Genomic DNA, 115,343 nt, shown 5'->3' on the forward strand with positions numbered 1-115,343 from the left:
GCGCGACCCGATGGCGCGGCCAAATGTGCTGACGCCGGACGTTTCGCCTGAGCCGAGCTCGGGCGACGGCATCCCCGATGACGACAATATGCCGCTGCCCAACGACTGATGCGCGGACGAAAAAAAGCCCCGAACATTCGGGGCTTTTTCATGATTGCTGGGTCTACTTTGCCGCTTCGACCACGCCGCTCTGACGGCTCTTGAGGTTCTTGTCGGCTTTGTATTGCTGTGCCACGGCAGGCACGTTGGCGCTGCGCCCGGTTTCCACCCAGCTGCGGATACGGCTGGCGTCGGCAAAATGCGTGTATTTGCCGAACGCATCGAGAATGACCAGGGCGACCGGACGGTTGCCCATCTTCGTCACCAGCACCAGGCAATGGCCGGCCGGGTTGGTAAAACCGGTCTTGGTAATCTTGATGTCCCAATCGGCCTTATTGACCAAGTGGTCGGTATTGCGGAAGCCCAAAGTGTAGTTGGGCTTGCGGAACGCCACGGTCTTTTCCTTGGTGGTGGTCAGTTGCACCAGAAGCGGTTGCTTGTGCGCGGCCACCAGCAATTTGCTCAGGTCGCGGGCGGTGGAAACGTTGCGCTCTGACAGCCCGGTCGGCTCGACAAAGTGCGTGCTGGTCATGCCCAGCGCCTTGGCCTTGGCGTTCATTGCCGCGATAAAAGCAGCGTAGCCACCTGGATAGTGGTGCGCGAGGCTGGCGGCGGCACGGTTTTCCGAAGACATCAAGGCGATCAGCAGCATCTCGCGGCGAGGCAGCTCACTCTTGAGTTTGACGCGGGAGAACACACCCTTCATTTCCGGGGTGTTCCTGATATCGACATCGATCCATTCGTCCATGTTCTGTCGAGCTTCCACCACGACAAGGCCAGTCATCAGCTTGCTGACGGAAGCGATCGGTACGATCACGTCAGGGTTGCTGGAATAAATGACTTTGTTGGTCTGCATATCCATGAGCAGGGCGCTGCCAGACGCGATCTTCAATGTCGAAGCGTCACGTGGAGCAGCGGTGGTTTCCGCAGCGTTGATCGTTGGCGTGATGAATGTGCCTGTAACAGCAAACAACAGGCTCAGAATCGAGAGACGAATTTTCACGCGGGCGAACTCTAAAAGGTTGGATATACCGTTAGTTTGTAACGGGTTATTTCTCAAAACCGGCGCATTTTAGGAGTATGGCTGAAGAACTGTCGATGGTTGTTTGTAAGACCTGAAAATCTCGTGAAAAGGCCTGTAAAAAGAGCGGTTTCCGGCGAACGGTTGAAGTTTTTTCTCAGGCAAGAAAAACCCCGCACGAGGCGGGGTTCTGATGCGGCGTAAAAACCCGGTCAGACGTGCAGGGTTTCTGCGGCGTAGAGCGTGTTTTCCAGCAGGCAGGCGCGGGTCATCGGGCCAACGCCGCCCGGTACCGGGGTGATCCAGCCGGCGCGGGGCAGGGCGGTTTCGTAAACGACATCACCGACCAGTTTGCCGTCGTCCTGACGGTTGATGCCGACGTCGATCACGATCGCGCCTTCCTTGATCCACTCGCCCTTGACCAGGCCCGGCTTGCCGGCGGCAACGACCACCAGATCAGCGCGGCCGACGTGGCCCGCCAGATCCTTGGTGAAGCGGTGAGTCACAGTGACGGTGCAGCCGGCCAGCAGCAATTCCATGGCCATCGGGCGACCGACGATATTGGAGGCGCCCACGACTACCGCGTCCATCCCGTAAAGATCAGCGCCAGTGCTTTCCAGCAAGGTCATGATGCCTTTCGGGGTGCAGGGGCGCAGCAGCGGAATACGCTGGGCCAGGCGACCGACGTTGTACGGGTGGAAGCCGTCGACGTCTTTGTCCGGGCGGATGCGTTCCAGCAGCTTGGACGCGTCGAGGTGTTCGGGCAGAGGCAACTGCAGGAGAACGCCGTCGATAGCCGGATCGTCGTTGAGGCGATCGATCAGATCGGTCAGGGCGTCCTGAGTGGTGTCGGAGGGCAGGTCGTAGGCTTGAGAGAGGAAGCCAACCTCTTCACAGTCTTTACGCTTGTGCGAGACATAAACCTGAGAGGCAGGATCGCTGCCGACCAGGATCACCGCGAGGCCGGGGGTGCGCAGGCCTTGCTGGCGACGCTCGGCAACTCGTTGGGCGATCTGCTGGCGCAGGCTGGCGGCGATCGATTTGCCGTCGATTAGTTGTGCAGTCATTGCGCGTGATTAACCATCGAGAGGGGAAAAAATGAGAACGCATTCTCGCATGTCGAGCGGTGAGGGCAAAGGCGCTTGGTCAGCAAATTCCTCTAACTCCTTTAATTAAATGAATTTTTTTCAAAAAGGATTTGACGACCTTTGGAGCCCTCTATACTATTCGTCGCACTTGTCGGGCACAGCCTAGCACTGGTTAAGAAGGTGAAGCGGAATCAAGGTTCTGCGGCGCTGGAAAGCACTTAGTTTGTAGTCCTTTAAGAGTACAGATTAACAAGGCGCCCGTAGCTCAGCTGGATAGAGCATCCGCCTTCTAAGCGGATGGTCGCAGGTTCGAGTCCTGCCGGGTGCGCCATTAGGCAGCTTTGGCACAAGTAACGCGATATGGTGGGCGTAGCTCAGTTGGTAGAGCACGGGATTGTGACTCCCGTTGTCGTGGGTTCGATCCCCATCGTCCACCCCATATTTCGAAAGGCGCCAGATTTAACGGTCTGGCGCCTTTGCTTTAAAAGCTTCATCCGCGGATGTGGTGGAATTGGTAGACACACTGGATTTAGGTTCCAGCGCCGCGAGGCGTAAGAGTTCGAGTCTCTTCATCCGCACCAAATAAAGCTTCACCTGTGCCTAGGGCCTGATGAAGTTTCGACAAAGAAGTTGTTTGGCTTTTTTGTTACGCAATATGGTGGGCGTAGCTCAGTTGGTAGAGCACGGGATTGTGACTCCCGTTGTCGTGGGTTCGATCCCCATCGTCCACCCCATATTTCGAAAGGCGCCAGATTTAACAGTCTGGCGCCTTTTTTGTTTTAGCGGTTTCGAAATCCGGCCACGGCCGATTTCGAAGCGCAGGGCAGGGCACTTCATCGCTTTTAAAGGATCGGATGACGCTGAACTGCTCGTCGTTCCGGTTTTGCCGGAACGCCTGTCGGGGCCTATCTGGTAGTTGCTTCTATATATAGAAGCGTTGTTGCAGAGCCCTGACGTGATCGCTTGTATTCGCCAGTGGAGTGCGCGGCATTCGTGCGGCGCTCCCTATAAATTGCCTGCTGTTTTTTTACCCGTTTCCAGTAGGGTGACTTCTTGAGTTTGACCCACTAGAATGCATGCCCTTGATTCTGGGGTCGGAAACGGCCGGCTAACGTCTGTGCAACGAGGAATATCCATGCAAGTTTCTGTTGAAAATACTACTGCTCTCGAGCGCCGCATGAGCGTCACCGTGCCGGCAGAGCGCATCGAGACTCAGGTCAACAAGCGTCTGCAGCAGACTGCCCAAAAGGCCAAAATTGCTGGCTTCCGTCCAGGCAAAGTGCCAATGAGCGAAATCAAGCGCCGTTTCGGTGCTGATGCGCGTCAGGAAGCGGTAGGCGACGTCATCCAGTCTTCCTTCTACGAAGCTGTGGTCGAGCAGAAGCTCAACCCTGCCGGTTCGCCTTCGATCGAGCCAAAGTCGCTCGAAGCGGGCAAGGATCTGGAATACGTTGCTGTATTCGAAGTCTTCCCTGAGTTCACCGTTGCTGGCTTCGAAGGCATCACCGTTGAGCGTCTGAGCGCTGAAGTGGCTGACGCTGATCTGGACAAGATGCTCGACATCCTGCGCAAGCAGAACACCCGTTTCGAAGTGGCCGACCGCGCTGCTCAGAACGAAGACCAGCTGAACATCGATTTCGTTGGCAAGGTTGACGGCGAAGTGTTCGCTGGCGGCTCCGCCAAGGGCACTCAGCTGGTACTGGGTTCCGGCCGTATGATCCCGGGCTTCGAAGAAGGCCTGGTTGGCGCTAAAGCCGGCGAAGAACGCGTTCTGAACCTGACCTTCCCTGAGGATTATCAGAACCTGGATCTGGCTGGCAAAACCGCCGAGTTCACCGTGACCGTCAACACTGTGTCCGAGCCTAAGCTGCCTGAGCTGAACGAAGAGTTCTTCGCTCAATTCGGCATCAAGGAAAGCGGCATCGACGGCTTCCGCACCGAAGTTCGCAAGAACATGGAGCGTGAACTGCGTCAGGCAATCAAATCCAAGGTCAAGAATCAGGTAATGGACGGTCTGCTGGTCACCAACCCGATCGAAGTGCCAAAGGCTCTGCTATCCAACGAAGTTGACCGTCTGCGCGTGCAGGCTGTTCAGCAGTTCGGCGGCAACATCAAGCCAGACCAACTGCCGGCCGAGCTGTTCGAAGAGCAAGCCAAGCGCCGCGTCGTGCTGGGCCTGATCGTTGCTGAAGTAGTCAAGCAGTTCGATCTGAAGCCTGATGAAGCTCGCGTTCGCGAAATGATTCAGGAAATGGCTTCCGCTTACCAGGAGCCAGAGCAGGTCGTGTCGTGGTACTACAAAAACGAGCAGCAACTGAACGAAGTGCGTTCGGTTGTGCTGGAAGAACAAGTTGTGGATACTGTTCTGCAGAAAGCTAGTGTGACCGACAAATCGGTCTCCTACGAAGAAGCAGTCAAGCCGGTAGAAGCTCCAGCAGCCGACTGATTGATTTTGCGTTAGAAGTGCACACCATAAGCCAGCTCTCGAGCTGGCTTATGCGTATTCAAGACATAACTATTTGGGAGCGACTGCAGAGCATGTTCCGTAATTCTTATATTCAGCAGAACTCTGATATCCAGGCCGCCGGCGGCCTGGTCCCGATGGTTGTCGAGCAGTCCGCTCGTGGCGAACGTGCCTACGACATCTACTCGCGCCTGCTCAAGGAGCGAGTGATCTTTCTGGTGGGCCCGGTAGAGGACTACATGGCCAACCTGATCTGTGCGCAACTGCTGTTCCTTGAAGCGGAAAACCCGGACAAGGACATCCATCTGTACATCAACTCGCCGGGCGGTTCGGTGACTGCCGGCATGTCGATCTACGACACCATGCAGTTCATCAAGCCGAACGTATCGACCACCTGCATCGGTCAGGCCTGCAGCATGGGCGCATTTCTGCTCACCGCAGGTGCTCCGGGCAAGCGTTTCTGCCTGCCGAACTCGCGCGTGATGATTCACCAGCCACTGGGCGGTTTCCAGGGCCAGGCGTCGGACATCGAAATCCACGCCAAGGAAATCCTCTTCATCCGCGAGCGTCTGAACATGCTGATGGCCAAGCACAGCGGCCGTACTCTGGAAGAAATCGAGCGCGATACCAATCGCGACAACTTCATGAGTGCTGAAGCTGCGAAGGAATACGGCCTGATCGACGAAGTGATCAACCAGCGTCCAGCTTAATATAAGCAGCGCAAAACAGGCCTGATCGGCATGTCCGATCAGCGGCGGGCTTGAAAAAGCCCGCAATAGCCTTCATCTTGTGTTGCAAGCCTATCGGATTTGGATCGAACGAATGACTGACACCCGCAACGGCGAGGACAACGGCAAGCTGCTCTATTGCTCCTTCTGTGGCAAAAGCCAGCATGAAGTGCGCAAATTGATTGCCGGCCCCTCGGTCTTTATCTGCGACGAGTGCGTCGACCTGTGCAATGACATCATCCGCGAGGAGGTGCAGGAAGCACAGGCCGAAAGCAGCGCGCATAAATTGCCTTCGCCTAAAGAAATCAGCGGCATCCTTGACCAGTACGTCATTGGTCAGGAGCGTGCGAAAAAGGTTTTGGCCGTAGCGGTGTACAACCACTACAAGCGCCTGAACCAGCGTGACAAAAAGGCTGACGACGTCGAACTCGGCAAGAGCAACATCCTGCTGATCGGCCCGACAGGCTCCGGTAAAACCCTGCTGGCTGAAACACTGGCCCGCTTGCTGAACGTTCCGTTCACCATTGCCGACGCAACCACCCTCACTGAGGCCGGTTACGTGGGTGAAGATGTCGAGAACATCATTCAGAAGCTGCTGCAGAAGTGCGATTACGACGTAGAGAAAGCCCAGATGGGCATTGTCTACATCGATGAAATCGACAAGATTTCCCGCAAGTCCGACAACCCGTCGATCACCCGCGATGTTTCCGGTGAAGGCGTGCAGCAGGCCTTGCTCAAGTTGATCGAAGGCACGGTCGCTTCGGTACCGCCGCAAGGTGGCCGCAAGCATCCGCAGCAGGAATTCCTGCAGGTCGACACCCGTAACATCCTGTTCATCTGCGGTGGTGCGTTCTCCGGCCTGGAAAAGGTCATTCAGAACCGTTCCACCAAAGGCGGCATCGGCTTTAACGCCGAAGTGCGCAGCAAGGAAGAGGGTAAGAAGGTTGGAGAATCCCTGCGTGAAGTCGAGCCTGACGATCTGGTCAAGTTCGGTCTGATCCCGGAATTCGTCGGTCGTCTGCCGGTCCTGGCGACACTGGATGAGCTCGACGAGGCTGCGCTGATGCAAATCCTCACCGAGCCGAAAAATGCTCTGACCAAACAGTATGCCAAGCTGTTCGAGATGGAAGGCGTGGATCTGGAATTCCGTTCCGACGCGCTGAAATCGGTCGCCAAGCGTGCGCTGGAACGTAAAACCGGTGCCCGTGGCCTGCGTTCGATTCTCGAAGGTGTATTGCTCGACACGATGTATGAAATCCCCTCGCAGTCCGAGGTGAGCAAAGTCGTGATCGATGAAAGCGTGATCGAAGGCAAGTCCAAGCCACTGTATATCTACGAAAACAGTGAGCCGACGGCCAAGGCAGCGCCGGACGCGTAAGCGTCCACCGCGCCGCAACAAGGAAGGGGCCTTCGGGCCTCTTTTTTTTTATGTCGATTTTTACACCCGCTTTGCGCTTGTTTTTTTTCGAGGCAGCCCCCATCTTGGTTTCAAGCTTAATTCCATCTGATTACGGCCATACGGCCGCCGTAGAGGCGAAATCATGAAGACAACCATCGAATTGCCTCTCCTGCCATTGCGTGATGTCGTGGTTTATCCGCACATGGTTATCCCGCTGTTCGTGGGGCGCGAGAAATCCATCGAAGCCCTCGAGGCAGCGATGACGGGTGACAAGCAGATTCTGCTGCTGGCCCAGAGAAACCCGGCTGACGATGATCCCGGTGAAGACGCTCTCTATCGCGTAGGTACGATTGCCACGGTACTGCAACTGCTGAAGCTGCCTGATGGCACCGTCAAGGTTCTGGTCGAAGGCGAGCAGCGTGGTACTGTCGAGCGCTTCAGCGAAGTCGATGGCCACTGCCGCGCCGAAGTCTCGTTGATCGAAGAAGTCGACGCCGCTGAGCGCGAGTCGGAAGTCTTCGTGCGCACGCTGCTGTCGCAGTTCGAACAATACGTTCAGCTGGGCAAGAAGGTTCCGGCTGAAGTCCTGTCGTCGCTCAACAGCATCGATGAGCCCGGTCGTCTGGTCGACACCATGGCCGCGCACATGGCGCTGAAAATCGAGCAGAAGCAGGAAATCCTCGAGATCATCGATCTGTCGGCGCGTGTCGAGCACGTGCTGGCGCTGCTGGATGCCGAAATCGACCTGCTCCAGGTTGAAAAACGCATTCGCGGTCGCGTCAAAAAGCAAATGGAGCGCAGCCAGCGCGAGTACTACCTGAATGAGCAGATGAAGGCCATTCAGAAAGAACTCGGTGACGGCGACGAAGGCCACAACGAAATCGAAGAGCTGAAAAAGCGCATCGATGCTGCCGGCTTGCCGAAAGACGCGCTGGCCAAGGCCACCGCTGAGCTGAACAAGCTCAAGCAGATGTCGCCGATGTCAGCTGAAGCCACTGTGGTGCGTTCCTACATCGACTGGCTGGTGCAGGTGCCGTGGAAGGCGCAGAGCAAAGTACGCCTCGACCTGGCCCGTGCAGAAGACATTCTCGACGCCGATCACTACGGCCTCGAAGAGGTCAAGGAGCGAATCCTTGAATACCTCGCCGTGCAGAAGCGCGTGAAGAAAATCCGTGGCCCGGTGTTGTGCCTGGTTGGTCCTCCAGGTGTGGGTAAGACCTCGCTGGCGGAATCGATAGCACACGCCACCAATCGCAAATTCGTACGTATGGCCTTGGGCGGCGTGCGTGACGAAGCGGAAATTCGTGGTCACCGCCGGACCTACATCGGTTCGATGCCGGGAAGATTGATTCAAAAGATGACAAAAGTGGGCGTACGCAACCCGCTGTTCCTGCTCGATGAAATCGACAAGATGGGCAGCGACATGCGTGGCGACCCGGCGTCGGCGTTGCTGGAAGTGCTCGACCCCGAGCAAAACCACAACTTCAACGATCACTATCTTGAAGTCGATTACGACCTGTCCGATGTGATGTTCCTGTGCACCTCGAACTCGATGAACATCCCGCCAGCGCTGCTGGACCGGATGGAAGTCATCCGTCTGCCGGGTTACACCGAAGACGAGAAGATCAACATCGCTGTGAAATACCTCTCGCCGAAACAGATCGCCGCCAATGGTCTGAAGAAGGGCGAGCTGGAGTTCGATGAGGAAGCGATTCGCGACATCATCCGTTATTACACCCGTGAAGCGGGCGTGCGGGGGCTCGAGCGACAGATCGCCAAGGTCTGCCGCAAGGCAGTCAAAGAGCATGCGCTGGAAAAACGCTTCTCGGTAAAAGTGACAGCTGACCTGCTCGAGCATTTCCTCGGCGTGCGCAAGTTCCGCTACGGCCTGGCCGAGCAGCAGGATCAGGTGGGGCAGGTGACTGGCCTGGCGTGGACTCAGGTTGGCGGTGAATTGCTGACTATCGAAGCCGCAGTGATTCCGGGTAAAGGTCAACTGATCAAGACCGGTTCGCTGGGTGATGTGATGGTCGAATCGATCACTGCCGCACAGACCGTTGTGCGCAGCCGCGCCAAGAGTCTGGGCATCCCGCTGGACTTCCACGAGAAGCGCGACACGCACATTCACATGCCGGAAGGTGCTACGCCGAAAGACGGCCCAAGTGCTGGCGTCGGTATGTGCACGGCGTTGGTTTCGGCATTGACCGGTATTCCGGTGCGCGCCGATGTCGCCATGACCGGTGAGATCACTCTGCGTGGGCAAGTGCTGGCAATTGGCGGTTTGAAAGAAAAACTGCTGGCGGCTCACCGCGGCGGAATCAAGATTGTGATTATTCCGGAAGAAAACGTCCGCGATCTGAAGGAGATTCCTGACAATATCAAGCAGGATCTGCAGATCAAGCCGGTTAAATGGATTGACGAGGTCCTGCAAATTGCGCTGCAATACGCGCCGGAGCCCTTGCCGGATGTGGCTCCGGAGATAGTTGCCAAGGACGAAAAACGCGAGTCTGATGCCAAGGAAAGAATTAGCACGCATTAATACGTTTTAGCCTGGGGGGCTTTCCTTGACAGCATTTTAGAGCCCTTGTTATAAAGCGGCTCTTAAGTGTCTGTAGGCCATTCAGCACTCGTTTTTGCTTTCACCAAAAAACTTAGAAACATCTCAAAATAGATATAAGGGGACTTAGAGTGAACAAGTCGGAACTGATTGATGCTATCGCTGCATCCGCTGATATCCCGAAAGCTGCTGCTGGCCGTGCGCTGGACGCTGTAATCGAATCCGTCACTGGCGCTCTGAAGGCTGGCGACTCCGTTGTTCTGGTTGGTTTCGGTACTTTCTCCGTGACTGACCGTCCGGCTCGTACCGGTCGCAACCCGCAAACTGGCAAGTCTCTGGAAATCCCGGCTGCCAAGAAGCCAGGTTTCAAAGCCGGTAAAGCGCTGAAAGAAGCTGTTAACTGAGTTTCCAGGTTTTTACCCATCCGGGTCGGGGTCAAGCCTGACTTGGCAGCGGAGCGGTAGAACAGGTGGCTGAAAGAGCTACCTGTAACGCCGGGATCGAGGGTTCGAGCCCTGTCCGCTCCGCCAGTTACGAGAAGGCGCATCCTCGGATGCGCCTTTCTTCTATCCGGATTCTACCCACGCTCCACGGTTGCCTAAATTGAAGTTCAACCGTTTCTGGGGGACGCATGCTGCAAAATATCAGGGACAATTCACAAGGCTGGATTGCCAAGACCATTATCGGGGTCATCGTTGCACTGATGGCCCTGACCGGTTTCGATGCCATTTTCCAGGCCACGACTCACAAGAACGAGGCGGCCAAGGTCAACGGTGACGAAATCAGCCAGAACGAGCTGAGCCAGGCCGTTGATATGCAACGCCGTCAGCTGATGCAACAACTGGGCAAGGACTTCGATGCGTCCTTGCTCGACGAAAAAATGCTCCGCGAATCGGCTCTCAAGGGCTTGATCGACCGTAAGTTGCTGCTGCAAGGCGCGGAACAGGCGAAGTTCTCGTTCTCCGAAGCCGCGCTGGATCAAGTGATCCTGCAAACGCCTGAATTCCAGGTCGACGGCAAGTTCAGCTCCGAGCGCTTCGACCAGGTGATTCGTCAACTGGGCTACAGCCGCATGCAGTTCCGTCAGATGCTGGCTCAGGAAATGCTTATCGGCCAGTTGCGCGCTGGTGTTGCCGGCAGCGGTTTCGTCACCGACGCCGAAGTGCTGGCTTTTGCCCGTCTGGAAAAACAGACCCGTGATTTCGCCACTCTTAACGTCAAGGCCGACCCGGCTGCGGTCAAGCTGACCGATGACGAGGTCAAGGCTTACTACGACGAGCACGCCAAGGAATTCATGACGCCGGATCAGGTGATCATCGATTACGTCGAGCTGAAGAAATCGTCGTTCTTCGATCAGGTTGCGGTCAAGGATGAAGATCTTGAGGCGGCTTACCAGAAAGAGATCGCCAACCTGTCGGAACAGCGTCGTGCCGCGCACATCCTCATCGAAGTGAACGACAAGACTACCGAAGCGCAGGCAAAGGCGAAGATCGACGAAGTCCAGGCGCGTCTGGCCAAGGGCGAGAAGTTCGAAGCGTTGGCCAAGGAGTTCTCGCAGGATCCGGGTTCCGCCAACAATGGTGGTGACCTTGGTTATGCCGGTCCTGGCGTTTACGACCCGGCTTTCGAAAAAGCGCTGTACTCCTTGTCGAAAGACCAGGTGTCCGAGCCGATTCGTACCGACTTCGGTTATCACCTGATCAAGCTGTTGGGCGTGGAAGCGCCTGAAGTGCCGACCCTGGCCAGCCTGAAAGACAAGCTGACCCGCGAGCTGAAAGCCGCTCAGGTCGAGCAGCGTTTTGTTGAGGCGACCAAACAACTGGAAGACTCGGCGTTCGAAGCTTCTGACCTGGCGCAGCCAGCAGCAGATCTGAAACTGACCGTGCATACTTCCAAGCCGTTCGGCCGTGAAGGTGGCGAAGGTGTTGCAGCCAACCGTGCCGTGGTCACTGCCGCGTTCAGTCCGGAAGTGATTGATGAAGGTGCCAACAGCACCGCCATCGAGCTGGACCCGGAAACCGTGATCGTGCTGCGCGCCAAGGAGCATCTCAAGCCTGCGCAATTGCCACTGGAAAGCGTGAGCGCGGCGATCCGCACTCAGTTGACCAAGGAGCACGCCAGTGCCGAGGCCAAGACCCGCGCCGAGAAGCTGATCGCTGATCTGCGCGACGGCAAGGCGCCGCTGGACAAGGCCATTGACGGTCAGAACTGGAAGATCACCGAAGCGGCCACCCGTGGTCAGGAAGGGGTTGATCCGGCTGTGCTGCAGGCACTGTTCCGTATGCCGAAGCCGGCTGCCAAGGACAAGCCGACGTTCTCCAGCGTTACCTTGCCGGATGGCAGCCTGATGGTGGTGCGCCTCAACGGTGTTAACGAAGCTGCTGCGCCTACTGATGAAGAGAAGGCGCAATATCGTCGCTTCCTGGCTTCCCGTGAAGGGCAGCAGGACTTTGCGGCGTATCGCAAGCAACTGGAAGCTGAGGCGAAGATCGAGCGGTTCTGATCTTTTGACTGACGTTTGAAGGAGCCCCGGCCTGATGGTCGGGGCTTTTTTGTTTTTGGTGGCTTGGCGGCCTTTGGGCCGGCCATGCTCTGGGTGGTTTGGGTGAATATCCGTTTCTTCGGGTGCGGCGGCTGGCGGTTTCGCCCTTACGGCGAGGCACTTTTTCCAGACGCCGAAAAAGTACCCAAAAAGGCTTGCTCCTACGTTCGGCCCTCGCAGGCTCGGGTTCCTTCGCTGCGGGATCGATCCGGGCGCAGCGGCTCCGGTTTGCTTCGCTGCACCTCCTTCCGCTGTGTCTGGCTGCGCCAGACGGTCGCTGCGCTCCCACGCCCGGATCAATCCCTCCACTCAGCCTTCCGATGTCGCCGGTGGATCAAAAGCAAGATCAAAAGCACTCGAGCTTGCGCTCATTGTTGAGTGGGGCGGCTTTGCCGCGGGCAGCTGCGCTGCTTTGCTTTTGCTTTTGTGGGAGCGAGCCTGCTCGCGAAGGCGGCTTGGCAGCCGACCTGATCTTGAGTTTTTACCTTTCTTTTGCTTTAGAACACGCCGGTCGGTTCTGGGGTGTTATGGCCGTCGAGCCGACAAGCCATGGCGAAATTGCGCGCGTTGATCGATCATTTGTCCACGCGGCTTTTTCCTGACGGCCATGACCGGTAAAGTTGTAACCGATTCTTGACACTATTCCATGCGCCATGGGGCAACGATCTGTTGCACAATACGCCCCGGACTGTTTTCCCTCAGGATGTTCAATGTTGATTTCCACTCCCATGCGTGTTGTCGGGCTGGCGCTGTTATTGACTGCGGTGGCCGGTTGTTCGAAGGACAAGCCGATCTATGAGCATGAGAACTTCGATGACTCCGGCACCTTTTCGCGCAATTACCCGGTAACCGACACCGCCAGTTGCGAAGCGGCCCGGCGCGCGTTGCTCAGTCAGGGCTACATCATTACCAGCAGTGATCCGAAGCTGGTCAGCGGGCACAAGAGCTTCCAGCAGACCGGCGAGACGCACCTCGAGATCAGCTTCAACGTGGTCTGCGCCGAAGATGGCAGCGCCGGGCATCATGCGACGGTGTTCGCCAACGCCTTGCAGGACCGTTATGCGCTGAAGAAGACCAACAACTCGGCCAGCCTCGGGGTTGGTGTGTTGGGCTCGGTGTCGATGCCGATCGGCTCCTCGGACGACTCGATGGTCAAGGTCGCCAGTGAGACGGTCATTGCGCAGAAGTTCTACGAGCGTTTCTTCACGCTGGTGGAGCAGTTCCTGCCCGCCGATGCGAAGAAAGCTGCACACATCGAAGAAAAGCCGAAAACCGATCTTGGTGTGCCAGAACCAAAAGCGGCACCTGCACCTGCGCCTCTGGCGCCGACACCTGCAGCGGAACCGGTCCCCGTGCCGGCTGCGGAAACTGCACCGGCCCCGGTTGAAACCGCGCCAGTGAGTTCCGAGCCGGTGGTACCGCCAGCGGAGTCGACGCCGATTACGCCTGCGCCAGCGCCCGTGGAAGAGCCAGCGCCGGCCAGCGAAACCATCACCCCGCCGACCAACCCGGATATTCCGCCACCATCCGAGCCGATTCCGGCGATGCCTGCGTCGGGCCAATAAGAAACCAAGCGAAACCCTGTGGGAGCAAGCCTGCTCGCTCCCACAGTGGTTTTCGGGTTGGCTTAAAATCTGGTTACACACCTGCGGCATCATCGCCGCGATAAATCCCCAACCACCTGCTACGTTTTATTCATGAAGGCAGCGTTTCACTTTTCCTTCACACGGGCACTTTATGCTCGGGGCACAGGTCGATTGATCAGGCCATTTTCATAGCGAGCAGTTGGGGGATTCATACGATGGATGAGTATCAGGAAGAACTGCTTGAATACCAGGCCTTTGAACTGGATCAACCAGAACCGGCTGACGACGCGACGGAACTCTGAGCTTCAGGCCCCCGAGCGGTAATTTCGTCGGGATTCGCCGGGCGTCTGCCCGCTCCAGCGCTTGAATGCGCGCTGGAAGGCTTCAGCTGAGGCGAAGCCCAGCAGGTAGGCGATTTCGCCGAATGCCAATTCGGTGTCGCGGATGTAGGTCATCGCCAGGTCGCGGCGTGTGTCATTGAGGATCGCGCGAAATTGCGTGCCTTCCTCAGTGAGCTTGCGGCGCAAGGTCCAGGTCGGCAGTTTCAGGCGTGCCGCGACTTCTTCTAGATCCGGCTCGCGGCCGCCATTGAGCAGCGGGCCGAGCAATTGGGTGATGCGCTCGCGCAAACTGCGGGTGCGGGTCAGTTGTTCCAGCTCCCGCTCGCACAATTGCAGCAGATGTCGCCAGGTGCTCGGGCAGTGTTCAGGGTTGCGCAGGGCGAGGCTGCTCAGGCTCAGGCGCAGTTGGTTGCGCTCGGCGCTGAACTGGATCGGGCATTCACCGAGCATTGTGTAGGCGTCGCGGTAATCCGGCGCTTCGAATTCGATTTCGATTCGCTCGGCGCGTAACGTTTCGCCGCACAGGCTCGACAACTGATGCAGCCAGCCAGCGAGGATCGAGTCGACCACGAAGCGGTTATAGGTGTTGTACGGGCTGATCGAGTAGAAGCGCAGCCACGCACCGTTGGCGTCTTCGTGGAAACTGGACTGCCCGCGATAGTTCGAGCCGTAAAGCGGCTCGAAGCGCGTCAGGCAGCGGGCCGCTTCACGCACGGTGGGTGCTTGCGCCGCAGTGATGCCGGCCAGACCGGCCTGATTCAAGCGGATCATCCGGCCCATGCGCAGGCCCAGAGCCGGGTCGCCGGTGAGTTGAATCGCCGCATGGCCGAGGCGCATGTAACGCGGGATCGACAAGCGCGCCCCGGCCTCGGCCAGTCGCGCGGCATCAAGGCCATATTGTTCAAGCAGAGGCAGCGGATCGACGTCGTGGCTGCGCACGGCATCGGCCAGACTATGGACGACGCCCACTGACAGATCCCCGAGGCGCATCGGCTGTGGCTTCATGGTTTACAGCCAGACGTTCAGCAAGCGCGCACCACGGGCCTCGCCATCGGCGAACTGCTGGCCGTTGCTGCTGAGGAAGCTTGTGCCGGTACTCGACTTGTCCCAGAACTGCCCGCGCATGAACACACTGACGCCGGCAATCGCGCGGCTGCTCGGTGGTTGTGCGGTGAGGGTCAGTCGGTGCCAGGCCTGACCTTCACTGAGGTCGCCGGGCTTGAGGCTGACCGAGCCCGGCGTGCTCGAGCCCTTGTAGCCACGCCATGGCTTGTCCCAGGCGCCTTGGCCGATAACCTGCGCCGGCACGGCCACCAGTTGCGCGCCTTGCTCATCGAGGGTGCGGTAGTTGCCGGGGTACCAGCTGTCACTGCCGATCAGGATGCCCAGGCGTCCGGCCGGTGTGTCGACGACCTGTATGGCGTGTTTGTCTTCGGCCTGAATCACACCTTGCTGATCAAAGATCGGATGCATCTGCCGCTGCGGCTGGCCCAACGGTACGCCGTCGCGACCAAACACCACGCTGCTGTTGAACAGGGCGCCGCTGCCGGGCTTGAGCCGGCCGTCGCGGATGCTTGGCTCCGGCAGCACGATGGAGCCGGCCACCAGGGTGACCTGGAACTCTTTGGCCAGACCGCCGAACAGCGCCTGGTAATCCTTGGCCATGGCCTTCGCTTTCATCCGCAGATAAGCATCGTCCAGCCGTTGCTCGCCCTTGGCCCGCAGCCACGCTCGGGCAAACAGCAGTGGATTGCTCGCCGCCAGCCAGTTCATCGCCTCCGCCAGGGTCGGCGCCTGATAAAGCTCGTCTTTCTCGCCGCTGACCATCAGCCAGGTGCCGACGTGCTCGGGCAACACCACCACGGTTTTTTCGTTGAGCAAGCCCTGATCGCGCGCCTGCTGCAGATACGCCGCGAGTTTGCGGTGCAGGCGTGCGGAGCTTTGGTAATCGGTGGGGAACAGTTCGGGCTGGATGCCGAGCAGATTGCCGCGGTCGCCGGGCGTGCCCTGATTGACGGCGAGCTTGATGCGCAGGTCCGACAGGTAATGCCCCGCCGGCCGGTCTGCCGCCCACATGGCGTAGGTGGTCAGGGCGGCAACGAGGGCCATGGAGAAAAACAGATACAGAAGTTTGCGCATGAAAACCAACAACAGCCGGGTACAGGATGTGCCGACTAGGGTAGGGCCCATGGCCCGGGTTGCCAAGGGGCGCTGTGCATTTGGATCAATAACTTGTCAGTTACGGTCATTGAGTGACAGCGGTGCGACTCTTAGTCTGTCGAACATGACTGACGGGGGACGCAGAGCTCCCGCAATTTTTCCGTGATCGCTCGTTGTGGAGTTACCGATGACCGCCGCTCATTACCCGCATCTGCTGGCCCCGCTGGACCTGGGATTCACCACGCTGCGCAACCGCACCCTGATGGGCTCGATGCACACTGGCCTTGAAGAAAAGCCGGGTGGCTTCGAACGCATGGCGGCGTACTTCGCCGAACGTGCCCGTGGCGGTGTCGGCCTGATGGTCACCGGCGGCATCGGCCCGAATGACGAGGGCGGCGTGTATTCCGGCGCGGCCAAGCTCACTACCGAGGAAGAGGCGCTCAAGCACCGCATCGTCACTCGCGCGGTGCACGAGGCAGGCGGCAAGATCTGCATGCAGATTCTTCACGCCGGGCGTTACGCCTACAGCCCGAAACAGGTAGCACCGAGCGCGATTCAGGCGCCGATCAACCCGTTCAAGCCCAAAGAGCTGGACGAAGAGGGCATCGAAAAGCAGATCAGTGATTTCGTCACCTGCTCGGTATTGGCGCAAACCGCCGAATACGACGGCGTCGAGATCATGGGCTCGGAAGGTTACTTCATTAACCAGTTCCTCGCCGCGCACACGAATCACCGCACCGACCGCTGGGGTGGCAGCTACGAAAACCGCATGCGCCTGCCGGTAGAAATTGTCCGTCGTGTGCGCGAAGCGGTCGGGCCGAATTTCATCATCATCTTCCGCCTGTCGATGCTCGATTTGGTCGAAGGTGGCAGCACCTGGGATGAAATCGTCATGCTGGCCAAAGCCATCGAGCAGGCCGGTGCGACCATCATCAACACTGGTATCGGCTGGCACGAAGCGCGGATTCCGACCATCGCCACCAAGGTTCCGCGTGCAGCGTTCAGCAAGGTCACGGCCAAGTTGCGCGGCTCGGTGAGCATCCCGCTGATCACCACCAACCGCATCAATACCCCGGAAATTGCCGAGCAGATTCTTGCCGAGGGCGATGCCGACATGGTCTCCATGGCCCGACCATTCCTCGCCGATCCGGACTTCGTCAACAAAGCCGCCGAAGGCCGCGCCGACGAAATCAACACCTGCATCGGCTGCAACCAGGCGTGCCTCGACCACACCTTTGGCGGCAAGCTCACCAGTTGCCTGGTCAACCCGCGCGCCTGCCACGAAACCGAACTCAATTACCTGCCGGTGCAGCAGATCAAGAAAATCGCCGTGGTCGGTGCCGGCCCTGCCGGCTTGTCTGCCGCCACCGTAGCCGCCGAGCGCGGTCATCAGGTGACGTTGTTCGATTCGGCCAGTGAGATTGGTGGCCAGTTCAACATTGCCAAGCGCGTGCCGGGCAAGGAAGAGTTTTTCGAAACCCTGCGCTACTTCAACCGCAAGCTGCAAACCACCAATGTCGAGGTGTGCCTGAACACCCGCGTCGACGTGGCCAAGTTGGTTGAGGGCGGCTACGACGAAATCATTCTCGCCACTGGTATCGCCCCGCGCGTGCCGGCGATTCCGGGCATCGAAAATGCCAAGGTGCTGAGTTATCTGGATGTGATCCTCGAGCGCAAACCGGTCGGCAAGCGTGTCGCGGTAATCGGTGCTGGCGGGATCGGTTTCGATGTCTCGGAATTTCTCGTTCATCAAGGCGTAGCCACCAGTCTGGATCGCGCGGCGTTCTGGAAAGAGTGGGGCATCGACACGCAACTGGAGGCCCGTGGTGGTGTGGCGGGAATCAAAGCGGCACCGCATGCGCCGGCCCGTGAGGTGTTCCTGTTGCAGCGCAAGAAAACCAAGGTCGGCGACGGTCTGGGCAAAACCACCGGCTGGATTCATCGCACCGGTCTGAAGAACAAGCAGGTGCAGATGCTCAACAGCGTCGAATACCTGAGCATCGATGACCAAGGCTTGCACATTCGCATCGGCGAATCCGGCGAGCCGCAACTGCTGGCAGTGGACAACATCGTGATCTGCGCGGGGCAGGATCCGTTGCGTGAATTGCACGACGGTCTGGTTGAAGCCGGGCAGAACGTGCACTTGATCGGCGGCGCGGATGTGGCGGCGGAGCTGGACGCCAAGCGGGCGATCAATCAAGGTTCGCGGCTGGCGGCTGAGTTGTAAACACATTCTGTAGGAGCTGCCGAAGGCTGCGATCTGTTGATCCTGATTTCAAAAGCAAGATCAAAAGATCGCAGCCTGCGGCAGCTCCTACTAGTATGTGGTCTTTTCCAGATTGTGCAGTGCCCATGCTTTTGCCTCCCCCCAACTGGCTACCCCCGGCCCCTCTCGAACCGCTCCATCTGGACTGGCTTGCAGCTGCCGGCATCGAGGTTGCGATCCTGCGCCTGGACCGCATCGACCCGCTGATCAGCGGCAACAAGTGGTTCAAACTCGTCGAACACCTCAAAGCCGCCGAGCGTGCCGGCGCCGAGGGCATCACCAGCCTCGGCGGTGCGCATTCCAATCACCTGCATGCGCTGGCGGCGGCGGGCAAGCGGCTGGGTTTCAAAACCGTGGGACTGCTGCGCGGGCACCCGCAGGACACGCCGACAGTGCGGGATCTGCAAGCGTTCGGCATGCAGTTGCATTGGCTGGGTTACGCCGGCTATCGCGCGCGGCACGAAGCGGGATTCTGGGTACCGTGGCACGCGCAATATCCGACGCTGCATGCAGTGCCCGAGGGCGGTGGTGGCGTGGCCGGCGCACTGGGTTGCGCAGCGATCAGGCAGCAAGCCGAAGAGCAATTGGCCAAGCTCGGCTGGGATGATTTCGACGCCTGGTGGCTGGCCTGTGGCACCGGCACGACACTGGCCGGGCTGGCGCTCGCCGAGAAAGGCAAGCGCGCGGTGTACGGCGCTCTGGCAGTGCCGGATGATCACGGCGTAGCGCCGAACATCGAGTCGATCCTCGCGCCCGCCACCGAGCATGCGGCGGGCTATCAACTGATCGACGCCAGCCGTGGTGGTTTCGCCAAAGTTGACGAGGCGTTGCTGACCTTCATCGATCAGACCGAGCAAACCAGCGGCATCCCTTTGGAACCGCTGTACACCGGCAAGGCCTTGCTGGCGCTCAAGCAGCATGTCGAAGCAGGCGAATTTGCCATCGGCACGCGTCTGATCTTTATCCACACGGGGGGCTTGCAGGGGCGACGCGGATTTGCAATGACATAGCCGATGGACGCGATCAGTACATGCCAGCGTTTCGGCGTAATGATATTTGCAACACACAAAAGTCTTATTTGTACGGTTTATTATTTCTGCTTATTTAAAGTTGTTGGTGTGCGTTGAACTGTGGGCGTAACTCTATGTTGCTTATATCTTGTAGGTTCTTTTGGTTTGAATAGTTTGTTGTGCGTGATTATTGTTGGTTCGGCTCTTTAGTTTGTTATTAAAGATCATAATTATATTTGTAAATTTGAGTGTGAATATGAAAAGTCCGATCTCCAAGCCTCGCCCCACTACCACTACACCAAAGCCAGTGGCGCCAACCAAACCCGTAGCACCGACCAAACCCGTAGCACCGACCAAACCAGTGGCACCAACCAAGCCAGTAGCACCAACCAAACCGGTAGCGCCGACCAAGCCGGTAGCGCCAACCAAGCCAGTAGCACCAACCAAACCGGTAGCGCCGACCAAGCCAGTGGCACCAACCAAACCGGTAGCGCCAACCAAGCCAGTAGCACCGACCAAACCAGTGGCGCCAACCAAACCGGTAGCCCCAACCAAACCAGTTGCGCCGACCGCACCAGTAGCGCCGGTCGATACCAAGCGTCCGCCAATGCCATGGCCGACCCTTAACATCAACATCGATCCGGTGGCCTTGATTACGCTGATTCAAACACTCGGTGCGACCGTCAATGTCGATGGTTCGACCACACTGCCTGACGGTAGCGTGGTTGACGTTGATAAGACTTCGATCAAGCGTCCCGACGGCATCATTCAATATGACGACGGCCGGGTAGAGTATCCGGACGGGCGAATCGTATGGTCTGATAATACCGTTGAATATCCGGATGGCCGTATTGTCTGGGAAGATGGTACTGAACAATTGCCTGACGGAAGCGTTAAACATCCCGATGGTAGTGCGTACGACGCAGAGGGCAACCTTGTTTCAGAGTAAGTAATAACCGGGCAATATATTTATTTAAGACAGTGCAAAAAAACACCGCTGATTGTCATGGATCAGCGGTGTTCCGGTTATCGGCCTCAGGCGTTTTGCGGCATCTCACCGTTGGCCAGACGCTTGTTGATGTCGGCGATCACTTCCGGCAGATCGCTGATGGTGTCGATCATGTAATGCGGCCGCGAACTTGCGAACAGCGCGTGGATGCGCTGGCGCTCGCTGGCCAGTTCATCGCTGCCCAGCGCGCGGAAACCCTCATAATCCAGACCCAGCGCGTTGCCCGAGCAAATCAGCGCAACCGTCCACATGCCGGCCCGGCGACCTTCGAGAATGCCCGGCACGGTGTCGTCGATCTTCACGCACGCTGCAACATCGTCGATGCCCAGAGCGATCACGTTGGCCAACGCTTGCGCCGGCCATGGACGACCGTTTGGCACTTCGTCGGTGGCGACCACGTGGTCGGCGACGTAGCCGTTGCTGGCGGCGAGTTCGACGACTTTGTCCATGACCGCTTTCGGGTAACCGGAGCAGGAACCGATCTTGATGCCTTGTGCGCGCAGTTGGGCGATGGCGTCCAGCGCGCCGGGAATCAGTGCCGAGTGCTCGGCGATTTTCTCGATCTGCAACGGCATGAAGCGGTTGTAGATAGCGGTGACGTCATCGTCGGTCGGCGTGCGACCGAATACCTTGCGATAACGCTCCGCCACTTGCGGCTGATCACAGAGGGTGCGGATGTGATCCCACTTGCCCATGCCCATCGGCCCACGGGCCTCTTCAATCGACACCTGCACATCGAACTCGGCGAAGGCTTCGACGAAGATCTGCGTCGGCGCGAACGAGCCGAAATCGACCACGGTACCGGCCCAGTCGAGGATCGCGGCTTGCAGCTTGCTTGGATTGGTGTAGTTCATGGTAATCAATTCCTGATTTGAAAATGAGATCAAAATGTGGGAGCGAGCCTGCTCGCGAAAGCGGTCTGACATCAGCGTATGTGTCGCCTGGGACGACGCTTTCGCGAGCAGGCTCGCTCCCACAGGGGGATTTTTGGTGAGGTTCAGATATCGAGCACTTCCATCTCGCGCAGCACTTCACCCACTGCTGCCACGGCCTGGCGCATTTCGTCCGGGGTGACGTGGCCGATGCAGCCGACGCGGAAGGTTTCGACCTGGGTCAGCTTGCCGGGGTAGAGGATGTAACCCTTGGCCTTGACCCGCTCATAGAAGTCCTTGAACTGGTAGCGCGGATCCTGCGGGGCATGGAACGTGGCGATGATCGGCGCCTGAATTGCCGCCGGCAGGAAGCTGCGCAAGCCGAGCTTGTTCATCTCTTCCATCAGCGCCTGACAGTTGGCCGCATAACGCGCATGCCGCGCCGGCAGACCGCCTTCTTCGCTGTATTGCAGTAGCGCTTCGTGCAGCGCCGCGACCACATGGGTGGGCGGGGTGAAGCGCCATTGCCCGGTTTTCATCATGTAGGCGTGCTGGTCGTACAGGTCCATCGCCAGCGAGTGCGAGTTGCCAGCCGCGGCGGCCAGCGATTCCTTGCGGGCGAAGACAAAACCCATCCCCGGTACGCCTTCCAGGCATTTGCCGGAAGCGGCAATGAGCGCGTCGAACGGTACTTTTTGCGCATCCACCGGCAACGCGCCAAAGGAGCTCATGGCGTCGATGATCAGACGTTTGCCATGTTGCGCAACGACCTCGGCGATCTCGGCCAGCGGATTGAGAATGCCGGTGCTGGTTTCGCAGTGGATCAGCGCCACGTGGGTGATGTCAGCGTCGGCGCGCAGCAAGCGGTCGACGTCAGCGGCGGTGGTCGGTTCGTCTTCGGCGGTTTCGAAGGTGCTGAACGAGCGGCCGAGCACTTCGCAGATCTTCGCCAGACGCTTGCCGTACGCGCCGTTGATCAGCACGAGGATTTTGCCGTCGCGCGGCACCAGCGTGCCGATCGCCGCTTCGACGGCGAACGTGCCACTGCCCTGTAACGGTACGCAATGGTGGCTGGCGGCGCCGTTGAGGATGGCCAGCAATTGCTCGCACAGGCTGGCGGTCAGCTGGTTGAAGCGGTCATCCCACGAACCCCAATCGACCATCATGGCCTGACGGGTGCGGGCCGAAGTGGTCAACGGGCCGGGAGTGAGCAGAATCGGTGCGGCGGTACTCATTCGGGTGTCCTCGCGAAAACGCTGTGGGATGAAGCTACGGGGCCTACGTTGCAATTCGCCGCTTCATCAATCAAATTGTTTGTTGTTATGCCAGCCATCAGTGAGGGTTATCCATGAATCTGTTTCAGCTGCGCGCCTTCGATGCCGTGGCCCGCGAAGGCAGCTTCACCCGCGCGGCTGCGCGGTTGTTCATCAGCCAGCCGGCGGTCACCGGACACATCAAGGCACTGGAAGAGCACTACCAGATCACCTTGCTGCGGCGCACCGCGCGACGGGTGGAACTGACCGAGGAGGGCACCAAACTGGCGGCGATCACCCGCGCCATGTTCGGTCTGGCGGAAGAAGCGCAGACGCTGCTCGAGGCCAATCGGCAATTGTTGACCGGGCGTCTGGAGGTGGCGGCGGATGGGCCGCACATGGTCATGCCGATGCTGGCAAGTTTGCGCGCGCGCTATCCGGGGATCACCGTCAACCTGCGTCTGGGCAATGCCCAGGAAACCCTGGCGGCGCTGTTGTCGGAACACGCCGATGTCGCGGTGCTGACCGAGGTCGAGCCGCGCAAGGGCCTGCATCTGCAAGCGCTGAGCGAATCGCGGATCTGCGCGCTGGTGCCGGCGGGGCATCGCTGGGCGAATCGCTCCGGGGAAGTGAAACTCAAGGAGCTGGACCAAGTGATCATGGTTCTGCGCGAGCCAAGTTCGATTACCCGGCGCACGTTTGACCAGGCGTGTATGCAGGCCTCGATTCAGCCGCGGGTGTTGCTGGAGCTGGACAGTCGCGAGGCGGTGACCGAAGCGGTCGCGGCCGAGTTGGGTATCGGTGTGGTGTCATCGGTGGAGGTCAGTCATGACCCGCGCGTGGTGGCGATCCCGATTGCCGGGGAAGGGCTGATGAACCGGCACATGATTGGCTGCATGGAGCGCCGGCGCGAGTTGCGCTTGATTCAGGCGTTTTTTGATCTGGCGCCAGACTGAAAACCGAGGCGACTTTTTCGCGAGCAGGCTCGCTCCCACACTACAGAGCGCGGTCCCATGTGGGAGCGAGCCTGCTCGCGAAGGGGCCAATACTGTTTACACAAGGCTCTCGCGAACCATATCAAGAAACGTCGCCACCACCCGCCGCGAACTCTGTTCGCGCAAGCACACCAGGGTTTCGGTCAGGCGCCTCGTGCAGTCGGTGATCGGCAACGCGCAGACCCGTGAGTCGGCGCCGAACTCCGCCGCTGAAACCACACCAACCCCGATCCCCACCACCACGGCTTCGCGCGCCGCTTCCCGACCTTCAACCTGAATCGCCGGGCGGATGCGCAAACCTGCGCGGGCCATTTCCTCTTCCAGGGTCTGCCGGGTCACCGAACCGGTCTCACGCAGCACCAGTGGCGTGTCATCCAGATCGGCCAGACAGATCGATTCGCGCTCGGCCCACGGATGATTGCGCGAAACGAACGCCACCATCGGATCGTTGCGCAACGGCACACACAGCAAGCGTTCATCGGTTACGTCGCGGCCGAGCAGCGCCAGATCGGCCTGATAGTTGAACAGGCGAAACAGCGATTCATCGGTATTGCCGGTTTCGATTTTCACGCTGATGCCCGGGTAGCGCTCGCAGAACCGTGCGATCTGCGGCAACACGTGGATCGGCGCGTCCACCGCGAGAATCAGGCTGCCGGTCTGCAGGGCCTGGGATTCCTGCAGCAATTCCTGCGCTTCGGCTTCGATCACGAACAGGCGCTGGGTGATCGCCAGCAGGCGCTCGCCGAGATCGGTCAGGCGTACGGAACGTTTATTGCGGTGAAACAGCAGCACGCCGAAGCGTTCTTCGAGTTTGCGCACCTGGTCGGAAATCGCCGGTTGCGTCAGATAAAGCCGCTCGGCGGCGCGGGTGAAGCTGCCATGGACGGCCACCGCGTGGAACGCTTTGAGTTGGGCGTGAGAGACAGACATGGTGGCTCCAGTAACAAGCTCGGCTTATGTGTGAAATACGATAAATCGATTTTATTTATTAAACAGTAATTGCTTTGATCGGCTCACGCCATCGCTGACTGCTCGGTCGAGCAGCAGCGCTGGCCCATGAGCCTGTGCGTGCAACAGCAGACTCATCTGACCGTTATCGCCGAAGGGAAGGGGCGGTATCGCAGTGCTCAACAATAAAAAACACAGGCGTTTTTCTTAATCGATTCTGCCGGCACACTCACACCCTGAGGTCAGAACCACCATGAACAAGCACATCGGCACCCTGGCGCGTTGGCGCGTGCAGATCTTCGCTATTACCTGGCTCGCGTACGCCGCGTTCTACTTCACCCGCAAAGCATTTTCGGTGGCCAAACTGGGCATCGCCGAAGACCCTGATTTCACCCTCGACAAAATGGCCATGGCCAACCTCGACGCGATCTATCTGGCGGCGTATGCCCTCGGACAGTTCACCTGGGGCATGCTCGCCGATCGCTTTGGCCCGCGAGTGGTGGTGCTTGGCGGTTTGCTGATATCCGCCGCTGCGGCGCTGGTGATGGGCAGTTTCGCTACATTGCCGATCTTCGCCACGTGCATGTTGATTCAAGGTCTGGCGCAGTCCACTGGCTGGTCGGGGCTGTGTAAAAACCTTGGCAGCTTCTTCCCGTCAGAGCAGCGCGGGCGCGTGCTCGGCTTGTGGAGTTCCTGTTACGCGTTTGGTGGTCTGGTCGCCTCGCCGTTCGCCGGCTGGTGGGCCTACACGCTGGTCGGCACCTGGCACGCGGCATTCATTTCCAGCGCGGCGGTGGTCGCGGTGGTGGCCGTGCTGTTCTTTATCTTCCAGCGCAACAAACCGGAAGACGTCGGCTTGCCGGCGGTGGAGCCCGAGCCGGAACTGACCGCCGAGGAAACCGCAGCCAACAGCAAACTCAGCGTGTGGGAGCCGTTGAAGGAAATCCTGCGCAACCGTACGGTGCTGGTGCTGGGCCTGGCGTATTTCCTGCTGAAACCGGCGCGTTACGCGATTCTGTTGTGGGGGCCAGTGATTGTTTTCGAGCAGATGCCCAGTGTCGGCAAGGTTGGCGCGGCGATCATTCCCACCGCGTTTGAACTGGCCGGATTGCTCGGGCCGATCATGATCGGCCTGGCCTCGGACAAACTCTTCGGCGCCCGACGCATGCCGGCCTGCGTGCTGAGTCTGCTGGCGCTGACCGTGACGCTGGCGTTGTTCATGGCTGCGCTGAACACCGGCAGCGTGTTGTTGGTCGTCGCGTTGCTGTTCGTCATGGGCCTGACGTTGTACGGCCCGGACTCGATGATCAGCGGCGCGGCCGCCATCGATTTCGGCAAGGCCAAGGCCGGTGCCACCGCCGCCGGTTTCGTCAACGGCTGCGGCTCCGTTGGCGCAGTGCTCGGCGGTTTGCTGCCGGGCTACTTCGACTCGGTGACGGTGTTCATCGTCTTCGCCGGATGCGCGCTGTTCTCGGCGCTGGTGCTGATTCCGCACTGGAACAGTCGGCCGGTCGGCGTGATGGAGCCGCGCGCGGCGATCCCCAACTGCCCGCTGAGCGTCAAACCGCTGCGTTCCTGAAACCCTTCGCCCCGTGGCCTGCTGCGCGGTGCGCGGCAGGCTGCGTCGTGGCTTTCTGACTGGAGATTTCCCATGCGACCGTTCTGGCTCGAGCAAGCCTTGCAGGCCGACCCATCCGAGCAGTGTCCACCGCTGCAAGGCGAGGTGCGCACCGATGTGTGCATCGTTGGCGGCGGCTACACCGGATTGTGGACGGCGATCATGCTCAAGCAGCAAAACCCCGAGCTGGAGGTGCTGCTGATCGAGGCGGACATCTGCGGCGCTGGCGCCAGTGGCCGCAATGGCGGCTGTGCGCTGTCGTGGTCGGCGAAATATTTCACCCTGGAACGCTTGTTCGGCGTCGACGAGGCGGTGCGTCTGGTCAAGGAATCCGAGCGCAGCATCCATGCGATCGGCGAGTTCTGCGAGCAGTACGGCGTCGATGCCGACTACCGCCTCGACGGCACGCTGTACACCGCGACCAATCGCGCCCAGGTCGGCGCAACTGACGCGGTGATCGCGGCGCTGGAGCGTAACGGCATCAACTCGTTCAGCCAGCGACCGCTCGCCGATGTGCAGCGCATGGCTGGTTCGTCAAAACATCTGGAAGGCTGGTTTTCCCCGGCGGCTGCCAGCGTGCAACCGGGCAAACTGGTGCGCGGCCTGCGCCGGGTGGCGCTGCAATCGGGCGTGAAAATCCATGAAGGCACGGCGATGACCGGACTGGAAGAGGGCCGCCCGGCACGTATTCACACGCCCGGCGGCAAGGTCATCGCCGACCGCGTGGTGCTGGCGATGAATGCGTGGATGGCCCGCGCGTTTCCTCAGTTCGAGCGCAGTGTGGCGATCGTTTCCAGTGACATGCTGATCACCGAACCGCGTCCGGAGCTGCTGCAGCAAATCGGTTTGACCAGCGGCGTCAGCGTCCTCGATTCGCGGATTTTCGTGCATTACTACCACAACACCCCGGACGGCCGGATCATGCTCGGCAAGGGCGGCAACACCTTCGCCTATGGCGGGCGGATGCTGCCGGTGTTCGATCAGCCGTCGCCTTATGCCGGATTGCTCGAGCGCAGTCTCGCGGATTTTTTCCCGGCGTTCGCCGAGGTCAAAATCGACGCGACGTGGAACGGCCCGTCGGATCGTTCGGTGACCGGTTTGCCGTTTTTCGGCCAGATGAGCTCGGCGGGCAACGTGTTTTACGGCTTCGGTTATTCCGGCAGCGGCGTCGGCCCGTGTCACATGGGCGGGCAGATTCTCGCCGCGCTGGTGCAGGGTCTGGATAATCCGTGGACCCGTTCGCCGCTGGTCAACGGGCCGCTGGGTTATTTCCCGCCGGAACCCATCCGCTACCTCGGCTCGTTGATGGTGCGCAACGCCATCCGCCGCAAGGAGCGCGCCGAAGATCACGGGCGCCGGCCTCGGCATCTGGACGTGCGCCTGGCCAGGTTCGCGGCGGCGGCGGGCAAGGCGGACAAAGGCTGAGGCGCCGATCAATGCTCGGCGCGGTGGCTCAGCCAGTCGAGCAACAGGCTGTCGCGCACGGGCTCTGATTCGCGCTCCGGCGGCTGGCGTGCGTGGCTGAGGCAAAGGATCGGTCGGTCCGGATCGCTGTCGAGGAAACTCACCCACACTTCACTGCCGGCGCGCGGTAATTGATCGACGGCGACGGGGCCGCTGAGCCGGCTCATGGCGATCGGCAGCCACAGGGCGTCGCTGGCGGATTTATCCTCAGCCGGCCACAGGCTTACAGCGAGGCAGCCGTTTTCGTCCACTTGCGCAGGTTGCCCAGGCGCACCCGCCACTTTTGCCAAGTGATAACCGGCAATATTCGGGCGAGCTTGTTTGAGTGGCGGACGGAAATCGGTCGACCAGGGCTGCGCAGTGAAGTCGTTGTGATAACGCTGAACGCTTGGCGCCGGATCAAGGATCGAAGGGTGCTGCCCGTGGTGGCGCACCGCGCTGATCAGCCATTGTTCGTTGAAATGATGAATCGGGTGGTCGGCCACAAGCAGCAGTCGTCCACTGAGCAAATCGCTGCAATCACTGCGCCCGTGAATGGAGCGCAACTGGCAGCGTTGGCGTTGCAGATGACGTCGGCTGCGTTGTTCGGCGTGCAGACGTTCCGGCGATCGCGCGGGCATCGGCAACTCGGTCGAGACCTCGTTGGCGGCTTCGGCATTGCCGGTTGGCTGACCGCGATTGCGCACCGCATGCAGCATCGGTACAGGCGCCGCGCGATGCTGTTGATAGAGCGCGCTGACGCAGGGCGACGGTGGTTGCTCATCAGCACTGAAAGGGATTTCGACCGGTTCCTGCGGCAGGCTCAGGCTGTCGTCAGCGAAGACCACGACGTGTCCGTCCGGCCCGTGTTCGAAGTGATAGTGGATGCCTTCTTCTTCGCATAGCCGCTGCACCAGTGCCAGATCGCTTTCTTCGTACTGAATGCAAAACGCCCTTGCCGGGTAGTGACCGACGCTCATTTCAATGCGGTAGCTGTGCGCTGGCAGGGCATGTTCTTCGAGCAGTTGTTGAATGATCTGCGGCACACTCAGGTGAGTAAACACGCGGCGCTTATGCGTTTGCGCCAGTTGTTGCAGATACGGCACCAGAATCAGTCGATAGCCGACCCGATGCGTCCCGCGATGTTCGCAGCTGGCGCTGGAAATGACGCCGTGGAATCCGTGCTGCTCACTGAGCCGCAAAAAGGCTGGCCTGTGCAGGAAGGATCCCGGGACGATGGCCGGGGCCAGTCCGAGCAGTTCGATGTCGAAACGGTAAGGCTGGTTCAGCGCTTCCTCGCCGCGAAAACGCACCACCGGCAGGCGCAATCCGCTGTCGGTCAGCGTAAGGGTGAAGGGACTTTCCTTGTCATTGAGCATTCGAGCAGGCCCTGTCAGGCGATACGGGGTTTCAAGGGTACGAAACCGTCGGGCTGAATGGTCATGTCAAAGGCGCTTTTCAGAATCCCCCTACATGCTTTGGTGAAGATGTCGATTCCGTCGGCTGTTTTTTTGGTCGATTGCCGACTTTAGGCCGTATAAACTTGCCGCCACGCGTCGGCCAATAGATGTCTCGGCGCCACAGATCAAGAGAGTGAGTAATGGGCGCACAGTGGAAGGTTAAACACAAAGAAGCGGCAGCCAACGCCAAAGGGAAGATCTTCGGCAAACTGGTGAAGGAAATCACCATTGCTGCGCGCAACGGTGCCGATACCGCCACCAACGCACACCTGCGTCTGGTGGTCGAACAGGCGAAAAAAGCCTCGATGCCAAAAGAAACCCTCGATCGCGCGATCAAGAAAGGCGCCGGTCTGCTGGGTGAAACCGTGCAATACCATCGCGTGACCTACGAAGGCTTCGCGCCGCATCAGGTGCCGCTGATCGTCGAATGCGTCACCGACAACATCAACCGCACCGTCGCGGAAATTCGTGTGGCGTTCCGCAAGGGCCAGTTGGGCGCTTCGGGTTCGGTGGCGTGGATGTTCAACCACGTCGGCATGATCGAAGCCTCGCCGGACAGCCCGGAAGCCGATCCGGAAATGGCTGCGATCGAAGCCGGTGCCCAGGATTTCGAGCCGGGCGAAGAGGGCGCGACGCTGTTCCTCACCGACCCGACCGACCTCGACGCTGTGCAGAAAGCCCTGCCGGAACAAGGCTTCACCGTGCTCTCGGCCAAGCTCGGCTACCAGCCGAAGAACCCGGTCAGCGGCTTGAGCGACGAGCAGATGGCTGAAGTCGAAGCGTTCCTCGAAGGCCTCGACAACCATGATGACGTGCAGGACATGTTTGTTGGTCTGGCTGGCTGATCTGTCGCGCCAGGAATGACCTCTTCGCGAGCAGGCTGGCTCCCACATTTGCAATGCATTCCAATGTGGGAGCGAGCCTGCTGGCGAATGACCGCGCAGCGGTCACAGATTCTCCAGCATCTCGATGACTTCACTGAACCCCGGCCGCCCCAGCACATCCGCCTGACAGCAACGTCGTTCCAGCGCCTCCAGGTGCGCGCGCCGCTCCGTACTCAATCCTGAGTCGACACGCTCCAGCAATTCCCCCAACAACACACCGAACGCACGTACTTCCAGGCGCTGCAATGCGCGCGTCTGCACATCATCGCCGGTGGCATGAAACGACGCCGCGCCGAAATCCCCGAGCAGACAATCGCCGCGATCGTTCAACAGAATGTTGTGGCCATACAGATCGCCGTGGGTAATGCCTTGGCGGTGCAGGTGCTCGGCCGCTGAGGCGATGCCTTTGGCGACGCGCAGGGCAACCTCCGCCGTGAACCGGCAATCCTCGGCATAAACATCCCGCGAGCACGAGGCCAGGCTCGGCAAGCCGGCGAGATTGCCGAAGCTCGGATCAATCAGTTGCATCACCAGCCCCTGCTGTTGATCGGGGTGGCCGCTGATGCGGCCCTCGACGCGGATCAGGTTGGGGTGCAAACCGGCGGTGATGCAGGCGTTCATCTCATGCAATGGCGAGCCGTCGCTGGTCATCTCGCCTTTGTACAGCTTCACCGCAACCGCTTGCGCCGTGCCATCGTCACGCTGCCAGACCGCCCGGGAAATCACCCCGGAAGCGCCTTCGCCCAGTTGCTGCTCCAGACGTAGCGCCGACCAGTCGATCAGCGGCGTGGCCTCAAGGGCAGCGGCATCGGCTTCGGTCTCCAGCGGATTGCCGGCGTAGGCCAGCCAGGTCAGGCTCGGCAAGGTCAGCAGCCATTGCGGCAGCTCGTTGAGCTGGTTGGCGGCGATGCGCAGCAATTCCAGCCGATGGCAGTGACGCAGGGAGTCTGGCAGCGATTGCAGGCGATTGCCGGCGAGCATGAGCTTCTGCAAAGCGGGGCGTTCACCGAGTTCGCTGGGCAGGCTTTCGATGCGGTTATCGGTGAGGATCAGCCAGCGCAGCTGCGGCGGCAGGGCGGCACCGGGCACATTGACGATACGGTTGGCCTTGAAGCCGACCATGGTCAGCGCGGTGCACTGGCCGAGGCAGGCTGGCAGTTCGCTGAACTGGTTGTCGGAGCAGAACAGCACGCGCAGGCGGGTCAGGCGATGCAGGTCAGCGGGCAGGCTGGATAACGCGTTGCCGCTGAGGTTGAGCACTTCCAGCGTCTCGGCCAGTTGGAAAATTTCGTTGGGGAATTCGGTCAGCCCGCAGGACAGGTCGAGGCGGGTAACGCCTGACAGCTCGCCGGCGCGCAGTTGAGCAAGGGTGTGCATGTCTGGTTTCGCTATTGATCGGTGGAGCGACGCGGGGGCGCTGGAATGGGCGACATGATAGCGGTAAAGCGGATGCTGAACGGATTTTGAGTTGTCCCGGGACCTGGTGGGAGCGAGCCTGCTCGCTCCCACAGGGCTCGCTCTCACAGGGTGGGGTGTCAGTTGGGAGCGTGGATTTCCTTCAATTGCCCCAACCGGCTGCGCGTGCGCGCCAAGTCAATGGCGTGACCTTCCAGGCTCTGACCCAGCGGCAACTGGCCGAGCAGGGTCAGGTGTTTGTCCTGATCGTAGAGCACGTCGATCAGATTGATGAAGCGCTGTTGCACGGCGATCGGACACTCGCCGAGCTGCGGCAGGTCATCGATGATCCACTGGTCGAAACGCTGGCACAGTTGCAGATAATCCATCACTGCCGTTGGCTGTTCACACAGATCGTTGAAGGTGAACGCGACTCGCCGGCCTTGGCAAAAACGGGCCTGAAGCTGGCGCTTGCCAACCTCGAGGGCAAGGGCAGGCGCGTCGGCTGGTGGCAGGTCCAGAGCCTGGCGCTGGGCTGTTGAAGCCGGCCAGACGTAATGCCCTTGGGTAAACACTTGATGCGTGTGTTGGCGGTTGAGTGTGCGGTAGTCGTGGTCGCCGCCGACTTCCATCACCTGCATGCGCGTGTTGATCAGCTCGATCACCGGTTTGAAGCGTGCGTGATACAGCGGATTGGGCAGCAGGCCTTCCGGCGCGTAGTTGGAGGTTACCAGCAGCATGATCCGCCGTTTGAACAGTGCCTTGAACAAACGCGTGATCAGCATCGCGTCGCCGATGTCGTGCACATGAAATTCGTCGAAACACAGCACCTGGCAATCTTCCAGCAACTCATCCAGGGTGATTTCCAGCGCGTCTTCCTGCAGGCGGTGACGGAACATGCCGTCGTGCAGCCGGGCAAAAAACTGATGGAAATGCAGGCGACGTTTGCGCGTGATCGGCAGCGCCTGGAAGAACCCCTCGAGCAACCAGCTCTTGCCGCGCCCGACGGCTCCGTACAGGTACAGACTCGGCGGTGTGTGGCCGCTGTCGCCCAGCAGTACGCTGGCCTGCTGCGCCATGCAGTCGATGACGTGCTGCTGACTGCGGCTAAGGGTGTAGCCCTGGCTTTTGGCTTTGTCGCGGAAATAATCGCGGATGGTCGCGGCATGAGCATCGTGCCCGGCGCTGACGGGCAGGCTTTTGCCGAACAGGCGGCGCAACAACGGCCAGCGTTGGCTCAGTCGTGATCGTTTCGGCGTTCGGGCGGGCACGCGGGGCAGGCTCCTGGTTGATTGGGCCGACTCCACCGGAGCTCGGCGCTAAAGTTTAACCAGACCTCGGACATAGGCTCCATGAAATATGCATGATTCCCCTGTAGGAGCTGACGAGTGCAACGAGGCTGCGATCTTTTGATCTGGGTTGCCGCCAACAGATCGCAGCCTCGTTGCACTCGTCAGCTCCTACAAGGGGCGGATTTCAGAACGGCGGCGATTGCTTGAGCAACTCTGCTGCCGGCGAGTCGGTCGGGCTGACCACCGCATAGTTGTAGCCCGGCCCTGACCAGTAATCGGCCTGCAGATCGCCATCGCTGCGCGAACCGCGCGGCAGCAGGGTGTTTTTCGGCCCCGGTGGACGCAGGTAGAAACTGACCTTGTGACCGCTGCCATCCTCATACATCACCATCGCCGCCGCGCCTTCATCGGTGCTGAGCAAACGCCCGCTGACCGGCTCGAATCCGGCAGCTTTCAAGTCCGGCAAGCGCCCGGCACCACTGAAGTAGCGGTCGAGCCAGCGCTGCATGTCGCCGTCGCTGTCGACCTTGTAATCGGCGGGCAGTACGCCTTGCTGGGCGATCAGGCGATAGGCTTGCAACGCGTCAGTCATCGGCAATTGCGCAGGGCGCGCCAAGGTCATTTCCCGTGCCTGCCAGCCACTGAAACCACCAATGCTCACGGCAATCAGCAGCACCGCCGCGCTGGCCAGGTGCCGACGGGACTGCTGGCGGCGGCGCTGGCGAATCATCATCGGGTCAAGCGCCGGATTGGCCGGTTGCTGCAACGCGCCACTCAGCGCTGCGCGCAGCTGCTGGGCGTCGCGTTGCCAGGCGCGCACCTGTGCCGCTTCTTCAGGGTGACTGGCCAGCCAGGTCTCGAGCACGCGCCGATCGGCGTCGCTGAGCTGGTGGTCGACATAGGCGTGCAAATCACGTTCGCTGGGAGGCAGGCTGATCATTTGAGTATCCGCAAGGAAGGGCTGCTGATTTCGCCGTCGCTGAGTTGGCGCAAGGCCTGGCGGGCGCGGGACAGGCGCGACATCACGGTGCCGATCGGGGCGCCGAGGATCTCGGCGACCTCTTTATAGGACAGGCCTTCCACCGAGACCATCAGCAGCAAAGCGCGCTGTTCGGTGGGCAGGCGTTCGAAGGCTTGCAGGGTCGATTGGGCAATCACGGTGCGTTCCACAGACGGCTCGGCATCGTCGCGACCGGTGAAAAATTCCAGCATCCGCGCATAGCGCCGCGAGCGACGGTGCGCATCGAGAAATTGCCGATAGAGGATTGCAAACAGCCAGGCGCGCAAGTCGCCGTCAGCGCGTTTTTCGCCCCACGCCGAGAGTGCCCGCTCGAGGCTGGCCTGGACCAGATCGTCAGCGCTGCTGCTGTTGCGCGTCAACGACACGGCGAAGCGGCGCAATCTGGGAATGATTTCTCTCAACTGTTCGTCGAATTCGCTCATGAATGTCTGCTGGTCGCTACGCTGTGGACTAGGAAGACGCCCGTCAGCGCAGGTTATTCCCCGTGCGCAAAAATAAATACCGCGCCGTGGAATAAACCCGGACGGGGTGCGTCTTGCTGACTCTTTCCACTTGTGGCCGATGGCCTGGAGATATTCATGGTTGATCGCTCGTCCCCAAACGCTGCACCGCCCGGCAGGCCGCCGCGCGAGCCACTGAGCGCCGCGAGCCTGGTTTTACGTCTGGGCGGCATTGCCGTGATTGTCGCTGCCGTGGCCGGGGCGGTTGCCTACGTGCATGGCAATCTTGACCCGCAACGATTGACGCCAAAAGCGTTGGTCGATGTGCTGGAAAAGAACAACGGCGTGCATCCCGGCTTTCGTCGCAATCACGCCAAGGGTGTCTGCGTGATAGGCCATTTCGAAAGCAGCGGCGAGGCGCGCGCGTTCTCCACGGCACAGGTGTTCAACCTGCCGCAGACACCGGTGGTGGGGCGTTTCGCCTTGCCGGCCGGCAATCCCTACGCGCCGGACAGCGCCGTACCGATCCGCAGCCTGGCGCTGCGCTTCACCCAGGCGAACGGTCAGCAATGGCGCACCGGGATGAACAGCATGCCGGTGTTTCCGGTGGGCACGCCCGAAGCGTTCTACCAATTGCAGCAGGCGCAGTCGCCGGATCCAGCCACCGGCAAGCCAGACCCGACGAAGGTGCCGGCGTTTTTTGCCGCACATCCGGAAGCCGTGCCGTTTCTGACGTGGGTGAAGACCGCCAAGCCTTCGGCCAGCTACGCCACCGAAACCTATAACAGCATCAATGCGTTCTATCTGGTCGATGGCAACGGTAAAAAACAGGCCGTACGCTGGAGCATGACGCCGCTGGCGCAGGACGCGGCGGGTGCCACGGCTCCTGAAGGCGCGGACTTTCTCGAGAAGGATCTGGTGCAACGCCTGGCCGCCGCACCCTTGCGCTTTCAGTTGAACATCACCCTGGCCAACGCCGGTGACCCGGTGAACGATGCCAGCAAGACCTGGCCCGCAGATCGCAAAGTGTTGAACGCCGGAACCCTGGTGCTGGTGAAGCCCCAGCCGCAACTCAGTGGCGAGTGCCGTGACATCAACTACGACCCGCTGGTGCTGCCGGCCGGGATTCAAGGATCGGAAGATCCACTGCTGGCCGCGCGTTCTGCCGGCTATGCCGATTCCTACCTGCGTCGCACCAGCGAAGTCAGCCAGTTGCCCGCCGCCAAACAGGAGGCTCGTCCATGAACAAGCAACCGACGCATTTCGTTTTGCTGGCGCGCCTGCTGCACTGGCTGATGGCGCTGATGATCATCGCCATGCTGTTTATCGGCGCGGGCATGGTCACTTCGGTGTCGTCTCGCCATGAATGGCTGATTCATCTGCACAAGCCGCTGGGCATCGCGATTCTGGCGCTGGTGATCGTGCGCCTGCTGGTGCGCTTCACCACGCGCCAACCGCCGCTGCCGGATGATCTGCCGGGCTGGCAGGTGCTCGCAGCCAAGGCTTCCCACGTCTTGTTGTATGCGTTGATGCTGGTGCTGCCGTTGCTCGGCTGGGCGATGATCAGTGCCTCGGGCGAGCCGGTGATGCTCTCGGCGTCGCTGCATCTGCCGCCAATTGTGCCGGCCGACGCGCAACTGTTTGCGTTGCTGCGCAAGTCCCATGGCTATTTGGCGTATCTGCTGTTTCTGACAGTGCTGCTGCACCTGGCGGCGGCGCTGTTCCATGGCTGGGTGCGTCGTGACGAAGTGCTCGACAGCATGTTGCGCGGGCGCGATCGCGGCTGACCCTATAACGCAAAAGATCGCAGGCCGGCTGCGATCTTTTGTTGTTGCAGGGAAGGGGATCAGCGCAGGGTGTCGACCATGTCGGCGAAGGTGGTCAGCACATCCTTGCCCAATTGCTTGGAACGTTTGCCCGACCAGCCGGTGATCTTGTCCGGGTGGTCGTCGTGGTCCTTGAACGGCATCTCCAGGGTCAGCGACAGGCAGTCGTATTTCTGTCCGACGCTGTTGCAGGCCAGGGTCATGTTGGCCTGTCCCGGTTCGTCGCGGGTGTAGCCATAGGTGGTCTGGAAGTCTTTGGTGGTGTGCTTCAAGTGGCTGCGGAAATGCTCTTCAAGCTTTTCGATGCGCGGCGTAAAACCAGGATTGCCTTCACAGCCGGCGGTGAAAACGTGAGGTATGGTTTCGTCGCCGTGTACGTCGATAAACGCATCGACGCCATACTTTTGCATCTGCTGCTGAACGAATAGCACTTCCGGGCTGATGTCCTGGCTGGCGTTCTGCCAGGCCCGGTTCAAGTCCTGCCCCATGGCATTGGTGCGCAGGTGGCCGTGGAACGCGCCGTCCGGGTTCATGTTCGGCACCAGATACAGATCGGCGCTGGCCAGCAGTTTGTTCAATACCGGATCGTCCTGTCGTTCCAGACGCTCGATCACACCTTCCATGAACCATTCAGCCATGTGCTCGCCCGGATGTTGCTGGGCGATGATCCAGATTTTGCGCTGGCCTTCGGCACCGGTGCCTTTGCGCAGCAGCTGAATGTCGCGGCCCTCGACACTTTTGCCGGTCGCCAGCAATTCGGTGCCAGCCTTGCTTAGCGCTTGCTCGATCAACCAGTCGTGGCGGCCGCGGCTGTAGGGTTCGAAGTAGGCGAACCAGGCGTGGGTCTGTTCCGCTTCGAGGCAGAAGCGCAGGCTGTCGCCTTCGAAGCTGGTGGGGATGCGGAACCAGTTGACGTGATCATACGACGCCACCGCTTGATAGCCCGGCCAGCCTTTGCTGTAGGTCGATTGGCTGGCGTTGACCAGGCGAAACCAGTGTTCCTGGTGCACATGCAGGCCGCTGGCCTTGAAGTGGAACCACTGAAAATGAGCGCTGCGGGTGTCCGGGCGGATGGCCAGGACGGGACTGAGCGGGTTGCTGATATCGATGACTTGGATATTGCCGCTGTCGAAATTGGCGCTGATGTCGAACGAAGATTTGGCCACGGTCATGGTCGGTTCCTGATCAGGATTTTTATGACCGGTACTTTACACGCAGGCAGGGCTGAAACCGAGGGGAATCGCGGGTGTAGCGGGGGGCGTCTTCCGTGACGCGCCAGCAGCTTAGAGGCTATGCGATTGATTCTCAAGTGCTGATTGCCATTAGTTTCGCCCAATGTGGCTGGGCTCGGCTTGCCAATCAATATTCTTTTGATATTATCCGCGCCATCGAATTTGCAGCACCCAAAGACTTCATTAGCCTGAAGACACAAGCCCGAAAAACGGGCAAAAAAAGACCCGGCAAAAAGCCGGGTCAAAAACCGTGATTAGCCTGATGAGGAGATAGTCCAGAAGACCGACCTAAGGTCTCTGGTCCATCGACTGATCTCGCGACCAGCTGCTTGCAATAATAATCATTATCATTTGCAAGTCAAATGTTTTTATCTGCGCGATGGGAAAATTCTTTCCTGTCCGCCCGTACCTTGTCCGCCGTGACTTCATCGTTGTCGATCGAATGGTCGACCATCGCCCGCGCCATATCCACCATGTGCACCACCGAAAAGGCCAGATCGCGACTGGTGCCTTGCAGGTTTTCTGCGGCCTTGAACGCGGTGGCGGCTGCACATCGCAACAAGTCCGAGGCATGCACCAGCGCTTCTTCGCCGCTGAGATGGTTTTTGACATTGAAAAAACGTTCGTCCGTCTCGGATTTCGAAACAGCCGGTTTCAAGTAGTAGTCCAGCGCGCGCTGTGCGGCGGCATTGCCTTGAGGGGAGGTGAAGCTGGTGTCGATTTGCAGATCGGGCAGGTCTTTGCTGCTGATGTTCATCATGAAACGTCACTCCATGTTCGATTGAAAGTCCGTTCCTCTAGGATAGTACCGCCTGTATTTGTGACTAGGATTTAAATACTACAATATGTGTTTTGCCGGTCGAAGACGTCCGCGTAAGGTGCGGCACATGGATAAATGGATTGAGTTGGTCAAGGCCAAGATGAGTGAACTCAAAGTCACTCAAACAGAGCTCGGAGAGCGCGTCGGCATGTCCCAGGGCGGGATCGGTCATTGGCTGAACAAGCGTCGCGAACCCGGTGTTACCGAAATGAACCGCGTGCTCAAGGCGCTGGGAATGGACTTCCTTGAAGTCGTTCTGGTGATTCGCGAACCGCAGCCGACGCCGGAAGACGAGATGCCGCTGGCGCAGAAGTACAACCCGTACTTCCGTTATCCGGTTTGCGATTGGCGTGCACCGTGCGAAGTGCGTGACACTGCGGCGAGCTATCCCGGAGCATCAGCGAAGCAGCGCTTCGAACTGACGGATTACCACGCTCGCGGCGGTGCGGCGTTCTGGCTGACGGTGACGGGGGATTCGATGACCGCGCCGAGCGGCCAGAGCGTTGCCGAGGGCATGCTGATTCTGGTCGATCCGGAGTTGGAGGCAGTGCCTGGCAAACTGGTGATCGCCCAGTGGCCGGACAGCGAAGAAGCGATTTTCCGCAAGCTCGACGAACAGGCCGGCCAGCGTTACCTGGTGCCGCTCAATCCGACCTGGCCGAAAACCCTGCTCACCGATGAATGCCGGATCATCGGCGTAGTGGTTCAGGCAACGGCGCGTTACTGAACGGATCGATTCTCGCGCAAGGCCAGGATCGATCCTTTTATTTCATCCCTCTTCCAGTTCAACCAAAGCGCTGCCTTCACTGACCATATCGCCTTCCCGGCAATACAGCGCTTTGATCACACCGGCCTGCGGCGCACGGATGCTGTGTTCCATCTTCATGGCTTCAAGCACTACCAGTTGCGCCCCGGCCTCAACCGACTGTCCCGTTTCGACCAACACACGCACGATGCTGCCGTTCATTGGCGCGGTCAGACCGCCCTGATGGCTGTGGCTGGCCTCGACGGCGCTGATCGGATCGAACGCTTCGATGCGCCGCAACTCGCCGTCCCATTCCAGATACAACACGCCAGCCTGACGAATCGCCCGTAACGTGCGGCGCACGCCGTCATGCTCGACGACCAGCGCTTCGCCCAGCAGTGTCGCAGAGGCCGCAGAGCCCAAAGTCAGCGCGCGATCCTGTCCCTCGCAACTCAAATGCAAGGTGATTTGCGCCGGCAAACCTGCGCGCAAACCACTACCGCAAGACCAGGGCGAGGCGGGATCATCCGCCCGAGCACGCTGCGGCAGACTCTGCGCAAACGCCTGCGCCGCCGCCTGCCAGAACTCATCGCTCAACGTGCCTGGTGCTGGCAGCAATTGCTCCTGATAGCGCGGAATGAACCCGGTATCCAGCTCTGCCGCCGCAAACGCCGGATGCGCGATGATCCGGCGCAGGAAATTGATGTTGGTCTTCAGCCCGCCAATCGCAAACTCGTCGAGCATGCTCAACAGACGCAAGCGCGCCTGCTCGCGATCTTCACCCCAAGCAATCAGCTTGCCGAGCATCGGGTCGTAGAAGGGCGATATCTCGTCACCTTCCTCAACGCCGCTGTCCACCCGCCGCCCCGCGCCCTGTGCCGATTCGCGATACAAGTCCAGCCGCCCGGTGGCCGGCAGGAAATCATTCGCCGGATCCTCGGCATACAAACGCACTTCGATCGCATGACCATTGAGCGGCACCTGCGCCTGAGTGATCGGCAGCGTTTCCCCACGGGCGACGCGAATCTGCCAGGCGACCAGATCCAGTCCGGTGATTGCTTCGGTCACCGGGTGCTCGACCTGCAGCCGCGTGTTCATCTCCATAAAGAAAAACTCGCCGCGCGCATCCAGCAAAAACTCCACGGTGCCGGCGCCGACATAACCGATCGCCTGCGCCGAACGCACGGCCGCTTCGCCCATTGCTCGGCGCAACTCGGGCGACAGGCCCGGCGCCGGGGCTTCTTCGACGACTTTCTGGTGACGGCGCTGGATCGAGCAGTCGCGCTCGTTGAGATACAGGCAGTTGCCGTGCTGATCGGCGAACACCTGAATCTCCACGTGACGTGGCTTGAGCAAATACTTTTCCACCAGCATCCGCGAGTCGCCAAACGACGATTGCGCTTCGCGCTGCGCCGAGGCGAGGGCTTCAGCCAGTTGGCTGACATCCTCAACCACCTTCATACCCTTGCCGCCACCACCGGCGGTGGCCTTGAGCAGCACCGGATAACCAATGCGTTCGCAAGCTTCGCGGAAGGTGTCGAGGTCCTGCGCTTCGCCGTGATAGCCCGGCACCAAAGGCACACCGGCCTTTTCCATCAGCGCCTTGGCGGCGGATTTGCTGCCCATCGCGTCGATGGCCGAGGCGGGCGGGCCGAGGAAGATCAGCCCGGCGGCTTCGATGGCGCGGGCGAATCCAGCGTTTTCCGAGAGAAAGCCATAGCCGGGATGAATCGCCTGGGCACCGCTGGCCTTGGCGGCGGCGATCAATTTATCGATTTGCAGATAACTCTCGGCAGCCTTGCTGCCGCCCAGATCCACGCGGATATCGGCTTCACGGCTGTGCCGCGCATCGCGGTCGGTGGTGCTGTGCACAGCGACGGTAGTCAGGCCCAGGGCCTTGGCGGTGCGCATCACTCGGCAGGCGATTTCGCCGCGGTTGGCCACCAATAGGGTGGTAATCACAGGTGCGCTCATCAACGCGACTCCTTGGTGGATGCGGCTTGCCAGCTCGGCGGGCGCTTTTGCAGGAAGGCGCGCAAGCCTTCCTGGCCTTCAGGGCTGACGCGAATCCGCGCGATGGCATTTTCGGTGTAGCGGCGCAGGGCCGGGGTCAGCGCGCCGTTGCCGACTTCGCGCAGCAAGTCCTTGCTGGCGCGCATGGCCGCGGGGCTGTTGAGCAGCAGGTTGTCGATCCACTGTTCGACCTGTTGCTCCAGTTCAGCCGCAGGATAGCTTTCGGCGAGCAAGCCGATCTCCCGCGCCCGCTGCCCGCTGAAGCGCTCGGCAGTCAGCGCATAGCGCCGCGCCGCACGCTCACCGATCGCCTGCACCACGAACGGGCTGATCACGGCCGGTGCCAGGCCGATGCGTACTTCCGACAGGCAGAACTGCGCGTCATCGGCGCCGATCGCCATGTCACAGCAACTGATCAAGCCCAGCGCGCCACCAAACGCCGCGCCCTGAACCACAGCCAGAGTGGGGATTTTCAGCTTGGCGAGGTTGTACATCAGCTCGGCCAGTTCGCGGGCATCGTCAAGATTGGTGTGGTAATCGAGTTCCGCCGATTGCTGCATCCAGGCCAGGTCGGCACCGGCACTGAAATGCTTGCCACGCCCGCGCAGCAGCAGGAAACGCAGGTTCGAATCGCTGGCGACCTTGTCGAGGGCGAGGATCAGTTCGCGGATCATCTCGGCGTTGAACGCGTTGTTTTTCTCCGCGCGATTTAGCCACAGCGTCGCGAAACCGCGTGGGTCGTTTTGCAGTTCGAGGGTATTGAAGTCGCTCATATTCATCCGTCTCCACGGTTCTTGTGGGAGCGAGCCTACTCGCGAAAGCGGGGTATCAGTCGATCTATCCGCTGCCTGACAGAGCGCATTCGCGAGCAGGCTCGCTCCCACAAAAAAACATCACATCCGGAACACGCCGAAGCGGCTCGGTTCGATTGGCGCGTTCAGCGACGCGGACAAGGCCAGGGCCAGTACATCGCGGGTCTGCGCCGGGTCGATGACGCCGTCATCCCACAGCCTTGCGCTGGAATAATAGGGGTGACCCTGTTCTTCGTACTGATCAAGAATCGGCTGCTTGATCTCGGTCTCCTGCTCGGCGCTGAACGCCTGACCGCTGCGTTCGGCTTGTTCGCGTTTGACCTGCACCAGGACGCCGGCGGCCTGTTCGGCGCCCATCACGCCAATCCGCGCGTTCGGCCACATCCACAGAAAACGCGGATCGTAAGCGCGCCCGCACATACCGTAGTTGCCGGCACCGAAGCTGCCGCCGATGATCACGGTGAATTTCGGCACCTTGGCGCAGGCCACCGCGGTCACCAGTTTCGCGCCGTGCTTGGCGATGCCGCCGGCCTCGTATTTCTGGCCGACCATGAAACCGGTGATGTTCTGCAGAAACAGCAGCGGGATGCCGCGCTGGCAGGCCAGTTCGATGAAGTGCGCGCCTTTCTGCGCAGCTTCGGCGAAGAGGATGCCGTTGTTCGCCAGAATCGCGATCGGATAGCCGTGCAAGTGAGCGAAACCGCAGACCAGCGTGGTGCCGAAGAGGGCTTTGAACTCATCGAACACTGAGCCGTCGACCAGCCGCGCAATCACTTCGCGCACATCGAATGGCTGCTTGGCGTCAGCCGGAACCACGCCGTACAACTCGTCGCTGGCGTACAGCGGCGCGATCGGTGTGCGTTGCTGCACCTCGCCGAGCTTGCGCCAGTTGAGGTTGGCGACGCTGCGGCGGGCGAGGGCGAGGGCGTGTTCGTCGTTCTCGGCGTAATGGTCGGCCACGCCGGAGGTCTTGCAGTGCACATCGGCGCCGCCGAGGTCTTCGGCGCTGACCACTTCGCCGGTCGCGGCTTTTACCAGCGGCGGGCCGGCGAGGAAAATCGTCGCCTGGTTGCGCACCATGATCGCCTCGTCCGCCATCGCCGGCACATACGCGCCGCCAGCGGTGCACGAACCCATCACCACGGCGATCTGCGGGATGCCCATGGCGCTCATGTTGGCCTGATTGAAGAATATCCGCCCGAAATGCTCGCGATCCGGAAACACTTCGTCCTGACGCGGCAGGTTGGCGCCGCCCGAGTCCACCAGATAAATGCACGGCAGGCGATTCTGCTGGGCGATGGTCTGCGCACGCAGGTGCTTCTTCACGGTGAGCGGGTAATACGAGCCACCTTTCACCGTCGCATCGTTGGCGACGATCATGCACTCCACGCATTCGACGCGGCCGATGCCGGCGATCACCCCGGCAGCCGGCACGTCTTCGCCATACACGGCGTGAGCCGCCAGTTGGCTGATTTCGAGAAACGGCGAGCCCGGATCGAGCAAGCGATTGATGCGCTCGCGCGGCAGCAATTTACCCCGCGAGGTGTGGCGTTCCTGAGCTTTGACACCGCCACCCTGCGCGACTTGAGCGAGCAAGGTGTGCAGCGCGTCGACCTGTTTGAGCATCGCCGCACTGTTGGCGGCGAACTGCGCCGAGCGCGGGTTGAGCTGAGTGTGCAGAATCATGGGGCTTACTCCGTAAGCAGCTTCTAGCTACAAGCGGCAAGCTGCAAGTTGGGGCAAGAGCGTGGTTCTCTTGCAGCTTGTCGCTTGCGGCTTGCAGCTGACGAAATTCATTTCGTCTCGTTGAACAGTTCGCGGCCGATCAGCATGCGGCGGATCTCGCTGGTGCCTGCGCCGATTTCGTAGAGCTTGGCGTCGCGCAGCAGGCGGCCGGCGGGGAATTCGTTGATGTAGCCGTTACCGCCGAGAATCTGGATCGCGTCGAGGGCCATTTGCGTGGCGCGTTCGGCGGTGTAGAGGATCACCCCGGCAGCGTCCTTGCGCGTGGTTTCGCCGCGCTCGCAGGCCTGGGCCACCGCGTACAGATAGGCGCGGCTGGCATTGAGCTGGGTGTACATGTCGGCAACTTTGCCCTGGATCAGCTGGAATTCGCCGATGCTCTGGCCGAACTGCTTGCGGTCGTGGATGTACGGCACGATCAGGTCCATGCACGACTGCATGATCCCGGTCGGGCCACCGGAAAGCACCACGCGTTCGTAATCGAGGCCGCTCATCAGCACTTTCACGCCACCGTTGAGCACGCCGAGGATGTTTTCCTCCGGTACTTCGACGTCATCGAAAAACAGCTCGCAGGTGTTGGAGCCACGCATGCCAAGCTTGTCGAACTTGTTGCTGCGGCTGAAGCCTTTCCAGTCACGCTCGACGATGAATGCAGTAATGCCGTGCGGGCCTTTTTCCAGATCGGTCTTGGCGTAGATCACGTACGTATTGGCGTCAGGGCCGTTGGTGATCCAGGTTTTGCTGCCGTTGAGTACGAAGTGATCGCCGCGTTTGTCGGCGCGCAGCTTCATCGAGACCACATCGGAGCCGGCGTTGGGCTCGCTCATCGCCAGGGCGCCGACGTGCTCGCCGCTGATCAGCTTCGGCAGGTATTTGGTTTTCTGTTCGTGGTTGCCGTTGCGGTTGATCTGGTTGACGCAAAGGTTGGAGTGCGCGCCATAGGACAACGCCACCGACGCCGAGCCACGGCTGATTTCTTCCATCGCCACCACATGCGCGAGGTAACCCAGACCTGCGCCGCCGTACTCCTCCGGCACGGTGATGCCGAGCAGGCCCATGTCACCGAATTTGCGCCACATGTCGGCGGGGAACAGGTTGTCGTGGTCGATCTGCGCGGCACGCGGGGCGATCTGATCGGCGACGAAGGACTGCACCTGATCGCGCAGCATGTCGATGGTTTCACCGAGGGCGAAATTCAGGGATGGATAGCTCATGAGGCACCTTTTGGCTTTTTTATCGGGTGGAGCGCACGACGAATCGGCGTTCAGCTTTACGTTAACGTAAAGCTTCCACAGTTCGACTGTCAATCGGCTTTACGTAAGCGTCAACTTGGGCGAGAGTAAGGACAGTTCAGGATCAGATATCGGTTTGTTTCTGGTGGGAGCGAGCCTGCTCGCGAAAGCGCTGTATCAGTCGCCCTCAAGGCTGAATGACGCAGCGTATTCGCGAGCAGGCTCGCTCCCACAGGGATTCAAAACCGGGAAAACCCACTAATAAAGACAATAGGGGTCGTCATGGATCTACCCAGTGCAAACCCGCAGCGCAGCTACACCCGTGGCTCTCAGGACAAAGCCCTGCTGGCGATGACCATCGGTCAGCGCTTCGATCAGACTGTCGCGCAATACCCGGACGGCGAGGCTTTGGTGGTGCGCCATCAACAGTTGCGTTACTCCTGGCGGCAACTGGCCGACGCGGTGGATGAGCAGGCCAGGGCCTTGTTCGCACTGGGCTTGCAGACCGGTGATCGCCTCGGCATCTGGGCGCCGAATTGCGCGCAGTGGTGCATCACCCAGTTCGCCACGGCGAAGATCGGCGTGATCCTGGTCAACATCAATCCTGCCTACCGCAGCTCCGAACTCGAGTACGTGCTCAAGCAATCCGGCTGCCAGTGGCTGGTCTGTGCCGGAGCGTTCAAAACCTCGAATTACCACGAAATGCTCCAGAGCCTGGCGCCAGAATTGGCCGAGCACGCCATCGGTCAGCTGCGTAGCGAACGCCTGCCGGAGTTGCGCGGCGTGATCAGCCTCGATGCCAATCCGCCGCCGGGTTTTCTGCCGTGGTCGCAGCTCAGCGATCTGGCCGTCAGCGTCTCGCCCGATCAATTGCGCGAACGCAGCGCCAGTCTGCATTTCGATCAACCGGTGAACATCCAGTACACCTCCGGCACTACCGGTTTCCCCAAAGGCGCGACCCTCAGTCACTACAACATTCTCAACAACGGCTACATGGTCGGCGAAAGCCTCGGCCTGACGACTGCCGATCGTCTGGTGATTCCGGTGCCGCTGTATCACTGCTTCGGCATGGTCATGGGCAACCTCGGTTGCGTCACCCACGCCAGCACGATGATTTACCCCAATGACGCTTTCGATCCGGCGCTGACCCTGCAAGCGGTGGCCGAAGAAAAAGCCACGGCGCTGTACGGTGTGCCGACCATGTTTATCGCCATGCTCGATCAGCCGCAGCGGCAGACCTTCGACCTGTCGAGCCTGCGCACCGGGATCATGGCCGGCGCGACCTGTCCGATCGAGGTCATGCGCCGGGTCATCAACGAAATGCACATGAGCGAAGTGCAGATCGCCTACGGCATGACCGAAACCAGTCCGGTGTCGCTGCAGACCGGGCCAGCGGATGAGCTGGAGTTGCGTGTCACCACGGTCGGCCGCACCCAGCCGCAACTGGAAAGCAAGATCATCGACACCGCCGGCAACCTTGTGCCGCGCGGCACCATTGGCGAATTGTGCACGCGCGGTTACAGCGTGATGCTCGGCTACTGGAACAACCCGCAGGCTACTGCCGAAGCCATCGATGAGGCGGGGTGGATGCACACCGGCGACCTGGCGAGCATGAACGAGGAGGGTTACGTCAACATCGCCGGGCGTAACAAGGACATGATCATTCGTGGCGGGGAGAACGTTTATCCCCGTGAGCTGGAGGAATTCTTCTTCACCCATCCGGCGGTGGCGGACGTGCAGGTGATCGGCATTCCGTGCTCGCGCTATGGTGAGGAAATCGTCGCCTGGATCAAATTCCACCCCGGCCATAGCGCCTCGGAGCTGGAGCTGCAAGCCTGGTGCAAGGAACGCATCGCCCATTTCAAGACACCGCGTTACTTCAGATTCGTCGACGCGTTTCCGATGACGGTGACGGGCAAGATCCAGAAATTCAGGATGCGTGAGATCAGTATCGAGGAGCTGAAAATAACCGAGCGGTAACCTAAACCCTGTGGGAGCTGGCTTGCCAGCGATGGCGTCAGGTCAGCCAGCATCAATGTTGAATGTTCTACCGCAATCGCTGGCAAGCCAGCTCCCACAGGGATCGGGGGATTCAGGAATTGCAGAAAGCACAAAGGGGAGCCGAAGCTCCCCTTTAATTTGTCGTTGCGTGCTCTTTTTATTATTGAGGGTCGGTCTGTTGTTGTTTTTGGCAACCGTGGCCCTGTACAGCTTTTTGGCGACCCCCATCCGGGGTCAAGAGCAAACGTATTTTTTTGAGCGCTGATCTGCTTTCTCGTTTAACGATCCAACCGATTCGGGAGCTACCTGAAGGTAGTTTTATTGTTCTCTGCCCGGTTGCGGGTCACTCCTGAGAGCACCCTGAAAAGCACACCTTCTCCAAAAAAATCTGTTAGCTGCGTCTCTGCCGTGTTGTTCTTGTTATGTCAGAGTCGTTTCGTCTTGTTTTTATTGGTTTGCGGCTTTTTATTCTTGTTATGCCATAGAGATAGCAGGTGTCGTGCCAACTTTTAAAAAGTCTTATAAATCAGTGATTTAAGTTTTTCGGGCTTTTTCACCCCAGGGCAAAGCCAGACAATTTGTTTCCGTGTTACTCGCTTTTGCCCACAGCACTGACCCAGCGGTAACACCTCACTGCGCGCTGCGTGCCTTGGCCACTCGCGAACCGCTTGGACGGCCGAGCACTGCACTGATCTGCTGGCCCGCAGCAATCAAGGCGTCCAGGTCGATACCGGTCTCGATGCCCAAGCCATCCAGCAGGTACACCACGTCTTCGGTCGCGACGTTACCGCTCGCGCCTTTGGCGTAAGGGCAGCCGCCAAGGCCGGCGATAGAGCTGTCGAACACCGCAATGCCTTCGAGCAGGCTGGCGTAGATATTGGCCATGGCCTGGCCATAGGTGTCGTGGAAATGCCCGGCAAGCTTGTCCCGTGGTACCTGCGCCGAGACCACCTCGAACAGGCGCCGGGTCGCGCCCGCCGTGCCGGTGCCGATGGTGTCGCCCAGCGACACTTCGTAGCAGCCCATCGCGTACAGCTCGCGCGCGACCATCGCCACTTGCTCCGGCGCGACCGTGCCTTCATACGGGCAGCCCAGCACACAGGAAACGTAACCGCGCACGGTAACGCCGTGTTGTTTGGCGGCCTCCATGATCGGCGCAAACCGCGCCAGGCTTTCGTTGATCGAGCAATTGATGTTGCGCTGCGAGAACGCCTCGGAGGCGGCGGCGAACACCGCGACTTCCTTGACCCCGGCGGCGAGCGCGTCTTCAAAGCCGCGCAAGTTCGGCGCCAGCGCGCCGTAGGTCACGCCGGGTTTGCGCTGGATCTGCGCAAACACCTCGGCGGAGCCGGCCATCTGCGGCACCCATTTCGGCGAGACGAAACTGCCGACTTCGATGTAGCCGAGCCCGGCGGCGCTCAGGGCATCGACCAGTTGCACCTTGTCAGCCACGCTGATCGGTTGGGCTTCGTTCTGCAGGCCATCGCGCGGGCCGACTTCGATCAGGCGTACTTGGGAGGGGAGGGACATGGGTGGGACCTGCCTGTTTTTTTAGTTCACGAAGAACCCTGTGGGAGCGAGCCTGCTCGCGAAAGCGGTGGATCAGTCACCGTTAATGTTGGATGACAGAATGCATTCGCGAGCAGGCTCGCTCCCACAGGGGCGCCAGTGTTGGCTAGACCGCCTGCTGGCTCTTGAGCGTCTGCTCCAACGCCTGCACGCAGCGCTCTTCAGCAGTGTCCAGCTCGAGCTTCATCTGTTCGATATCCAGCAACTGCTGTTCGAGCTGTTCGCGGCGTTCGCTGATTTTCGCCAGCATGCTGTTGAGCTGTTTGGTGTTACCGCCGGACGGATCATAGAGTTCGATCAGCTCGCGGCATTCGGCAAGGGAAAAACCGATGCGCTTGCCGCGCAGGATCAGCTTCAGAGTGACCTTGTCGCGCGGCGAATAGATACGTTCCTGGCCACGACGCTCGGGGCTGAGCAGGCCTTGCTCTTCATAAAAGCGGATCGCCCGGGTGGTGATGTCCAGCTCGCGGGCGAGGTCGGAAATGCTGTAGGTCTGACTGCTCATGAAAGCGCTCGGAAAAGGGGCATGGCGCTAAGCTAATCGGTGGTTTACGTTTACGTCAAGCGGGATGGTTTTGGGGTGTCTGTACAGGCCTCTTCGCGAGCAGGCTCGCTCCCACATTCGACCGCGTTCCTTCAGATGAAATGCAATTCATTGTGGGAGCGAGCCTGCTCGCGAAGAACGATAACGCGGTAATAAGCCCTACACCTTCTCCAGCTTCTTCTCCTGCGCCGTCACCTGTTGGCACAACTCGATCATCTGCTCGCGCATCCAGCGGTTGGCCGGGTCCTGGTCAGTGCTCTCATGCCAATACAGGTGCGTTTCCACCGAGGGCACATCATTCACCGGCAAATTGAACGATTGCAGATCATGGCGGCGGGCGAAGCGTTCCGGCACGGTCATGACCATGTCGGTCTGCTGCATCACTTGCGAAGCCATCAAATAGTGCTGCGAGCGCAGGGCGATCTTGCGCTGGATGCCCATTTTGCCCAGCGCCAGATCGACATAGCCCAGCCCGCTGCGGCGGCTGGAAATATGGATGTGAGTCAGCGACAAATAGTCATCGAGGCTGAGTTTTTCCTTGCCCGCCATTGGATGGCCCTTGCGCATGGCGCAGACGTAACGGTCGTCCATCAGCTTGACGTGGCGTACCTGCGGGTCGGTGTTGAGCGGCGCATCCACGGCGAAATCCAGACGCCCGGCGGCCAGTTCCTTGGTGGTTTCCCGGCGCTTGGACAGAAAGCTTTCGATGATCACCGTCGGCGCCAGGCGGCGCAGACGCTGGAACAAGGGCGGCAGAATGATTGCCTCCGTCAAATCGGTCATGCTGATGCGGTAAGTCTTGGCCGCCTGCGCCGGGTTGAAGATGCGGCTTTCCTGCACCGACACGCGCAGCAGCGACAGGGCGTTGCGCACCGGGCCGATGATGTTCTGCGCCATCGGCGTGGGCACCATGCCCTGAGCGGTACGCACGAAGAGCGGGTCGTTGAAGGTTTCGCGCAACCGCGCCAGGGCATTGGACACCGCCGGCTGGGTGATGCCGACAATCTGCCCGGCGCGGGTCAGGTTGGCTTCCGTGTAGATCGCGTCGAAGACGATGAAAAGGTTCAGGTCGACCTTGCTCAGATTCATAACGCGGCTTCTCTTGTTATTAAGTGCAAGTGTTTTGGGGCTGACGATCAGCGGATCATATATTGGTGATGAATGTTTATACACGCCGAGAATAGGCTAGGTAAATGATCAGCGCTGTTCTAGCATCGATTGCATGACTTGAACAACCTCTGCCCGAGAAGGTAACTACCCATGGATTTCGCTTATTCGCCCAAGGTGCAAGAACTGCGTGAGCGCGTGACCGCGTTCATGGACACTTACGTTTACCCGGCCGAAGCGGTGTTCGAACGCCAGGTCGCCGAGGGCGATCGCTGGCAGCCGACCGCAATCATGGAAGAGCTCAAGGCCAAGGCCAAGGCTGAGGGTCTGTGGAATTTGTTTCTGCCTGAGTCCGAGCTGGGCGCCGGCCTGAGCAACCTCGAATATGCGCCATTGGCGGAAATCATGGGCCGTTCCCTTCTGGGGCCGGAGCCGTTCAACTGCTCGGCGCCGGACACCGGCAACATGGAAGTATTGGTGCGCTACGCCAACGAAGAGCAGAAACAGCGCTGGCTCGAGCCGCTGCTGCGCGGCGAGATCCGTTCGGCGTTCGCCATGACCGAGCCTGACGTGGCGTCTTCCGACGCGACCAACATGGCCGCCCGTGCTGTGCGTGATGGCGATCAGTGGGTGATCAACGGCAAGAAATGGTGGACTTCCGGCGCCTGCGATCCGCGCTGCAAGATCCTGATTTTCATGGGCCTGAGCAACCCCGACGCGCCGCGTCACGCCCAGCACTCGATGATTCTCGTGCCGGTCGACACCCCCGGGGTGAAAATCGTCCGTCCGCTGCCGGTGTTCGGCTACGACGACGCACCGCACGGTCACGCCGAAGTGCTGTTCGACAACGTTCGCGTGCCGTACGAAAACGTCCTGCTCGGTGAAGGACGCGGCTTCGAAATCGCTCAGGGTCGCCTTGGCCCAGGCCGCATTCACCACTGCATGCGTTCGATCGGCATGGCCGAGCGTGCGCTGGAACTGATGTGCAAACGCTCGGTGAGCCGCACCGCATTCGGCAAACCGCTGGCGCGTCTGGGTGGCAACATCGACAAGATCGCCGACTCGCGGATGGAGATCGACATGGCGCGTCTGCTGACGTTGAAAGCGGCGTACATGATGGACACCGTCGGCAACAAAGTGGCGAAAAGCGAGATTGCGCAGATCAAAGTCGTCGCGCCGAATGTCGCCCTGCGGGTGATCGACCGCGCTATCCAGATGCATGGCGGGGCAGGGGTGTCGAACGATTTCCCGCTGGCCTATATGTATGCGATGCAGCGCACCCTGCGTCTGGCCGACGGCCCGGACGAAGTGCACCGCGCGGCGATCGGCAAGTTCGAGATCGGCAAGTATGTGCCGAAGGAGATGATGCGTAGCGGCCAGTAACACCGCGTCGCCTCATTCGCGAGCAGGCTCGCTCCCACAAGATTTGTGCACGCCACAGATCCAATGTGGGAGCGAGCCTGCTCGCGAAAGGGCCTGTACACTCAGCACATCGACATCAGGATCAATACACCCAAACCTCAACCCGCCGATTCTTGATCCGCCCCTCATCCGCACTGTTGGTCGCCACCGGCATCAGCGCGCCAAAGCCACGCACCTCGCGCATGACCACACCGTTTTTGACCAGCTCGCGCCGCACCGCCATTGCTCGCAGCTTCGACAGTAGATCAGCCCGCGCCGGGTCATCCTTCAAATCACCAAACCCCACCAGCGTCACCGCCCGTTCGGTCTTGCCATTGCGCTTTATATAGTCGAGCACCCGCGCCAGATCCTGCCGCGCCTTGTTGTCCAGACTGGCGCTGCCCTCGGCAAAACGGAAATTCACTGTCAGACGCTGGGCATGCCGGCTGAGAGATTGATAACCCTCTGGCATCAGCGCATTCGGCGCCACGCTCATGGCCTGCACGGTCTGGCTGACAAAACCGCTGGTCGCGACGATCGCCTGTCCCTGTGGACTTTGCGCGAACGTTGCCAACGCCTGCGCCCACGGATTCTGGATGTCCGGCGGTAGATAAAAGAACAAGCGCCGCGACAGCGGATAGTCTTCGGTGGCGATCAGGCTGTTCAGCGGCAGCATCGCTTGCGACGCGCCGTCGGCAATCGCCACGGCTTTGGCTTGACGCACATAGGGCAAGCCGATGAAGCCGATACCTTGCGGATCGTTGCTGACTGCATCGGACAATTGCTCGCTGGATTCGAAACGTTTCGCCGCGCTGCTCAGACTTTTCCCACGCCGGCTCAGGACCAGTTCCTTGAAGGTGTCGTATGTTCCCGACTGATCATCCCGCGCATATAAATGAATGGCGCCGCCACGGCCACCGAGTTCTTCCCAGGTTTTCACTTCGCCGGCAAAAATCCGCGCCAGTTGCTCGGTGTTCAACTGCTGTAACGGATTGGAAGGGTTGAGGATGATCGCCAGACCGTCGATGGCGATGACTTGCTCGGCCGCCGGGCTTTTCAGATCGCCGAGGGTTTGCAGGGCAAGCAGTTCGCTGTCCTTCATCTCACGGGAAGAGGCGGCCAGATCGGCGCTGGCGTTTTTCAACGCAGCGAAACCGGTGCTGGAACCGTGAGCGGCAACTTCGATGATCACGCGTTGCCCTTGTGCGGTCTGGCCGACGATGCGTTGTTCGTTGGCGGTGTCCGGGGTTTCGCGGTGGATTTTCAGCAGGCCTTGTTGCTGCAACAGGCCTTCGACCAGCGCCGGACCCAGATCGGCACCGATGGTGTTGGAGCCCTGAATGCGTAGAGCCGGGCCGTTTTCGGGGATCGGCAGGGCGGCGGCGTAGATCGACAACCAGCCACTCAACAGGAAAATGCAGAGAACACGCAGGGTCATGCCGGCACCGAATCAAGCCAAGGGGATTGCCGGGGAGATTAAGTCAGGCGCGTGACCGAAATATGACAGGGGATTACCTGTGGGAGCGAGCCTGCTCGCGAAGGCGCCGTGTCAGTCGAAAAATTCGTCGCTGATCCACCGCATTCGCGAGCAGGCTCGCTCCCACAATGAAAATTCCCTCAGGCCAGCTCAAGCCAGATCGGCGCATGGTCCGATGGCTTTTCCATGCCGCGCAGTTCGTAGTCCACGCCGGCGTCCTTGACCCGTGGCAGCAGGCCATGGGAAGCCAGAATTACATCGATGCGCAGGCCGCGTTTGGGCTCATCTTCAAAGCCACGGCTGCGGTAGTCGAACCAGCTGAACATGTCGCTCACGTCGGGATTGAGGTGACGGTAGCTGTCGGTCAGGCCCCAGTTTTTCAGGCGCGCCATCCACTCGCGCTCCTCCGGCAGGAAGCTGCATTTGCCGGTTTTCAGCCAGCGCTTCATGTTGTCCGGGCCGATGCCGATGTCGCAGTCTTCCGGGGATATGTTCACATCACCCATCACCACCAGTGGCTGTTCATTGTGGAACTGGCTTTCCAGCAGCGCTTGCAGGTCGCTGTAGAAACGCTCCTTGGCGGGGAATTTGGTTGGATGGTCACGGCTTTCACCTTGTGGGAAATAGCCGTTCATGATCGTCACCGGCACGCCGTTGGCATCGGCAAAAGTGCCCCAGATAAAGCGCCGCTGCGCGTCTTCTTCATCGGTGGCGAAGCCTTTATGGATGGCGATCGGTTCGTTGCGCGAGAGCAGGGCGACACCGTAATGGCCCTTCTGGCCATGGAAGTGCACGTGATAGCCGAGGGCGCGTATGTCATCCAGGGGGAACTGGTCGTCGTGGACCTTGGTTTCCTGCAGGCCGATCACGTCGGGCTGATGTTTTTCGATCAGCGCTGCCAGCTGATGCGGACGGGCACGCAGTCCGTTGATGTTGAAGGAAACAATCTTCATGGTCGGCAGTCCTGGCAAAAGGGCGATGCTAGCTGACATGGGGGAGATGGGCCAGTGTGGGACAAATCATTTTGGCCTGTGGGATTTGTGATGCCCTATGCAGCGCCTCTGTGGGAGCGAGCCTGCTCGCGAAGAGGCCGGCGAGATCGATGAAGATCCCGACTTGGTCTATACCTGTCAGGGGAACCACCACATCCGCCCAAGGTTCGTACCAACAAGCGCGCCAGCCTCCGAGCGCGCCCCCGGGGAGAATCACTGCAATGCCTGAAACCCAGACCGCCGTTGCCGACATCCACATGCTCGACCGCGGCTATTCGCGCGAAGCCCGCTCGTTGCTGTATCAGGCCTATCGCCACGAGCCGACCTTCGGCTACCTGTTCGAAGCCGAACGTCCCGGCTATGAACAACGGGTGCGCGCCACGGTGCGCGAGCTGGTCAAACAGCATTTTCTCCAGGACCTGCCGGCAATCGGCCTGTTGGTCAACGATCGCTTGATCGGCATCGCCCTGATCGCACCGCCGCAACGGCGCCTGGGCGTTACCGAAAGCTGGGCATGGCGCCTGCGCATGGTGCTCAGCACCGGTTTTCGCTGCACCCGGCGTTATCTGGAATACCACGATGCCGTTGCTGCATGCGTGCCGGGTGATTCGGTGCACATGCTGCCGTTGCTCGGCGTTCACCCGCAGTTTCAGGGCAAGCATTACGGCGAACAATTGCTCACTGCCGTGCACAACTGGTGCGCCGTCGATGAAACATCGCAAGGCGTGGTGCTCGACACTGGCAACCCGCGCTACCTGGAATTCTATAAAAGGCAGGGTTATCAGGAGATCGGCGAGGTTGCCGTCGGGCCGGTGCGCGAACACGTATTTTTCCACGCCAATCCGCAGGTGTTACAAACAGCAACGGGATAATGATCGAACTTCTTCACAAATTACCTGTTCTATCAGGCTCCCGAGCCCGTGATAGCATCCGCGCCTATGAAGTTTCCACGAAGATTTACCAGCGGCGTGCTGATGCTGTTATCCAGCTGCGCGGCGCTGGCGCAAAGTGAATTGGATGTACGGATCAAGCCGTCCAACGATGAACTCAAGGCCAATATAGAAGGCTATATCGGCAGCCTCGGCGATCGCGACGAAGAAGCCTTGCTGCGTTTCAGTCGCGGCGCCGAAGAGCAGGCGCGCAAAGCGGCTCAGGCGCTGGGCTACTACCAGCCGCAGATCGACAGTGACATCAAGGGCGGAGAAAAACCGCGTCTGGTGTTGAACATCGATCCCGGCGAGCCGATTCGCCTGCGCAACGTCACCGTGCGCGTCGACGGCCCGGCGGCCTCGCTGAAATCCTTTCGCGTGCCGAAAAGCGACCTGCTCAAGTCCGGCGCCGTGCTCAACCATGGCCGTTACGAAGACGCCAAGCGCGTGATCCAGAATCAGGCCTCGCGCTTCGGTTACTTCAGCGGTCATTTCACCAGCCAGAAACTCATGGTCGATCCCCGCGCGGGCGTGGCCGACATCGAATTGATCTACGACAGCGGCCCGCGCTATGCGCTGGGCAAAGTCAGTTTCGAGGGCGACACGCCCTTCGACGAAGACCTGCTGCAACGCATGGTGCCGTTCAAGGCAGGCGAGCCTTACGATTCGGAACTGATCGCCGAACTCAATCGCGATCTGCAATCGAGCGGCTATTTCGAAGGCGTGCGCGTCGACGCGGCACCGACGGCAGCGCAGAACGATGTGATTCCGGTCGCCGTCAAACTCGATACGCGCAAGCCGCGCACGATGGGCCTGGGCCTCGGTTATTCGACCGACGTCGGGCCACGGATCAAGGCCAACTGGACGCGTCACTGGGTCAACCCGCAGGGCGACAGCTATGGCTGGGAGGCCGAGCTCTCGGCGCCCCGGCAGAACGTCGGGCTGTTCTACGACATCCCGCTCGACCCGCCATTGACCGACAAACTGCGCTGGGCCGGCGGCTATCAGTTCGAAGACATCGAAGGCTCCGACACCCTCAGCAAACTGCTGACTTTCGGCCCGGAATGGCACAGCAAGTTGCCCAGCGGCTGGCAGCGGGTGATCTCGCTGAAATGGCAACGTGAAGAATACGAACTCGGCGACGACTCCGGCCTGAGCACGTTGCTCATGCCCGGCATCAGTTATTCCTATCTGAAAAGCGACAACCGCATCGACCCGCGTAACGGCTATCGCCTGAGCTTCGAAAGCAAAGTGGCCAAGGAAGGCCTCGGTTCGGACAACAACCTTTTATACGGCACCGCGCTGGTCAAGGGCCTGACCACGGTGTTCGACAAGCACCGCCTGCTCGGCCGCGTGCAGGTCGGCGGCAGCGCCACCAACGGCTACAACTCGATTCCGCCGTCGCTGCGCTTCTTTGCCGGTGGCGATCAGAGCGTGCGCGGTTACGACTATCAGAGCCTGTCGCCGAAAAACTCTGACGGCGACCGCATCGGTGGCCGCTACATGATTGCCGGCAGCGTCGAGTATCAGTATTCGATCGCCGAGAAATGGCGGGTCGCGACCTTCGTCGACCAAGGCAACTCTTTCAACAAACTCGAACTGCCCGACCTCAAGACCGGGGTCGGTGTAGGTGTGCGCTGGGTCTCTCCGGTCGGGCCGATCCGCCTTGACCTGGCCCATGCGCTGGACGACGACGGCGGCATCCGGCTGCACTTTTCCATGGGGCCTGAGCTGTGAAGCGTGGTGTGAAAATAACGGCGCTGACTTTGTTGGCGCTGGTCTTGTTGATCGTCTTGAGCCTGGCCGCACTGCTTGGCACGCAGGCCGGCAGTCGTTGGGCGCTGGGCCTTGTGCCCGGCTTGACCGTGGAGAATTTCCACGGTCGCCTCGCTGGGCAGTGGAGTGCCGATCACCTGGTGTGGCAGCAGGACACAAGCCGCGTCGAGCTGAACAAGGCAATCTTCGCCTGGTCGCCGCTGTGCCTGACGCGCATGACCTTGTGCATCGATCAGCTCAAGGCCGATCAGGTGATCCTGCAATTCCCGCCGAGCGAAGAAACCACCGAGAGCGGCCCGATCAAACTGTCGGACCTGCAATTGCCGTTGGCCATCGAATTGGGCGACGTCGAGGTGGGCAGCCTGTTGTTCAACGGCAGCGAACAGCTCAAGGGCTTGCAACTGGCGGCGCACTGGACCGCTCAGGGGCTGCAGATCGACAGCGTGAAATTGCAGCGCGACGAGCTCAGCCTGAACCTGTCCGGCCTGCTGCAACCGAGCGGCAACTGGCCGCTGACGATTCAGGGCGATTTGACTTTGCCGTCTCCCGGCAGCGAGCCGTGGACGCTGGCGCTGAAAGTTGAAGGTGATCTGCTGAAAACCCTCAACCTGCACGCCGAGAGCCGCGGCTACCTCGACGGCCAGTTGAACGGCGAGCTGCAAGCGCTGGCGGAAAACCTCCCGGCCAAGCTGCGCATCACCAGCGATGCGTTCAAGCCGAGCGCCGATCTGCCGGACACCCTGCAATTCAATCAGCTTGTGCTCACGGGCGAAGGCGACCTGAAAAACGGTTACCAACTGCTCGGCAACGCCACGCTGCCCGCCGAAAAATCGCCAGTGGCGCTGCTGCTCAAAGGCAAGGTTGACGCCAACGGCGCGCAGATCGCCGGGCTCGACCTCAACGCCAACGACACGCAAAGCCTCAAGCTCACCGGCAATGTCGACTGGAGCAAGGGTCTCAGCGCCCAGGCCAATATCAACTGGCAAGACTTCCCGTGGCACCGGCTCTATCCGGAGATCGACGAGCCACAAGTCGCATTGCGTACTTTCACTGGCGAAGTGTCCTACACCGACGGTCAGTACCTCGGCAACTTCGACGCTGCGCTGGATGGCCCGGCCGGGGCGTTCACCTTGAGCAGTCCGTTCAGTGGCAGTCTGGAACAGATCGCCTTGCCGCAACTGGTCATGCAGGCCGGGCAGGGCAAGGCCGAAGGGCACGTCAATGTGCGCTTCGCCGACGGCATCGCCTGGGATACCGCGCTGGATCTGTCGGCGCTCAACCCGGCGTACTGGGTCGCCGAACTGCCGGGCACCCTGGCCGGGCCGTTGCAGAGTAAGGGCGAGATGAAGAATGATCAGCTCAGCCTCAGCGCCGACCTCGACCTCAAAGGCAAATTGCGCGGTCAGCCGGCGGTCCTCCAGGCCAAGGCTGACGGCGCTGGCGAGCGGTGGAACCTCAACGCCCTGCAGATCCGCCTCGGCGATAACAGCATCAACGGCAAGGGCAGCCTGCAGGACAAACTCGGCGGGCAGATCGACATCAAGCTGCCGCGTCTGGCCCAGCTCTGGCCGCAACTGCGCGGGCAGGTCAACGGCCAGATCAACGTCGCCGGTACGCTGAAGGCGCCACAGGGCAAGCTTGATCTGCAAGGTTCGCAACTGGCCTTCCAGGACAATCGCCTGCAAAGCCTCAACCTCGACGCCACGCTCGACAGTGCGCAGCGGGCGAGGATCAATCTCAAAGGCAGCGGCATTCAGACCGGCGACACCTCGCTGGGCACCCTGACCGCCAGTGCTCAGGGCGATATCAAAAGCCAGAAACTCAACCTCGACCTGATCGGGCCGAAGCTGAAACTGGCGCTGGGTCTGGACGGCAATCTCGACAAGGGCAACTGGCGCGGACGCTTGGCCAGTGGCGACATTCAGGCCGGTGGCCAGGACTGGAAGCTGCAAAGCCCGGCCAGACTGGAGCGCCTGGCGGACGGCCAGATCAATTTCGGCGCGCATTGCTGGCTGTCCGGCAATGCCAGCCTGTGTGGCGAAGATCAGCGCCTGATGCCCGAGCCTAAGCTGCGTTATCACCTCAAGCAATTCCCGATCGAAAGCCTTGCGCAATGGTTGCCCAAGGACTTCGCCTGGCAGGGCCGGCTCAACGCCGATCTGCAACTGGACTTGCCGGCGAGCGGCCCGAACGGCGTGGTCAGTGTCGACGCCAGCGGCGGCACCCTGCGCGTGCGCGACAAGGATCGCTGGCTGGATTTCCCCTACCAGACCCTCAAACTCAGCAGCAAGCTCACGCCCAAGCGCGTCGACACCGAGCTCAATTTTGTCGGCGGCAAACTCGGCGAATTGATGGTCCAGGCGCAGCTCAATCCGCTGCCGAAGAACAAACCGCTGAGCGGCTCGTTCCGCCTCTCTGGCCTCGACCTGTCGGTGGCGCGGCCGTTTGTACCGATGGTCGAGAAACTCACCGGCCGCCTCAACGGCAGTGGCACGATCTCCGGTGGTTTGCTCGCGCCGCTGGTCAACGGCACTGTGCAGCTCAGCGATGGCGAAGTGTCCGGCGCCGAACTGCCGATGGAGCTGCAGAACCTGCAACTGACTGCGGCGATTGCCGGTGAATCGGTACGCCTGGACGGCGGCTGGCAAAGCGGCAAGACCGGTCAGGGCAGCCTCAACGGCAACGTCGCCTGGGGGCAGGCGCTGGTGGTCGATCTGGCGCTCAAGGGCACGCAATTGCCGGTCAGCGTCGAGCCCTACGCCAAACTGGAAATGGCCCCGGATCTGAAGATTTCCATGGCCGGCGATGAGCTGAAAGTTGCTGGCAAGGTGCTGGTGCCGAAAGGCGAAATCACCGTGCGCGAGCTGCCGCCATCGACGGTAAAAGTCTCCGACGACACGATCATCGTTGGTGCGCAGACCGAAGAGGGCAAACCACCGATCGCGATGAAAATGGACATCGACGTGATCGTCGGCCAGGACAAGCTGAGCTTTGCCGGTTTCGGCCTGACCGCCAATCTGCAAGGTCAGGTGCACATCGGCGACAACATGGACACCCGTGGCGAGCTCTGGCTCAACGACGGCCGCTATCGCGCCTATGGCCAGCGCCTGACCGTGCGTCGCGCGCGTCTGTTGTTCGCCGGTCCCATCGACCAGCCATATCTGGACATCGAAGCGATCCGCCAGACCGACGACGTCATCGCCGGTATTCGCCTGAGCGGCAGCGCCGAACAGCCGACCACGCAGATCTTCTCCGAACCGGCGATGAGTCAGGAACAGGCGCTGTCGTACCTGGTGCTGGGCCGCCCGCTGAGCACCAATGGCGAAGACAACAACATGCTCGCGCAAGCCGCGCTGGGCCTGGGCCTGATGGGCAGCGCCGGGGTCACCAGTGGTCTGGCCAAGGATCTGGGCATCGAGGATTTCCAGCTCGACACCCAGGGCAGCGGCAACGACACCAGCGTCGTCGCCAGCGGCAACATCTCCGAAAAACTCAGCCTGCGCTACGGCGTCGGCGTCTTCGAACCGGCCAGCACCATCGCCTTGCGCTACAAACTGAGCAAGAAGGTCTACGTCGAAGCGGCGAGCGGCGTGGCGAGTTCGCTGGATATTTTCTACAAGCGGGATTTCTAGAGCGCGTTCTCTCCAATGATCGTTCCCACGCTCTGCGTGGGAATGCCTCAAGGGACGCTCTGCGTCCCGGCTCTCAAAAAAAACGGACGCAGAGCGTCCCCGACTGCATTCCCACGCGGAGCGTGGGAACGATCCCGCGTGGCCGGTCAGTGATTAATTACAAAGCCCCCTAACTATTGCGTTGACATTCGCTGCCTAAGCAGTAACATCTCGACATACATTCACTGCCTAGGCAGTTATCAGGTCGACCCATGAAGCATTTCACTCCGGAAGAATTCAAACATTGCCACCTCGGCCTGTTGCTCGGTCGTGCCGCGTTGCTCAAGGACCGGATCATCGACACCCACATGGAACCCCACGGCATCACCGCCGCGCAGTTCAAGGTGTTGATCATCATGGCCCAGTTCGGCGTCGACACCCCGGCCGAGCTGTGCCGCCATCTGTCGCTGGACAGCGGGTCGATGACGCGCATGCTCGATCGCCTCGAGCAGAAGGCTTTTCTGCTTCGTCAGCGCAGCGAAGGCGACCGGCGTCAGGTGCAGTTGAAGCTGACCGAGCAGGGCCAGCAACTGGCTGATCGTCTGCCGCACATCGGTGCCGATGCGATGAATGAGCTGGCCGGCGCGATCTCCCGCGAAGAGTTGAAAACCCTGGAATACATCCTGAAGAAAATCCTCCTGGCCGCCGGTGACCCGATCACCGTCCAGCGTTTGGGTGAACACAATGAACGCTAAAGTCATGCGCAGCAGCCTGACGCTGTTGCTGTCGGCGATGATCCTCGCCGGTTGCGCCAATTACAGCGGCCTCGACACCGAAGGCCAGCGCCTCGACGCGAAGAGCCTGAAGACAGCGCAGTCTCTGGAAGGCGTCAGCCTGTCGCCGGCGGCGTGGCCGAAAAGCGATTGGTGGAGCAGCCTCGGCGATCCGCAGCTCGACGGCCTGATCCGCGAAGCCCTGCACGACAGCCCGGACATGCAGATCGCCGCAGCCCGCGCCCATCAGGCCAGTGCCGCCGCCTATGCCGCCGATGCCGAGCGTTATCCGACCCTCGACGCCAGCGCCGGCATCAGCCGTTCGCGGCTGGCTCGTGATCAGGATCCGCTGGGGCAGGGCGGTGCCTATGCGACGGTGCGCAATGTCAGCGCCGGTTTCAATTACAACTTCGATTTGTGGGGCGGCCAGCGCGCTGCCTGGGAAGCCGCCCTCGGCGAGGCTCGCGCTGCTGAAGTCGACCGTCAGGCCGCGCAGCTGACACTTGCCGCTGACGTCGCCCGTGCGTACAGCGATCTCGGTCAGGCGCACATCGTTTACGACCTTGCCAGCGAAGACCTCAAGCGCACCCGGCAAATGCTCGACCTCAGTCAGCGCCGCTTGAGTTCGGGGATCGACAGCCAGTACCAGTTCCAGCAAACCCAGAGTCTGGAAGCCAGTTCTCAGGCCAGCCTGATCGACGCGGAAAAACGCCTGAACAGCGCGAAAATCGCCTTGGCGGTATTGCTCGGCAAAGGCCCGGATCGTGGCAACGAAATCGCTCGACCGAAAGTTCTGCAAGCCAGCGCCGTGGCGGTGCCGTCGGTGTTGCCGGCGGAACTGCTCGGCCGCCGCCCGGATCTGGTCGCGGCGCGCTGGCGTGTCGAGGCGGCGAGCAAAGACATCGATGCGGCGAAAACCCGTTTCTATCCCAACCTCAATCTGTCGGCCTCGGCCGGCGCCGAGTCGTTGCTGGGTGATGCGATGTTCGGTTCGGCCAGCCGCTTCTTCAACATCGCGCCGACCGTATCGCTGCCGATTTTCGATGGCGGACGCCTGCGCGCCAACCTCGATGCGCGCGACGCCGATTACGATCTGGCGGTGGCGCAGTACAACAAGAGTCTGGTCAAAGCCCTGGGCGATGTCGGCGATACGATCAATCAGTTACGCGATATCGGCCGGCAGATCGGCGCGCAGCAACATGCCACCGACATCGCTCAGGATTCTTACAACACCGTCGTCCAGCGTTACGGTTCCGGCATCGGCAACTACCTGGACGTGCTCAGCATCGAGCAGCAATTGCTCCAGACCCAGCGTCAGCTGGCGACCCTCAATGCCGAGCAGATCGACCTGTCGATTCAACTGATGCAAGCGCTGGGCGGCGGCTTTCAGGGTGAAAACCTGAATGCAACCAACGCCAGCCCCGCCTCGTCGCACCCATAATTCAAGGTATTTGTCATGGCCACTGCCGAAAACACCCAAGCTCAAGACAACACCCCGGACACCGGCAACCCGCGCAAACGCAAGGTGATGCTGCTGGCCCTCGCCGTGGTCGTCCTGCTCGCCATTGCCGGCGTCTGGGCCTATCACGAATTCATCGGGCGCTTTAACGAAAGCACCGACGATGCCTACGTCAACGGCAACGTCGTGGAGATCACACCGCTGGTCACCGGCACCGTGGTCAGCATCGGCGCTGACGACGGTGATCTGGTCCAGGAAGGCCAGGTGCTGGTCAACTTCGACCCCAACGATGCCGAAGTCGGCCTGCAAAGTGCCAAGGCGAAACTGGCCCGCACTGTGCGTCAGGTGCGCGGCCTGTATAGCAACGTCGACGGCATGAAAGCCCAGGTCAACGCGCAGCAGGCCGAAGTGCAGAAGGCCCAGGACAACTACAACCGGCGGAAAAATCTCGCCCAGGGCGGGGCGATTTCCCAGGAAGAGCTGTCCCACGCCCGCGACGACCTGACCTCGGCGCAGAACGCCTTGGCTAACGCCAAACAGCAACTGAAAACCACCAGCGCACTGGTCGACGACACCGTGGTCTCGTCCCATCCGGACGTAATGTCGGCGGCTGCCGATCTGCGTCAGGCCTACCTGACCAATGCGCGCAGCACCTTGATCGCGCCGGTCACCGGTTACGTCGCCAAGCGCACCGTGCAGCTCGGCCAGCGCGTACAACCGGGCACCGCATTGATGGCGGTGATTCCGCTGGATCAGCTGTGGATCGACGCCAACTTCAAGGAAACCCAACTGCGCGACATGCGCATCGGCCAGCCTGTCGATATCGAGGCCGATATTTATGGCAGCGACGTGAAATACAGCGGCACCGTCGACAGCCTCGGTGCCGGTACGGGTAGCGCGTTTGCTCTGCTGCCGGCACAGAACGCCACCGGTAACTGGATCAAGATTGTTCAGCGTGTGCCGGTGCGTATCCACATCAACGCCGAAGAGCTGGCCAAGCACCCGCTGCGTGTCGGTCTGTCGACCAATGTCGAGGTCAATCTGCACGACCAGAGCGGCCCGGTGCTGGCCCAGCAACCGCCGCAAAAGGCCTCGTTCAGCACCAACGTCTACGAGCGCCAACTGGCCGAAGCGGACGCGATGATTGCCCAGTTGATTCACGACAACAGCGCAGCAGCAGGCAAGACCGCGCAGCGCTGAGAGCACACCGGATCAGAAGTAGGCTCTGTGGTGAGCGGTTATCTGTGGTGAGGGGATTTATCTGTGGCGAGGGGATTTATCCCCGCCGGACTGCGCAGCAGGCCCGTTTTTCCTGAGCCAAAAGAGGGGCCGCTTCGCGACCCAGCGGGGATAAATCCCCTCGCCACAAGGGCCTGTTACCACAGGGCCTGCTGTGTTCATCAGACCGCAGCGACCATCAGGTTTCATAGGATTCACAATGAGCAATAACGCTTCTTTCACGCCGCCCAGCCTGTTGCTCAGCACCATCGGCCTGTCGCTGGCGACGTTCATGCAAGTGCTCGACACGACCATCGCCAACGTGGCGCTGCCGACGATTTCCGGCAACCTCGGGGTGAGTTCGGAGCAGGGCACCTGGGTCATCACTTCGTTCGCCGTGAGCAACGCGATTGCGCTGCCGCTGACCGGTTGGCTCAGCCGCCGCTTCGGCGAGGTGAAGCTGTTTCTGTGGGCGACGATGCTGTTTGTGCTGGCGTCGTTTCTCTGCGGTATCTCGACTTCGATGCCCGAGCTGATCGGCTTTCGTGTGCTGCAAGGCCTGGTGGCCGGGCCGTTGTATCCGATGACGCAGACGCTGTTGATCGCGGTGTATCCGCCGGCCAAACGCGGGATGGCCCTGGCATTGCTGGCGATGGTCACGGTGGTCGCGCCGATTGCCGGGCCGATTCTCGGCGGCTGGATCACCGACAGTTACAGCTGGCCGTGGATCTTCTTCATCAACGTACCGATCGGCATCTTTGCGGTGATGGTGGTGCGTTCGCAACTGGCGAAACGGCCGGTGGTGACCAGTCGCCAGCCGATGGATTACGTCGGCCTGATCACGCTGATCATTGGCGTCGGCGCGTTGCAGGTGATCCTCGACAAGGGCAATGACCTGGACTGGTTCGAATCGAACTTCATCATCGTCGGCGCGGCGATTTCCGTGGTCGCGCTGGCGGTGTTCGTGATCTGGGAAATGACCGACCGCCATCCGGTGGTCAACCTGCGGCTGTTCGCCCATCGCAACTTCCGCATCGGCACGCTGGTGCTGGTCTTGGGTTACGCCGGGTTCTTCGGCATCAACCTGATCCTGCCGCAGTGGCTGCAAACGCAAATGGGTTACACCGCGACCTGGGCGGGACTGGCGGTGGCGCCGATCGGGATTCTGCCGGTGCTGCTGTCGCCGTTTGTCGGCAAATACGCGCACAAGTTCGACCTGCGTCTACTCGCCGGGATTGCGTTTCTGGCGATCGGTCTGAGCTGCTTCATGCGTGCCGAGTTCACCAACGAAGTCGACTTCCAGCACATTGCGCTGGTGCAGTTGTTCATGGGCATTGGCGTGGCGCTGTTCTTCATGCCGACCCTGAGTATTCTGATGTCGGACTTGCCGCCGAGCCAGATCGCTGATGGCGCAGGCCTGGCGACGTTCCTGCGGACACTGGGCGGCAGCTTCGCGGCGTCGTTGACCACCTGGATCTGGATTCGCCGGGCCGATCAGCATCATGCGTATATGAGCGAAAGCATCAGCACGTTTGAGCCTGCCACCCGCGAGACCCTGAATCAGTTGGGTGGGGCGAGCCAGTCGGCGTATGCGCAGATGGACCAGATCCTCACGAGCCAAGCGTACATGCTCTCCACCGTGGATTACTTCACGTTGCTGGGCTGGGGGTTCATGGGGTTGATTCTGATCGTGTGGCTGGCGAAGCCGCCGTTTGCCGCCAAGGCCGGGCCGGCAGCTTCGGGGCACTAGAATCAAGAGCCCCTCACCCTAACCCTCTCCCGGAGGGAGAGGGGACTGACCGCGGTGCATGTTCGAGGTACATCGACTTGCGATACCGAGTCGAACTCAGGTTTTGAACTGCATGCGATCAGCTCCCTTTCCCCCTCGCCCCCCTGGGGGAGAGGGCTGGGGTGAGGGGGTAAAGCTCTTCAGCCGTGCGGCAATGCCAGCGGCGGGGCGAAATCGAACGGCGCCAAGGCATACCCGCTCTCATCCACCTGCAACGCCCAACCCTGACGATCCCAATCCCCCAGCACAATCCGCTTCGCCGCTTGTTCACCAAGCTGCAACTTGTGAATCGCCGGGCGGTGGGTGTGGCCGTGGATCAGAGTCTTCACGCCGAATTCCTGCATCACTCGCGGAATCTCTTCCGGGGTGACATCGACGATGTCATTGGCCTTCATCCGCGTCTGTGCGCGGCTTTCGCTGCGTAGCTTGCGCGCCAGTTTATGGCGGCTGCGCAGGGGCAGGTGACGGAGGATGAACAGGGTGATCGGGTTACGCAGATAACGCCGCAGCTTCATATAGCCAACGTCGCGGGTGCAGAGGCTGTCGCCGTGCATCAGCAGCACCGGCTCGCCGTAGAACTGCACGACACTCGGATCCTTCAGCAATGTGCAGCCGGCCTGTTTGCAGAAGGCCTTGCCGAGCATGAAGTCGCGATTGCCGTGCATCAGGAATATGGCCGTGCCGCTGTCGCTCAAATCGCGCAGGGCCTGGCAGATGGAACGCTGAAAGGGCGTCATGGCGTCGTCGCCAATCCACGCCTCGAAGAAGTCGCCGAGGATGTACAACGCACTCGCCGAGCGGGCGCGTCCGGCGAGCAAATCCAGAAACGCCCGGGTAATGTCCGGGCGCTCCTCTTCCAGATGCAAGTCTGAAATCAGCAATATCACGCTGCAATGATCTCGGCTTTCTCGATGATCACGTCGTCTGCTGGTACGTCCTGGTGGCCGGACTTGGAAGTGGTCGACACGCCTTTGATCTTGTCGACAACGTCGGTGCCGGCGGTCACTTTACCGAATACCGCGTAGCCCCAGCCCTGGACGTTCTTGCCGCTGTGGTTGAGGAAAGTGTTGTCGGCGACGTTGATGAAGAACTGCGCCGAAGCCGAATGCGGCTCCATGGTGCGGGCCATGGCGACGGTGTATTTGTCGTTGGAGAGACCGTTGTCCGCTTCGTTCTGGATGCTTGGACGCTTGTCTTTCTTTTCTTTCATGCCAGGCTCGAAACCGCCGCCCTGGATCATGAAGTTGCCGATGACGCGGTGGAATACGGTGTTGGTGTAGTGACCGGCGTTGACGTACTCGATGAAGTTGGCAACGGTGATCGGCGCCTTTTCAGCGTTCAGTTCGATGACGATGTCGCCATGGTTGGTGGTCAGTTTGACTTGAGTCATGGTCATTACTCTTCATAGGGAATTCGTGGTTCTGGGACCTTTAGCCCCACAACCGGTTCAGCCTGCTTCGGCCAAGGTGCGCAGTTTAGCGTGACAGGCGCGAATTTCGAGGCGGTTTTTCATTTCCCGGCGATTAAATGCGCTCCTTTATAAGCCGTGCTCTGTCAGCCCCTTGACAGCATCGGCTATGATAGCGGCTTTGTTTTGTCTGGCCCCTCTTTGCGGCCGCGCACCTGTACGTCAAGGATCCTATGAGCAAGCCCACTGTCGACCCTACCTCGAATGCCAAGTCCGGCCCTGCCGTGCCGGTCAACTTCCTGCGGCCGATCATCCAGGCAGACCTGGACTCGGGCAAGCACACCCAGATCGTGACTCGCTTCCCGCCGGAGCCCAACGGCTACCTGCACATCGGCCACGCCAAGTCGATCTGCGTCAACTTCGGCCTGGCCCAGGAGTTCGGCGGCGTCACGCACCTGCGTTTCGACGACACCAACCCGGCCAAGGAAGATCAGGAATACATCGACGCCATCGAAAGCGACGTCAAATGGCTGGGCTTCGAATGGTCCGGTGAAGTGCGCTACGCCTCGCAGTATTTCGACCAGTTGCACGACTGGGCCGTCGAGCTGATCAAGGCCGGCAAGGCCTACGTCGACGACCTGACCCCGGAGCAGGCCAAGGAATACCGTGGCAGCCTGACCGAGCCGGGCAAGAACAGCCCGTTCCGTGACCGTTCGGTTGAGGAAAACCTCGACCTGTTCTTGCGCATGAAGGCCGGTGAATTCCCCGACGGCGCGCGCGTGCTGCGGGCGAAGATCGACATGGCCTCGCCGAACATGAACCTGCGCGACCCGATCATGTATCGCATCCGCCACGCCCATCACCACCAGACCGGCGACAAGTGGTGCATCTATCCGAACTACGACTTCACCCATGGGCAGTCGGACGCCATCGAAGGCATCACCCATTCGATCTGCACCCTCGAGTTCGAAAGCCATCGCCCGCTGTACGAATGGTTCCTGGAGAACCTGCCGGTGCCGGCGAACCCGCGCCAGTACGAGTTCAGCCGCCTGAACCTGAACTACACGATCACCAGCAAGCGCAAGCTCAAGCAACTGGTTGACGAGAAGCACGTCAACGGCTGGGACGATCCGCGCATGTCCACGCTGTCGGGCTTCCGCCGCCGTGGCTACACGCCGAAATCGATCCGCAACTTCTGCGAAATGATCGGCACCAACCGTTCCGACGGTGTGGTTGATTTCGGCATGCTCGAATTCAGCATCCGTGACGACCTCGACCACAGCGCCCCGCGCGCCATGTGCGTGCTGCGTCCGCTGAAAGTGGTCATCACCAACTACCCGGAAGGCCAGGTCGAAAACCTCGAACTGCCACGCCACCCGAAAGAAGACATGGGCGTGCGCGCGTTGCCATTCGCTCGGGAAATCTACATCGACCGTGAAGACTTCATGGAAGAGCCGCCGAAGGGCTACAAGCGCCTGGAACCGGCCGGTGAAGTGCGTCTGCGCGGCAGCTACGTGATCCGCGCCGACGAAGCGATCAAGGACGCCGACGGCAACATCGTCGAACTGCGTTGCTCGTACGACCCGGATACCCTGGGCAAGAACCCGGAAGGGCGCAAGGTCAAGGGCGTGATCCACTGGGTGCCGGCCGCCGCCAGCGTCGAGTGCGAAGTACGTCTGTACGATCGCCTGTTCCGTTCGCCGAACCCGGAGAAGGCCGAAGACAGCGCCAGCTTCCTCGACAACATCAACCCTGACTCGCTGCAAGTGCTGACCGGTTGTCGCGCCGAGCCATCGCTCGGCAACGCACAGCCGGAAGACCGTTTCCAGTTCGAGCGCGAAGGCTACTTCGTCGCGGATCTGAAGGACTCGAAACCCGGTCAGCCGGTATTCAACCGTACCGTGACCCTGCGTGATTCGTGGGGCCAGTGAGTGAGTCAAGGAACTAACGTGCTAACGATCTACAACACGCTCACCAAGAGCAAAGAAGTCTTCAAGCCGCTTGATGGCAACAAGGTGCGCATGTACGTCTGCGGGATGACCGTGTACGACTACTGCCACCTCGGCCACGGCCGCAGCATGGTCGCGTTCGACCTGGTGACGCGCTGGCTGCGCTTCAGCGGTTATGACCTGACCTACGTGCGCAACATCACCGACATCGACGACAAGATCATCAATCGTGCGCGCGAGAACGGTGAATCGTTCGAAGCGCTGACCGAGCGCATGATCGCCGCGATGCACGAAGACGAAGCGCGCCTGAACATCCAGAAGCCGGACATGGAACCGCGCGCCACCGATCACATCGCTGGCATGCACGCGATGATCCAGACCCTGATCGACAAGGGCTACGCCTACGCACCGGGCAATGGCGACGTGTACTACCGCGTCGCCAAGTTCATGGGCTACGGCAAGCTGTCGCGCAAGAAGATCGAAGATTTGCGCATTGGCGCGCGCATCGAAGTCGATGAGTCGAAACAAGACCCGCTCGACTTCGTCCTGTGGAAAGCCGCCAAGCCGGGCGAGCCGAGCTGGGAATCGCCATGGGGCGCCGGGCGTCCGGGCTGGCACATCGAGTGCTCGGTGATGTCGACCTGCTGCCTCGGTGAGACTTTCGATATTCATGGCGGCGGCAGCGACCTGGAGTTCCCGCACCACGAAAACGAAATCGCCCAGAGCGAAGCGGCCACCGGCAAGACCTACGCCAACGCGTGGATGCATTGCGGCATGATTCGCATCAATGGCGAGAAGATGTCCAAGTCCTTGAACAACTTCTTCACCATCCGCGACGTGCTCGACAAGTACCACCCGGAAGTGGTGCGTTACCTGTTGGTCTCGAGCCACTACCGCAGCGCGATCAACTATTCGGAAGACAACCTCAAGGACGCCAAGGGCGCACTGGAGCGTTTCTACCATGCGCTGAAAGGCCTGCCGAGCGTGGCGCCGGCCGGTGGCGAGGCGTTCGTCGAGCGTTTCACCACGGTGATGAACGACGACTTCGGCACCCCTGAAGCGTGCGCTGTGCTGTTCGAGATGGTGCGCGAGATCAACCGTCTGCGCGAGAGCGATCTTGATGCAGCGGCGGGGCTGGCGGCACGTCTGAAAGAACTGGCGAGTGTGCTGGGGGTGTTGCAACTTGAGGCCGATGACTTCCTGCAGGCGGGCGCTGAAGGGCGTGTCGATGCGGCTGAAGTCGATGCACTGATTGCGGCGCGTCTGGCGGCTCGGGCGAGTAAGGATTGGGCTGAGTCCGATCGTATCCGTGATCAGCTGACGGCGATGGGTGTCGTGCTGGAAGATGGCAAGGGTGGCACTACCTGGCGTCTGGCTGACTGAGGCCCAAAGCCCCTACCATGATCATTCCCACGCTCTGCGTGGGAATGCCTCAACGGACGCTCCGCGTTCGGCTCTGTAGGGACGCGGAGCGTCCCGGGCTGCGTTCCCACGCGGAGCGTGGGAACGATCGATCCCCTGTGGGAGCGAGCCTGCTCGCGAAGAGGCCCGTCCAGACAACTTGTCATTCAGCCTGCCGCAACCGCTTGTAAAGCGTATTCCGGCTAACCCCCAACCGCCGCGCCAGATGCGAAATATTTCCCCCGGCCGCCTTCAACTCGCGATTCAACGCCTCAACATCATTCAAATCCAGCCCCAGCGGCGCCGCTGTTTCCACCGGCTCCATCTCCAGATCGACAAAAAAATCATCCGGCAAATGCTCCGGTCGCACTGGTTGTTCCTCGGCCATGGCCAACGCCACCTGCATCACGCTGCTGACCTGACGCAAATTCCCCGGCCACGGATGCTTGTCAAACAACTCCAGAACTTCAGGGCTCAGCCCCGCCCATTGCGTCGGCTCGCGATGCTGCTCCCACAGTCGTTTGAACAGCGCCTGCTTGTCACTGCGCTCACGTAACGGCGGCAGCTCCAGGGTCAGGCCGCCGATGCGGTAATACAAATCTTCGCGGAAGCGGCCCAGTTGCACCTGCTCGCGCAACGAACGGTTGGTCGCGGAAATGATCCGCAAATCAACCGGGAACAACTCGCTGCTACCCACCGGCTGCACGCAGCGCTCTTGCAACACGCGCAACAAACGCGCCTGGGTCGGCAGCGGCATGTCACCGATCTCATCGAGAAACAGCGTGCCTTTGTCGGCCTTGCGGATCAGGCCGATGCTGCCTTTCTGGTTGGCCCCGGTGAACGCGCCTTTCTCGTAACCGAACAACTCGGACTCGACCAGTTCAGCGGGGATCGCTGCACAGTTCACCGCGATGAATGCCTGTTTTTGCCGGGAGCTGGCTTGGTGCAAGGCTTTGACGAACACTTCCTTGCCGACGCCGGTTTCACCGTGAATCAGTAGCGGAATGTCTTTCTCCAGCAAACGCTCGGCCTGGCGCACGGCTTTTTCCACACGGCTGTCGCCGAAATGCAGCGTGTTGAGGCTGATCACGCTGGCTGGCGCAGGCTTGTCCTCGGCGACAAACACCCGCGCTTGCACCGGCGCCTGTTTCGGCCGTTTCAGCAAACACTGGAAACGGTTGCGCCCGGAGGTCTGCAAAGCAAACGGCAAACCCTCGGGCTGATTGATCAACTCCAGCAGCGACACCTTGAACAGGCTTTCAACGCTGACGCGCGACAAACGCACACCGAGCAAATTGTCGGCACGGCGATTGGCCGACAGCACTTGACCGCTTTCATCGAAGATCAGCAACCCGGCCCACTGGCTGTCGAGGTTGTTCAACCCGGTGTTGAAGGTCAGTTGAAAATGCTGGCCATGGAACAGGTTGAGGATCAGCCGGTTTTCCACGGTCTGGCTCATCATCTTGACCATGCCGAGGGTGTGCGAGGGTGGCAGATAGCTGTCGCTGGAGACATCGAGCACGGCGATGACCTTGCGCTCGGCGTCGAAAATCGGCGCGGCGGAGCCGGTCATGAAGCGGTTGGCCTTGAGGAAGTGTTCATCGTGTTCGATGTGCACAGCCTGCTCACAGGCCAGTGCGGTGCCGATCGCGTTGGTGCCGCTGCTGCGCTCCATCCAGCTCGCCCCAGCCTGAAAGCCCCGGGCCAGATTTGGTTCGATAAAGCGCTGTGTGCCCCATGAGGTCAGCACCTGGCCCTGATTGTCGGCGAGCATGATCAGGCAGTTGGAATTGCTTAGAATGTTTTCGTAGTAGGGCAGGACTTCCTGATGCGTGGTCTGCACCAGCGAATGATGGCTGTCGAGCAACCGTGCAATGCCGGCGGCGGGCAATTGATCAAAGGCCGGGGCGCTCTGGTGATCGAGGCCGAACGCGCGGCAACGTTGCCAGGAGGTCTGGACGATCGCGTCGTGGGACAGCGGCGAAGCAGGTGCGGCCATGGGGGCGAGCCTCTGAGTGCAGCGATTTTATTATTGTTATGAGCCCGATCTTCAAAACTACACAAATCCCCATGTGGGAGCGAGCCTGCTCGCGAAAGCGTCGGCTCAGTCAATGGATTCATTGAATGACACACCGCTTTCGCGAGCAGGCTCGCTCCCACAGGGGATCCATTTTGCATTCAGGATTGGGCAAAAGCGTGCATAGAGTGTTGTTCACTATTGTTCATTGTCAATCACCCCGACTGTTCAAAAGTGTTCAGCTGTGAACGCCGCTTGCCCCCGTAAACACTGCTTCTCAAGACAAATCAACCACTTGCCATTTCTGGCACGAATGTCGCTCTGTTGCTCCGGTCGCTTGACTCCAAAAATAAAAAGGCCGAGCCATGTCACTCACCCTGGAGCACGTCAGCCGTACCGTCGAGGGCCAGATCTGGATCGACGATGCGTGCCTGAAATTCGAACCCGGATCCTTCAACGTTCTGCTCGGGCGCACCCTGTCCGGCAAGACCAGCCTCATGCGCCTGATGGCCGGCCTCGACAAGCCCGACAGCGGCCGCGTGCTGATGAACGGCGTCGACGTCACCCAGCGCCCGGTGCGGCTGCGCAACGTGTCGATGGTCTATCAGCAGTTCATCAATTACCCGACCATGACGGTGTTCGAGAACATCGCCTCGCCACTGCGTCAGGCCGGCATCTCGAAAGAGATCATCCACAGCAAGGTGCAGGAAACCGCACGCATGCTGCGCATCGAGAAGTTCTTGCAGCGCTATCCGCTGGAGCTGTCCGGCGGACAGCAGCAGCGCACGGCCATGGCCCGCGCGCTGGTCAAGGATGCTGAACTGATCCTCTTCGACGAGCCTTTGGTCAACCTCGACTACAAGCTGCGCGAAGAGCTGCGTCAGGAAATGCGCGAGCTGTTCAAGGCCCGTCACACCATCGCCATTTACGCCACCACCGAGCCTAACGAAGCGCTGGCCCTCGGCGGCACCACGACCATCCTGCACGAAGGCCGGGTGATTCAGAGCGGCCCGTCGACCGAGGTCTATCACCAGCCGCAGTCGGTGCTCGCCGCTGAATTGTTCTCCGAACCGCCGATCAACCTCATGCCGGGACGCATTGCCGGCAACGAAGTCAGCTTCGCCAACTTCGTCCACTTTCCGTTGAACGTCGATCTGCGCCCGGTGGGCGAGGGTGAGTTCCGCTTCGGCGTACGCCCGAGTCATATCTCGCTGGTGCCGAGCAACGATGACGATCTCGAATTGGCCGTGACCGTCGAGGTCGCCGAAATCAGCGGTTCGGAAACCTTCCTGCATGTGCGCAACGAGCATTTTCTGCTGGTGCTGCACTTGCCGGGTGTTCATGAATACGACGTCGATGCGCCGATCCGCATCTATATCCCGACCCACAAACTGTTCGTTTTCGATGCGCAGGGCCGTCTGGTGCAAGCACCGGGCCGGCGTGTCGCGAGGGTTGCCTGATGGCCGAAATCCGTTTGCAGCACCTCGCCCACAGCTACAGCAAAACCCCGAGCGGCGCGGAGGATTATGCGATCCGCGAGATGGATCACGTCTGGGAGCAGGGTGGCGCCTATGCTTTGCTCGGCCCGTCCGGTTGCGGCAAGTCGACCTTGCTCAACATCATTTCCGGCCTGCTCAGCCCGTCCCAGGGCCATGTGCTGTTTGACGGCAAAGCGGTCAACGACCTCACGCCGGAGAAGCGCAACATCGCCCAGGTTTTCCAGTTTCCGGTGGTCTACGACACCATGACCGTGTTCGACAACCTCGCTTTCCCGCTGCGCAATCAGGGCATGGCCGAGGCGAAAGTGCACAGCAAGGTGCAGGAAATTGCCGAAGTGCTCGACCTGCAGAATCTGCTGAGCAAGAAGGCGCGCAATCTCACCGCCGACGAAAAGCAGAAAGTCTCCATGGGTCGTGGACTGGTGCGCGATGACGTCTCGGCAATCCTCTTCGATGAGCCGCTGACGGTGATCGACCCGCACTTGAAGTGGAAACTGCGGCGCAAGCTCAAGCAGATCCACGAGCAGTTCAACATCACCATGGTCTACGTCACCCACGATCAACTGGAAGCCTCGACCTTCGCTGACAAGATCGCGGTGATGTACGGCGGTCAGATCGTCCAGTTCGGTACACCTCGGGAATTGTTCGAGCGGCCGAGCCACACCTTTGTCGGCTATTTCATCGGCAGCCCGGGGATGAATCTGATCGAGGTGCAGCCGCAGTCCGGTGGCGTCGGTTTCGCCTCGACGCACCTGCCGTTATCCGACGCCTTGCAGCGCCATATCGAGCACGGCCAGTGGAAAAATCTCAAGGTCGGCATCCGCCCCGAGTTCATTCATGTGTGGGACGAGCCGTTTGACGACGCGATGCAGGCCGAAGTCGTACACGTCGAAGACCTCGGCACCTACAAGATCATGACCCTCAACCTCGACGGCGTACCGTTGAAGGTGCGTCTGGCTGAAGACAAACCGGTGCCTCAGGGCACGGCTTACATCAGCTTCCCGGCGCAATGGCTGATGGTCTATGCCGACGAATTTCTCCTGGAAGTCAGCGACGAGGAGGCGCAGCCATGAACAAAGTGCAGAACAACAAGGCCTGGTGGCTGGTGTTGCCGGTGTTCCTGCTGGTGGCGTTCAGTGCGGTGATCCCGATGATGACCGTGGTCAACTATTCGGTGCAGGACATCTTCGACCAGTCCAGCCGCTACTTCGTTGGTGCCGACTGGTACAAGCAAGTGTTGCTCGATCCGCGTCTGCACGACTCGCTGCTGCGCCAGTTCATCTATTCGGCGTGCGTGCTGCTGATTGAAATTCCGCTGGGCATCGCCGTCGCGCTGACCATGCCGACCAAGGGCCGCTGGTCTTCGGTGGTGCTGATCATTCTGGCGATACCGCTGCTGATTCCGTGGAACGTGGTCGGCACCATTTGGCAGATCTTCGGCCGCGCCGACATCGGCCTGCTCGGTTCCAGCCTCAACGCGATGGGCATCAGCTACAACTACGCGGCCAACACCATGGACGCCTGGGTGACGGTGCTGGTGATGGACGTCTGGCATTGGACTTCTCTGGTCGCGCTGTTGTGTTTCTCCGGCCTGCGGGCGATTCCCGACGTCTATTACCAGGCCGCGCGGATCGATCGCGCCTCGGCCTGGGCAGTGTTCCGCCACATTCAATTGCCCAAACTGAAAAGCGTACTGCTGATCGCGGTGATGCTGCGTTTCATGGACAGTTTCATGATCTACACCGAGCCTTTCGTGCTCACCGGCGGCGGGCCGGGCAATGCCACGACCTTCTTGAGTCAGACGTTGACGCAGATGGCTGTAGGGCAATTCGACCTCGGTCCGGCAGCGGCGTTTTCGCTGGTGTACTTCCTGATCATCCTGTTGGTGTCCTGGCTGTTCTATACCGCCATGACGCACTCCGACGCCAACCGCTGAGGCCCGGCCATGAGCAAGAAAAAGCTTATTCCGTTGCTGGTCTACATCCTGTTTCTGCTGGTGCCGATCTACTGGCTGCTGAACATGTCGTTCAAGAGCAACACCGAAATCCTCGGCGGCCTGACGCTTTTCCCACAGGACTTCACGCTGGCGAACTACAAGGTGATCTTCACTGATCCGAGCTGGTACACCGGCTACTTGAACTCGCTGTATTACGTCAGCCTCAACACGGTGATTTCCCTGAGCGTGGCGTTACCGGCGGCTTACGCGTTTTCACGCTATCGTTTCCTCGGCGACAAGCATCTGTTCTTCTGGCTGCTGACCAATCGCATGGCGCCGCCGGCGGTGTTCTTGCTGCCGTTCTTCCAGTTGTATTCGTCGATCGGCCTTTTCGACACGCATATCGCCGTGGCTTTGGCGCACTGCCTGTTCAACGTGCCGCTGGCGGTGTGGATTCTCGAAGGTTTCATGTCCGGCGTGCCCAAGGAGATCGACGAAACGGCCTACATCGACGGCTACAGTTTCCCTAAGTTCTTCGTGAAGATTTTCATCCCGTTGATCGGCTCCGGTATCGGCGTCACGGCGTTTTTCTGCTTCATGTTTTCCTGGGTCGAACTGCTGCTGGCGCGCACGCTGACCTCGGTCAACGCCAAGCCGATTGCGGCAGTGATGACGCGCACGGTGTCGGCATCGGGGATCGATTGGGGCGTGCTGGCAGCGGCGGGGGTGTTGACCATCCTGCCGGGCATGCTGGTGATCTGGTTTGTGCGCAACCACGTGGCCAAGGGCTTTGCCCTCGGTCGAGTCTGAGGAGCTGATGATGGAATGGATGAGCTGGACGACACCGACCGCCGCGTTCTTCATCGGCATCGGTCTGATTCTGGTGGGCATGACCACCTGGGAATTGCGCTCGCCGAGCATTCTGCGGCGCGGGTTTCTGCCGATTGCCACCACCCGTGGCGATCGCTTGTTTATCGGTCTTCTCGGCAGCGCCTACCTGCATTTGCTGGTAATCGGCGTCACCGACTGGAGCATCTGGGTGGCGTCCGCGTTGTCCCTGGTGTGGCTGTTGGCTGTGATGCGTTGGGGCTAGTCGAATCGTTCGGCAACGCGGCTCCACAACTTAAACAGGAGGTCTCTATGTTCGATAAAAACAATAAGCTGCGACATAGCATTTCATTGGCAGCCATGCTGGCACTCAGCGGTCTGAGCGCATCTGCCTGGGCCGACGCCTACGAAGATGCTGCGAAAAAATGGATCGGCAGCGAGTTCAAACCCTCGACCCTGACGGCCGAACAGCAGCTTGAAGAATTGAAGTGGTTCATCAAGGCCGCCGAGCCGTTTCGTGGCATGGACATCAAGGTCGTTTCCGAAACCCTGACCACCCACGAATACGAGTCCAAGGTGCTGGCCAAGGCCTTCAGCGAAATCACCGGGATCAAACTCACCCACGACCTGCTGCAGGAAGGCGACGTGGTCGAGAAAATGCAGACGGTGATGCAGTCGGACAAGAACATCTATGACGGCTGGGTCAACGACTCCGACCTCATCGGCACGCACTTTCGCTACGGCAAGACCGAATCGATCACCGACCTGATGGCCAACGAGGGCAAAAACTTCACTTCGCCGACCCTCGACATCAAGGACTTCATCGGCATCTCCTTCACCACCGCGCCGGACGGCAAGATCTATCAACTGCCCGACCAGCAATTCGCCAACCTGTACTGGTTCCGTGCCGACTGGTTCGAACGCGCCGATCTGAAAGCCAAGTTCAAGGAAAAGTACGGCTACGAATTAGGCGTGCCGGTGAACTGGTCGGCCTATGAAGACATCGCCAAATTCTTCAGCGAAGACGTCAAGGAAATCGACGGCAAACGCGTCTACGGCCACATGGATTACGGCAAGAAAGACCCGTCGCTGGGCTGGCGTTTCACCGACGCCTGGTTCTCCATGGCCGGTGGCGGCGACAAGGGACTGCCCAACGGCTTGCCGGTGGACGAGTGGGGGATCCGCGTCGAGGACTGCCACCCGGTCGGCTCCAGCGTGACCCGTGGCGGCGACACCAACGGCCCGGCGGCCGTGTTTGCCACCACCAAATACGTCGACTGGCTGAAGAAATACGCGCCACCGGAAGCGGCCGGCATGACCTTCTCCGAGTCCGGCCCGGTGCCCTCGCAGGGCAACATCGCCCAGCAGATTTTCTGGTACACCGCGTTCACCGCCGACATGACCAAACCCGGCCTGCCGGTGGTCAACGCCGACGGCACGCCGAAATGGCGCATGGCGCCGTCGCCTAAAGGCCCGTATTGGGAAGAGGGCATGAAGCTCGGCTATCAGGATGTGGGGTCGTGGACATTCATGAAATCCACGCCTGAGAAACAGAAACTCGCGGCGTGGCTGTACGCGCAGTTCGTGACCTCGAAAACTGTTTCGCTGAAGAAAACCATCGTCGGTCTGACACCTATTCGCGAGTCGGACATCAACTCGCAGGCGATGACCGATCTGGCGCCGAAACTCGGTGGTCTGGTCGAGTTCTATCGCAGCCCGGCCCGCGTGCAATGGTCGCCGACCGGCACCAACGTGCCCGACTATCCACGTCTGGCGCAACTGTGGTGGAGCCATATCGCCGAAGCCGCCAGCGGCGAGAAGACCCCACAACAGGCGCTTGATGGCCTGGCCAAGGATCAGGACCGCATCATGGAACGCCTCGAACGCTCCAAGGCCCAGGCCACTTGCGCGCCGAAGATGAACCCGGAACGCGATGCGCAATACTGGTTCGATCAGCCGGGCGCACCGAAACCGAAACTGGCCAACGAGAAGCCGAAGGGTGAAACGGTGAGCTATAGCGAACTGCTGAAATCCTGGGCGGATGCGCGCAAATGATGTTGGAAATGTGAGAAGCGAACGGCACCGGAAGGTGCCGTTTTTTTTGCTGCCTGATCTGCCGCTTTCGCGAGCAGGCTCGCTCTCACAATGGATAGGTCTGCTCAAAAACATCCGATGACACCTTAGGTCCCTGTGGGAGCGAGCCTGCTCGCGAAAGCGGTGGGTCAGCCGACGCATTTTTAACTGACATGACGTCATTGCGGGCAGGTTCACCTCCAAGCGGGATATCTGTAGAAATGACGGATTAAGGAACCACCGGTAGCTTTAGCTTTCGAAGGAGTCCAGCAAGGCGTCAGGCAGTGGTGCATCAAAGTCATCGGAAGTTTTGTATCTGCCCTTCATTAAACCAATACGTTTTACCGGCGGTTTCTCCTCGGTTATTTCGCTTTGGCGTTGCTCAGTCAATGTGCCTGAATCATCCGACAACTCTGAAATGATATTGCGCTTCATGGTTCGTGGATCTCCATTTGATAGGTGATTCTCAAATTTAACCGCAATTACCTTCTGCGCTATATCAGCCATTGCTCACTCCTTTGAAGGCAAATTCCTGAAAAGGAGAGAGCGTTTAAGGTCAAAAAGATCGCAGCCTTAAATCCCACAAAAAACGGCACCCGAAGGTGCCGTTTTCATTTCCAGCCAGATCAGCCGAGCAATCAGCCCGCCAGACCCGCCTGTTGTACCAGCACCAGCAATGGCTGCGGGTACACGCCCAGGAAGAATGCGACCAGGGCGATGGCCAGCAGCATCACGCCGCCTGCTTTCTGTTCCCAGTGCAGCTGGGCGTCGTGGCGACGCAGGTTTGGCTCGATCAGGTACAGGGTGACCATCACGCGCAGGTAGTAGAACACCCCGATGGCGCTGCCCAGTACCAGTGCGCCGACCAGCCACCACTGACGCGTTTCGACGCCGCTGGCGATGATGTAGAACTTGCCGATGAAGCCAGCGGTCAGCGGAATGCCGGCCAGGGACAGCATCATCACGGTGAGCACGGCGGTCAGGTACGGACGGCGCCAGAACAGGCCGCGGTACTCGTACAGGGCGTCGGCGTCGCGGCCGTTGTACGGCGAGGACATCAGGGTGATCACGCCGAACGCGCCGAGGCTGGTGATGACATAAGTCACCAGATAGACGCCGATGGCTTCCACCGCCAGACCCTTGCTCGCCACCAGCGCGATCAGCAGATAGCCGAAGTGCGCAATCGACGAGTAACCGAGCAGACGCTTGAGGTTGCTCTGGGTCAGGGCCAGCAGGTTACCGAACAGGATCGAGGCGACCGCGATAACGCTGAGCACATCGCTCAGCACACCACTGCTGGCAGCAGGGGAGAGCTGGAACAGACGCACCATCACCGCAAACACCGCCACCTTCGAAGCGGTGGCGAGGAACGCCGCCACCGGTGCCGGAGCACCTTCGTAGACGTCCGGCGTCCACAGGTGGAACGGTACCAGCGACAGCTTGAACGCCAGACCGATCAGCATCATGCCCAGGCCCAGTTGCGCCAGCGGGCTTGGCAGGCCGGTCGCGGCCAGGGCCTGACCGATGCCGACGAAGCTCAGCGAACCGGCGTCGGCGTAGAGCAGCGCCATACCGAACAGCAGGAACGCGGAACCGGCGGCCGACAGCACCATGTACTTGATGCCGGCTTCCAGCGAACGCTTGTTGAAGAAGGCGTAAGCCACCAGACCGTAGACCGGTACCGAGAGCAGTTCCAGACCGATGAACAACCCGGCCAGGTGCTGCGCGCTGACCAAAACCAGACCACCGGCGGCGGCCATCAGGATCAGCAGGTACAGTTCTTCGCGGTTGCCCGGGTAGCCCGAACCGCCATCACCCAGATAAGCGTGGGCGAGGGTGACGCAGGCGAGCGTGGCGACCAGGATCATCGCCATGTACAGACAGGCAAACGCGTCGATCTGCAGCAACGGGGTCACGGCCAGAGGCGCGACTTTCAACGCAGGCAGGATCGACAGCAGGGCCAGGTTCAGACCCGCCACCGAAATCAGGAAGGTCTGCGAGTGGTTGCGGCGCCAGGCGATTGCCAGCATCACCACGATAATGGTGAGGCTGGTGATCAACAGTGGCGCAAGCGCAATAAAGTGTTGAATCGTGAATTCCATAGCGCTCTTACCGGGCCGAAGCGAGTTGAGAGAAGGCGGTGCCGAGCCACTGCTGCACGCCATGCATGGTGGCGGCAGAGGTGTCGAGGAACGGTTGCGGGTAGACGCCGAGGTAAATCAGCAACACCGCCAGACCGAGCACCATGATCAGTTCGCGCGCGTCCATGCCGTGCAGCACCGCGTCGGATTTCGACGGGCCGAAGTAGGCACGGTGGATCATGATCAGCGAGTAGACCGACCCGAACACCAGACCGGAAGTGGCAATCGCCGTGACCCATGGAGCGCTGGCGAAGGAGCCGATCAGGATCAGGAACTCGCCGACAAAGTTACCGGTGCCCGGCAAGCCCAGCGACGCCGCCGCGAAGAACAGGCTGATCGCCGGCAGGTACGCGATACGCGACCACAGACCGCCCATCTCACGCATGTCACGCGTATGCAGACGCTCGTACAACTGGCCGCTGAGGATAAACAGCGCCGCTGCCGACAGACCGTGCGCCAGCATCTGGATCACTGCGCCTTGCAGCGCCAGTTGGCTGCCGGAGTAGATACCGATCAACACGAAGCCCATGTGGGAAACGGAAGAGAAGGCAATCAGACGCTTGATGTCGGTTTGTGCGAACGCGAGGAACGCGCCGTAGAAGATCCCGATCAGACCGAGGGTCATGGCGATCGGCGCGAACTCCGCCGAAGCGTTCGGGAACAGCGGCAGGGCGAAACGCAGCAGACCGTAGGCCGCAGTTTTCAGCAGGATACCGGCGAGGTCGACGGAACCGGCAGTCGGTGCCTGGGCGTGAGCGTCAGGCAGCCAGGAGTGGAACGGTACGACGGGCAGCTTGACCGCGAAGGCGATGAAGAAGCCGAGCATCAGAATGTACTCGGTGGTCATCGACATTTTGGTTTTCAACAGGTCGGCGTAGTTGAAGGTGATCACGCCGGTATTGTTGAAGTTGACCAGCACCAGACCGAGGATCGCCACCAGCATGATCAGGCCGGACGCCTGAGTGAAGATGAAGAACTTGGTCGCTGCGTAGATCCGGGTTTTCTTGCCGTCCGAAGAACTGTGACCCCAGAGCGCGATGAGGAAGTACATCGGCACCAGCATCATTTCCCAGAAGAAGAAGAACATGAACAGGTCGAGGGCGAGGAACACGCCGACGACGCCGCCCAGGATCCACATCAGGTTCAGGTGGAAGAAGCCAACATGACGTTGAATCTCTTTCCACGAGCAGAGTACCGAGAGGATACCCAGCAGACCGGTCAGCAGGATCATCAACAGCGACAGGCCGTCGAGGGCCAGGTGCACGTTGATGCCAAAACGCTGGATCCAGACATGCTTGAACTCAAGCGCCCAGGTCGGATCGGCGCCCGGCGCCGGTGCGAATGAATAGTCACCGTGGGCCCACAGCCAGAGGCCGAGCGCGAGTTCCAGGGTCATGGTCAACAGCGCAATCCAGCGCGGGAGGGTAGCGCCGAAGCGCTCACCCATCCAGCACAGCAGGCCGCCGATGAAGGGGATCAGGATTAGCCAAGGCAGAATCATGACGGGCTCGTTTCCTTTCGCAAATTCGCAAGGTTCATATCAGACCGCTACCAGCACGATGGCGCCGATCACCAGAACGGCACCAGCAGCCATCGAGGCGGCGTACCAACGCAGTTGACCGGTCTCGGTGCGGCTCAGGGCAGTGTGACCACCCTTGGCCATACGCGGTATCAGACCGATGGTCTGGTCGAGCGGGTCTTTGCGCAGTACATGGCTGATCGCAAGGTACGGCTTGACGAACAGTTTGTCGTAGATCCAGTCGAAGCCCCAGGCAGCGAACCACCAGGCCGAAAGGAAACGGCCGATGCCGCTGTTGGCAATTGCCGTGACGAAGCGACGCTTGCCGAGGAACAGCAGCGCTGCCAGCAGGATACCGGCCAGGGCGATGGCGCCCGAGGCGATTTCCAGACTGTGCTTGGCTTCGCCACCGGCATGCCCGACGCTTTGCGGCAGTACGCCGTGCAGCGGTGGCACGATCATCGCGCCGACGAAAGTCGACAGCACGATCAGCACCGACAATGGCAGCCAGTGGGCAATGCCGTGGCCGGCGTGGGCTTCGGTCTTGGCTTCACCGTGGAACGCGATGAAGATCAGGCGGAAGGTATACAGCGACGTCATGAACGCACCGACCAGACCTGCGTAAAGCAGACCCTGGTTACCGCTGGCGAACGCTTCCCAGAGGATTTCGTCCTTGGAGTAGAAGCCTGCGGTAACCAGTGGCAGAGCGGCCAGCGCAGCGCCACCGACGATGAAGCTGGCGTAGGCCAGTGGCAGTTTCTTCCACAGACCGCCCATCTTGAAGATGTTCTGCTCGTGGTGGCAGGCAACGATCACCGCACCGGAAGCAAGGAACAGCAGGGCCTTGAAGAAGGCGTGGGTCATCAGATGGAAGATCGCGCCTTCCCAGGCGCCAACGCCCAGTGCCAGGAACATGTAGCCGATCTGGCTCATGGTCGAGTAGGCGAGGATACGTTTGATGTCGGTCTGCACCAGCGCGGCGAAACCGGCCAGTACCAGGGTCACGCCACCGACGATGCCGACGAGGTGCAGGATGTCCGGCGCCAAGGCGAACAGACCGTGGGTACGGGCAATCAGGTAGACACCGGCGGTGACCATGGTCGCGGCGTGGATCAGTGCCGAAACCGGGGTTGGGCCGGCCATCGCATCCGCGAGCCAGGTTTGCAGCGGCAGTTGCGCCGATTTACCGACAGCACCGCCGAGCAGCATCAGGGTTGCCAGAACGATCCAGAAGTCACCGACCTTGAAATGCTCCGGCGCACGTACCAGCAGTTCCTGGACGTTCAGCGTGCCCAGTTGCTGGAACAGGATGAACAGGCCGATGGCCATGAACACGTCGCCGATGCGGGTGACGATGAACGCCTTGAGTGCCGCGTTACCGTTGTTGCGGTTGCTGTAGTAGAAACCGATCAACAGGTACGAGCACAGGCCCACGCCTTCCCAGCCGAAGTAGATGAACAGCAGGTTATCGCCGAGGATCAGGAACAGCATGCTGGCGATGAACAGGTTGGTGTACGAGAAGAAGCGCGAGTAACCGTCTTCACCACGCATGTACCAGGACGCGAACAGGTGGATCAGGAAGCCGACGCCGACGACCACGCCGAGCATGGTCACCGACAGGCCATCCAGGTACAGCGCGAAGTTCGGCTGGAAACCTTCCACCGACATCCAGCGCCACAGCACCTGGGTGTACACGCCACCTTCCGGCGGCGCGACGTTGAATTGCCAGATCACGTAAGCGGTGACGATGGCCGACAGGCCGATCGAACCGACACCGATCAGCGCCGAGAGGTTTTCCGAGAAGCGGCCGCGCGAGAACGACAGCAACAGGAACCCGATCAGAGGGAATACGAAAGTCAGAAAGAGTAGGTTCATCCGCGCATCTCACTGGCAGCGTCGATATCGAGCGTGTGGAAGCGGCGATACAGTTGCAGCAGGATCGCCAGGCCAATACTGGCCTCGGCTGCGGCAAGGCTGATCACCAGGATGAACATGATCTGTCCATCCGGCTGCGCCCAGCGGGCGCCCGCAACGATGAAGGCCAGGGCAGAGGCGTTCATCATCACTTCCAGACTCATCAACACGAACAAAATGTTGCGGCGGACCATCAGGCCGACCAGACCAAGGCAGAACAGGATGCCGGCGACGGCCAGTCCATGTTCGAGAGGGATAGCAGGCATGTCTTACTCCTTCGCCTCGTTACGGCCCAAATGGAACGCCGTGACGGCTGCGGCGAGCAGCAGCATCGAGGCGAGTTCGACCACCAGCAGGTACGGGCCGAACAGGCTGATGCCCACGGCTTTCGCGTCTACGGTGGTGTGGCCGATGGCCTGGCCGCTCTGGTGAGCGAACAGCACATACAGCAGTTCGGCCAGCAGCAGCGCGGCAAGAATCACCGGTCCTGCCCAGATGCCGGGCTTGAGCCAGGTGCGTTCCTGCTGCACCGAGGCGGGACCCAGGTTGAGCATCATCACCACGAACACGAACAGCACCATGATGGCACCGGCGTAGGCGATCACTTCGAGCACGCCGGCGAACGGTGCGCCGAGGGCGAAGAAGGTCATGGCCACGGCGATCAACGAGATGATCAGGTAGAGCAGGGCGTGCACGGGGTTGGTGTTGGTGACCACACGCAGCGTGGACACCACAGCAATACCCGATGCGAAATAGAAAGCGAATTCCATCGTTCTTCCTTAAGGCAGCAAGCTCTTCACGTTGATCGGTTCGGCTTCGTTCTGCGCAGCGCCTTTCGGCTTGCCAGCGATTGCCATACCTGCAACACGATAGAAGTTGTAATCAGGGTTTTTGCCGGGGCCGGAGATCAGCAGATCTTCTTTCTCGTACACCAGGTCCTGACGTTTGAACTCGGCCATCTCGAAATCCGGGGTCAGCTGGATTGCGGTGGTCGGGCAGGCTTCCTCGCAGAGACCGCAGAAAATGCAGCGCGAGAAGTTGATCCGGAAGAAGTCCGGGTACCAGCGACCGTCTTCGGTTTCAGCTTTCTGCAGCGAGATGCAACCCACCGGGCAGGCCACGGCGCACAGGTTGCAGGCTACGCAGCGTTCTTCGCCATCGGGGTCGCGGGTCAGGACGATGCGGCCACGGTAACGCGGCGGCAGGTAGACCTGCTCCTCGGGGTATTGCAGGGTGTCGCGCTTGCGAAAGCCATGGCCGAAGACCATGACCAGGCTGCGCAACTGGGTACCGGTACCCTTAACGATGTCGCCAATATATTTGAACATGGGTCAAATCCTCACTGAACCGCAACCGCAGGCGTGTTCAACAACACAACCGCAGCGGTCACCAGCAAATTGATCAGGGTCAGTGGCAGGCAGAATTTCCAGCTGAAATCCATCACCTGGTCATAACGCGGACGCGGGATGGAAGCGCGCAGCAGGATGAACAGCATGATGAAGAACGCGGTCTTCAGTGCGAACCAGACGAAGGACAGTTGCGGCAGGATGCCGAACGGACCGTGCCAGCCACCGAAGAACAGGGTGACCAGCAGCGCCGAGATCAGGATGATGCCGATGTATTCACCGACGAAGAACATGCCCCATTTCATACCGGCGTATTCAATGTGGTAACCGTCGGCCAGTTCCTGTTCCGCTTCCGGCTGGTCGAACGGGTGACGGTGAGTCACGGCGACGCCAGCGATGAAGAAGGTACAGAAGCCGAAGAACTGCGGAATGATGAACCACAGGTTCTGCGCCTGGTACTCGACGATGTCGCGCATGTTGAACGAGCCGACCTGCACCACGATGCCCATCAGGGCCAGGCCCATGAACACTTCGTAGGACACGGTCTGCGCCGAGGCACGCAAGCTGCCGAGCAGGGCGAACTTGTTGTTGCTCGACCAGCCGGCGAACAGCACCGCGTACACCGACAGACCGGCCATGGCGAAGAAGAACAGCAGGCCGATGTTCAGATCCGCCACGCCCCAGGTCGGGGTGATCGGGATGATCGCGAAGGCGATCAGCAGGGCGGACATGGCCACCACCGGCGCCAAAGTGAAGATCACCTTGTCGGCAAACGGCGGGGTCCAGTCTTCCTTGAAGAACATCTTCAGCATGTCGGCGGCGATCTGGAACATGCCGAACGGGCCAACGCGGTTCGGACCGTAACGGTCCTGCCACCAGCCCAGCAGGCGACGTTCGACAAAGCTGAGCAAGGCGCCCGCGACCACCACGGCCAGCAGGATCACGATGGCTTTGATGACCGTCAGGATCACATCGATCACTTCAGGGGTGAACCAGGTCATTGCGCTGCCTCCTGCAGACCGTCGACGGATACGCCGGCGAATGCCGGTGGAATGCCGGCGATGCCCGCAGGCAATGCCACCAGACCGGCGCCCAGTTCTTCATTGATGCGCAGCGGCAGACGCAGGGTCTGGCCGGCAACGTTCAGGCTCAGCAGAGCACCGTCGTTGACGCCGAGGCGATCCGCTTCGGATTTCGCCAGAGCCACGTACGGAGCCGGAATGCGCTCTTGCACCGGCGCGGCTTTCGAAGAATTTTCTTCGCTGCCGAACAGGTGGTAGAACGGCACGGCCTGCCAGGCGCCCGGCGCCGGATTGAATGCGCGCGGCGCAGCAGCGAACCAGTTCAGCGAGTCGCCAGTGCTTTCGATCAGGCGTGTGCCCGGGTCGCCAGCGCGCAGATGACCACCGACTTCGTCCTGGAACTTGTTCCACGCTTGTGGCGAGTTCCAGCCCGGCGACCATGCGAATGGCACTTGTTGACGCGGTTCGGCGGAGCCCGAGTAACCTTCCATGGAGAAAGCGAACGCGGTGTCCTGGTCTTGCGGAGTGCGTGGTTCGTGAACGCTGATGTCGGCGCGCATTGCGGTGCGACCGGAGTAACGCAGCGGCTCACGGGCCAGTTTCAGACCCTTGATGCGGAAAGCAGCCGACGGTGCAGCATCAACGATGCGCGCCAGTTGCGCGGTGCTCGAGGCAACGGCAGCGGTGACGTGGTCGAGTTGCGTCCAGTCGATCGGCTGGTTCAGCAGGGTCGAGCGCAGGGCGTGCAGCCAGCGCCAGCCTTCGTGCACCAGGATGCTCGCGTCCAGGTATTGCGGATCGAAAACCTGGAAGAAACGCTGGGCGCGACCTTCCTGGCTGACCAGCGTACCGTCGCCCTCGGCGAAGCTCGCCGCTGGCAGAACCAGGTGCGCGCGATCAGTGGTGGCGGTTTTCTGATGGTCAGCGACGATCACTACTTTGGCGGCGTTCAGCGCAGCATCGACCTTGGCGTTGGCAGTGCGGGTGTACAGATCGTTTTCCAGCACGACGATCGCGTCGGCCTTGCCATCGATGACCGCTTGCAGCGCGTCGTCGACCGACTCGCCACCGAGCATGGCCAGACCGAGGCTGTTGGCCTCCGGCACGATCAGGCTGATCGAACCGTTCTTCTCGCGCAGCTTCAGGGCCTTGGCGATGTTCGCGGCGGCTTCGATCAAGGCTTTGGAGCCCAGCGAAGTACCGGCGATGATCAGCGGACGCTTGGCGGCGAGCAGGGCATCGGCGATACGCTGCGCCAGTTCCAGGGCTTCGGTGTCCAGACCTTCAACGGCCGGCGCGCTGGCATCCAGCGCGTGAGCCACGGCGAAACCGATGCGTGCCAGGTCGTCGGGAGCTGCGTGTACGCATTCTTCAGCGACGTCGTCGAGCTTGGTTTCGGCGAGGCTGGCGATAAACAGCGGGTTCAGCGCGTGCTGGCCGATGTTCTTCACCGCCGCGTCGAGCCAAGGCTGTACGCGCATGGCTTCGGCCATGTCTTCAGCCTTGCCCTTGACCGACTGACGCAGAGCCAGCGCCATACGCGCGGCGGTCTGGGTCAGGTCTTCACCGAGGACGAAAATCGCGTCGTGGTCTTCGATGTCGCGCATGTTCGGCACTGGCAGCGGGCTGTCGTTCAGCACCTGCAGGACCAGACGAATGCGCTCCAGCTCGGAGGCTTCGATACCCGAATAGAAGTGCTCGGCACCGACCAGTTCGCGCAACGCGTAGTTGCTTTCAAGACTGGCGCGCGGCGAACCGATGCCGACGATGTTGCGTCCGCGCAGCAGGTCGGCGGCTTTGTCCAGCGCAGCGTCGAGGCTGAGCTTGGTGCCATCGGCCAGCAGCGGCTGACGTGGACGGTCAGTGCGGTTCACGTAGCCATAACCGAAACGGCCACGGTCGCAGAGGAAATACTGGTTCACCGAACCGTTGAAACGGTTTTCGATGCGACGCAGTTCACCGTAACGCTCGCCCGGGGAAATGTTGCAACCGCTCGAGCAGCCATGGCAGATGCTCGGGGCGAACTGCATGTCCCACTTGCGGTTGTAGCGCTCGGAGTGAGTCTTGTCGGTGAACACGCCGGTCGGGCAGACCTCGGTGAGGTTGCCGGAGAACTCGCTTTCGAGGGTGCCGTCTTCAACGCGACCGAAGTACACGTTGTCGTGGGCGCCGAATACACCGAGGTCGGTACCGCCGGCGTAGTCCTTGTAGAAACGCACACAGCGGTAGCAGGCGATGCAACGGTTCATTTCGTGGGAAATGAACGGGCCGAGTTGCTGGTTCTGGTGGGTGCGTTTGCTGAAGCGATAACGGCGCTCGTTGTGGCCGGTCATCACTGTCATGTCTTGCAGGTGGCAGTGACCGCCTTCCTCGCACACCGGGCAGTCGTGCGGGTGGTTGGTCATCAGCCATTCGACAACGCTGGCGCGGAACGCCTTGGATTCTTCATCGTCGATGGAGATCCAGGTGTTGTCGGTGGCGGGCGTCATGCAGGACATGACGATGCGACCACGGGTGTCGTTCTCGTCGGTGTACTGCTTGACCGCGCACTGGCGGCAGGCCCCGACGCTACCAAGCGCGGGATGCCAGCAGAAATATGGAATGTCGAGGCCCAGCGACAGACATGCCTGTAACAGGTTGTCTGCCCCGTCGACTTCGAGCGCTTTGCCGTCTACGTGGATAGTGGCCATGGTTCAAAGGTCTTCGTTGGCCCGGTGTCAGCGGGCGTGGCTAATGGAATCTTGTTATGCGTCCGAATCCAAACAGCCCCGGAGGGCGTCATCGGACGAAAGGCGAAGGGCACGGACCCTTCGCCTTTTTAAGCGTTTAAGCGCCGACTACGATCGGCCTTGCCAGAGGCGGGACGGCGGCGCTGACAGGCGCGATACCGGCTTCGAACTCTGGACGGAAGTATTTGATCGCGCTGCCCAGCGGCTCCACGGCTCCCGGTGCGTGAGCACAGAAGGTCTTGCCCGGGCCGAGGAAACCGACCAGACCCAGCAGGGTCTCGATGTCGCCCGGCTGGCCCTTGCCCTGTTCGATGGCCATCAGGAGCTTGACGCTCCATGGCAGACCATCGCGGCACGGGGTGCAGAAACCGCAGGATTCGCGAGCGAAGAACTGCTCCATGTTGCGCAGCAGCGAGACCATGTTGACGCTGTCATCCACCGCCATCGCCAGACCGGTACCCATCCGGGTGCCGACCTTGGCGATACCGCCGGCATACATTTGTGCGTCGAGGTGCTCGGGCAGGAGGAAACCGGTACCGGCGCCGCCTGGCTGCCAGGCCTTGAGCTTGAAGCCGTCGCGCATGCCGCCGGCGTAGTCTTCGAACAGTTCACGACCGGTGACGCCGAATGGCAGTTCCCACAGGCCCGGGTTCTTGACCTTGCCGGAGAAGCCCATGAGTTTGGTGCCCATGTCTTCGGAGCCTTCGCGGGCCAACGATTTGTACCAGTCAACGCCGTCGGCAATGATCGCCGGCACGTTGCACAGGGTTTCGACGTTGTTCACGCAGGTCGGCTTGCCCCACACGCCGACGGCGGCAGGGAAGGGCGGCTTGGAGCGCGGGTTGGCGCGGCGGCCTTCGAGGGAGTTGATCAGTGCGGTTTCTTCACCGCAGATGTAACGCCCGGCGCCGGTGTGGACGAACAGCTCGAAATCGAAACCCGAACCGAGAATGTTCTTGCCCAGCAGGCCGGCCGCCTTGGCTTCTTCCACGGCACGGTTGAGGTGCTTGGCGGCGGTAGTGTATTCGCCGCGCAGGAAGATGTAGCCACGGTAGGTTTTCAGCGCGCGGGCACTGATCAGCATGCCTTCGATCAGCAGATGGGGCAATTGCTCCATCAGCATGCGGTCTTTCCAGGTGTTCGGCTCCATTTCATCCGCGTTGCACAGCAGGTAGCGGATGTTTATGGATTCGTCCTTGGGCATCAGGCCCCACTTCACGCCAGTGGGGAAGCCGGCACCGCCGCGACCCTTGAGGCCAGCGTCTTTGACGGTCTGGACGATGGCGTCCTGATCCATCTCGGCGAAGGCTTTGCGCGCAGCGGCGTAACCGTTCTTGGCCTGGTACTCGTCGAGCCACACGGCTTCGCCGTCATCGCGCAGACGCCAGGTCAGCGGGTGAGTCTCGGCCGAGCGCTGGATGCGGTTGGCTGGACCAAAAGATGTCAGGGTCATACGTAGCCCTCGAGCAGTTTGGCCACGCCAGCAGGCTGCACGTCGCCAAAGGTGTCGTCGTCGATCATCAGCGCCGGTGCCTTGTCGCAGTTGCCGAGGCAGCAGACAGGCAGCAGGGTGAAACGACCGTCGGCGGTGGTCTGACCCAGGCCGATGCCCAGATTGTTCTGGATTTCGCTGACCACCGACTCGTGGCCGCCGATGTAGCAGACCATGCTGTCGCAGACGCGAATGATGTGGCGGCCGACCGGCTGACGGAAGATCTGGCTGTAGAACGTCGCCACGCCTTCAACGTCGCTGGCCGGGATGCCGAGGATCTCGCCGATCGCGTAGAGGGCGCCATCCGGCACCCAGCCGCGTTCTTTCTGGACGATCTTCAGGGCTTCGATCGACGCCGCGCGCGGGTCTTCGTAGTGATGCAGCTCGTGCTCGATGGCCGAGCGCTCGGTTTCACTCAAGGTGAAACGGTCTGTCTGGATAAGCGTGCTGTTCATGCTTAGCGGTCCACGTCGGCCATAACGAAGTCGATACTACCCAGGTACGCAATCAAGTCCGCGACCATGCTGCCTTTGATCACCGAAGGGATCTGTTGCAGATGCGGGAAGCTCGGAGTACGGATCCGGGTACGGTAGCTCATGGTGCCGCCGTCGCTCGTCAGGTAATAACTGTTGATGCCCTTGGTCGCTTCGATCATCTGGAAGGATTCGTTGGCCGGCATGACCGGGCCCCACGAAACCTGCAGGAAGTGCGTGATCAGGGTTTCGATGTGCTGCAGCGTGCGCTCTTTCGGCGGCGGCGTGGTCAGCGGGTGATCCGCCTTGTACGGGCCTTCCGGCATGTTGCGCATGCATTGATCGATGATCTTGATGCTCTGGCGCATCTCTTCGACGCGGACCATGCAGCGGTCATAGGCATCGCCGTTGACGGCCAGTGGCACTTCGAATTCAAAGTTCTCGTAGCCCGAGTACGGACGCGCTTTGCGCAGGTCGAAATCGCAACCGGTCGAACGCAGGCCGGCACCGGTGACGCCCCATTCCAGGGCCTCTTTGGTGTTGTAGGCAGCGACGCCGACAGTACGCCCCTTGAGGATGCTGTTCTGCAGGGCGGCCTTGGTGTATTCGTCCAGACGCTTGGGCATCCACTCGACGAAATCCTTGACCAGTTTTTCCCAGCCGCGCGGCAGGTCGTGGGCGACGCCACCGATGCGGTACCAGGCCGGGTGCAGACGGAAACCGGTGATCGCTTCGATCACCGTGTACGCCTTCTGGCGGTCGGTGAAAGTGAAGAACACCGGGGTCATGGCGCCGACGTCCTGGATGTAGGTACCCAGGAACAGCAGGTGGCTGGTGATCCGGAAGAACTCGGCCATCATGATGCGGATGACATCGACCTTCTGCGGCACCTTGATGCCGGCGAGCTTCTCGACCGAGAGCACGTACGGCAGGTTGTTCATCACGCCGCCGAGGTAGTCGATACGGTCGGTGTACGGAATGTAGCTGTGCCAGGACTGACGCTCGCCCATCTTCTCGGCGCCACGGTGGTGGTAGCCGATGTCCGGGACGCAGTCGACGATCTCTTCACCGTCCAGCTGCAGGATGATGCGGAACGCACCGTGCGCCGAAGGGTGGTTCGGGCCGAGGTTGAGGAACATGTAGTCCTCGTTGGCTCCGGAACGCTTCATGCCCCAGTCTTCCGGACGGAAGCGCGCGGCTTCCTCTTCCAGCTGCTGTTTGGCGAGGTTGAGGCTGAACGGATCGAATTCGGTGGCGCGCGCCGGGAAGTCCTTGCGCAGCGGGTGACCTTCCCAGGTCGGCGGCATCATGATGCGCGACAGGTGCGGGTGGCCTTTGAAGTCGATGCCGAACATGTCCCAGACTTCGCGCTCGTACCAGTTGGCGTTGGGCCAGATGCTGGTGACGGAAGGCATGCTGAGGTCGCCTTCGGACAAGGCCACCTTGATCATCACGTCACTATTACGCTCCAGCGACATGAGGTGATAGAACACGGTGAAATCGGCGCCGGTTGGCAGCCCTTGACGCTTGGTGCGCAGACGCTCGTCCACGCCGTGCAGGTCATAGAGCATGACGTACGGCTTGGGCAGGTTGCGCAGGAAAGTCAGGACTTCAACCAGTCTGGCACGGGCCACCCACAGCACCGGCATGCCGGTGCGGGTTGCCTGCGCGGTGAACGCTTCGGCGCCAAAACGGTTGTTCAGTTCGACGACCACATCCTGGTCGTCTGCCTTGTAAGGCGGGATGTACAGAGCACTGCCTGTAGTCATGGTTATTTTTTCGCTTTCGGTCAACGTAAAGAATGAAGCCAGCTTCTCGTTACTTGGAACAGAACTGGATCAGACTTCGTCAGGGCTGCGCAGATTGGTGACTGCGATTCGCTGTTCGCGGCGCTGTTCCTTCTGCGATGGCATGTCGGCGCGATACACGCCTTGATCACCAACGACCCAGGAAAGCGGACGACGCTCCTGTCCAATCGATTCCTGCAACAGCATCAAGCCTTGCAGAAATGCTTCCGGACGGGGCGGGCAGCCAGGTACGTAGACGTCCACGGGCAAGAACTTGTCCACCCCTTGAACCACGGAGTAGATGTCGTACATGCCGCCGGAGTTGGCGCACGAACCCATGGAGATAACCCATTTCGGTTCGAGCATTTGCTCGTAGAGACGCTGAATGATCGGCGCCATCTTGATGAAGCAGGTACCGGCGATAACCATGAAGTCGGCCTGACGCGGCGAGGCCCGGATGACTTCGGCGCCAAAGCGCGCGATGTCGTGGGGCGCCGTGAAGGCGGTGGTCATTTCCACGTAGCAGCACGACAGGCCGAAGTTGTACGGCCACAGGGAGTTCTTACGTCCCCAGTTGACCGCGCCACTCAGCACGTCTTCCAGCTTGCCCATGAAAATGTTTTTGTGGACTTGATCTTCTAACGGATCGGCAACGGTTTCCCGCTGGCCAATCGGATACTGCTCGTTAGGAGCATCGGGGTCGATCCTGGTGAGATTGTATTGCATTGCCAAAGCCTCATTGTTTCAGCTTCGCCTGCCGCTTGCGACGAGCTTCCGGAGCCCAGTCAAGGGCGCCCACTCGGAACAGGTAGACAAGACCTGCCAACAGAATTGCTATGAAAACGAGAGCTTCGACGAATCCGGTCCAGCCGCTTTCGCGGACGGACACAGACCATGCAAAGAGAAAGAGGGCTTCGATATCGAAGATCACGAAGAGCATCGCGACCAGATAGAATTTGGCTGAGAGCCGCAAGCGGGCGCCACCGGTAGGTAGCATGCCCGACTCGAACGGTTCGTTTTTGCTGCGACCCCAGGCTTTTGACCCGAGGAGGCTGGAGACGCCAAGCATGAAGGCACACAGGCCGACGACACCCAGAAGGAAAATGGCAAAGCCCCAGTTGTGGGCCATGAGTCCTGTCGCTTCGGGCATGCTGGTAATCCTTAACAGAGAGCAAAGGTCTCTGAGCTTGATAAAGAAATAAGGCAGTGACGATATGTCGCAGCAATCAATCGGGCTGATTTTATGGCTAAACACCCGGCAAGTAAAATTCCAAAGGCGAAATTATTTACCGGATTAAGGACATAGCGTCTCCTGAAGGCGCTGCGGCCCATGCGTTGCGGGCATTAGCCGGGTTTCCGTCAATTATGTTTTGTAGGCTTTGTAACGAACATAGTTGCTGCTAAATGATAATTGATATCGTTTGGAGTGGTTTTGTAACTGTTTAACCAGTGAGTGGCTGGGAAGTTGTCTTACTTGCGCATTACTGCAAGTAGCGAAGCCTACCGTTTTAGCGGAAATTTCTGACGCTTGTAGCGCTTCAGATCAATGTTCCATCTCTCGGCTGACGGTAGCCCTGTGGGAGCGAGCCTGCTCGCGAAAGCGGTGGATCAGCCTCCAGATGTGCAAGCTGACTTATCGCCTTCGCGAGCAGGCTCGCTCCCACAGGAAATTTATGGGGGCTTTGAGATTCCAACAGGCAAAAAAACGCCCCGATCCAGTCGGGGCGTCAGTCTTGCGGCTCTGCGGTTAGCTTTTTATTCGATCCGCAAAGGCCGTTTGCTCAGGTGAAGCCGAATCAGTGGAACTGTTCTTCTTCGGTCGAACCGGTCAGCGCGGTCACCGAGGACGAGCCGCCCTGGATCACAGTGGTCATGTCGTCGAAGTAGCCAGTGCCCACTTCCTGCTGGTGCGCAACGAAGGTGTAACCCTTGGCGGCGTCAGCGAATTCCTGCTCTTGCAGTTTCACGTAGGCAGTCATGTCGTTGCGGGCGTAGTCGTGCGCCAGGTTGAACATGCTGTGCCACATGTTGTGAATGCCGGCCAGGGTGATGAACTGGTGCTTGTAGCCCATGGCGGACAGTTCGCGCTGGAACTTGGCGATGGTCGCGTCGTCCAGGTTCTTCTTCCAGTTGAAGGAAGGCGAGCAGTTGTACGACAGCAGCTGGTCCGGGTATTCCTTTTTGATCGCTTCAGCGAAGCGACGGGCTTCTTCCAGATCCGGCTTGGCGGTTTCGCACCAGATCAGGTCGGCGTACGGTGCGTAAGCCAGGCCACGGGCGATCGCTTGATCCAGGCCGGCACGTACCTTGTAGAAACCTTCCTGAGTACGCTCGCCGGTCACGAATGGCTGATCGTACGGGTCGCAGTCGGAAGTCAGCAGGTCAGCCGCGTTGGCGTCGGTGCGGGCCAGAATGATGGTCGGCGTGCCGGCAACGTCAGCTGCCAGACGGGCAGCGGTCAGCTTCTGTACGGCTTCCTGGGTTGGCACCAGAACCTTGCCGCCCATGTGGCCGCACTTCTTCACCGAAGCCAGTTGGTCTTCGAAGTGAACGCCAGCGGCGCCTGCTTCGATCATGCTTTTCATCAGCTCGTAGGCGTTGAGTACACCGCCGAAACCGGCTTCAGCGTCGGCCACGATTGGTGCGAAGTAGTCGATGTAGCCGTCATCGCCCGGGTTCTTGCCGGCTTTCCACTGGATCTGGTCAGCACGACGGAACGAGTTGTTGATGCGCTTGACCACGGTCGGTACCGAGTCAACCGGGTACAGCGACTGATCCGGGTACATCGATTCGGCGGAGTTGTTGTCCGCAGCCACCTGCCAGCCGGACAGGTAGATCGCCTGGATACCGGCCTTGACCTGCTGAACAGCCTGGCCGCCGGTCAGGGCGCCCATGCAGTTGACGAAATCTTTCTCTGGACGGAAGGACGGCTTGGCACCCTGGGTAACCAGGTTCCACAGCTTCTCGGCGCCCATCTTCGCGAAGGTGTGCTCAGGCTGAACCGAGCCACGCAGGCGGACCACGTCGGCAGCGGAGTAAGTGCGAGTCACGCCTTTCCAGCGCGGGTTCTCGGCCCAGTCTTTTTCGAGGGCTGCAATTTGCTGTTCGCGTGTCAGTGCCATGGAGATAAACCTCGTCGCGTCTTTTATGAAAAGTTGTTCTGCGGTGGAAAATTCCTGCGCTCGCTGACCAGAAGCTTAGGTGGTCAAGTCGAATTCGGCGGGGTAGGCGACGGGATGAACGATGGGCTCGAGGGGAAGTGAGCAGGTAGTGGCGCGGTGCGGGCGCATTCCGGCGTCGTGGGCCTTTATACGGTCTGCAGCGTGAAGCCGGGTTACCTAAATACGCTTCCGTCCCTCGGGACAACTTCGTTCCAGTCGGCAACCTCGTCAAACACACCTTGTGGGCGGTACAGACACGAAACGGTTCGCGGGATAGGTGCGAACGGCGCTTCGAAGGCCCTTGCCAGGGCCTCTGATTAGCGGGAGCGAGGCCATCATGCCTTCGCTTTTTGGCCTCGTCAAACGTTTTGTAGTGCTTTTTTTAAGGCACTACATCTTTCGTCTAATACGACTAATCAGTCAGTTTTCGGTGCTTTAGTCCAGTGTGTCGACTTTCACCCGCAAGGTCATGTCATCCCGGCCTTGAGTCGAGTAGCTGCGGGTCAGCCCCTGTTTGTCGGCCTGAGTCTGGCTGTTGACGCCCGCCAGGGTGATCCATTCGCCGAGGCGTCCGGTGACGGTTGTGTCGGTGCTTTGCACGTTCACTACATCGGGACGTTCCTGGCTCATGCGGTCACGGTTGGTACTGATCGCCAGATGAACGGTCTCGCCGGTGACGCTGGCGGTGACGTAGAAACCCTGGGTGACGTTGCGGTATTGGGTCTCGCTGCTGTAACCGCCGTAGGAGTCGCTCTGGGTGTTGGTGATCGGCACGCTCTGGCCAACCTGAATCAGCGCCGGAGTGCCTTCACTGGTCTGCACTTGCTGAACGCCGCCATTGCGGCTGGTGGTGCTGCGGCTGATGATCCGGGTCTGGTTCGGCTGGGCGCCGTTGACCGAATAACCTTCGTCGCCACGGCCATTGTTTTCGTTGGTGTCGACGGTGATCAGCAAGCGCTTCGGTGCGGTATCGAGTTGCGCCAGCAGATCTTTCAGTTCCTGTATCTTGCCTGGCTCGGCTTTGACGATCAGTTGATTGCCGTAAGCGCTGACCTGACCGTCCTGGCCGATGAAATCCTGCGCGACCGGCAGCATGTCAGCGCTGGTGTGGTATTTGAGGGGGACGATTTCTGTGGCTGCCAGCACCGAAAAACTGCAGCCGAGCAGCAGGGTGGTGAGCAGGGTGCGTAGGGACATGTCCGTTATCTCCGCGTTCGAAAGGCTTGATATTGCCAGTTTGTCGGCCCGGGGTGGGGCAAGTTGAATCGTAGACAGCAAAACGCCCCGGCATCCGAAAATGGCGGGGCGTTTTGTGGTGTGCTTGCGGCCATTGTGGCGAGGGGATCTAGAGGTCTCGGAATCAGGCCGAATGCCGAACCATGTCGACATGCGGAATGCCGGCCTCGAGAAACTCCTCGCTGACCAGGCTGAAGCCCAGACGCTCATAGAACGCCGTGGCCTGCACCTGAGCGCTGAGCTTCTGCTGTTTCAGCCCGCGTGCTTCGGCTTCGGCGATGACCGCTTGCATCAGCGCGTCACCGACCTTCATTCCGCGCCAGTCTTTGAGTACCGAAACCCGACCGATATGCCCATCGGGCAGCAGTCGCGCCGTGCCGATCGGGAAGTCGCCTTCGAACGCCAGAAAATGCACGGCGGTCGCGTCATCGGCGTCCCACTCAAGCTCGGGTGGCACCGATTGTTCGGCGATGAACACCGTTTCACGAATGCGCCGGATCTCGGCGATATCCTTCTGCCAGTCTGCGACACGAACGCGAATTTTATTCATCGGCGAACCCCAGGCTTCCTTGCTTGACCAGTTCGCAGAGCAGGCTGCGGCCGTCTTCATCGCTCAGCCATTCGCCGAGGTTGTCGGCGTGCAGGGCGTCAGCGGCGCAGATCAGCTTCAACAGTTCGCGCAGCTTGCCCGGCAGGTAACGGCTCTGGCCGCTGGCGAACAGCAGCAGATCGTCGTCGACTTCCGACCAGGCCAGGCGCGCACTCGGGTTGCGGATCAGCACGGCGCCGTCCTGCAGGGCGGCGAGGAAGTCTTCTTCTTCGACGTCTTCCGGGCCGACCACCAGTTCCGGGTAGCGCGGCTCGGTCATGTACTGGCCGAACCAGGTCAGCAGCAGGCGCTCATCGCTCATGTGTTCGGCGAGCAGGCTTTTCAGACGATCCAGCGCATCGTGTTGAATCTGGTGCGGATCGACCGCCGGCTTGGCGTCGGCATCGGTGTAGCGCTCTTCGTCGGTCAGGAACTGGCTGAGGAAGTCGGTGAAGTGGGTCAGCACTTCAGCAGCGCTCGGCGCACGGAAGCCGACCGAGTAGGTCATGCAGTTGTCGACTGCGACGCCGCAATGGGCCAGACGCGGCGGCAGGTAGAGCATGTCGCCTGGCTCCAGCACCCATTCTTCGGTCTCGTGGAATTCAGCGAGGATGCGCAGGTCAGCGTGCTGCAGGAGCGGGCTCTCGGAATCGCACATCTGGCCGATTTTCCAGTTGCGCTTGCCATGGCCCTGCAGCAGGAACACATCGTAGTTGTCGAAATGCGGGCCGACGCTGCCACCCGGTGCGGCAAAGCTGATCATCACGTCATCGACGCGCCAGCTCGGCAGGAAGCGGAAGTTTTCCAGCAGTTCGCTGACTTCCGGCACGAACTGATCAACCGCTTGCACCAGCAGTGTCCACTCTTTTTCTGGCAATTTGCTGAACTCGTCTTCGGCGAACGGGCCGCGACGCAGTTCCCATGGACGCTCGCCATGTTCGATCACCAGGCGCGATTCGACTTCTTCTTCCAGGGCCAGGCCGGCCAGTTCGTCGGCGTCGATCGGGCTTTCGAAGTCAGGAATCGCCTGACGGATCAGCAGCGGTTTTTTCTGCCAGTAGTCACGCAGGAACTCGCGTGCTGTGAGGCCGCCCAGAAGTTGAAGAGGAATATCGGAATTCATATGTAACCTATTGAAAAAAAGCACTTTTCAGACGGGAATAAAAACGCCCGGCGCGGCCGGGCGTCTCAAACGGGGCAAACGGTCGATCAGATGCGTTTGGCTTGTGCCACAGCGTTGCCGATGTAGTTGGCCGGGGTCAGTTGCTTGAGCTCGGCTTTGGCTTCGGCTGGCATGTCCAGGCCATCGATGAAAGTCTGCAACGCTTCAGGGCTGATGCCCTTGCCGCGGGTCAGTTCTTTCAGCTTTTCGTACGGGTTTTCGATGTTGTAGCGACGCATCACGGTCTGGATCGGCTCAGCCAATACTTCCCAGCAAGCATCGAGGTCAGCGGCAATCTTCTGCTCGTTGAGCTCGAGTTTGCTGATGCCTTTGAGGCTGGCTTCGTAAGCGATCACGCTGTGGGCGAAGCCGACACCGAGGTTGCGCAGGACGGTGGAGTCGGTCAGGTCGCGCTGCCAGCGGGAGATCGGCAGCTTGCTCGCCAGGTGCTGGAACAATGCGTTGGCGATACCCAGGTTGCCTTCGGAGTTTTCGAAGTCGATCGGGTTGACCTTGTGCGGCATGGTCGACGAACCGATTTCACCAGCGATGGTGCGCTGCTTGAAATAACCCAAGGAGATATAGCCCCAGATGTCGCGGTCGAAGTCGATCAGGATGGTGTTGAAGCGTGCGATAGCGTCGAACAGCTCGGCGATGTAGTCGTGCGGTTCGATCTGCGTGGTGTACGGGTTGAAGCCCAGGCCCAGCTCGTCTTCGATGAAGGCGCGGGCGTTGGCTTCCCAGTCGATCTGCGGATAGGCCGACAGGTGCGCGTTGTAGTTGCCGACAGCGCCGTTGATCTTGCCCAGCAGCGGCACGGCAGCGACTTGAGCGATCTGACGCTCGAGACGGTAAACCACGTTGGCCAGTTCTTTACCCAGAGTAGTCGGCGAAGCCGGCTGGCCGTGGGTGCGCGACAGCATCGGCACGTCGGCGAAACGGATGGCCAGTTCGCGGATGGCGTTGGCGGTCTGGCGCATCAGCGGCAGCATCACGTCGTCACGACCTTCGCGCAGCATCAGGGCGTGGGACAGGTTGTTGATGTCTTCGCTGGTGCAGGCAAAGTGGATGAATTCGCTGACCTTGGCCAGCTCCGGCAGCTTGGCCGCCTGCTCTTTGAGCAGGTATTCGATCGCTTTGACGTCGTGGTTGGTGGTGCGCTCGATCTCTTTGACGCGCTCGGCGTGCTCCAGCGAGAAGTTTTCAGCCAGTTCATTGAGAACGGCGTTGGCCTCGGCGGAGAAGGCTGGCACTTCAGGGATGCCAGCGTGGGCGGCCAGGCGCTGAAGCCAGCGCACTTCAACCAGAACGCGGGCACGGATCAGGCCGTACTCGCTGAAAATCGGGCGCAGGGCCTGGGTTTTGCCGGCGTAGCGGCCGTCAACAGGGGAAACCGCAGTGAGCGAAGAGAGCTGCATGGGGTGTTCTCGGACAGTCGGGCAACGAAATGGGGCGCGTATCATACATGAAAAAATCCGCCGGTCCGTCGCCAACTGACCGGCGTATTACGCGTTACAGACTACAAAGCCTTCGTGACGCGGCGTTTACTCGCTGCGCATCAACGGATAAAGCTCTTTAAGCAACTTGCGGCGGCTGATCACCAACTGCCAGCGATGACCACCGAGCTGACGCCACAGGCGCGCCGAGCGGATACCGGCGAGGAGCAGGGCGCGGATCTTCGAGGCATTGCTCGGCTGTTGCAGGTTGCGCATGTCGCCGTGCACCTGAATGCGCTGGCGCAGAGTGCTCAAAGTGTCCTGGTACAACGCACCGCAAGCGGCCACGACGTTTTCGTGGGCCGGGCCAAAATGCTCCACCTGCGACTGGATCTGCGGCAGGCGTTTGGCAATCGTCTCAAGCATGTCGTCACGCTTGGCCAGTTGCCGTTCCAGACCGAGCATCGACAGCGCGTAGCGCAACGGCTCGCGCTGCAAGGTGCTCGGATCGCGCTCAAGGGCGCCAATCAGCGCGCGATAACCCTCGCGCAGATTGATGTCGTCGCCGCCGTACACGTCCAGCGTATCTTTCGGGTCGCGGACCAGCAGGCTGCCGAGCATGCAACTCAGGCCGGCCTCGTTGGTCTGGCCGGTCTTGGCGATGCGATCGACCAGCACGGCGGCGAGAAACACGCCGCCCAGCGCCGTCAGTTGCTCCTGAGTCGGGCTCATGCCTGGCCGCTCCACGGCTCGGCCACTTCGATCACGCCGCCACCCAAGCAGATTTCACCGTCATAGAACACCACCGATTGGCCCGGCGTCACCGCGCGTTGCGGTTCGTCGAACACGGCGCGATAACCGCTGGCGGTTTTTTCCAGGGTGCAGGCCTGATCGCTCTGGCGATAGCGCACTTTCGCCGTCAGGCGCAGCGGCTGGCTCAGGTCGATCGGGTTGACCCAGTAGATTTCCGAAGCGAGCAGGGCGCTGGAGAACAGCCACGGATGGTTGTTGCCCTGGCCGACGATCAGCTCGTTGCTCTGCAGATCCTTGCGCAGCACGTACCACGGCTCGTCACCGGCATCCTTCAAGCCGCCGATGCCGAGGCCCTGACGCTGGCCGATGGTGTGGTACATCAAGCCGTGGTGACGGCCGATGACTTCGCCTTCGGTGGTCTTGATCTCGCCCGGTTGTGCCGGCAGGTATTGCTTGAGAAAATCGCTGAAACGGCGCTCGCCGATGAAGCAGATCCCGGTGGAATCCTTCTTCTTGGCGGTGGCCAGTTCGTACTTCTCGGCAATCTCGCGCACTTGCGGCTTTTCCAGTTCGCCGACCGGGAACAGGGTCTTGGCGATTTGTTCGCCGCCGACGGCGTGCAGGAAATAGCTCTGATCCTTGTTCGGATCGAGGCCCTTGAGCAGTTCGGTGCGATCATCGATATCACGGCGGCGCACGTAGTGGCCGGTGGCGATCAGGTCGGCGCCGAGCATCATCGCGTAGTCGAGGAACGCTTTGAACTTGATCTCGCGGTTGCACAGAATGTCCGGGTTCGGCGTGCGCCCGGCCTTGTATTCGGCGAGGAAGTGCTCGAACACGTTGTCCCAGTACTCGGCGGCGAAGTTGGCGGTGTGCAGCTTGATGCCGATCTTGTCGCAGACAGCCTGAGCATCCGCCAGGTCGTCCATGGCGGTGCAGTATTCCGTTCCGTCGTCTTCTTCCCAGTTCTTCATGAACAGGCCTTCCACTTCGTAACCCTGCTCGATCAGCAGAAGGGCAGAAACGGAAGAGTCCACGCCGCCGGACATGCCGACAATGACGCGCTTCTTGGATGTGTCAGAAGGGGCTGGATCACGCATAGGGATTCAATGAGTGTCTTGGAAAAGGGCGCGATTCTATCAGGCTCGCGGCCGCAAGGCTAAAGAGAAGGGCGGATCAGTTCGAGGCTGAAGTGATGACCGGCCAGATAATCGTCGATGCAGCGGATGATCAGCTCGCTGCGCCAGTTGTCACGCTGGGCGATTAATTCGTCGCGGGTCAGCCACTTGGCGCCGACAATTCCGTCGTCAAGCTGGAAATCCGGGTGATGCTGCACGGCTTTGGCGCTGAAGCATATGCGCTGGTAAGTCACGCCGTTGCTCGGTGCGGTGTACAGATAAATGCCGATCACGCCTGTCGGCTCGACGTCCCAGCCGGTTTCTTCGAGGGTTTCGCGAATGGCCGCATCGATCAGGGTTTCATCCGGATCGAGATGGCCGGCGGGCTGGTTGAGCACATTGCGCCCACCTTTGTGCTCTTCGACCATCAGGAAGCGACCGTTGTCCTCGACGATGGTGGCGACGGTGATGTGGGGGAGCCATTCCATAAAACCTTCCTCAATCTATTGGTTAAACCCCAATCCCTGTGGGAGCTGGCTTGCCAGCGATAGCGGTGGTTCAGTCACCATCCATGCTGGATGATAAACCGCCATCGCTGGCAAGCCAGCTCCCACAAAGTTTTGTGGTGATCACAAAACCCGGAAACACAAACCCCGGCACAAGGCCGGGGTCTGTTCACCGCATTACAACCTTAAACCAGCGCAGCAATCGCCGCGTTGAAGGTTGCGCTTGGACGCATGGCCTTGCTGATCAGCTCGGCGTCGGCGTGGTAGTAACCGCCGATGTCGACTGGCTTGCCCTGAACGGCGTTGAGCTCGGCAACGATGGTTGCCTCGTTCTCGGTCAGGGTTTTGGCCAGAGTCGCGAACTGCGCTTGCAGTGCAGCGTCTTCGGTCTGGGCAGCCAGGGCCTGAGCCCAGTACATCGCCAGGTAGAAGTGGCTGCCGCGGTTGTCGATGTTGCCGACCTTGCGCGATGGCGACTTGTTGTTGTCGAGGAACTGGCCGGTGGCCTGGTCCAGGGTTTTCGACAGCACCAGTGCTTTCGGGTTGTTGTAGTTCACGCCCAGGTGCTCAAGGGAAGCGGCGAGGGCAAGGAACTCACCCAGCGAATCCCAGCGCAGGAAGTTTTCTTCAACCAGTTGCTGCACGTGCTTCGGAGCCGAACCGCCGGCGCCGGTTTCGAACAGACCACCGCCGTTCATCAGCGGCACGATCGACAGCATCTTGGCGCTGGTGCCCAGTTCCATGATCGGGAACAGGTCGGTCAGGTAGTCGCGCAGTACGTTGCCGGTCACCGAAATGGTGTCCTTGCCTTCGCGGGTGCGCTGCAGGGTGTACTTCATCGCGTCGACCGGCGCCATGATCTGGATGTCCAGACCGCTGGTGTCGTGGTCCTTCAGGTAGGCCTGAACCTTCTCGATCACCACGCCATCGTGAGCGCGCATCGGGTCGAGCCAGAAGATCGCCGGCGTGCTGCTCGCGCGAGCACGGTTGACGGCCAGTTTGACCCAGTCCTGGATCGGCGCGTCTTTGGTCTGGCACATGCGGAAGATGTCGCCGGCTTCGACAGCCTGTTCCATCAGCAGCTTGCCTTTGCTGTCGGTGACGCGAACAACGCCGTCAGCCTTGATCTGGAAGGTCTTGTCGTGCGAGCCGTACTCTTCGGCTTTCTTCGCCATCAAACCGACGTTCGGCACGCTGCCCATGGTGGTCGGGTCGAAAGCGCCGTTGGCTTTGCAATCTTCGATCACAGCCTGGTAGATGGTCGCGTAGCAACGATCCGGGATCACAGCCTTGGTGTCGTGCAGCTGACCGTCGGTGCCCCACATCTTGCCGGAGTCACGGATCATCGCTGGCATCGAGGCGTCGACGATGACGTCGCTAGGCACGTGCAGGTTGGTGATGCCTTTGTCGGAGTTGACCATCGCCAGCGACGGACGAACGGCGTAGACCGCTGCGATATCGGCTTCGATCTGCGCTTGCTGCTCGGCCGGCAGGGCCTTGATGCGCGCGTACAGATCGCCGATGCCGTTGTTCAGATTGAAGCCGATCTGGTTCAGCACGTCAGCGTGCTTGGTCAGTGCGTCTTTATAGAACTCGGCAACGATCTGGCCGAACATGATCGGGTCGGAGACCTTCATCATGGTCGCTTTCAGGTGAACCGAGAGCAGCACGCCCTGGGCCTTGGCGCTTTCGATCTCGGCAGCGATGAACGCACGCAAGGCGTTTTTGCTCATCACGGCGCAGTCAAGGATCTCGCCAGCCTGAACGGTGGTTTTTTCTTTCAGAACGGTGGCAGCACCGTCCTTGGCGATCAGTTCGATCTTCACAGCGTCAGCGGCGTCGATCAGGACAGCTTTTTCGCTGCCGTAGAAATCGCCGGTGCTCATGTGCGCGACGTGAGACTTGGAGTCCTTGGCCCAGGCGCCCATTTTGTGCGGGTGCTTGCGCGCATAGTTCTTCACCGACAGTGGAGCGCGGCGGTCGGAGTTGCCTTCACGCAGAACCGGGTTCACGGCGCTGCCCTTGACCTTGTCGTAACGCGCCTTGGCGTCTTTGTCGGCGTCGCTGGTCACGGTTTCCGGGTAGTCCGGCAGGTTGTAGCCCTGCGCCTGCAGCTCTTTGATCGCGGCTTGCAGCTGTGGCACCGAAGCACTGATGTTCGGCAGCTTGATGATGTTGGCTTCAGGCGTAACGGCCAGGTCGCCCAGTTCGGCGAGGTGGTCGGCTACGGCTTTGTCGCCCAGTTGCTCGGGGAAGCTTGCCAGGATGCGCGCTGCAAGAGAGATATCGCGGGTTTCCACGGCGATATCGGCCGAGGCGGTGTAAGCCTCGATGATCGGCAGCAGGGAATAGGTGGCGAGGGCAGGAGCTTCGTCGGTGAAGGTATAGATGATCTTCGAGCGGGTGGGCATATTCGGATTAACTCTCTCTTCTTTGCTAAAGCGTGCGCAGAAACTCGAGGGGCGCCGGGTAAGCGCGTTCGTTCAAAGTCATCCATGAACCGAATGTCGAGATTCTTCGCGGTGATGTTGGGTGCATCAGTAGAGCGTCAAGCAGTCAGGCTGCGGTAACAACCCGACCAATCAGGCGGAAAGTCTCGTGCTAGAGAGGCCAGCCGTCGTGACCCTGTGGTCAGCGGGCGGCATTATACATAGGTAGCTGGCAATCTGCCGATGGTTCATATGCAACGATTCTCGTCCATTGGTCTAAAGGTCGCAGGGCGCGACCGGGCAAAGACTCGTTACGAATGCTGGAGTTTGGCGCTTTTCCCTTTGCTTTCAGGCTTGTAGGAAACGAGATGTGCGCGGCGCAGGAACATAGGGTTTGCGTGTTGATTCAACTGGGTTACGCTCGAAGCAAGCCAGGTGTTCAATCCAAACAATGGAGTTCAGCATGGGTTACAAGAAGATTCAGGTTCCAGCCGTCGGCGACAAAATCACCGTCAATGCAGACCATTCTCTCAATGTTCCTGATAACCCGATCATCCCCTTCATCGAAGGTGACGGTATTGGTGTCGACATCAGTCCGGTGATGATCAAGGTTGTCGATGCTGCTGTTGAAAAGGCCTACGGCGGCAAGCGCAAGATTTCCTGGATGGAAGTCTACGCCGGCGAAAAGGCCACTCAGGTTTATGACCAGGACACCTGGCTGCCGCAGGAAACCCTCGACGCGGTCAAGGATTACGTGGTTTCGATCAAAGGCCCGCTGACCACTCCGGTCGGTGGCGGCATCCGCTCGCTGAACGTGGCCCTGCGTCAGCAGCTCGACCTGTACGTCTGCCTGCGCCCGGTGCGCTGGTTCGAAGGCGTGCCAAGCCCGGTGAAAAAGCCCGGCGATGTCGACATGACCATCTTCCGCGAGAACTCCGAAGACATTTACGCCGGTATCGAATGGAAGGCCGGTTCGCCGGAAGCCACCAAGGTCATCAAATTCCTTAAAGAAGAAATGGGCGTCACCAAGATCCGTTTCGACGAAAACTGCGGCATCGGCGTCAAGCCGGTCTCCCGCGAAGGCACCAGGCGTCTGGCGCGCAAGGCTCTGCAATACGTGGTCGACAATGACCGCGACTCGCTGACCATCGTGCACAAAGGCAACATCATGAAGTTCACCGAAGGTGCCTTCAAGGAATGGGCCTACGAAGTGGCGGCCGAAGAATTCGGTGCGACGCTGCTCGATGGCGGTCCGTGGATGCAGTTCAAGAACCCGAAAACCGGCAAGAACGTTGTGGTCAAGGACGCCATCGCCGATGCCATGCTCCAGCAGATCCTGCTGCGCCCGGCCGAATACGATGTCATCGCTACGCTTAACCTCAACGGTGACTACCTGTCTGACGCCCTGGCGGCGGAAGTGGGCGGTATCGGTATCGCGCCGGGTGCCAACCTGTCCGACACCGTAGCGATGTTCGAGGCGACCCACGGTACCGCACCGAAATACGCCGGCAAGGATCAGGTCAACCCGGGCTCGCTGATTCTCTCGGCCGAGATGATGTTGCGTCACATGGGCTGGACTGAAGCGGCGGACCTGATCATCAAGGGCACCAACGGTGCGATCGGCGCGAAGACTGTTACTTATGATTTCGAGCGTTTGATGGATGGCGCGAAGCTGGTTTCGTCCTCCGGGTTCGGAGATGCGCTGATTTCGCATATGTAAAAGTTGCAGGCACGCAAAAACCGCCTGACTCGATGGGTTGAGTCAGGCGGTTTTTTATGACCGAATGTTTTGAGGCTTCAACTGGTTGCCGTTTGTTTTTCCGTGGCAATCGAGCTCGGCGCCGAAGCGACTTCGACCGAAGTTATCTTCACGGCATGCAAGCCTTTAGGGCCTTGAACGATCTCGAAGTTCACCGCCTGACCCGCTTTCAGGGTCTTGTACCCATCCATTTCAATGGCCGAGTAGTGGGCAAAGAAATCAATGTCCTTGCCATCCTCATCGCGACCTTCCCGGGCGTCGGTATTGATAAAGCCGAATCCCTTGGCATTGTTGAACCATTTCACCTTGCCGACAGCCATGCTCAAATCCCTCTGCAACAGACTCCATCGCTGGAGTATCATCCACGACATCCGCAATCGAATTCGATAAAAGAATTGACTCCGCGGATCTTTTTTACCCACTGTGGGCTCTATTGGTTGTAACACCGTTTTCCCGATAGTCAAGGTGACCGGGCAGTCGTAGTTGAAAACGTGTGCAACCGCCCCCACCACTGTATTCGCACAACTGACGAACCTTTTTTTCCATGCATGCAATCAGCCAGATTCGACTAACATTCAATCAGGATCGCCCGCTTCTCCAAAAGGATCTTCCACAGGAGCACGACGACGATTCGGCAGGCGTTGCTGTTCAGGAAGCAAAGCCCGCGTTACAGGCGCCGCCGATGTACAAGGTGGTTTTGTTCAACGATGACTACACACCGATGGATTTCGTCGTCGAAGTGCTCGAGGTGTTTTTTAACCTGAATCGCGAGCTGGCGACCAAGGTCATGCTGGCCGTCCATACAGAAGGACGGGCAGTATGTGGAGTGTTTACCCGCGACATCGCCGAGACAAAGGCCATGCAGGTCAACCAGTACGCCAGGGAAAGCCAGCATCCGCTACTCTGTGAAATCGAGAAGGACGGTTAATCGCCGACCACTTGGGTATGAGGTGAAGCTATGTTAAACCGCGAGCTCGAAGTCACCCTCAATCTTGCCTTCAAGGAGGCTCGTTCGAAGCGTCATGAGTTCATGACCGTCGAACATCTCCTGCTGGCCCTATTGGATAATGAGGCTGCCGCCACCGTTTTGCGTGCCTGCGGCGCAAACCTCGACAAACTCAAGCATGATCTGCAGGAGTTCATCGACTCCACCACGCCATTGATCCCCGTGCATGACGAGGATCGCGAAACCCAGCCAACCCTGGGCTTCCAGCGTGTCCTGCAGCGTGCTGTTTTTCACGTACAGAGCTCGGGCAAGCGCGAAGTGACCGGCGCCAACGTGCTGGTCGCCATCTTCAGTGAGCAAGAGAGTCAGGCCGTGTTCCTGCTGAAACAGCAGAGCGTGGCGCGCATCGATGTCGTCAACTACATCGCCCACGGCATTTCGAAAGTACCGGGGCACGGCGATCACTCTGAAGGTGAACAAGATATGCAGGACGACGAGGGCGGTGAGTCTTCTTCTTCAGGCAATCCTCTGGATGCTTATGCCAGTAACCTCAACGAACTCGCGCGCCAGGGTCGCATTGATCCGTTGGTTGGTCGTGAGTCGGAAGTCGAGCGTGTCGCGCAGATTCTTGCGCGCCGGCGCAAGAACAATCCGCTGCTGGTGGGTGAGGCAGGCGTGGGTAAAACCGCGATTGCCGAAGGCCTGGCCAAGCGCATCGTCGACAATCAGGTGCCGGATCTGCTGGCCAATGCGGTTGTTTATTCGCTCGACCTCGGCGCTCTGCTCGCGGGTACCAAGTATCGCGGTGATTTCGAGAAGCGCTTCAAGGCGCTGCTCAATGAGCTGAAGAAACGTCCGCAGGCGATCCTGTTCATCGACGAGATCCACACCATCATCGGTGCGGGCGCAGCGTCCGGTGGCGTGATGGATGCATCCAATCTGCTCAAGCCGCTGCTGTCGTCTGGCGACATTCGCTGCATCGGTTCGACCACGTTCCAGGAATTTCGCGGCATCTTCGAGAAGGACCGTGCCTTGGCACGTCGATTCCAGAAGGTCGATGTCGTCGAGCCGTCGGTGGAAGACACCATCGGTATCCTGCGTGGCCTGAAAGGGCGTTTCGAGCAGCATCACAATATCGAATACAGCGATGAGTCGTTGCGTGCCGCTGCCGAACTGGCGTCGCGCTACATCAATGACCGGCACATGCCAGACAAGGCCATCGACGTGATCGATGAGGCGGGCGCCTACCAGCGTCTGCAACCGGTGGAGATGCGCGTCAAGCGTATCGAAGTGCCACAGGTCGAGGACATCGTCGCGAAGATCGCACGGATTCCGCCAAAGCACGTCACCAGTTCCGACAAGGAGCTGCTGCGTAACCTGGAGCGTGACCTGAAGCTTACGGTGTTTGGTCAGGACGCGGCGATCGATTCGCTGTCCACTGCGATCAAGCTGTCCCGTGCCGGGCTCAAATCGCCGGACAAGCCGGTCGGTTCGTTCCTGTTTGCCGGGCCTACCGGTGTCGGTAAAACCGAGGCCGCGCGACAGCTGGCCAAGGCGCTGGGGATCGAGTTGGTGCGTTTCGACATGTCCGAGTACATGGAGCGTCACACCGTATCGCGTCTGATCGGTGCCCCTCCAGGCTATGTCGGTTTCGACCAGGGCGGTCTGCTGACCGAAGCGATCACCAAGCAGCCACATTGCGTATTGCTCCTCGACGAAATCGAGAAGGCGCATCCGGAAGTCTTCAACCTGCTGTTGCAGGTCATGGACCACGGCACGCTGACCGACAACAACGGGCGCAAGGCGGACTTCCGCAATGTGATCGTGATCATGACCACCAACGCCGGTGCAGAGACGGCAGCGCGGGCTTCGATCGGTTTCACCCATCAGGACCACTCGTCCGATGCGATGGAAGTGATCAAGAAGAGCTTCACGCCGGAATTCCGTAACCGTCTGGACACCATTATCCAGTTTGGTCGCCTCAGCCATGAGGTCATCAAAAGTGTGGTGGACAAGTTCCTCACCGAGCTTCAGGCGCAGCTGGAAGACAAGCGTGTGTTGCTTGAGGTTACTGATGCGGCACGCAGCTGGCTGGCGGCGGGTGGTTATGACTCGGCGATGGGCGCACGTCCAATGGCGCGTCTGATCCAGGACAAGATCAAGCGTCCGCTGGCGGAGGAGATTCTGTTTGGCGAACTGGCCGAGCATGGCGGTGTGGTGCACATCGACATCAAGGATGGGGAGTTGACGTTCGACTTCGAAACCACGGCTGAGATGGCCTGACGGTCGTATATCAAGAGGGCGCCTTCGGGCGCCTTTTTGTTGCTCGTTGTTTGGTGGGTTTGGGTGAATATCCGTTGCTTCGGTAGTGGCCACTGACGGTTTCGCCTGACGGCGACTTACTTTTTTACAAGCGCCAAAAAAAGTAAGCAAAAAACGCTAGCTCCTACGTTCGGCCCTCGCAGGCTCGGGTTCCTTCGCTCCGGGATCGATCCGGGCGCAGCGGCTCCGGTTTGCTTCGCTGCACCTCCTTCCGCTGTGTCTGGCTGCGCCAGACGGTCGCTGCGCTCCCACCCCCGGATCAATCCCTCCACTCAGCCTTCCGACGTCGCCGGTGAATCAAGATCAAAAGCGGTACTCGAGCTAAAGCTCATTGTGTAGGAGCTGCCGGAGGCTGCGATCTTTTGCCTTTGCCTTTGCCTTTGCCTTTGCCTTTGCCTTTGCCTTTGCCTTTGCCTTTGCTTTTCTGTGGGAGCGAGCCTGCTCGCGAAGGCGGCCTGCAGGTCAACCCGTTTCTATCGAATTCACGCGATCCAACCGGAGCTGCCGAAGGCTGCGATCTTTTGATCTGCTTGCTGTAGAGCGAAACCGCCAGCGGCAACACCCGCAGCAACGATTAAGTCCCCAGCCTCCAAACCTCAAAACGCAGACACAAAAACGCCCGGCATAACCCGGGCGTTCTGTATTGACTTGATTAACGAGCGCGGTAAGTGATCCGCCCTTTGCTCAAGTCATAGGGCGTCAGCTCGACGCGCACTTTGTCACCGGTAAGAATACGAATGTAGTTCTTGCGCATCTTGCCGGAAATATGCGCGGTTACGACGTGCCCATTTTCCAACTCCACACGAAACATGGTGTTGGGCAGGGTGTCGACGACAGTGCCTTCCATTTCGAAGCTGTCTTCTTTCGACATGCAGTAAAGCCCTCGGTATCCAATGAATGGCCCGGTGCAACTGCGCCAGGCAAAAGCGGCGTGCATTGTGCCCGAAAAATGGTGTTTACGCCAAGGGGTTTAGGCCGCGGGTTCAGTTCAGGATGACCCAGCGCTGATTGATCAGCAATTCGATGGGCCGATATTGCGTTTTGTAGTTCATCTTTTTGCAGTTCTTGATCCAGTAACCCAAGTACACGGCCTCAAGGCCCAGACGCTGGCTCTCGGCGATTTGCCAGAGGATTGCGTAACGGCCGAGGCTGCGGCGTTCTTCGTTCGGTTCGTAGAAGGTGTACACCGCTGACAAACCGTTGGGCAGCAGATCGGTCACCGCCACCGCGAGCAACCGTCCGTCGAGTCGAAACTCGTAGAAGCGCGAGAAGGGCAGGTCACGCACCAGGAACGTCGAGAACTGATCGCGGCTTGGCGGGTACATGTCGCCGTCGGCATGGCGCTGTTCTATGTAGCGCTGGTACAGGTCGAAATATTCTTCGCTGAAGTGCGGTTTGACCGGCTGCACCTGCAAATCCGCGTTGCGTTTGTAGATGCGCTTTTGCTGGCGATTGGTGATGAATTGTGCGGAGGGAATGCGCGCAGGCACGCACGCATTGCAATTCTGGCAATGCGGCCGGTACAAATGATCGCCGCTGCGACGAAAGCCCATTTCCGACAGGTCTGCGTAGACATGCACATCCATGGGCTGACTCGGGTCGAGAAACAGCGTCGTGGCCTGCTCCTCGGGCAGATAACTGCAAGAGTGGGGCTGAGTGGCATAAAACTTCAAACGCGCCAACTCGGTCATGAATCAACCCTCGGGATAAGCTGGTGGATTAAGTGTAAGCCACCTGCGCAAAAGTCGCTCAGCAAACCCAGGTCGCTGAATTCGGTTGATCGAGATGGCGCCGCAGATAGTCGGCGAATTCGCCGCGCGGAATCGACCGCGCACCGAGGCTGTGCAGGTGATCGGTCGGCATCTGGCAGTCGATCAGCACAAATCCGGCGGCTTTCAAATGCTGGACCAGCGTGGCAAAGCCATATTTGGACGCGTTGTCAGCGCGGCTGAACATCGACTCGCCAAAAAACAGTTGGCCCATCGCCAGGCCGTACAGGCCGCCGACCAGCTGTCCCTCGTCCCAGACCTCAACCGAATGAGCGAAACCGCGCCGATGCAATTCTACGTAAGCATCCTGCATGGCCTCGGTGATCCAGGTGCCGTCGGCGTAGTCACGCGGGGCAGCGCAGGCGCGGATGACGGCGTCGAAATCCTGATCGAAGGTCACTTGATAGCGTTGCTTGCGCAGCAGCTTGCCGAGACTGCGCGAGACGTGCAGTTCGTCGGGAAACAGCACGGTGCGAGGGTCTGGCGACCACCAGAGAATGGGTTGGCCTTCGGAGAACCAGGGAAAGCAGCCATGGCGATAGGCCTGGATCAGTCGATCGGCGGAAAGATCGCCGCCGGCAGCGAGCAATCCGTTCGGCTCGCGCATGGCTTTTTCCAGTGGCGGAAAGGTCAGGGAGTTACGTTGTAACCAAGTCAGCATGGCATCCAGGCTTGCAGAAGGGGAGGGCAGTCAGGGGCGTGCAGGCCCCGCGAAAGAGTTTGCCGCGAAACGGCGCCGCTGTCCTGCACAGATGTCTGCTGCTGTGAGCATTGAGCTGCAACTTGATGTGTCGCCCGTGGTCGTAAGCGTCACCGTACCGATGCTGTCGAGCATTCCTGTGAGCCTGATCCGGCCAGGTTCGCTACGTTCATCAAATACAGCTCATAAGCCTTTGTCACAAAAGAGAATGCATGCTCCAATTGCAACGCAGTGCATGTACGTTTGGCTATGCTCAAGGCTGGGGTCTCAAACATGGCATCGGACGCACAAACCCGTACAATGCCGGGTTGTGACAGGCTATACGCTGCGCACAGTGTTTATGGCTGTGTTTATAAAACCAGTGGCACAGTGTTAAAAGTAGTCCCAGTTGAGCTTTTCACCTTTTTTACCTGCCTGGATTGGGCAGTTTTTTATCGTCATTCAATAGATGGACGCGCCTCGGGCGCAGGAAAAGAAGCGTTTTGAAGAAGACCACCGAAGCACCCAAAACAGTCGTTCCGCTCTGGCGCCAGCAACTGCACTACCGGCTCAAGGAAGGTGCATTGATCGCCATTGGCGCTTTGTGCCTGTTCCTGATGATGGCTTTGCTGACCTACGGCAAGGACGATCCGGGGTGGAGCCATAACAGCAAGATCGACGATGTGCAGAACTTCGGCGGCCCGGCCGGCTCGTACAGCGCCGATATCCTGTTCATGGTGCTCGGTTACTTCGCCTATATCTTTCCGTTGCTGCTGGCGGTCAAGGCGTACCAGATCTTCCGTCAACGCCACGAACCATGGCAGTGGAGCGGCTGGCTGTTTTCCTGGCGTCTGATCGGCCTGGTATTCCTCGTGCTCTCCGGTGCTGCGCTGGCGCACATTCATTTCCATGCCGCGACCGGTCTGCCGGCCGGTGCTGGCGGTGCCCTGGGCGAAAGCCTTGGCGATCTGGCGAAGAATGCGCTGAACATCCAGGGCAGCACGCTGTTGTTCATCGCTCTGTTCCTGTTCGGCCTGACCGTATTCACCGACCTGTCGTGGTTCAAGGTGATGGACGTCACCGGCAAGATCACCCTCGATCTGTTCGAGCTGTTCCAGGGCGCGCTCAACCGCTGGTGGTCGGCGCGCACTGAACGCAAGCAACTGGTTGCGCAACTGCGTGAGGTTGATGACCGCGTCCACGATGTGGTCGCACCGACTGTCACCGACAAACGCGAACAGGCCAAGGTCAAGGAACGCCTGATCGAGCGTGAGCAAGCGTTGAGCAAGCACATGTCCGACCGCGAGAAGCAGGTGCCACCGGTGATCGCGCCGGCACCGGCCAAGGCGCCGGAGCCGAGCAAGCGCGTGCAGAAAGAGAAGCAGGCGCCGTTGTTCGTCGACAGCGCGGTCGAAGGCACCTTGCCGCCGATCTCGATTCTTGATCCTGCGGAAAAGAAACAGCTCAACTATTCGCCTGAGTCCTTGGCAGCAGTCGGCCACTTGCTGGAAATCAAGCTCAAGGAATTCGGCGTCGAAGTCACCGTTGATTCGATCCATCCGGGTCCAGTGATTACCCGATACGAAATCCAGCCTGCCGCCGGGGTAAAAGTCAGCCGCATCGCCAACCTGGCCAAAGACCTGGCGCGTTCGCTGGCGGTGACCAGTGTGCGGGTGGTCGAGGTGATTCCGGGCAAGACCACTGTCGGTATCGAGATTCCCAACGAAGACCGCCAGATCGTACGTTTCTCCGAGGTGCTGTCGACCCCCGAGTACGACAACTTCAAATCCCCGGTCACCCTGGCGCTCGGTCACGATATCGGCGGCAAGCCGGTCATCACCGACCTGGCGAAGATGCCGCACTTGCTGGTGGCCGGTACCACCGGTTCCGGTAAGTCCGTGGGCGTGAACGCGATGATTCTGTCGATCCTGTTCAAGTCCGGCCCTGACGACGCCAAGCTGATCATGATCGACCCGAAAATGCTTGAGCTGTCGATCTACGAAGGCATTCCGCACCTGCTCTGCCCGGTTGTGACCGACATGAAGGACGCTGCCAACGCCTTGCGCTGGAGCGTTGCCGAGATGGAGCGTCGCTACAAGCTGATGGCGAAAATGGGCGTGCGTAACCTGTCCGGCTTCAACGCCAAGGTCAAGGAAGCCCAGGATGCCGGCGAGCCGTTGAGCGATCCGCTGTACAAGCGCGAAAGCATTCACGACGAAGCGCCGCTGCTGCAGAAACTGCCGACCATCGTCGTAGTGGTGGACGAATTCGCCGACATGATGATGATCGTCGGCAAGAAGGTTGAAGAGCTGATCGCACGTATTGCGCAAAAGGCGCGTGCGGCGGGGATTCACTTGATTCTTGCCACCCAGCGCCCGTCGGTGGACGTGATCACTGGTCTGATCAAAGCCAACATCCCGACTCGTATGGCGTTTCAGGTATCGAGCAAGATCGACTCGCGAACCATCATCGACCAGGGTGGCGCCGAGCAACTGCTCGGTCACGGTGACATGCTCTACATGCCGCCGGGCACCAGTTTGCCGATCCGGGTTCACGGCGCGTTCGTCTCCGACGATGAGGTTCACCGCGTGGTCGAGGCCTGGAAATTGCGCGGTGCGCCTGAGTACAACGACGACATTCTCAACGGTGTCGAAGAGGCGGGCAGCGGCTTTGAAGGCAGCAGCGGTGGTGGCGACGGTGATGATCCGGAAGCCGACGCGCTGTATGACGAAGCGGTGCAGTTCGTCCTCGAAAGTCGTCGTGCGTCGATTTCCGCTGTGCAGCGCAAGCTGAAGATCGGCTACAACCGTGCCGCGCGGATGATCGAGGCGATGGAAATGGCCGGCGTCGTTACCTCAATGAACACCAACGGTTCGCGTGAAGTCCTGGCCCCGGGCCCGGTACGCGACTGAAACGCAACGACTCGAGTGGCGCAATGACGCGCCACTCGCTCTCCCACGAGTATTCAAGAGGACTCTCATGCG

The 115,343-nt window shown here is 60.1% G+C and carries 95 protein-coding genes and 4 tRNA genes (2 of these 99 only partly in view); 45 read left to right on the forward strand and 54 right to left on the reverse strand.

Features of this window, described 5'->3' with window-relative positions; translation table 11 throughout:
• A protein-coding gene (locus tag ACV8MC_RS16635; protein WP_252876592.1) for a hypothetical protein crosses the window boundary here: on the forward strand, nt 1-109 show its 3' portion. Its footprint begins 98 nt before the window's first position; the window shows 109 of its 207 coding nt (coding positions 99-207); its start codon lies off the left edge, out of view; it ends in the stop codon at nt 107-109.
• 54 nt (nt 110-163) lie between these two features.
• On the opposite strand, the gene pbpG is transcribed toward ACV8MC_RS16635, so the two are convergent.
• Both pbpG and folD read right to left on the reverse strand, forming a co-directional pair.
• The gene (gene pbpG / locus ACV8MC_RS16640; protein WP_095182110.1) at nt 164-1,102 is read right to left on the reverse strand and encodes a D-alanyl-D-alanine endopeptidase; all 939 of its coding nucleotides are present in this window, start codon (nt 1,100-1,102) and stop codon (nt 164-166) included.
• Between the two features lie 230 nt (nt 1,103-1,332).
• Nucleotides 1,333-2,187, reverse strand: a complete 855-nt coding sequence (gene folD / locus ACV8MC_RS16645; protein ID WP_016775338.1) for a bifunctional methylenetetrahydrofolate dehydrogenase/methenyltetrahydrofolate cyclohydrolase FolD — start codon at nt 2,185-2,187, stop codon at nt 1,333-1,335.
• Between the two features lie 275 nt (nt 2,188-2,462).
• On the opposite strand from folD, the gene ACV8MC_RS16650 reads away from it, so the two are divergent.
• From ACV8MC_RS16650 to ACV8MC_RS16700, 11 genes are all read left to right on the forward strand, one after another.
• Nucleotides 2,463-2,539, forward strand: a tRNA-Arg gene (locus ACV8MC_RS16650).
• Between the two features lie 32 nt (nt 2,540-2,571).
• Nucleotides 2,572-2,647, forward strand: a tRNA-His gene (locus ACV8MC_RS16655).
• Between the two features lie 57 nt (nt 2,648-2,704).
• Nucleotides 2,705-2,789 (forward strand) — tRNA-Leu (locus ACV8MC_RS16660).
• 77 nt (nt 2,790-2,866) lie between these two features.
• Nucleotides 2,867-2,942 (forward strand) — tRNA-His (locus tag ACV8MC_RS16665).
• Nucleotides 2,943-3,343: 401 nt separating this feature from the next.
• Nucleotides 3,344-4,654, forward strand: coding sequence for a trigger factor (gene tig / locus ACV8MC_RS16670; RefSeq protein WP_457262675.1), 1,311 nt, complete (start codon nt 3,344-3,346; stop codon nt 4,652-4,654).
• A 92-nt stretch (nt 4,655-4,746) separates the two neighbouring features.
• Nucleotides 4,747-5,382, forward strand: coding sequence for an ATP-dependent Clp endopeptidase proteolytic subunit ClpP (clpP, locus tag ACV8MC_RS16675; RefSeq protein WP_016775336.1), 636 nt, complete (start codon nt 4,747-4,749; stop codon nt 5,380-5,382).
• Nucleotides 5,383-5,494: 112 nt separating this feature from the next.
• Entirely contained in the window at nt 5,495-6,778 is a 1,284-nt protein-coding gene (gene clpX, locus ACV8MC_RS16680; RefSeq protein WP_016775335.1) for an ATP-dependent Clp protease ATP-binding subunit ClpX, read from the forward strand.
• 163 nt (nt 6,779-6,941) lie between these two features.
• On the forward strand, nt 6,942-9,338 hold the full coding sequence (gene lon / locus ACV8MC_RS16685) for an endopeptidase La (protein WP_016775334.1): 2,397 nt from the start codon (nt 6,942-6,944) through the stop codon (nt 9,336-9,338).
• A gap of 149 nt (nt 9,339-9,487) precedes the next feature.
• Nucleotides 9,488-9,760, forward strand: a complete 273-nt coding sequence (locus ACV8MC_RS16690; RefSeq protein ID WP_016775333.1) for an HU family DNA-binding protein — start codon at nt 9,488-9,490, stop codon at nt 9,758-9,760.
• Nucleotides 9,761-9,987: 227 nt separating this feature from the next.
• Nucleotides 9,988-11,859 (forward strand): SurA N-terminal domain-containing protein, encoded by a 1,872-nt coding sequence (locus ACV8MC_RS16695; protein ID WP_236168547.1) that lies wholly within the window; start codon nt 9,988-9,990, stop codon nt 11,857-11,859.
• 749 nt (nt 11,860-12,608) lie between these two features.
• Nucleotides 12,609-13,463, forward strand: coding sequence for a DUF2242 domain-containing protein (locus ACV8MC_RS16700; protein ID WP_457262678.1), 855 nt, complete (start codon nt 12,609-12,611; stop codon nt 13,461-13,463).
• A gap of 326 nt (nt 13,464-13,789) precedes the next feature.
• Here the strand turns inward: ACV8MC_RS16700 and ACV8MC_RS16705 are convergent, their stop codons facing one another.
• Together ACV8MC_RS16705 and ACV8MC_RS16710 are read right to left on the reverse strand one after the other, a co-directional pair.
• Complete coding sequence (locus tag ACV8MC_RS16705; RefSeq protein ID WP_095182107.1) at nt 13,790-14,830, reverse strand: AraC family transcriptional regulator; 1,041 nt, start codon at nt 14,828-14,830, stop codon at nt 13,790-13,792.
• A 3-nt stretch (nt 14,831-14,833) separates the two neighbouring features.
• Nucleotides 14,834-15,964: a nitrilase-related carbon-nitrogen hydrolase gene (locus ACV8MC_RS16710; RefSeq protein ID WP_310217004.1), complete on the reverse strand. Its 1,131-nt coding sequence runs from the start codon at nt 15,962-15,964 to the stop codon at nt 14,834-14,836.
• A gap of 208 nt (nt 15,965-16,172) precedes the next feature.
• Between ACV8MC_RS16710 and ACV8MC_RS16715 the strand changes: the two genes are divergently transcribed.
• Together ACV8MC_RS16715 and ACV8MC_RS16720 are read left to right on the forward strand one after the other, a co-directional pair.
• Nucleotides 16,173-18,212, forward strand: a complete 2,040-nt coding sequence (locus ACV8MC_RS16715; protein WP_056788766.1) for an NADPH-dependent 2,4-dienoyl-CoA reductase — start codon at nt 16,173-16,175, stop codon at nt 18,210-18,212.
• 125 nt (nt 18,213-18,337) lie between these two features.
• A complete protein-coding gene (locus ACV8MC_RS16720; protein WP_252876589.1) occupies nt 18,338-19,261 on the forward strand; it encodes a 1-aminocyclopropane-1-carboxylate deaminase/D-cysteine desulfhydrase in 924 nt (307 codons plus the stop codon).
• 141 nt (nt 19,262-19,402) lie between these two features.
• Here ACV8MC_RS16720 and ACV8MC_RS16725 read toward each other — a convergent pair whose 3' ends face one another.
• On the reverse strand, nt 19,403-19,858 hold the full coding sequence (locus tag ACV8MC_RS16725) for a hypothetical protein (protein WP_457262681.1): 456 nt from the start codon (nt 19,856-19,858) through the stop codon (nt 19,403-19,405).
• 10 nt (nt 19,859-19,868) lie between these two features.
• On the opposite strand from ACV8MC_RS16725, the gene ACV8MC_RS16730 reads away from it, so the two are divergent.
• On the forward strand, nt 19,869-20,210 hold the full coding sequence (locus tag ACV8MC_RS16730) for a hypothetical protein (protein WP_143498023.1): 342 nt from the start codon (nt 19,869-19,871) through the stop codon (nt 20,208-20,210).
• A gap of 86 nt (nt 20,211-20,296) precedes the next feature.
• Here ACV8MC_RS16730 and phnX read toward each other — a convergent pair whose 3' ends face one another.
• Nucleotides 20,297-21,124, reverse strand: a complete 828-nt coding sequence (phnX, locus tag ACV8MC_RS16735; protein ID WP_095182103.1) for a phosphonoacetaldehyde hydrolase — start codon at nt 21,122-21,124, stop codon at nt 20,297-20,299.
• Nucleotides 21,125-21,267: 143 nt separating this feature from the next.
• Complete coding sequence (locus ACV8MC_RS16740; protein WP_024013452.1) at nt 21,268-22,377, reverse strand: 2-aminoethylphosphonate--pyruvate transaminase; 1,110 nt, start codon at nt 22,375-22,377, stop codon at nt 21,268-21,270.
• Nucleotides 22,378-22,490: 113 nt separating this feature from the next.
• Between ACV8MC_RS16740 and ACV8MC_RS16745 the strand changes: the two genes are divergently transcribed.
• On the forward strand, nt 22,491-23,351 hold the full coding sequence (locus ACV8MC_RS16745; protein ID WP_305381118.1) for a LysR substrate-binding domain-containing protein: 861 nt from the start codon (nt 22,491-22,493) through the stop codon (nt 23,349-23,351).
• Between the two features lie 96 nt (nt 23,352-23,447).
• Here ACV8MC_RS16745 and ACV8MC_RS16750 read toward each other — a convergent pair whose 3' ends face one another.
• The gene (locus ACV8MC_RS16750; protein ID WP_095182100.1) at nt 23,448-24,320 is read right to left on the reverse strand and encodes a LysR family transcriptional regulator; all 873 of its coding nucleotides are present in this window, start codon (nt 24,318-24,320) and stop codon (nt 23,448-23,450) included.
• Between the two features lie 271 nt (nt 24,321-24,591).
• Between ACV8MC_RS16750 and ACV8MC_RS16755 the strand changes: the two genes are divergently transcribed.
• Nucleotides 24,592-25,917, forward strand: coding sequence for an MFS transporter (locus ACV8MC_RS16755; RefSeq protein WP_016775327.1), 1,326 nt, complete (start codon nt 24,592-24,594; stop codon nt 25,915-25,917).
• 72 nt (nt 25,918-25,989) lie between these two features.
• A complete protein-coding gene (locus ACV8MC_RS16760; RefSeq protein WP_457262685.1) occupies nt 25,990-27,381 on the forward strand; it encodes an FAD-dependent oxidoreductase in 1,392 nt (463 codons plus the stop codon).
• A gap of 8 nt (nt 27,382-27,389) precedes the next feature.
• Here the strand turns inward: ACV8MC_RS16760 and ACV8MC_RS16765 are convergent, their stop codons facing one another.
• On the reverse strand, nt 27,390-28,778 hold the full coding sequence (locus ACV8MC_RS16765) for a type VI secretion system Vgr family protein (RefSeq protein WP_457262687.1): 1,389 nt from the start codon (nt 28,776-28,778) through the stop codon (nt 27,390-27,392).
• A gap of 221 nt (nt 28,779-28,999) precedes the next feature.
• On the opposite strand from ACV8MC_RS16765, the gene ACV8MC_RS16770 reads away from it, so the two are divergent.
• Nucleotides 29,000-29,704, forward strand: a complete 705-nt coding sequence (locus ACV8MC_RS16770; RefSeq protein ID WP_041477129.1) for a YebC/PmpR family DNA-binding transcriptional regulator — start codon at nt 29,000-29,002, stop codon at nt 29,702-29,704.
• A gap of 102 nt (nt 29,705-29,806) precedes the next feature.
• On the opposite strand, the gene ACV8MC_RS16775 is transcribed toward ACV8MC_RS16770, so the two are convergent.
• From ACV8MC_RS16775 to ACV8MC_RS16790, 4 genes are all read right to left on the reverse strand, one after another.
• Nucleotides 29,807-31,120 carry a protein kinase gene (locus tag ACV8MC_RS16775; RefSeq protein ID WP_150634916.1) on the reverse strand — a complete coding sequence of 438 codons (1,314 nt, stop codon included), beginning with the start codon at nt 31,118-31,120 and terminating at the stop codon, nt 29,807-29,809.
• Nucleotides 31,121-31,278: 158 nt separating this feature from the next.
• On the reverse strand, nt 31,279-32,409 hold the full coding sequence (gene zapE / locus ACV8MC_RS16780) for a cell division protein ZapE (protein ID WP_457262690.1): 1,131 nt from the start codon (nt 32,407-32,409) through the stop codon (nt 31,279-31,281).
• 205 nt (nt 32,410-32,614) lie between these two features.
• The gene (locus tag ACV8MC_RS16785; protein ID WP_110600761.1) at nt 32,615-33,370 is read right to left on the reverse strand and encodes an anti-sigma factor family protein; all 756 of its coding nucleotides are present in this window, start codon (nt 33,368-33,370) and stop codon (nt 32,615-32,617) included.
• Nucleotides 33,367-33,873, reverse strand: a complete 507-nt coding sequence (locus tag ACV8MC_RS16790) for a sigma-70 family RNA polymerase sigma factor (RefSeq protein WP_041477125.1) — start codon at nt 33,871-33,873, stop codon at nt 33,367-33,369. Before ACV8MC_RS16790 ends, ACV8MC_RS16785 begins: the two co-directional genes overlap by 4 nt.
• Nucleotides 33,874-34,029: 156 nt before the next feature.
• Between ACV8MC_RS16790 and ACV8MC_RS16795 the strand changes: the two genes are divergently transcribed.
• Both ACV8MC_RS16795 and ACV8MC_RS16800 read left to right on the forward strand, forming a co-directional pair.
• The gene (locus ACV8MC_RS16795) at nt 34,030-35,136 is read left to right on the forward strand and encodes a catalase family peroxidase (RefSeq protein WP_457262693.1); all 1,107 of its coding nucleotides are present in this window, start codon (nt 34,030-34,032) and stop codon (nt 35,134-35,136) included.
• Nucleotides 35,133-35,678 carry a cytochrome b gene (locus ACV8MC_RS16800; protein ID WP_129999585.1) on the forward strand — a complete coding sequence of 182 codons (546 nt, stop codon included), beginning with the start codon at nt 35,133-35,135 and terminating at the stop codon, nt 35,676-35,678. The genes ACV8MC_RS16795 and ACV8MC_RS16800 overlap by 4 nt, the downstream gene beginning before the upstream one ends.
• A gap of 59 nt (nt 35,679-35,737) precedes the next feature.
• On the opposite strand, the gene ACV8MC_RS16805 is transcribed toward ACV8MC_RS16800, so the two are convergent.
• On the reverse strand, nt 35,738-36,889 hold the full coding sequence (locus ACV8MC_RS16805; RefSeq protein ID WP_236168559.1) for a M14 family metallopeptidase: 1,152 nt from the start codon (nt 36,887-36,889) through the stop codon (nt 35,738-35,740).
• 95 nt (nt 36,890-36,984) lie between these two features.
• Between ACV8MC_RS16805 and ACV8MC_RS16810 the strand changes: the two genes are divergently transcribed.
• A complete protein-coding gene (locus ACV8MC_RS16810) occupies nt 36,985-37,203 on the forward strand; it encodes a hypothetical protein (RefSeq protein ID WP_143979101.1) in 219 nt (72 codons plus the stop codon).
• Between the two features lie 104 nt (nt 37,204-37,307).
• Here ACV8MC_RS16810 and ACV8MC_RS16815 read toward each other — a convergent pair whose 3' ends face one another.
• Nucleotides 37,308-37,706, reverse strand: coding sequence for a DUF6124 family protein (locus tag ACV8MC_RS16815; protein ID WP_236168678.1), 399 nt, complete (start codon nt 37,704-37,706; stop codon nt 37,308-37,310).
• 130 nt (nt 37,707-37,836) lie between these two features.
• Here ACV8MC_RS16815 and ACV8MC_RS16820 point away from each other — a divergent pair, with 130 nt between their 5' ends.
• Nucleotides 37,837-38,496 carry a LexA family protein gene (locus ACV8MC_RS16820; RefSeq protein ID WP_071172928.1) on the forward strand — a complete coding sequence of 220 codons (660 nt, stop codon included), beginning with the start codon at nt 37,837-37,839 and terminating at the stop codon, nt 38,494-38,496.
• A 42-nt stretch (nt 38,497-38,538) separates the two neighbouring features.
• Here ACV8MC_RS16820 and ACV8MC_RS16825 read toward each other — a convergent pair whose 3' ends face one another.
• From ACV8MC_RS16825 to ACV8MC_RS16840, 4 genes are all read right to left on the reverse strand, one after another.
• Nucleotides 38,539-40,488 (reverse strand): acetyl/propionyl/methylcrotonyl-CoA carboxylase subunit alpha, encoded by a 1,950-nt coding sequence (locus ACV8MC_RS16825; protein ID WP_457262695.1) that lies wholly within the window; start codon nt 40,486-40,488, stop codon nt 38,539-38,541.
• Complete coding sequence (locus tag ACV8MC_RS16830; protein ID WP_310216966.1) at nt 40,488-41,300, reverse strand: gamma-carboxygeranoyl-CoA hydratase; 813 nt, start codon at nt 41,298-41,300, stop codon at nt 40,488-40,490. The genes ACV8MC_RS16825 and ACV8MC_RS16830 overlap by 1 nt, the downstream gene beginning before the upstream one ends.
• A 120-nt stretch (nt 41,301-41,420) precedes the next feature.
• Nucleotides 41,421-43,025 (reverse strand): carboxyl transferase domain-containing protein, encoded by a 1,605-nt coding sequence (locus ACV8MC_RS16835; protein WP_252886439.1) that lies wholly within the window; start codon nt 43,023-43,025, stop codon nt 41,421-41,423.
• A gap of 107 nt (nt 43,026-43,132) precedes the next feature.
• A complete protein-coding gene (locus ACV8MC_RS16840; RefSeq protein WP_457262698.1) occupies nt 43,133-44,296 on the reverse strand; it encodes an isovaleryl-CoA dehydrogenase in 1,164 nt (387 codons plus the stop codon).
• A gap of 300 nt (nt 44,297-44,596) precedes the next feature.
• On the opposite strand from ACV8MC_RS16840, the gene ACV8MC_RS16845 reads away from it, so the two are divergent.
• Nucleotides 44,597-46,294 (forward strand): AMP-binding protein, encoded by a 1,698-nt coding sequence (locus ACV8MC_RS16845; protein WP_457262699.1) that lies wholly within the window; start codon nt 44,597-44,599, stop codon nt 46,292-46,294.
• A gap of 651 nt (nt 46,295-46,945) precedes the next feature.
• Here the strand turns inward: ACV8MC_RS16845 and ACV8MC_RS16850 are convergent.
• From ACV8MC_RS16850 to ACV8MC_RS16860, 3 genes are all read right to left on the reverse strand, one after another.
• Nucleotides 46,946-47,845: a hydroxymethylglutaryl-CoA lyase gene (locus tag ACV8MC_RS16850; protein WP_252886437.1), complete on the reverse strand. Its 900-nt coding sequence runs from the start codon at nt 47,843-47,845 to the stop codon at nt 46,946-46,948.
• 145 nt (nt 47,846-47,990) lie between these two features.
• On the reverse strand, nt 47,991-48,389 hold the full coding sequence (locus tag ACV8MC_RS16855; protein WP_039763349.1) for a MerR family transcriptional regulator: 399 nt from the start codon (nt 48,387-48,389) through the stop codon (nt 47,991-47,993).
• 198 nt (nt 48,390-48,587) lie between these two features.
• Nucleotides 48,588-49,517, reverse strand: coding sequence for a LysR family transcriptional regulator (locus ACV8MC_RS16860; RefSeq protein ID WP_056788837.1), 930 nt, complete (start codon nt 49,515-49,517; stop codon nt 48,588-48,590).
• Nucleotides 49,518-49,688: 171 nt separating this feature from the next.
• Here ACV8MC_RS16860 and ACV8MC_RS16865 point away from each other — a divergent pair, with 171 nt between their 5' ends.
• Entirely contained in the window at nt 49,689-50,918 is a 1,230-nt protein-coding gene (locus ACV8MC_RS16865) for an acyl-CoA dehydrogenase (protein WP_024013435.1), read from the forward strand.
• A 121-nt stretch (nt 50,919-51,039) separates the two neighbouring features.
• Here the strand turns inward: ACV8MC_RS16865 and ACV8MC_RS16870 are convergent, their stop codons facing one another.
• Nucleotides 51,040-52,374 carry a substrate-binding domain-containing protein gene (locus tag ACV8MC_RS16870; RefSeq protein WP_457262703.1) on the reverse strand — a complete coding sequence of 445 codons (1,335 nt, stop codon included), beginning with the start codon at nt 52,372-52,374 and terminating at the stop codon, nt 51,040-51,042.
• A gap of 179 nt (nt 52,375-52,553) precedes the next feature.
• On the reverse strand, nt 52,554-53,366 hold the full coding sequence (gene xthA / locus ACV8MC_RS16875; protein ID WP_236168565.1) for an exodeoxyribonuclease III: 813 nt from the start codon (nt 53,364-53,366) through the stop codon (nt 52,554-52,556).
• A 260-nt stretch (nt 53,367-53,626) separates the two neighbouring features.
• Between xthA and ACV8MC_RS16880 the strand changes: the two genes are divergently transcribed.
• The 7 genes from ACV8MC_RS16880 to ACV8MC_RS16910 all read left to right on the forward strand — a co-directional run bounded on the left by ACV8MC_RS16880 (nt 53,627) and on the right by ACV8MC_RS16910 (nt 64,921).
• Nucleotides 53,627-54,277 (forward strand): GNAT family N-acetyltransferase, encoded by a 651-nt coding sequence (locus ACV8MC_RS16880; RefSeq protein WP_041477100.1) that lies wholly within the window; start codon nt 53,627-53,629, stop codon nt 54,275-54,277.
• Between the two features lie 66 nt (nt 54,278-54,343).
• Nucleotides 54,344-56,071 (forward strand): autotransporter assembly complex protein TamA, encoded by a 1,728-nt coding sequence (locus ACV8MC_RS16885; protein WP_150741157.1) that lies wholly within the window; start codon nt 54,344-54,346, stop codon nt 56,069-56,071.
• Complete coding sequence (locus tag ACV8MC_RS16890) at nt 56,068-59,742, forward strand: translocation/assembly module TamB domain-containing protein (protein WP_457262706.1); 3,675 nt, start codon at nt 56,068-56,070, stop codon at nt 59,740-59,742. The genes ACV8MC_RS16885 and ACV8MC_RS16890 overlap by 4 nt, the downstream gene beginning before the upstream one ends.
• Nucleotides 59,743-59,993: 251 nt before the next feature.
• Nucleotides 59,994-60,476, forward strand: coding sequence for a MarR family winged helix-turn-helix transcriptional regulator (locus tag ACV8MC_RS16895; protein WP_056788847.1), 483 nt, complete (start codon nt 59,994-59,996; stop codon nt 60,474-60,476).
• Nucleotides 60,466-61,935, forward strand: coding sequence for an efflux transporter outer membrane subunit (locus ACV8MC_RS16900; protein ID WP_457262708.1), 1,470 nt, complete (start codon nt 60,466-60,468; stop codon nt 61,933-61,935). Before ACV8MC_RS16895 ends, ACV8MC_RS16900 begins: the two co-directional genes overlap by 11 nt.
• 15 nt (nt 61,936-61,950) lie before the next feature.
• Nucleotides 61,951-63,153 carry an HlyD family secretion protein gene (locus ACV8MC_RS16905; protein WP_016775298.1) on the forward strand — a complete coding sequence of 401 codons (1,203 nt, stop codon included), beginning with the start codon at nt 61,951-61,953 and terminating at the stop codon, nt 63,151-63,153.
• A 238-nt stretch (nt 63,154-63,391) separates the two neighbouring features.
• Complete coding sequence (locus ACV8MC_RS16910) at nt 63,392-64,921, forward strand: DHA2 family efflux MFS transporter permease subunit (RefSeq protein ID WP_024013426.1); 1,530 nt, start codon at nt 63,392-63,394, stop codon at nt 64,919-64,921.
• Nucleotides 64,922-65,100: 179 nt separating this feature from the next.
• Here the strand turns inward: ACV8MC_RS16910 and lpxH are convergent, their stop codons facing one another.
• Complete coding sequence (gene lpxH / locus ACV8MC_RS16915; RefSeq protein WP_056788853.1) at nt 65,101-65,847, reverse strand: UDP-2,3-diacylglucosamine diphosphatase; 747 nt, start codon at nt 65,845-65,847, stop codon at nt 65,101-65,103.
• Complete coding sequence (locus tag ACV8MC_RS16920; protein WP_252876570.1) at nt 65,844-66,350, reverse strand: peptidylprolyl isomerase; 507 nt, start codon at nt 66,348-66,350, stop codon at nt 65,844-65,846. The genes lpxH and ACV8MC_RS16920 overlap by 4 nt, the downstream gene beginning before the upstream one ends.
• Nucleotides 66,351-66,601: 251 nt before the next feature.
• Here ACV8MC_RS16920 and ACV8MC_RS16925 point away from each other — a divergent pair, with 251 nt between their 5' ends.
• The gene (locus ACV8MC_RS16925) at nt 66,602-68,299 is read left to right on the forward strand and encodes a glutamine--tRNA ligase/YqeY domain fusion protein (protein ID WP_457262711.1); all 1,698 of its coding nucleotides are present in this window, start codon (nt 66,602-66,604) and stop codon (nt 68,297-68,299) included.
• An 18-nt stretch (nt 68,300-68,317) separates the two neighbouring features.
• The gene (gene cysS, locus ACV8MC_RS16930) at nt 68,318-69,700 is read left to right on the forward strand and encodes a cysteine--tRNA ligase (RefSeq protein ID WP_095182076.1); all 1,383 of its coding nucleotides are present in this window, start codon (nt 68,318-68,320) and stop codon (nt 69,698-69,700) included.
• Nucleotides 69,701-69,881: 181 nt separating this feature from the next.
• On the opposite strand, the gene ACV8MC_RS16935 is transcribed toward cysS, so the two are convergent.
• Nucleotides 69,882-71,717 (reverse strand): sigma-54-dependent Fis family transcriptional regulator, encoded by a 1,836-nt coding sequence (locus ACV8MC_RS16935; RefSeq protein WP_375122383.1) that lies wholly within the window; start codon nt 71,715-71,717, stop codon nt 69,882-69,884.
• 383 nt (nt 71,718-72,100) lie between these two features.
• On the opposite strand from ACV8MC_RS16935, the gene ACV8MC_RS16940 reads away from it, so the two are divergent.
• The 6 genes from ACV8MC_RS16940 to ACV8MC_RS16965 are packed head-to-tail and all read left to right on the forward strand — an operon-like array spanning nt 72,101 to nt 78,053.
• Nucleotides 72,101-73,195, forward strand: a complete 1,095-nt coding sequence (locus tag ACV8MC_RS16940; protein ID WP_016775291.1) for an ABC transporter ATP-binding protein — start codon at nt 72,101-72,103, stop codon at nt 73,193-73,195.
• On the forward strand, nt 73,195-74,307 hold the full coding sequence (locus ACV8MC_RS16945) for an ABC transporter ATP-binding protein (protein ID WP_252886431.1): 1,113 nt from the start codon (nt 73,195-73,197) through the stop codon (nt 74,305-74,307). Before ACV8MC_RS16940 ends, ACV8MC_RS16945 begins: the two co-directional genes overlap by 1 nt.
• Nucleotides 74,304-75,170, forward strand: a complete 867-nt coding sequence (locus tag ACV8MC_RS16950) for a carbohydrate ABC transporter permease (protein ID WP_007912484.1) — start codon at nt 74,304-74,306, stop codon at nt 75,168-75,170. Before ACV8MC_RS16945 ends, ACV8MC_RS16950 begins: the two co-directional genes overlap by 4 nt.
• A gap of 9 nt (nt 75,171-75,179) precedes the next feature.
• Nucleotides 75,180-75,980 carry a carbohydrate ABC transporter permease gene (locus ACV8MC_RS16955; RefSeq protein ID WP_024013421.1) on the forward strand — a complete coding sequence of 267 codons (801 nt, stop codon included), beginning with the start codon at nt 75,180-75,182 and terminating at the stop codon, nt 75,978-75,980.
• 10 nt (nt 75,981-75,990) lie between these two features.
• Entirely contained in the window at nt 75,991-76,263 is a 273-nt protein-coding gene (locus ACV8MC_RS16960) for a DUF2160 domain-containing protein (protein ID WP_038861868.1), read from the forward strand.
• 47 nt (nt 76,264-76,310) lie between these two features.
• Complete coding sequence (locus ACV8MC_RS16965) at nt 76,311-78,053, forward strand: ABC transporter substrate-binding protein (protein WP_016775286.1); 1,743 nt, start codon at nt 76,311-76,313, stop codon at nt 78,051-78,053.
• Nucleotides 78,054-78,320: 267 nt separating this feature from the next.
• Here ACV8MC_RS16965 and ACV8MC_RS16970 read toward each other — a convergent pair whose 3' ends face one another.
• The 23 genes from ACV8MC_RS16970 to ACV8MC_RS17080 all read right to left on the reverse strand — a co-directional run bounded on the left by ACV8MC_RS16970 (nt 78,321) and on the right by ACV8MC_RS17080 (nt 104,866).
• Complete coding sequence (locus ACV8MC_RS16970; RefSeq protein ID WP_236168571.1) at nt 78,321-78,578, reverse strand: hypothetical protein; 258 nt, start codon at nt 78,576-78,578, stop codon at nt 78,321-78,323.
• Between the two features lie 131 nt (nt 78,579-78,709).
• Nucleotides 78,710-80,173, reverse strand: a complete 1,464-nt coding sequence (gene nuoN / locus ACV8MC_RS16975; RefSeq protein ID WP_024013420.1) for an NADH-quinone oxidoreductase subunit NuoN — start codon at nt 80,171-80,173, stop codon at nt 78,710-78,712.
• Nucleotides 80,174-80,180: 7 nt separating this feature from the next.
• The gene (nuoM, locus tag ACV8MC_RS16980; RefSeq protein WP_016775285.1) at nt 80,181-81,713 is read right to left on the reverse strand and encodes an NADH-quinone oxidoreductase subunit M; all 1,533 of its coding nucleotides are present in this window, start codon (nt 81,711-81,713) and stop codon (nt 80,181-80,183) included.
• 39 nt (nt 81,714-81,752) lie between these two features.
• Nucleotides 81,753-83,606, reverse strand: a complete 1,854-nt coding sequence (gene nuoL / locus ACV8MC_RS16985; protein ID WP_024013419.1) for an NADH-quinone oxidoreductase subunit L — start codon at nt 83,604-83,606, stop codon at nt 81,753-81,755.
• The gene (gene nuoK, locus ACV8MC_RS16990) at nt 83,603-83,911 is read right to left on the reverse strand and encodes an NADH-quinone oxidoreductase subunit NuoK (RefSeq protein ID WP_003180046.1); all 309 of its coding nucleotides are present in this window, start codon (nt 83,909-83,911) and stop codon (nt 83,603-83,605) included. Before nuoK ends, nuoL begins: the two co-directional genes overlap by 4 nt.
• A 3-nt stretch (nt 83,912-83,914) precedes the next feature.
• A complete protein-coding gene (gene nuoJ / locus ACV8MC_RS16995; RefSeq protein WP_007951462.1) occupies nt 83,915-84,415 on the reverse strand; it encodes an NADH-quinone oxidoreductase subunit J in 501 nt (166 codons plus the stop codon).
• 9 nt (nt 84,416-84,424) lie between these two features.
• Nucleotides 84,425-84,973, reverse strand: a complete 549-nt coding sequence (nuoI, locus tag ACV8MC_RS17000; protein ID WP_016775283.1) for an NADH-quinone oxidoreductase subunit NuoI — start codon at nt 84,971-84,973, stop codon at nt 84,425-84,427.
• 11 nt (nt 84,974-84,984) lie between these two features.
• Nucleotides 84,985-85,992, reverse strand: a complete 1,008-nt coding sequence (gene nuoH / locus ACV8MC_RS17005; protein WP_039763316.1) for an NADH-quinone oxidoreductase subunit NuoH — start codon at nt 85,990-85,992, stop codon at nt 84,985-84,987.
• The gene (gene nuoG, locus ACV8MC_RS17010) at nt 85,989-88,703 is read right to left on the reverse strand and encodes an NADH-quinone oxidoreductase subunit NuoG (RefSeq protein ID WP_457262718.1); all 2,715 of its coding nucleotides are present in this window, start codon (nt 88,701-88,703) and stop codon (nt 85,989-85,991) included. The genes nuoH and nuoG overlap by 4 nt, the downstream gene beginning before the upstream one ends.
• A gap of 136 nt (nt 88,704-88,839) precedes the next feature.
• A complete protein-coding gene (gene nuoF / locus ACV8MC_RS17015; protein WP_024013417.1) occupies nt 88,840-90,195 on the reverse strand; it encodes an NADH-quinone oxidoreductase subunit NuoF in 1,356 nt (451 codons plus the stop codon).
• Nucleotides 90,192-90,689 carry an NADH-quinone oxidoreductase subunit NuoE gene (nuoE, locus tag ACV8MC_RS17020; RefSeq protein WP_003223804.1) on the reverse strand — a complete coding sequence of 166 codons (498 nt, stop codon included), beginning with the start codon at nt 90,687-90,689 and terminating at the stop codon, nt 90,192-90,194. The genes nuoF and nuoE overlap by 4 nt, the downstream gene beginning before the upstream one ends.
• A gap of 2 nt (nt 90,690-90,691) precedes the next feature.
• Complete coding sequence (gene nuoC / locus ACV8MC_RS17025; protein WP_056788887.1) at nt 90,692-92,476, reverse strand: NADH-quinone oxidoreductase subunit C/D; 1,785 nt, start codon at nt 92,474-92,476, stop codon at nt 90,692-90,694.
• 69 nt (nt 92,477-92,545) lie between these two features.
• Nucleotides 92,546-93,220 carry a NuoB/complex I 20 kDa subunit family protein gene (locus ACV8MC_RS17030; RefSeq protein ID WP_016775278.1) on the reverse strand — a complete coding sequence of 225 codons (675 nt, stop codon included), beginning with the start codon at nt 93,218-93,220 and terminating at the stop codon, nt 92,546-92,548.
• Nucleotides 93,221-93,230: 10 nt separating this feature from the next.
• Nucleotides 93,231-93,644: an NADH-quinone oxidoreductase subunit A gene (locus ACV8MC_RS17035; RefSeq protein ID WP_003223812.1), complete on the reverse strand. Its 414-nt coding sequence runs from the start codon at nt 93,642-93,644 to the stop codon at nt 93,231-93,233.
• 646 nt (nt 93,645-94,290) lie between these two features.
• Entirely contained in the window at nt 94,291-95,616 is a 1,326-nt protein-coding gene (gene aceA / locus ACV8MC_RS17040; protein ID WP_016775277.1) for an isocitrate lyase, read from the reverse strand.
• A 474-nt stretch (nt 95,617-96,090) separates the two neighbouring features.
• Nucleotides 96,091-96,852, reverse strand: a complete 762-nt coding sequence (locus tag ACV8MC_RS17045; RefSeq protein ID WP_024013416.1) for a secretin N-terminal domain-containing protein — start codon at nt 96,850-96,852, stop codon at nt 96,091-96,093.
• Between the two features lie 163 nt (nt 96,853-97,015).
• Nucleotides 97,016-97,441: a GNAT family N-acetyltransferase gene (locus tag ACV8MC_RS17050; RefSeq protein ID WP_016775275.1), complete on the reverse strand. Its 426-nt coding sequence runs from the start codon at nt 97,439-97,441 to the stop codon at nt 97,016-97,018.
• A complete protein-coding gene (locus ACV8MC_RS17055; protein WP_016775274.1) occupies nt 97,434-98,603 on the reverse strand; it encodes a ribosomal protein uL16 3-hydroxylase in 1,170 nt (389 codons plus the stop codon). The genes ACV8MC_RS17050 and ACV8MC_RS17055 overlap by 8 nt, the downstream gene beginning before the upstream one ends.
• Nucleotides 98,604-98,689: 86 nt before the next feature.
• Nucleotides 98,690-100,060: an adenylosuccinate lyase gene (purB, locus tag ACV8MC_RS17060; protein WP_003223822.1), complete on the reverse strand. Its 1,371-nt coding sequence runs from the start codon at nt 100,058-100,060 to the stop codon at nt 98,690-98,692.
• A gap of 126 nt (nt 100,061-100,186) precedes the next feature.
• On the reverse strand, nt 100,187-100,810 hold the full coding sequence (gene hflD, locus ACV8MC_RS17065) for a high frequency lysogenization protein HflD (protein ID WP_039763308.1): 624 nt from the start codon (nt 100,808-100,810) through the stop codon (nt 100,187-100,189).
• Nucleotides 100,807-101,931, reverse strand: a complete 1,125-nt coding sequence (gene mnmA / locus ACV8MC_RS17070) for a tRNA 2-thiouridine(34) synthase MnmA (protein WP_150634940.1) — start codon at nt 101,929-101,931, stop codon at nt 100,807-100,809. Before mnmA ends, hflD begins: the two co-directional genes overlap by 4 nt.
• Nucleotides 101,932-101,990: 59 nt before the next feature.
• Complete coding sequence (locus ACV8MC_RS17075) at nt 101,991-102,437, reverse strand: NUDIX hydrolase (protein ID WP_252867866.1); 447 nt, start codon at nt 102,435-102,437, stop codon at nt 101,991-101,993.
• A gap of 203 nt (nt 102,438-102,640) precedes the next feature.
• On the reverse strand, nt 102,641-104,866 hold the full coding sequence (locus tag ACV8MC_RS17080; protein WP_071172899.1) for an NADP-dependent isocitrate dehydrogenase: 2,226 nt from the start codon (nt 104,864-104,866) through the stop codon (nt 102,641-102,643).
• 481 nt (nt 104,867-105,347) lie between these two features.
• Between ACV8MC_RS17080 and icd the strand changes: the two genes are divergently transcribed.
• Entirely contained in the window at nt 105,348-106,604 is a 1,257-nt protein-coding gene (gene icd / locus ACV8MC_RS17085) for an NADP-dependent isocitrate dehydrogenase (RefSeq protein WP_056788899.1), read from the forward strand.
• A gap of 77 nt (nt 106,605-106,681) precedes the next feature.
• Here the strand turns inward: icd and ACV8MC_RS17090 are convergent, their stop codons facing one another.
• The gene (locus ACV8MC_RS17090) at nt 106,682-106,963 is read right to left on the reverse strand and encodes a cold shock domain-containing protein (protein ID WP_095182061.1); all 282 of its coding nucleotides are present in this window, start codon (nt 106,961-106,963) and stop codon (nt 106,682-106,684) included.
• 224 nt (nt 106,964-107,187) lie between these two features.
• On the opposite strand from ACV8MC_RS17090, the gene clpS reads away from it, so the two are divergent.
• Both clpS and clpA read left to right on the forward strand, forming a co-directional pair.
• A complete protein-coding gene (gene clpS, locus ACV8MC_RS17095; RefSeq protein ID WP_011334948.1) occupies nt 107,188-107,571 on the forward strand; it encodes an ATP-dependent Clp protease adapter ClpS in 384 nt (127 codons plus the stop codon).
• Between the two features lie 30 nt (nt 107,572-107,601).
• Nucleotides 107,602-109,872 (forward strand): ATP-dependent Clp protease ATP-binding subunit ClpA, encoded by a 2,271-nt coding sequence (gene clpA / locus ACV8MC_RS17100; RefSeq protein WP_016775266.1) that lies wholly within the window; start codon nt 107,602-107,604, stop codon nt 109,870-109,872.
• A gap of 691 nt (nt 109,873-110,563) precedes the next feature.
• Here clpA and infA read toward each other — a convergent pair.
• The 3 genes from infA to aat all read right to left on the reverse strand — a co-directional run bounded on the left by infA (nt 110,564) and on the right by aat (nt 112,341).
• Nucleotides 110,564-110,782 carry a translation initiation factor IF-1 gene (gene infA, locus ACV8MC_RS17105; RefSeq protein WP_002553999.1) on the reverse strand — a complete coding sequence of 73 codons (219 nt, stop codon included), beginning with the start codon at nt 110,780-110,782 and terminating at the stop codon, nt 110,564-110,566.
• Between the two features lie 112 nt (nt 110,783-110,894).
• Nucleotides 110,895-111,602 (reverse strand): arginyltransferase, encoded by a 708-nt coding sequence (locus tag ACV8MC_RS17110; RefSeq protein WP_041477071.1) that lies wholly within the window; start codon nt 111,600-111,602, stop codon nt 110,895-110,897.
• A 58-nt stretch (nt 111,603-111,660) separates the two neighbouring features.
• A complete protein-coding gene (aat, locus tag ACV8MC_RS17115) occupies nt 111,661-112,341 on the reverse strand; it encodes a leucyl/phenylalanyl-tRNA--protein transferase (RefSeq protein WP_095182060.1) in 681 nt (226 codons plus the stop codon).
• Between the two features lie 521 nt (nt 112,342-112,862).
• On the opposite strand from aat, the gene ftsK reads away from it, so the two are divergent.
• On the forward strand, nt 112,863-115,271 hold the full coding sequence (gene ftsK / locus ACV8MC_RS17120; protein WP_041477069.1) for a DNA translocase FtsK: 2,409 nt from the start codon (nt 112,863-112,865) through the stop codon (nt 115,269-115,271).
• Between the two features lie 67 nt (nt 115,272-115,338).
• Nucleotides 115,339-115,343: the 5' end (the start) of an outer membrane lipoprotein chaperone LolA gene (gene lolA, locus ACV8MC_RS17125; RefSeq protein ID WP_016775262.1), read on the forward strand. The gene runs 616 nt beyond the window's last position; only the first 5 of its 621 coding nucleotides appear in the window; it begins with the start codon at nt 115,339-115,341; the stop codon falls past the right edge of the window.

This window comes from Pseudomonas sp. PK-RTE-24 (genome assembly GCF_054052265.1).

Excerpts from the sequence above, each read along its gene's own strand:
- folD (WP_016775338.1), bottom strand. The coding sequence starts at position 2,187 with ATGACTGCACAACTAATCGACGGCAAATCGATCGCCGCCAGCCTGCGC.
- tig (WP_457262675.1), top strand. The coding sequence starts at position 3,344 with ATGCAAGTTTCTGTTGAAAATACTACTGCTCTCGAGCGCCGCATGAGC.
- clpP (WP_016775336.1), top strand. The coding sequence starts at position 4,747 with ATGTTCCGTAATTCTTATATTCAGCAGAACTCTGATATCCAGGCCGCC.
- clpX (WP_016775335.1), top strand. The coding sequence starts at position 5,495 with ATGACTGACACCCGCAACGGCGAGGACAACGGCAAGCTGCTCTATTGC.
- lon (WP_016775334.1), top strand. The coding sequence starts at position 6,942 with ATGAAGACAACCATCGAATTGCCTCTCCTGCCATTGCGTGATGTCGTG.
- ACV8MC_RS16695 (WP_236168547.1), top strand. The coding sequence starts at position 9,988 with ATGCTGCAAAATATCAGGGACAATTCACAAGGCTGGATTGCCAAGACC.
- ACV8MC_RS16700 (WP_457262678.1), top strand. The coding sequence starts at position 12,609 with ATGTTGATTTCCACTCCCATGCGTGTTGTCGGGCTGGCGCTGTTATTG.
- ACV8MC_RS16705 (WP_095182107.1), bottom strand. The coding sequence starts at position 14,830 with ATGAAGCCACAGCCGATGCGCCTCGGGGATCTGTCAGTGGGCGTCGTC.
- ACV8MC_RS16710 (WP_310217004.1), bottom strand. The coding sequence starts at position 15,964 with ATGCGCAAACTTCTGTATCTGTTTTTCTCCATGGCCCTCGTTGCCGCC.
- ACV8MC_RS16715 (WP_056788766.1), top strand. The coding sequence starts at position 16,173 with ATGACCGCCGCTCATTACCCGCATCTGCTGGCCCCGCTGGACCTGGGA.
- ACV8MC_RS16720 (WP_252876589.1), top strand. The coding sequence starts at position 18,338 with ATGCTTTTGCCTCCCCCCAACTGGCTACCCCCGGCCCCTCTCGAACCG.
- ACV8MC_RS16730 (WP_143498023.1), top strand. The coding sequence starts at position 19,869 with ATGCCATGGCCGACCCTTAACATCAACATCGATCCGGTGGCCTTGATT.
- phnX (WP_095182103.1), bottom strand. The coding sequence starts at position 21,124 with ATGAACTACACCAATCCAAGCAAGCTGCAAGCCGCGATCCTCGACTGG.
- ACV8MC_RS16740 (WP_024013452.1), bottom strand. The coding sequence starts at position 22,377 with ATGAGTACCGCCGCACCGATTCTGCTCACTCCCGGCCCGTTGACCACT.
- ACV8MC_RS16745 (WP_305381118.1), top strand. The coding sequence starts at position 22,491 with ATGAATCTGTTTCAGCTGCGCGCCTTCGATGCCGTGGCCCGCGAAGGC.
- ACV8MC_RS16750 (WP_095182100.1), bottom strand. The coding sequence starts at position 24,320 with ATGTCTGTCTCTCACGCCCAACTCAAAGCGTTCCACGCGGTGGCCGTC.
- ACV8MC_RS16755 (WP_016775327.1), top strand. The coding sequence starts at position 24,592 with ATGAACAAGCACATCGGCACCCTGGCGCGTTGGCGCGTGCAGATCTTC.
- ACV8MC_RS16760 (WP_457262685.1), top strand. The coding sequence starts at position 25,990 with ATGCGACCGTTCTGGCTCGAGCAAGCCTTGCAGGCCGACCCATCCGAG.
- ACV8MC_RS16765 (WP_457262687.1), bottom strand. The coding sequence starts at position 28,778 with ATGCTCAATGACAAGGAAAGTCCCTTCACCCTTACGCTGACCGACAGC.
- ACV8MC_RS16770 (WP_041477129.1), top strand. The coding sequence starts at position 29,000 with ATGGGCGCACAGTGGAAGGTTAAACACAAAGAAGCGGCAGCCAACGCC.
- ACV8MC_RS16775 (WP_150634916.1), bottom strand. The coding sequence starts at position 31,120 with ATGCACACCCTTGCTCAACTGCGCGCCGGCGAGCTGTCAGGCGTTACC.
- ACV8MC_RS16785 (WP_110600761.1), bottom strand. The coding sequence starts at position 33,370 with ATGATCAGCCTGCCTCCCAGCGAACGTGATTTGCACGCCTATGTCGAC.
- ACV8MC_RS16790 (WP_041477125.1), bottom strand. The coding sequence starts at position 33,873 with ATGAGCGAATTCGACGAACAGTTGAGAGAAATCATTCCCAGATTGCGC.
- ACV8MC_RS16795 (WP_457262693.1), top strand. The coding sequence starts at position 34,030 with ATGGTTGATCGCTCGTCCCCAAACGCTGCACCGCCCGGCAGGCCGCCG.
- ACV8MC_RS16800 (WP_129999585.1), top strand. The coding sequence starts at position 35,133 with ATGAACAAGCAACCGACGCATTTCGTTTTGCTGGCGCGCCTGCTGCAC.
- ACV8MC_RS16805 (WP_236168559.1), bottom strand. The coding sequence starts at position 36,889 with ATGACCGTGGCCAAATCTTCGTTCGACATCAGCGCCAATTTCGACAGC.
- ACV8MC_RS16815 (WP_236168678.1), bottom strand. The coding sequence starts at position 37,706 with ATGAACATCAGCAGCAAAGACCTGCCCGATCTGCAAATCGACACCAGC.
- ACV8MC_RS16820 (WP_071172928.1), top strand. The coding sequence starts at position 37,837 with ATGGATAAATGGATTGAGTTGGTCAAGGCCAAGATGAGTGAACTCAAA.
- ACV8MC_RS16825 (WP_457262695.1), bottom strand. The coding sequence starts at position 40,488 with ATGAGCGCACCTGTGATTACCACCCTATTGGTGGCCAACCGCGGCGAA.
- ACV8MC_RS16830 (WP_310216966.1), bottom strand. The coding sequence starts at position 41,300 with ATGAGCGACTTCAATACCCTCGAACTGCAAAACGACCCACGCGGTTTC.
- ACV8MC_RS16835 (WP_252886439.1), bottom strand. The coding sequence starts at position 43,025 with ATGATTCTGCACACTCAGCTCAACCCGCGCTCGGCGCAGTTCGCCGCC.
- ACV8MC_RS16840 (WP_457262698.1), bottom strand. The coding sequence starts at position 44,296 with ATGAGCTATCCATCCCTGAATTTCGCCCTCGGTGAAACCATCGACATG.
- ACV8MC_RS16845 (WP_457262699.1), top strand. The coding sequence starts at position 44,597 with ATGGATCTACCCAGTGCAAACCCGCAGCGCAGCTACACCCGTGGCTCT.
- ACV8MC_RS16850 (WP_252886437.1), bottom strand. The coding sequence starts at position 47,845 with ATGTCCCTCCCCTCCCAAGTACGCCTGATCGAAGTCGGCCCGCGCGAT.
- ACV8MC_RS16855 (WP_039763349.1), bottom strand. The coding sequence starts at position 48,389 with ATGAGCAGTCAGACCTACAGCATTTCCGACCTCGCCCGCGAGCTGGAC.
- ACV8MC_RS16860 (WP_056788837.1), bottom strand. The coding sequence starts at position 49,517 with ATGAATCTGAGCAAGGTCGACCTGAACCTTTTCATCGTCTTCGACGCG.
- ACV8MC_RS16865 (WP_024013435.1), top strand. The coding sequence starts at position 49,689 with ATGGATTTCGCTTATTCGCCCAAGGTGCAAGAACTGCGTGAGCGCGTG.
- ACV8MC_RS16870 (WP_457262703.1), bottom strand. The coding sequence starts at position 52,374 with ATGACCCTGCGTGTTCTCTGCATTTTCCTGTTGAGTGGCTGGTTGTCG.
- xthA (WP_236168565.1), bottom strand. The coding sequence starts at position 53,366 with ATGAAGATTGTTTCCTTCAACATCAACGGACTGCGTGCCCGTCCGCAT.
- ACV8MC_RS16880 (WP_041477100.1), top strand. The coding sequence starts at position 53,627 with ATGCCTGAAACCCAGACCGCCGTTGCCGACATCCACATGCTCGACCGC.
- ACV8MC_RS16885 (WP_150741157.1), top strand. The coding sequence starts at position 54,344 with ATGAAGTTTCCACGAAGATTTACCAGCGGCGTGCTGATGCTGTTATCC.
- ACV8MC_RS16895 (WP_056788847.1), top strand. The coding sequence starts at position 59,994 with ATGAAGCATTTCACTCCGGAAGAATTCAAACATTGCCACCTCGGCCTG.
- ACV8MC_RS16900 (WP_457262708.1), top strand. The coding sequence starts at position 60,466 with ATGAACGCTAAAGTCATGCGCAGCAGCCTGACGCTGTTGCTGTCGGCG.
- ACV8MC_RS16905 (WP_016775298.1), top strand. The coding sequence starts at position 61,951 with ATGGCCACTGCCGAAAACACCCAAGCTCAAGACAACACCCCGGACACC.
- ACV8MC_RS16910 (WP_024013426.1), top strand. The coding sequence starts at position 63,392 with ATGAGCAATAACGCTTCTTTCACGCCGCCCAGCCTGTTGCTCAGCACC.
- ACV8MC_RS16920 (WP_252876570.1), bottom strand. The coding sequence starts at position 66,350 with ATGACTCAAGTCAAACTGACCACCAACCATGGCGACATCGTCATCGAA.
- ACV8MC_RS16925 (WP_457262711.1), top strand. The coding sequence starts at position 66,602 with ATGAGCAAGCCCACTGTCGACCCTACCTCGAATGCCAAGTCCGGCCCT.
- ACV8MC_RS16935 (WP_375122383.1), bottom strand. The coding sequence starts at position 71,717 with ATGGCCGCACCTGCTTCGCCGCTGTCCCACGACGCGATCGTCCAGACC.
- ACV8MC_RS16940 (WP_016775291.1), top strand. The coding sequence starts at position 72,101 with ATGTCACTCACCCTGGAGCACGTCAGCCGTACCGTCGAGGGCCAGATC.
- ACV8MC_RS16945 (WP_252886431.1), top strand. The coding sequence starts at position 73,195 with ATGGCCGAAATCCGTTTGCAGCACCTCGCCCACAGCTACAGCAAAACC.
- ACV8MC_RS16950 (WP_007912484.1), top strand. The coding sequence starts at position 74,304 with ATGAACAAAGTGCAGAACAACAAGGCCTGGTGGCTGGTGTTGCCGGTG.
- ACV8MC_RS16955 (WP_024013421.1), top strand. The coding sequence starts at position 75,180 with ATGAGCAAGAAAAAGCTTATTCCGTTGCTGGTCTACATCCTGTTTCTG.
- ACV8MC_RS16960 (WP_038861868.1), top strand. The coding sequence starts at position 75,991 with ATGGAATGGATGAGCTGGACGACACCGACCGCCGCGTTCTTCATCGGC.
- ACV8MC_RS16965 (WP_016775286.1), top strand. The coding sequence starts at position 76,311 with ATGTTCGATAAAAACAATAAGCTGCGACATAGCATTTCATTGGCAGCC.
- ACV8MC_RS16970 (WP_236168571.1), bottom strand. The coding sequence starts at position 78,578 with ATGGCTGATATAGCGCAGAAGGTAATTGCGGTTAAATTTGAGAATCAC.
- nuoN (WP_024013420.1), bottom strand. The coding sequence starts at position 80,173 with ATGGAATTCACGATTCAACACTTTATTGCGCTTGCGCCACTGTTGATC.
- nuoM (WP_016775285.1), bottom strand. The coding sequence starts at position 81,713 with ATGATTCTGCCTTGGCTAATCCTGATCCCCTTCATCGGCGGCCTGCTG.
- nuoL (WP_024013419.1), bottom strand. The coding sequence starts at position 83,606 with ATGAACCTACTCTTTCTGACTTTCGTATTCCCTCTGATCGGGTTCCTG.
- nuoK (WP_003180046.1), bottom strand. The coding sequence starts at position 83,911 with ATGCCTGCTATCCCTCTCGAACATGGACTGGCCGTCGCCGGCATCCTG.
- nuoJ (WP_007951462.1), bottom strand. The coding sequence starts at position 84,415 with ATGGAATTCGCTTTCTATTTCGCATCGGGTATTGCTGTGGTGTCCACG.
- nuoI (WP_016775283.1), bottom strand. The coding sequence starts at position 84,973 with ATGTTCAAATATATTGGCGACATCGTTAAGGGTACCGGTACCCAGTTG.
- nuoH (WP_039763316.1), bottom strand. The coding sequence starts at position 85,992 with ATGACCTGGTTCACCCCTGAAGTGATCGATGTGATCCTGACGGTCATC.
- nuoG (WP_457262718.1), bottom strand. The coding sequence starts at position 88,703 with ATGGCCACTATCCACGTAGACGGCAAAGCGCTCGAAGTCGACGGGGCA.
- nuoF (WP_024013417.1), bottom strand. The coding sequence starts at position 90,195 with ATGACCCTGACATCTTTTGGTCCAGCCAACCGCATCCAGCGCTCGGCC.
- nuoE (WP_003223804.1), bottom strand. The coding sequence starts at position 90,689 with ATGAACAGCACGCTTATCCAGACAGACCGTTTCACCTTGAGTGAAACC.
- nuoC (WP_056788887.1), bottom strand. The coding sequence starts at position 92,476 with ATGACTACAGGCAGTGCTCTGTACATCCCGCCTTACAAGGCAGACGAC.
- ACV8MC_RS17030 (WP_016775278.1), bottom strand. The coding sequence starts at position 93,220 with ATGCAATACAATCTCACCAGGATCGACCCCGATGCTCCTAACGAGCAG.
- ACV8MC_RS17035 (WP_003223812.1), bottom strand. The coding sequence starts at position 93,644 with ATGCCCGAAGCGACAGGACTCATGGCCCACAACTGGGGCTTTGCCATT.
- aceA (WP_016775277.1), bottom strand. The coding sequence starts at position 95,616 with ATGGCACTGACACGCGAACAGCAAATTGCAGCCCTCGAAAAAGACTGG.
- ACV8MC_RS17045 (WP_024013416.1), bottom strand. The coding sequence starts at position 96,852 with ATGTCCCTACGCACCCTGCTCACCACCCTGCTGCTCGGCTGCAGTTTT.
- ACV8MC_RS17050 (WP_016775275.1), bottom strand. The coding sequence starts at position 97,441 with ATGAATAAAATTCGCGTTCGTGTCGCAGACTGGCAGAAGGATATCGCC.
- ACV8MC_RS17055 (WP_016775274.1), bottom strand. The coding sequence starts at position 98,603 with ATGAATTCCGATATTCCTCTTCAACTTCTGGGCGGCCTCACAGCACGC.
- purB (WP_003223822.1), bottom strand. The coding sequence starts at position 100,060 with ATGCAGCTCTCTTCGCTCACTGCGGTTTCCCCTGTTGACGGCCGCTAC.
- hflD (WP_039763308.1), bottom strand. The coding sequence starts at position 100,810 with ATGAGCCCGACTCAGGAGCAACTGACGGCGCTGGGCGGCGTGTTTCTC.
- mnmA (WP_150634940.1), bottom strand. The coding sequence starts at position 101,931 with ATGCGTGATCCAGCCCCTTCTGACACATCCAAGAAGCGCGTCATTGTC.
- ACV8MC_RS17075 (WP_252867866.1), bottom strand. The coding sequence starts at position 102,437 with ATGGAATGGCTCCCCCACATCACCGTCGCCACCATCGTCGAGGACAAC.
- ACV8MC_RS17080 (WP_071172899.1), bottom strand. The coding sequence starts at position 104,866 with ATGCCCACCCGCTCGAAGATCATCTATACCTTCACCGACGAAGCTCCT.
- icd (WP_056788899.1), top strand. The coding sequence starts at position 105,348 with ATGGGTTACAAGAAGATTCAGGTTCCAGCCGTCGGCGACAAAATCACC.
- ACV8MC_RS17090 (WP_095182061.1), bottom strand. The coding sequence starts at position 106,963 with ATGGCTGTCGGCAAGGTGAAATGGTTCAACAATGCCAAGGGATTCGGC.
- clpS (WP_011334948.1), top strand. The coding sequence starts at position 107,188 with ATGCATGCAATCAGCCAGATTCGACTAACATTCAATCAGGATCGCCCG.
- clpA (WP_016775266.1), top strand. The coding sequence starts at position 107,602 with ATGTTAAACCGCGAGCTCGAAGTCACCCTCAATCTTGCCTTCAAGGAG.
- infA (WP_002553999.1), bottom strand. The coding sequence starts at position 110,782 with ATGTCGAAAGAAGACAGCTTCGAAATGGAAGGCACTGTCGTCGACACC.
- ACV8MC_RS17110 (WP_041477071.1), bottom strand. The coding sequence starts at position 111,602 with ATGACCGAGTTGGCGCGTTTGAAGTTTTATGCCACTCAGCCCCACTCT.
- aat (WP_095182060.1), bottom strand. The coding sequence starts at position 112,341 with ATGCTGACTTGGTTACAACGTAACTCCCTGACCTTTCCGCCACTGGAA.